This is a genomic window from Burkholderia sp. Tr-20355 (assembly GCF_017104685.1).
Classification (GTDB): domain Bacteria; phylum Pseudomonadota; class Gammaproteobacteria; order Burkholderiales; family Burkholderiaceae; genus Burkholderia; species Burkholderia seminalis.
Genome location: NZ_JAAGPK010000012.1, coordinates 1 through 97,089 on the forward strand (window position 1 = coordinate 1; position 97,089 = coordinate 97,089).

The 97,089-nt window shown below is 66.5% G+C and carries 84 protein-coding genes, 3 pseudogenes and 1 riboswitch; of the genes and pseudogenes, 47 read left to right on the forward strand and 40 right to left on the reverse strand.

What is annotated here, in order from left to right; all coding sequences use genetic code 11:
• Positions 1 to 170: 170 nt before the first annotated feature.
• The 4 genes from G3N62_RS04685 (at position 171) to G3N62_RS04700 (ending at position 3,760) form a co-directional block, all read left to right on the forward strand.
• Positions 171 to 674: a periplasmic heavy metal sensor gene (locus G3N62_RS04685; protein ID WP_049031188.1), complete on the forward strand. Its 504-nt coding sequence runs from the start codon at positions 171 to 173 to the stop codon at positions 672 to 674.
• Positions 675 to 929: 255 nt separating this feature from the next.
• Entirely contained in the window at positions 930 to 2,324 is a 1,395-nt protein-coding gene (locus tag G3N62_RS04690) for a DUF1800 domain-containing protein (protein ID WP_124669939.1), read from the forward strand.
• Complete coding sequence (locus G3N62_RS04695; RefSeq protein WP_185733075.1) at positions 2,321 to 3,484, forward strand: DUF1501 domain-containing protein; 1,164 nt, start codon at positions 2,321 to 2,323, stop codon at positions 3,482 to 3,484. Before G3N62_RS04690 ends, G3N62_RS04695 begins: the two co-directional genes overlap by 4 nt.
• 57 nt (positions 3,485 to 3,541) lie before the next feature.
• Positions 3,542 to 3,760, forward strand: a complete 219-nt coding sequence (locus G3N62_RS04700) for a YXWGXW repeat-containing protein (protein WP_049031193.1) — start codon at positions 3,542 to 3,544, stop codon at positions 3,758 to 3,760.
• A gap of 70 nt (positions 3,761 to 3,830) precedes the next feature.
• On the opposite strand, the gene G3N62_RS04705 is transcribed toward G3N62_RS04700, so the two are convergent.
• The 4 genes from G3N62_RS04705 to G3N62_RS35855 form a co-directional block, all read right to left on the reverse strand.
• Positions 3,831 to 5,027 carry a tyrosine-type recombinase/integrase gene (locus tag G3N62_RS04705; RefSeq protein WP_124608857.1) on the reverse strand — a complete coding sequence of 399 codons (1,197 nt, stop codon included), beginning with the start codon at positions 5,025 to 5,027 and terminating at the stop codon, positions 3,831 to 3,833.
• A 180-nt stretch (positions 5,028 to 5,207) separates the two neighbouring features.
• A complete protein-coding gene (locus G3N62_RS04710) occupies positions 5,208 to 5,654 on the reverse strand; it encodes a hypothetical protein (protein ID WP_124669941.1) in 447 nt (148 codons plus the stop codon).
• Positions 5,655 to 5,746: 92 nt separating this feature from the next.
• Entirely contained in the window at positions 5,747 to 5,986 is a 240-nt protein-coding gene (locus tag G3N62_RS35850) for a hypothetical protein (RefSeq protein ID WP_241012847.1), read from the reverse strand.
• A 105-nt stretch (positions 5,987 to 6,091) separates the two neighbouring features.
• Positions 6,092 to 6,253 carry a hypothetical protein gene (locus tag G3N62_RS35855; RefSeq protein WP_241012848.1) on the reverse strand — a complete coding sequence of 54 codons (162 nt, stop codon included), beginning with the start codon at positions 6,251 to 6,253 and terminating at the stop codon, positions 6,092 to 6,094.
• Positions 6,254 to 6,391: 138 nt separating this feature from the next.
• On the opposite strand from G3N62_RS35855, the gene G3N62_RS04720 reads away from it, so the two are divergent.
• A complete protein-coding gene (locus G3N62_RS04720) occupies positions 6,392 to 6,772 on the forward strand; it encodes a DUF4377 domain-containing protein (RefSeq protein WP_124669942.1) in 381 nt (126 codons plus the stop codon).
• A 9-nt stretch (positions 6,773 to 6,781) separates the two neighbouring features.
• Here G3N62_RS04720 and G3N62_RS04725 read toward each other — a convergent pair whose 3' ends face one another.
• A complete protein-coding gene (locus tag G3N62_RS04725) occupies positions 6,782 to 8,170 on the reverse strand; it encodes a DHA2 family efflux MFS transporter permease subunit (protein ID WP_124669943.1) in 1,389 nt (462 codons plus the stop codon).
• Positions 8,171 to 8,920: 750 nt separating this feature from the next.
• On the opposite strand from G3N62_RS04725, the gene G3N62_RS04730 reads away from it, so the two are divergent.
• Positions 8,921 to 9,598, forward strand: a complete 678-nt coding sequence (locus G3N62_RS04730) for a hypothetical protein (RefSeq protein ID WP_124669944.1) — start codon at positions 8,921 to 8,923, stop codon at positions 9,596 to 9,598.
• 224 nt (positions 9,599 to 9,822) lie between these two features.
• Here G3N62_RS04730 and G3N62_RS04735 read toward each other — a convergent pair whose 3' ends face one another.
• Entirely contained in the window at positions 9,823 to 11,988 is a 2,166-nt protein-coding gene (locus G3N62_RS04735; RefSeq protein ID WP_206141148.1) for a hypothetical protein, read from the reverse strand.
• Positions 11,989 to 12,569: 581 nt separating this feature from the next.
• On the opposite strand from G3N62_RS04735, the gene G3N62_RS35860 reads away from it, so the two are divergent.
• A complete protein-coding gene (locus G3N62_RS35860; protein ID WP_241012851.1) occupies positions 12,570 to 12,653 on the forward strand; it encodes a hypothetical protein in 84 nt (27 codons plus the stop codon).
• A 332-nt stretch (positions 12,654 to 12,985) separates the two neighbouring features.
• Here G3N62_RS35860 and G3N62_RS04745 read toward each other — a convergent pair.
• The 3 genes and pseudogenes from G3N62_RS04745 to G3N62_RS04755 all read right to left on the reverse strand — a co-directional run.
• Positions 12,986 to 13,102 (reverse strand): annotated as a pseudogene (locus G3N62_RS04745) (transposase); the annotation flags it as partial.
• A 248-nt stretch (positions 13,103 to 13,350) separates the two neighbouring features.
• Positions 13,351 to 14,289 (reverse strand): response regulator, encoded by a 939-nt coding sequence (locus tag G3N62_RS04750; RefSeq protein WP_034191654.1) that lies wholly within the window; start codon positions 14,287 to 14,289, stop codon positions 13,351 to 13,353.
• 67 nt (positions 14,290 to 14,356) lie between these two features.
• Positions 14,357 to 17,794, reverse strand: a complete 3,438-nt coding sequence (locus tag G3N62_RS04755) for an ATP-binding protein (protein ID WP_034191284.1) — start codon at positions 17,792 to 17,794, stop codon at positions 14,357 to 14,359.
• Between the two features lie 224 nt (positions 17,795 to 18,018).
• On the opposite strand from G3N62_RS04755, the gene urtA reads away from it, so the two are divergent.
• The 10 genes from urtA (at position 18,019) to infA (ending at position 27,224) form a co-directional block, all read left to right on the forward strand.
• Positions 18,019 to 19,293, forward strand: a complete 1,275-nt coding sequence (gene urtA, locus G3N62_RS04760; RefSeq protein WP_034191285.1) for an urea ABC transporter substrate-binding protein — start codon at positions 18,019 to 18,021, stop codon at positions 19,291 to 19,293.
• Between the two features lie 55 nt (positions 19,294 to 19,348).
• On the forward strand, positions 19,349 to 20,266 hold the full coding sequence (gene urtB, locus G3N62_RS04765; protein WP_034191655.1) for an urea ABC transporter permease subunit UrtB: 918 nt from the start codon (positions 19,349 to 19,351) through the stop codon (positions 20,264 to 20,266).
• A 73-nt stretch (positions 20,267 to 20,339) separates the two neighbouring features.
• A complete protein-coding gene (gene urtC / locus G3N62_RS04770) occupies positions 20,340 to 21,509 on the forward strand; it encodes an urea ABC transporter permease subunit UrtC (protein ID WP_069704714.1) in 1,170 nt (389 codons plus the stop codon).
• Positions 21,510 to 21,512: 3 nt separating this feature from the next.
• Positions 21,513 to 22,256 carry an urea ABC transporter ATP-binding protein UrtD gene (gene urtD / locus G3N62_RS04775; RefSeq protein ID WP_034191287.1) on the forward strand — a complete coding sequence of 248 codons (744 nt, stop codon included), beginning with the start codon at positions 21,513 to 21,515 and terminating at the stop codon, positions 22,254 to 22,256.
• Positions 22,257 to 22,290: 34 nt separating this feature from the next.
• Positions 22,291 to 22,980, forward strand: coding sequence for an urea ABC transporter ATP-binding subunit UrtE (urtE, locus tag G3N62_RS04780; protein ID WP_124669946.1), 690 nt, complete (start codon positions 22,291 to 22,293; stop codon positions 22,978 to 22,980).
• Positions 22,981 to 23,041: 61 nt separating this feature from the next.
• A complete protein-coding gene (gene fmdA / locus G3N62_RS04785; RefSeq protein ID WP_124669947.1) occupies positions 23,042 to 24,280 on the forward strand; it encodes a formamidase in 1,239 nt (412 codons plus the stop codon).
• A gap of 37 nt (positions 24,281 to 24,317) precedes the next feature.
• Positions 24,318 to 24,653 (forward strand): zinc ribbon domain-containing protein, encoded by a 336-nt coding sequence (locus tag G3N62_RS04790; RefSeq protein WP_124669948.1) that lies wholly within the window; start codon positions 24,318 to 24,320, stop codon positions 24,651 to 24,653.
• A 77-nt stretch (positions 24,654 to 24,730) separates the two neighbouring features.
• A complete protein-coding gene (locus G3N62_RS04795) occupies positions 24,731 to 25,756 on the forward strand; it encodes an aliphatic amidase (protein WP_069704718.1) in 1,026 nt (341 codons plus the stop codon).
• A 533-nt stretch (positions 25,757 to 26,289) separates the two neighbouring features.
• The gene (locus G3N62_RS04800) at positions 26,290 to 26,493 is read left to right on the forward strand and encodes a cold-shock protein (protein WP_006483056.1); all 204 of its coding nucleotides are present in this window, start codon (positions 26,290 to 26,292) and stop codon (positions 26,491 to 26,493) included.
• 467 nt (positions 26,494 to 26,960) lie between these two features.
• Positions 26,961 to 27,224 (forward strand): translation initiation factor IF-1, encoded by a 264-nt coding sequence (infA, locus tag G3N62_RS04805; protein WP_006483034.1) that lies wholly within the window; start codon positions 26,961 to 26,963, stop codon positions 27,222 to 27,224.
• Between the two features lie 171 nt (positions 27,225 to 27,395).
• Here the strand turns inward: infA and G3N62_RS04810 are convergent, their stop codons facing one another.
• Positions 27,396 to 28,202, reverse strand: a complete 807-nt coding sequence (locus G3N62_RS04810) for an alpha/beta hydrolase (RefSeq protein ID WP_124669949.1) — start codon at positions 28,200 to 28,202, stop codon at positions 27,396 to 27,398.
• 401 nt (positions 28,203 to 28,603) lie between these two features.
• On the opposite strand from G3N62_RS04810, the gene G3N62_RS04815 reads away from it, so the two are divergent.
• The 12 genes from G3N62_RS04815 (at position 28,604) to G3N62_RS04870 (ending at position 40,215) form a co-directional block, all read left to right on the forward strand.
• Positions 28,604 to 29,851: an alkaline phosphatase family protein gene (locus tag G3N62_RS04815; protein ID WP_124669950.1), complete on the forward strand. Its 1,248-nt coding sequence runs from the start codon at positions 28,604 to 28,606 to the stop codon at positions 29,849 to 29,851.
• Positions 29,848 to 30,099 (forward strand): hypothetical protein, encoded by a 252-nt coding sequence (locus G3N62_RS04820; RefSeq protein WP_034191657.1) that lies wholly within the window; start codon positions 29,848 to 29,850, stop codon positions 30,097 to 30,099. Before G3N62_RS04815 ends, G3N62_RS04820 begins: the two co-directional genes overlap by 4 nt.
• Before the next feature lie 629 nt (positions 30,100 to 30,728).
• Positions 30,729 to 31,853 (forward strand): HlyD family efflux transporter periplasmic adaptor subunit, encoded by a 1,125-nt coding sequence (locus tag G3N62_RS04825; protein ID WP_124669951.1) that lies wholly within the window; start codon positions 30,729 to 30,731, stop codon positions 31,851 to 31,853.
• 8 nt (positions 31,854 to 31,861) lie between these two features.
• On the forward strand, positions 31,862 to 32,776 hold the full coding sequence (locus G3N62_RS04830) for an ABC transporter ATP-binding protein (protein WP_241012850.1): 915 nt from the start codon (positions 31,862 to 31,864) through the stop codon (positions 32,774 to 32,776).
• 2 nt (positions 32,777 to 32,778) lie between these two features.
• The gene (locus tag G3N62_RS04835) at positions 32,779 to 33,909 is read left to right on the forward strand and encodes an ABC transporter permease (RefSeq protein ID WP_059556583.1); all 1,131 of its coding nucleotides are present in this window, start codon (positions 32,779 to 32,781) and stop codon (positions 33,907 to 33,909) included.
• A 6-nt stretch (positions 33,910 to 33,915) separates the two neighbouring features.
• Positions 33,916 to 35,385: an efflux transporter outer membrane subunit gene (locus G3N62_RS04840; RefSeq protein ID WP_080287998.1), complete on the forward strand. Its 1,470-nt coding sequence runs from the start codon at positions 33,916 to 33,918 to the stop codon at positions 35,383 to 35,385.
• Between the two features lie 425 nt (positions 35,386 to 35,810).
• Positions 35,811 to 36,059 carry a hypothetical protein gene (locus G3N62_RS04845; protein WP_049036319.1) on the forward strand — a complete coding sequence of 83 codons (249 nt, stop codon included), beginning with the start codon at positions 35,811 to 35,813 and terminating at the stop codon, positions 36,057 to 36,059.
• A gap of 216 nt (positions 36,060 to 36,275) precedes the next feature.
• Complete coding sequence (locus tag G3N62_RS04850) at positions 36,276 to 36,575, forward strand: hypothetical protein (protein ID WP_034191297.1); 300 nt, start codon at positions 36,276 to 36,278, stop codon at positions 36,573 to 36,575.
• 167 nt (positions 36,576 to 36,742) lie between these two features.
• On the forward strand, positions 36,743 to 37,387 hold the full coding sequence (locus G3N62_RS04855; protein WP_049036321.1) for a DUF1326 domain-containing protein: 645 nt from the start codon (positions 36,743 to 36,745) through the stop codon (positions 37,385 to 37,387).
• On the forward strand, positions 37,384 to 38,175 hold the full coding sequence (locus G3N62_RS04860) for a DUF2182 domain-containing protein (RefSeq protein ID WP_034191299.1): 792 nt from the start codon (positions 37,384 to 37,386) through the stop codon (positions 38,173 to 38,175). The genes G3N62_RS04855 and G3N62_RS04860 overlap by 4 nt, the downstream gene beginning before the upstream one ends.
• A gap of 83 nt (positions 38,176 to 38,258) precedes the next feature.
• Complete coding sequence (locus G3N62_RS04865) at positions 38,259 to 38,606, forward strand: copper-binding protein (protein ID WP_124669953.1); 348 nt, start codon at positions 38,259 to 38,261, stop codon at positions 38,604 to 38,606.
• Positions 38,607 to 38,886: 280 nt separating this feature from the next.
• Positions 38,887 to 40,215: a collagen-like triple helix repeat-containing protein gene (locus G3N62_RS04870; protein WP_083262755.1), complete on the forward strand. Its 1,329-nt coding sequence runs from the start codon at positions 38,887 to 38,889 to the stop codon at positions 40,213 to 40,215.
• 120 nt (positions 40,216 to 40,335) lie between these two features.
• Here the strand turns inward: G3N62_RS04870 and G3N62_RS04875 are convergent, their stop codons facing one another.
• The gene (locus G3N62_RS04875; protein ID WP_034191303.1) at positions 40,336 to 40,797 is read right to left on the reverse strand and encodes an Lrp/AsnC family transcriptional regulator; all 462 of its coding nucleotides are present in this window, start codon (positions 40,795 to 40,797) and stop codon (positions 40,336 to 40,338) included.
• A 114-nt stretch (positions 40,798 to 40,911) separates the two neighbouring features.
• On the opposite strand from G3N62_RS04875, the gene G3N62_RS04880 reads away from it, so the two are divergent.
• Positions 40,912 to 41,544 (forward strand): LysE family transporter, encoded by a 633-nt coding sequence (locus G3N62_RS04880; protein ID WP_124669954.1) that lies wholly within the window; start codon positions 40,912 to 40,914, stop codon positions 41,542 to 41,544.
• Here G3N62_RS04880 and G3N62_RS04885 read toward each other — a convergent pair.
• The 8 genes from G3N62_RS04885 to G3N62_RS04920 all read right to left on the reverse strand — a co-directional run bounded on the left by G3N62_RS04885 (position 41,541) and on the right by G3N62_RS04920 (position 48,988).
• On the reverse strand, positions 41,541 to 41,948 hold the full coding sequence (locus G3N62_RS04885; protein ID WP_034191305.1) for a DUF6331 family protein: 408 nt from the start codon (positions 41,946 to 41,948) through the stop codon (positions 41,541 to 41,543). The two genes, G3N62_RS04880 and G3N62_RS04885, sit on opposite strands and share 4 nt — an antisense overlap.
• Positions 41,949 to 41,955: 7 nt before the next feature.
• On the reverse strand, positions 41,956 to 42,951 hold the full coding sequence (locus tag G3N62_RS04890) for an alpha/beta hydrolase (RefSeq protein ID WP_124669955.1): 996 nt from the start codon (positions 42,949 to 42,951) through the stop codon (positions 41,956 to 41,958).
• Between the two features lie 22 nt (positions 42,952 to 42,973).
• On the reverse strand, positions 42,974 to 43,546 hold the full coding sequence (locus tag G3N62_RS04895) for a TetR-like C-terminal domain-containing protein (protein ID WP_049030586.1): 573 nt from the start codon (positions 43,544 to 43,546) through the stop codon (positions 42,974 to 42,976).
• A 130-nt stretch (positions 43,547 to 43,676) separates the two neighbouring features.
• Positions 43,677 to 45,605: a TonB-dependent receptor gene (locus G3N62_RS04900; protein WP_124669956.1), complete on the reverse strand. Its 1,929-nt coding sequence runs from the start codon at positions 45,603 to 45,605 to the stop codon at positions 43,677 to 43,679.
• 214 nt (positions 45,606 to 45,819) lie between these two features.
• A riboswitch (cobalamin riboswitch) is annotated at positions 45,820 to 46,013 on the reverse strand.
• A gap of 416 nt (positions 46,014 to 46,429) precedes the next feature.
• Complete coding sequence (locus G3N62_RS04905) at positions 46,430 to 46,678, reverse strand: hypothetical protein (protein WP_124669958.1); 249 nt, start codon at positions 46,676 to 46,678, stop codon at positions 46,430 to 46,432.
• 128 nt (positions 46,679 to 46,806) lie between these two features.
• Complete coding sequence (locus G3N62_RS04910; RefSeq protein ID WP_069704730.1) at positions 46,807 to 47,781, reverse strand: threo-3-hydroxy-L-aspartate ammonia-lyase; 975 nt, start codon at positions 47,779 to 47,781, stop codon at positions 46,807 to 46,809.
• 50 nt (positions 47,782 to 47,831) lie between these two features.
• Positions 47,832 to 48,470: a helix-turn-helix transcriptional regulator gene (locus G3N62_RS04915; RefSeq protein WP_124669959.1), complete on the reverse strand. Its 639-nt coding sequence runs from the start codon at positions 48,468 to 48,470 to the stop codon at positions 47,832 to 47,834.
• Positions 48,467 to 48,988 (reverse strand): YbaK/prolyl-tRNA synthetase associated domain-containing protein, encoded by a 522-nt coding sequence (locus G3N62_RS04920; protein WP_124669960.1) that lies wholly within the window; start codon positions 48,986 to 48,988, stop codon positions 48,467 to 48,469. Before G3N62_RS04920 ends, G3N62_RS04915 begins: the two co-directional genes overlap by 4 nt.
• A 403-nt stretch (positions 48,989 to 49,391) precedes the next feature.
• Between G3N62_RS04920 and G3N62_RS04925 the strand changes: the two genes are divergently transcribed.
• Entirely contained in the window at positions 49,392 to 50,978 is a 1,587-nt protein-coding gene (locus G3N62_RS04925; protein ID WP_124669961.1) for an isocitrate lyase, read from the forward strand.
• Between the two features lie 72 nt (positions 50,979 to 51,050).
• On the opposite strand, the pseudogene G3N62_RS36375 reads toward G3N62_RS04925, so the two are convergent.
• Positions 51,051 to 51,232 (reverse strand): annotated as a pseudogene (locus G3N62_RS36375) (hypothetical protein); the annotation flags it as partial.
• A gap of 3 nt (positions 51,233 to 51,235) precedes the next feature.
• On the opposite strand from G3N62_RS36375, the pseudogene G3N62_RS35865 reads away from it, so the two are divergent.
• Positions 51,236 to 51,395, forward strand: a pseudogene (locus G3N62_RS35865) (SDR family oxidoreductase); the annotation flags it as partial.
• A gap of 526 nt (positions 51,396 to 51,921) precedes the next feature.
• Positions 51,922 to 53,787 carry a phosphoenolpyruvate carboxykinase (GTP) gene (locus G3N62_RS04930; protein WP_059556571.1) on the forward strand — a complete coding sequence of 622 codons (1,866 nt, stop codon included), beginning with the start codon at positions 51,922 to 51,924 and terminating at the stop codon, positions 53,785 to 53,787.
• 287 nt (positions 53,788 to 54,074) lie between these two features.
• Here the strand turns inward: G3N62_RS04930 and G3N62_RS04935 are convergent, their stop codons facing one another.
• Positions 54,075 to 55,739, reverse strand: a complete 1,665-nt coding sequence (locus tag G3N62_RS04935) for an acid phosphatase (protein WP_069704732.1) — start codon at positions 55,737 to 55,739, stop codon at positions 54,075 to 54,077.
• 479 nt (positions 55,740 to 56,218) lie between these two features.
• On the opposite strand from G3N62_RS04935, the gene ftsH reads away from it, so the two are divergent.
• Positions 56,219 to 58,192, forward strand: coding sequence for an ATP-dependent zinc metalloprotease FtsH (ftsH, locus tag G3N62_RS04940; protein ID WP_124669962.1), 1,974 nt, complete (start codon positions 56,219 to 56,221; stop codon positions 58,190 to 58,192).
• 85 nt (positions 58,193 to 58,277) lie between these two features.
• A complete protein-coding gene (locus tag G3N62_RS04945; protein WP_124669963.1) occupies positions 58,278 to 58,745 on the forward strand; it encodes an OsmC family protein in 468 nt (155 codons plus the stop codon).
• Positions 58,746 to 58,760: 15 nt separating this feature from the next.
• On the opposite strand, the gene otsA is transcribed toward G3N62_RS04945, so the two are convergent.
• From otsA to G3N62_RS04960, 3 genes are all read right to left on the reverse strand, one after another.
• The gene (gene otsA / locus G3N62_RS04950) at positions 58,761 to 60,167 is read right to left on the reverse strand and encodes an alpha,alpha-trehalose-phosphate synthase (UDP-forming) (RefSeq protein WP_034191319.1); all 1,407 of its coding nucleotides are present in this window, start codon (positions 60,165 to 60,167) and stop codon (positions 58,761 to 58,763) included.
• 420 nt (positions 60,168 to 60,587) lie between these two features.
• Positions 60,588 to 62,207, reverse strand: coding sequence for a methyl-accepting chemotaxis protein (locus G3N62_RS04955; RefSeq protein WP_082744613.1), 1,620 nt, complete (start codon positions 62,205 to 62,207; stop codon positions 60,588 to 60,590).
• 459 nt (positions 62,208 to 62,666) lie between these two features.
• On the reverse strand, positions 62,667 to 64,745 hold the full coding sequence (locus tag G3N62_RS04960) for a TonB-dependent receptor (RefSeq protein WP_226227486.1): 2,079 nt from the start codon (positions 64,743 to 64,745) through the stop codon (positions 62,667 to 62,669).
• Positions 64,746 to 65,146: 401 nt separating this feature from the next.
• On the opposite strand from G3N62_RS04960, the gene adhP reads away from it, so the two are divergent.
• Positions 65,147 to 66,175, forward strand: coding sequence for an alcohol dehydrogenase AdhP (adhP, locus tag G3N62_RS04965; RefSeq protein WP_059556564.1), 1,029 nt, complete (start codon positions 65,147 to 65,149; stop codon positions 66,173 to 66,175).
• A gap of 69 nt (positions 66,176 to 66,244) precedes the next feature.
• Here the strand turns inward: adhP and G3N62_RS04970 are convergent, their stop codons facing one another.
• The 3 genes from G3N62_RS04970 to G3N62_RS04980 all read right to left on the reverse strand — a co-directional run bounded on the left by G3N62_RS04970 (position 66,245) and on the right by G3N62_RS04980 (position 69,491).
• Complete coding sequence (locus G3N62_RS04970) at positions 66,245 to 67,690, reverse strand: sialidase family protein (RefSeq protein ID WP_034191323.1); 1,446 nt, start codon at positions 67,688 to 67,690, stop codon at positions 66,245 to 66,247.
• A 455-nt stretch (positions 67,691 to 68,145) separates the two neighbouring features.
• Positions 68,146 to 68,577 carry a MarR family transcriptional regulator gene (locus tag G3N62_RS04975; RefSeq protein WP_034191324.1) on the reverse strand — a complete coding sequence of 144 codons (432 nt, stop codon included), beginning with the start codon at positions 68,575 to 68,577 and terminating at the stop codon, positions 68,146 to 68,148.
• On the reverse strand, positions 68,574 to 69,491 hold the full coding sequence (locus tag G3N62_RS04980) for an alpha/beta hydrolase (RefSeq protein ID WP_069704738.1): 918 nt from the start codon (positions 69,489 to 69,491) through the stop codon (positions 68,574 to 68,576). Before G3N62_RS04980 ends, G3N62_RS04975 begins: the two co-directional genes overlap by 4 nt.
• A 375-nt stretch (positions 69,492 to 69,866) precedes the next feature.
• Between G3N62_RS04980 and G3N62_RS04985 the strand changes: the two genes are divergently transcribed.
• A complete protein-coding gene (locus G3N62_RS04985) occupies positions 69,867 to 70,814 on the forward strand; it encodes an ABC transporter substrate-binding protein (protein ID WP_124669964.1) in 948 nt (315 codons plus the stop codon).
• A 61-nt stretch (positions 70,815 to 70,875) separates the two neighbouring features.
• Positions 70,876 to 71,970 (forward strand): LLM class flavin-dependent oxidoreductase, encoded by a 1,095-nt coding sequence (locus tag G3N62_RS04990; RefSeq protein ID WP_124669965.1) that lies wholly within the window; start codon positions 70,876 to 70,878, stop codon positions 71,968 to 71,970.
• Positions 71,971 to 72,040: 70 nt separating this feature from the next.
• Here the strand turns inward: G3N62_RS04990 and G3N62_RS04995 are convergent, their stop codons facing one another.
• From G3N62_RS04995 to G3N62_RS05020, 6 genes are read right to left on the reverse strand one after another with little or no spacing between them, the layout of a single operon-like run.
• Complete coding sequence (locus tag G3N62_RS04995; protein ID WP_124669966.1) at positions 72,041 to 72,973, reverse strand: ABC transporter substrate-binding protein; 933 nt, start codon at positions 72,971 to 72,973, stop codon at positions 72,041 to 72,043.
• Positions 72,974 to 73,007: 34 nt separating this feature from the next.
• Positions 73,008 to 74,804, reverse strand: coding sequence for an amino acid ABC transporter permease/ATP-binding protein (locus G3N62_RS36245; protein WP_124669967.1), 1,797 nt, complete (start codon positions 74,802 to 74,804; stop codon positions 73,008 to 73,010).
• Between the two features lie 59 nt (positions 74,805 to 74,863).
• Positions 74,864 to 76,216: an LLM class flavin-dependent oxidoreductase gene (locus G3N62_RS05005; protein WP_034191329.1), complete on the reverse strand. Its 1,353-nt coding sequence runs from the start codon at positions 76,214 to 76,216 to the stop codon at positions 74,864 to 74,866.
• A 7-nt stretch (positions 76,217 to 76,223) separates the two neighbouring features.
• Positions 76,224 to 77,273 carry an LLM class flavin-dependent oxidoreductase gene (locus G3N62_RS05010; protein ID WP_124669968.1) on the reverse strand — a complete coding sequence of 350 codons (1,050 nt, stop codon included), beginning with the start codon at positions 77,271 to 77,273 and terminating at the stop codon, positions 76,224 to 76,226.
• 52 nt (positions 77,274 to 77,325) lie between these two features.
• Positions 77,326 to 78,273, reverse strand: a complete 948-nt coding sequence (locus tag G3N62_RS05015) for an ABC transporter substrate-binding protein (RefSeq protein WP_034191331.1) — start codon at positions 78,271 to 78,273, stop codon at positions 77,326 to 77,328.
• Between the two features lie 58 nt (positions 78,274 to 78,331).
• On the reverse strand, positions 78,332 to 78,892 hold the full coding sequence (locus G3N62_RS05020; RefSeq protein ID WP_124609823.1) for a GNAT family N-acetyltransferase: 561 nt from the start codon (positions 78,890 to 78,892) through the stop codon (positions 78,332 to 78,334).
• A gap of 527 nt (positions 78,893 to 79,419) precedes the next feature.
• Here G3N62_RS05020 and G3N62_RS05025 point away from each other — a divergent pair.
• Positions 79,420 to 79,821, forward strand: coding sequence for a hypothetical protein (locus tag G3N62_RS05025; RefSeq protein ID WP_124669969.1), 402 nt, complete (start codon positions 79,420 to 79,422; stop codon positions 79,819 to 79,821).
• A gap of 257 nt (positions 79,822 to 80,078) precedes the next feature.
• Positions 80,079 to 81,149: a hypothetical protein gene (locus G3N62_RS05030; protein ID WP_124669970.1), complete on the forward strand. Its 1,071-nt coding sequence runs from the start codon at positions 80,079 to 80,081 to the stop codon at positions 81,147 to 81,149.
• A 96-nt stretch (positions 81,150 to 81,245) separates the two neighbouring features.
• Here the strand turns inward: G3N62_RS05030 and G3N62_RS05035 are convergent, their stop codons facing one another.
• From G3N62_RS05035 to G3N62_RS05045, 3 genes are all read right to left on the reverse strand, one after another.
• A complete protein-coding gene (locus G3N62_RS05035) occupies positions 81,246 to 82,169 on the reverse strand; it encodes a recombination-associated protein RdgC (protein WP_124669971.1) in 924 nt (307 codons plus the stop codon).
• Between the two features lie 156 nt (positions 82,170 to 82,325).
• Positions 82,326 to 83,204, reverse strand: a complete 879-nt coding sequence (locus tag G3N62_RS05040) for an SDR family oxidoreductase (RefSeq protein ID WP_124669972.1) — start codon at positions 83,202 to 83,204, stop codon at positions 82,326 to 82,328.
• Between the two features lie 21 nt (positions 83,205 to 83,225).
• Complete coding sequence (locus tag G3N62_RS05045) at positions 83,226 to 83,942, reverse strand: GNAT family N-acetyltransferase (protein WP_124669973.1); 717 nt, start codon at positions 83,940 to 83,942, stop codon at positions 83,226 to 83,228.
• Positions 83,943 to 84,055: 113 nt separating this feature from the next.
• Here G3N62_RS05045 and G3N62_RS05050 point away from each other — a divergent pair, with 113 nt between their 5' ends.
• From G3N62_RS05050 to G3N62_RS05060, 3 genes are all read left to right on the forward strand, one after another.
• Entirely contained in the window at positions 84,056 to 85,027 is a 972-nt protein-coding gene (locus G3N62_RS05050; RefSeq protein WP_059556559.1) for a helix-turn-helix domain-containing protein, read from the forward strand.
• Positions 85,028 to 85,360: 333 nt separating this feature from the next.
• Positions 85,361 to 85,768: an MAPEG family protein gene (locus tag G3N62_RS05055; RefSeq protein WP_049030608.1), complete on the forward strand. Its 408-nt coding sequence runs from the start codon at positions 85,361 to 85,363 to the stop codon at positions 85,766 to 85,768.
• Between the two features lie 47 nt (positions 85,769 to 85,815).
• Complete coding sequence (locus G3N62_RS05060; protein ID WP_124669974.1) at positions 85,816 to 86,754, forward strand: cysteine synthase family protein; 939 nt, start codon at positions 85,816 to 85,818, stop codon at positions 86,752 to 86,754.
• A 117-nt stretch (positions 86,755 to 86,871) separates the two neighbouring features.
• Here G3N62_RS05060 and G3N62_RS05065 read toward each other — a convergent pair whose 3' ends face one another.
• A complete protein-coding gene (locus G3N62_RS05065; RefSeq protein ID WP_034191340.1) occupies positions 86,872 to 87,906 on the reverse strand; it encodes a succinylglutamate desuccinylase/aspartoacylase family protein in 1,035 nt (344 codons plus the stop codon).
• A gap of 77 nt (positions 87,907 to 87,983) precedes the next feature.
• Complete coding sequence (locus G3N62_RS05070) at positions 87,984 to 88,889, reverse strand: LysR family transcriptional regulator (protein ID WP_034191341.1); 906 nt, start codon at positions 88,887 to 88,889, stop codon at positions 87,984 to 87,986.
• A gap of 118 nt (positions 88,890 to 89,007) precedes the next feature.
• Between G3N62_RS05070 and G3N62_RS05075 the strand changes: the two genes are divergently transcribed.
• Positions 89,008 to 89,589 (forward strand): flavodoxin family protein, encoded by a 582-nt coding sequence (locus G3N62_RS05075; RefSeq protein WP_034191342.1) that lies wholly within the window; start codon positions 89,008 to 89,010, stop codon positions 89,587 to 89,589.
• A gap of 81 nt (positions 89,590 to 89,670) precedes the next feature.
• Positions 89,671 to 90,726 (forward strand): aldo/keto reductase, encoded by a 1,056-nt coding sequence (locus G3N62_RS05080; protein ID WP_124669975.1) that lies wholly within the window; start codon positions 89,671 to 89,673, stop codon positions 90,724 to 90,726.
• 208 nt (positions 90,727 to 90,934) lie between these two features.
• Here the strand turns inward: G3N62_RS05080 and G3N62_RS05085 are convergent, their stop codons facing one another.
• The gene (locus G3N62_RS05085) at positions 90,935 to 91,210 is read right to left on the reverse strand and encodes a hypothetical protein (protein WP_034191344.1); all 276 of its coding nucleotides are present in this window, start codon (positions 91,208 to 91,210) and stop codon (positions 90,935 to 90,937) included.
• A gap of 247 nt (positions 91,211 to 91,457) precedes the next feature.
• Complete coding sequence (locus G3N62_RS05090) at positions 91,458 to 93,005, reverse strand: sensor domain-containing diguanylate cyclase (protein WP_124669976.1); 1,548 nt, start codon at positions 93,003 to 93,005, stop codon at positions 91,458 to 91,460.
• A gap of 470 nt (positions 93,006 to 93,475) precedes the next feature.
• Between G3N62_RS05090 and G3N62_RS05095 the strand changes: the two genes are divergently transcribed.
• Positions 93,476 to 96,355 carry a molybdopterin cofactor-binding domain-containing protein gene (locus G3N62_RS05095; RefSeq protein WP_124669977.1) on the forward strand — a complete coding sequence of 960 codons (2,880 nt, stop codon included), beginning with the start codon at positions 93,476 to 93,478 and terminating at the stop codon, positions 96,353 to 96,355.
• Entirely contained in the window at positions 96,352 to 97,044 is a 693-nt protein-coding gene (locus G3N62_RS05100) for a (2Fe-2S)-binding protein (protein WP_124669978.1), read from the forward strand. The genes G3N62_RS05095 and G3N62_RS05100 overlap by 4 nt, the downstream gene beginning before the upstream one ends.
• The last annotated feature ends 45 nt before the right edge of the window (positions 97,045 to 97,089 follow it).

The window sequence follows — 97,089 nt, forward strand, 5'->3', positions numbered from 1 at the left end:
TGCAATGTGTGGTGGTCGGGCGCGGCGTTCGCGGGCGTCGGCCTGGCCGGTGCGCTCGCGGGCGCGGTGGCCGTGTCGATGCTGATGCTCGGCAGCGCGCCGCCGTCACAGCATGAATCGGGCTATCTGACGACGACGTTCGGTGGTCCGAGCATCGATTGGAGCGATGAATGACTGAACGTGGCTGGAAATTCATCCTCGTCGGCTCGGTCGTGCTGAACGTGTTCATGCTCGGCGCGATCGGCGGCGGTGCCTATCAGTGGTTCTCGACGCATCGCGACCTGCATGCGGCGGGCGCACCGGCATCGCGCACCGCGTTGCGTTTCGCGGCGGACGAATTGCCCGAGGCGCGACAGCGCGAATTCGCCGCCGCGTTGAAGGCGGCGCGCAAGACCGGCCGCGATTTTGCGCGCGAAGGGCGAGACGGCCGGATCACCGTGCTGGACCTGCTCGCCGCGCCGCAACTCGATCGCGCGGCGATCGACGCCGCGCTCGATCGCACGCGCGCGGCCGATACCGCGATGCGTGCGCAGGTCGAGCGCAGCGTCGTCGATTTCGCGGCGACGCTGACGCCCGACGAGCGTATGAAATTCGTCGACGGGTTGCAGCACAGCGGCAACTGGCGCTTGCCGCCGAAGCTGCAGAAGAAGCCTGACCCGCCGGCGAGTCAGTGAGCCTTGCGTGACGGCGGCGCGCGATCCGCGTGGTGCCGTCGCGCGCGCTCGGTCACGTGCAATGCGTGCGCCGTTTCCGCTGGCCTGCGTCGTCATCGTCGTTGTTCGTTCATTCGTGACGTGCGCTGCCGTGCGACGAGCCTTCCGCCGGTCACTGCGCCCGCGTTCCCCGATCGATATTTATTTGCGATTCCCGCGACGGATTTCCCGGTGCGCCCGCGTTGAACAGGGGTACGCACCGCGAGAGAGCACGTCATGGACCACCCGAACGACATTACGCCGGCCGCGATCGCGCTGAACCGCTTCGGTCTCGGCGCGCGCGCCGACGAAGCGCCGCCTGCCGACCCGAAGGCGGCGCTCGTCGCGCAATTCGACCGTTACGATGCGCGGCCCGCCGCGTGGGCCGGCGAGCCCGATGCGGTTGCGCTCGCGACGCGCTTCGCGAGCGCGCGCAACACGATGACGGGCGACGATGCGGCTGCGAAGCGCGCGACCGCGCAGTCGATCCGGCGTGACGGCTACGACGCGTATCGCAGTGCCGTCACCGCACGCATGAACAGCGCGTTGAACACGTCCACGCCATTCCTCGAACATCTCGTGCATTTCTGGGCGAACCATTTCGCGGTGTCGGTCGACAAGGGGCAGGTGGCCGCGTATGCGGGCGCGTTCGAACGCGACGCGATCCGCCCGCACGTGCTCGGTCGTTTCGAGGACATGCTCGTCGCCGTCGAGCAGCATCCCGCGATGCAGGTGTTCCTCGACCAGGCGCGCTCGGTCGGCCCGGACAGCCCGGCCGCGCTGCGCGCCGAGGCACGCAACCCGTCGGCAAGGCGCGGGCTGAACGAGAACCTCGCGCGCGAAATCATGGAGCTGCATACGCTCGGCGTGCGCACGGGCTACACGCAAGCGGACGTGACGGAATTCGCGCGTGCGCTGACCGGCTGGAGCATCGCCGGCGGGCGAGGGCCGCAGCCGGGCGATGCCGCGCCCGGTGCGTTCGTGTTTCGCCCGAAGCTGCACGAACCGGGCACGCGCACGGTGATGGGGCGCACCTACGACCAGCCGGGCGAAGCCCAGGCACGCGCGATCCTGCACGACCTCGCGCGTTCGGATGCGACGGGCCGGCACATCGCGTTCCAGCTCGCCCGTCATTTCGTCGCCGACAATCCGCCGCCCGAGCTGACCGACCGGCTGGCCCGCGCGTTCGATGCGAGCGGCGGCGACCTGCCGACCGTCTATCGCGCGCTCGTCGATGCGCCCGACGCGTGGTCGCCGGTCAATCGCAAGTTCAAGACGCCGTGGGAGTGGGCCGTGTCGTCGCTGCGCGGGCTCGGCTGGCGCGACACGGGCGACCTGAAGGCCGCGCCGCTGCTCGCGCAGCTCGGCCAGCCGGTGTGGCGGCCGGGCTCGCCGGCCGGCTACGACGACGTCGCCGCGAGCTGGGCCGCGCCCGACGCGCTCGTGCGGCGCGTCGAGATTGCACAGCGGCTGGCCGCGCGCACGGGCGACCGGCTCGATCCGCGCACGCTCGGCAACACGCTGCTCGCCGGTTCGATGAGCACGCCGACCGCGACCGCACTGTCGCGCGCGGAAAGCGCGACGACATCGCTCGCGTTGCTGCTCGTCTCGCCCGATTTCCAACGGAGATGACCATGGCCCTGTCACGCCGACAATTCCTGAGCGTTGCCGCCGCCGGCGCGGGTGCGATCCTCGTCGCGCCGCGGATCGTGTTCGCGAACGTCGCGACCGACCGCCGCTTCGTGTTCGTGATCCAGCGCGGCGCGGCCGACGGCCTGAACATCGTCGTCCCGTATGCGGAGCCCGCGTATGCGTCGCTGCGCGGTCCGCTCGCGATCGACACGGCGGCAGCAACGCGGCTCGACGGCACGTTCGCGCTGCACCCGTCGCTCGCGCGGACCGCGCAGCTGTACCGCGACGGGCAGGCGCTGTTCGTTCATGCGATCGCGTCGCCGTACCGCGACCGCTCGCATTTCGACGGCCAGAACGTGCTCGAAACGGGCGGCCGTGCGCCGTACCAGGTGAAGGACGGCTGGCTGAACCGGCTTGCCGCGCTGCTGCCCGCGACGCGTGAAAGCGCGATCGCGTTCGCGCCGACCGTGCCGCTCGCGTTGCGCGGCACCGTGCAGGCCGCGTCGTATGCGCCATCCGGTTTGCCGGCCGCGCCGGACGACCTGCTCGCGCGCGTGTCGTCGCTCTACGAGGCCGATGCGCAGCTCGGCCCGCTGTGGCAGTCGGCGATGGACGCGCGCGGCCTCGCCGGTGATGCGCAGGCGCGGCAGGATCCCGCCGGCGTCGGCAAGCTCGCGGCGACGTTCCTCGCGCGCGACGACGGCCCGCGGATCGCGATGATCGAGACGGGCGGCTGGGACACGCACAGCGCGCAGAACGCGCGACTCGCGAACCAGTTGAAAGCGCTCGACACGATGCTTGCCGCGTTGCGCGACGGCCTCGGGTCCGCGTGGCAGCAGACCACGGTGCTGGTCGCGACCGAGTTCGGCCGCACGGCGGCGGTCAACGGCACGGGCGGCACCGATCACGGGCAGGCGTCGGTCGCGATGCTAGCGGGCGGTGCGGTTGCCGGCGGCCGTGTGATCGCCGACTGGCCGGGGCTGCGGCCGGGTGACCTGTACGAAGGGCGCGACCTGAAGCCGACCGCGTCGCTCGACGCGCTGATCGCCGGCGCGGTCGCCGAAAGCCTGCGGCTCGATCCGCGCCGCACCGCATCCGCGCTGTTCGCGGAAAGCGGCGCGACGCGGCCGATGACCGGCCTGATTCGCGGCGCGGCATGACGCGGCCCAGGCCGCGCTCGTCCTCGCTGGACCATGACATAACAGGGAGAATTGATGATGAAGATCCGGACCGTTTCGTTGGCCATGCTGGTGAGCGCGAGTGCCGTGCTGATGTCCGCCTGCGTGGTCGAACCCGTGCGGCCGCCGCAGCCGGCGCCCGTCGTCGAAGTGGCGCCGCCGCCACCGGCGCCCGGTTATCGCTGGGCGAAGGGGCATTACCGATGGGCCGGCAATCACTGGGCGTGGGTGCCCGGGCACTGGGTGGCCGTGTACTGACCTCGCGTGACGTGCCGAGCGACGGGGAGGCCGGGAAGTGGGGGCGCGTATTGGCGCGGCGGCACGCCGCCTAGTCCCACCCGATCCGGTGTTTCTCCTCCGTTTCGCGATGCCGCCAGTCGTCGTCCGCGTGCAGGTACTGGCTCGTCGTCGTGAGCGATGCGTGGCCGAGGTTGTCGCGCACGAGCCGCAGGTCGACGCGGCCATCGGCCATGTGCGAGCCCGCGCTGTGACGCAGCCAGTGCGCGGACGCCTGTTCGAGCACGCGCGCCTGCTGGTCGCCGGCTTCGCCGTTCGCACGCAACCGGTCGGCCGCCTGCCGGAATACCTGCTTCACGATCCGGTGCAGCGCCGCGCGCGTGAGCGGCTTGCGTACCTGGCCGGCCGGCAGCACGAGTGGCGTCGGTTCGCCGTCGGACGGCAGCGCCGGCATCCCGTGGGCGCGCCGGTAGCGCGCCAGCTCGGCCATCATCTCGTCGGTGGCCGGCACGAGCCGCTGCCGGCCACCCTTGCCCGTCACGTCGAGCCACCAGCGATCGTGCCCGTTCGCGTCGCGCCGGCAGAAGAACTGGCCCATCGTCGTGTCGGCCGCTTCGGTGATGCGCAGCCCGCCGAGATACAGCAGCGTGAACAGCCAGCGCGCGCGATCCGCATGGAAGCGCGTGCGCGCATCGTCGCGCGGCATCGCGGCGATCGCCTCCTTGACCGACTGCCACAGCGGCTGCCCGAGATGGCGCGTGACGCGCGGCGCGGGACGGCGCTGGCGCTGCCGCGACAACGCGAGCGGATTGCCGGCCAGATAGCCGGCCTGCACGAGCCACGAGAACATCACGTTCAGGATCACCAGCGCCTGCCGCTGGCTGGCCGGCGACAGCGGCCCGTAGAACGGCCGCCAGCGCGGATCGTCGCGCGGATGCTTGCGGCCGCCGTTCGCGCACCACAACTCGGCTGGTGCCGGCGCAAGCAGGAACTGCCGGTAGACGACGAGATCCTCGTGCGTGAGCGACGACAGCGGCTTGCCGCAGGCGATCACGGCCCACAGCAGCAGGCGTTCGGCTTCCTTGCGGTAGTTCTGGAACGTGGTCGGCGTATCGACGAAGCGCGCGAGCCACGCGCGCACGGCGTCGAGATCATGGGTTGCGGCGATCTGCGGATGCGCGCTGCCCGAGCGGTTGGTGCCCGTGCGGCCATCGAGCGCCGCCGGCACGGTCAGCGCATCGATCGGCAGCGGGCGCAGCACGGCGTCGGACGGAACGGGAGAGGGCATGCGAGGGGCGGCGCGTTGCGCGAACCGCGCGGACCTGGCCGGGCGGACGATGGCAACGCGTCAAAGCGTATCGGGAAGCGCCGATGGTACCTGAACGGTGCGCGGCAAAGAAAGCGGCGAGTACCGATCGCGATGATCCCGGTCAGCCGGTCAGCCAGTCGATCGGGTGACGGGCACGGCCTACAGCTGGCGCCGTTCCCCAAACCACTTCCTGCTGTTCGGCGTCAATAGCAGCAGCGCGGCGATGACCAGCAGGCAATCCGCCAATCGAAGGGTGGAGCCGGGTGCGTGTTCAAGCATCGAGCGCGTGCTGAGTGCGAGGCTGAGCGAGATCCATCCGAGCGTCCACGTTCTGGCCCAGCGCCTTTGACGGCCCAGGTTGAAGAGCAAGATCCCGCCGATCGCGGGCGCGGCGACCATCGGCAGCATCCATGCGATGCCTGCCCAGAGCACGGGCTTGACGTGAATCGCAAGGAGTACTTCAGGGTGTCGAACCGTGTCGATTATCCCGCGTGCCGCATTGAAACTCGTGATGCACCACACGACGAAGAGCATCAGCCACGCGCCCAGCGTCGCGCCGGGCATCCGTTCCGCAAAGATCGAACGTCTGATCGTTCGGAGTGCCATCTCGTTTGCCCTCGAATCGGATTGGCCGGCCGATGCGGCGGCTCTTGTCGCCCGCGCCGGTTGCGGCTGTCGGGTTGGCTTGTGCCGGCCGATTATGGGGCCACGCGGAACGAGCATGCAACGTGTTTCAGGCATGCCGGTCGCGGTACAGCGGCCATCGTGAGCGTCACCCCAGCGACAGCCCGCTGTTCAACGACATCCGCACCAGCGTTGCCTGCCGCGTGATGCCCGTCTTCGAAAAGATCGCACGCAGGTACGGGGCGCGCGGTGTTCTTGCTGATCGCGAGCGCCAGCACGGTCTCGGCCGGCGTGAGGTCGAACGGCTTGCGCACGACGTCGTGCGGCGTTTGCGACTTGCGCTCGGCATCGCGGATGAAGATCGCGCGCCGGCCCGCGCGGATCGTCCCCGGACCACTCGCTCAACCGTACCGCCCGGATCAGCACGCCGAGAGGGGCTTGCCGGACGGGCGCGACACCGCAATCGCGTGCGCGACCGATAGCGTGATGACACCCGTGCGTTCCGCGCGCACCTGGCGGATCAGCTTCTGCCGCTTGCGGTCCTCCAGCGGATACGACGCTTCGGGCGTGCCGCCGCGCACGAGCGGGCCGTCGCATTCGGCGAAGATCTCGTCCGCGGCGAAATGCGGGTGGTCAGATGCGTTTTGTAAGCTAATTGTGAACTTTCTCGCCGCGCGGGTCGTCTAATCGGCCCTCCAATGCTCCCAGAGGAACCTCAGATGATTCCCAAGACCCGAATGCTGCTCGGCGCGGCCGTCATTGCCGGCAGCACGCTCCTCGCCGGATGCCAGACCGACGCGGCCGCCACGGCATCCGGTGCTGCCCGCGCGGCCGACGCCAGGCCCGTGACCAAGACCGTCTACGTCGCGCCGCAGTCCGCGCGCTGCACGGGCGTCGCGCCGATGGAGTGCCTGCAGGTGCGCGGCAGTCCGAGCGAGCCGTGGAGCCTGTGGTACGCCGGCATCGAAGGGTTCGCGTACCAGCCCGGTTACCTGTACACGCTCGAAATCGACGAATACCGCGTCGCGCAGCCGCCGGCCGACGGCTCGTCGATCCGCTGGGTACTCAAGCGCGTCGTCGAACGCCGTCAGGCGAACTGACGGCGGCGTTCATGCCGAGGGCCGCGCCGCCGCACCGGCCGGCGGCGCGGCCGTATCGATCCGCCGGAACACGGCGGACGACAGCAGCGTCACCGCCCCCATGCACGCGAACGACAGCATGAACCCGTGCGCCATCGAGCCCCAACCGGCGGCGAACAGGTTCACGAGCCCGCCGCCGATCGACACGCCCAGGCCCATCGCGAGCATCTGCATCATCGTGAACAGGCTGTTGCCGCTGCCGGCGTCGGCATGCGACAGCCCCTTGAGCGTCACGCCGTTCATCGCCGCGAACTGCATCGAGTTCGCCGTGCCGAACACGATCAGCAGCACGCCTTCCAGCACCGGCGCGGGCCGTGCCGATACCAGCGCGAATCCGGCGATCGCGCAGCCGACGATCGCCGTGTTCACGACCAGAAACGCCGCATAGCCGAACCGCTTCACGAGCGGCGCGATCCAGCGTTTCGCGATCACGCCCGCGATCGCGGCCGGCATCATCATCAACCCCGACTGCAGCGGCGTATAGCCGAGCTGCACCTGCATCAGCAGCGGCAGCAGGAACGGCACCGAACTCGTGCCGATCCGGCACAGCAGGTTGCCGAGCAGCCCGGACCCGAAATTCGGCTCGCGGAACAGTCCGAGCCGGAACAGCGGCTGCGCGCGCCGCCGCGCATGCGGCAGGTACGCGAGCGCGCTCGCGAGGCCGACCACGGCGAGCCCGGCCGCCCACACGGCACGATGCGCAGGCATCGGCGGGTCGATCGCGAGCGACAGCGCGATCATCGCGGCCGACAGCAGCGCACAGCCGACGAAGTCGAACGGCGGCGGCTGCGTCGCCTGGTCGTGCGGCAGGTAGCGCTGTACCGCGATGAAGCCGACCACGCCGACCGGCACGTTGACGATGAACACCCAGTGCCATGAAATCGCCTGTGTGAGCCAGCCGCCGAGCGTCGGCCCGACGATCGGGCCGAGCTGGCCGGCGATCGACACGAACGCGATCGCCGCGACGTACTGTTCGCCCGGCACGCGACGCAGCACGGCGAGCCGCCCGATCGGCAGCAGCATCGAGCCGCCGATGCCCTGCACGGCGCGCGCGACGACGAGCTGGCCGAGCGTATGGGACGCCGCGCAGCCGATCGACGCGAGCACGAACACGAGTATCGCGACCGAAAACACGCGGCGCGTGCCGAACCGGTCGGCGAGCCAGCCGGACGCCGGCGTGAGCATCGCCATCATCAGCGTGTAGGCGACCACGACGGGCTGCATCGCGAGCGGCGACGCATGCAGGCTTTGGGCGATCGAAGGCAGCGCGGTGTTGACGATCGTCGTGTCGAGCGACTGCATGAAGAACGCAGCGGCGACGATCCAGAGCAGCGCGGAGTGTGTGGGTTCCCGGGACATGGCAAAAGGCAGGGTACGACGGCCGGGCCGGCGTCGTGCCGGCCTTCAGGCGTTCGATGGTACCGATTCCGGCGGCTGCCGGGAAGCCGTCCGCGCGTGCCCGGCCCGATGGCCGCGTCCGTCTCCACGGACAAGATGCATGCGCACGCATCGGTATTCACCCTGCCTCGCCATGTGCGGAGTGGCATCGGCGTCGTTTGCGCCCGTTTCGAGGGCACACTTTTGCAACGTTTTTCCAGCGCATTCCTCTGCACACGATTGATCGCCATGGCGACGCGCGTGCGCTGACGGCCGTCCGGCCTCGTTTCACAGGCATCGCGCGATCGGCGTGCAAGACCGTCAATCGCGTCTTTCGGCCTGGCGCGCCGAATACGGATACGTTCCTGAAACATTTTCCCGTCATCGCGACCCGCGTTGCCGCCCGTGCGCGCCGGTCACGCCTTCCCCGCTTCGGTTTGCGCCGCATGGCACGTGGCTTGCGGTTGACCCGGTGCCGCCGGTGCAGACGGATTCGCCAGAACGATTGCACATCGGCGGCATGTAACGACATCGAAACAAACCGGGGATCGGATCGGGGCGCGGGGCGTCGTGTGCCGCGACGCAGGCGCCGCGCATGTCGTATCGGTCATGCGCACGGGGCAACGCGTTCCCGATCCGTCGAACAGCAAGCTTGCTTGCAGGGTGTCGTGCCGGGGTTCGCACCGCGCATCGCGACGAAGGCCGCGTGCGGCGGGGCGTCGCGCCCGGCACATGTCGGGGGAGGCGCCCATGAAAACGACAGTGAACCAATGGGCATTCATCGCGGTGGTGTTTGCCGCGAGTGCGCACGCGCAGGAAATCTACCTGCAGGGCGGTACGCAGGGCGTCGGCATCGGTGCGGCCGTCAGCTTCAATTCGATGCTGGGCGCGCATGCGGATTTCAATGGGATCGATCTTTCGCATGACTTCACGGTGGCCGGCAATCGCTATCAGGACGACCTGAAGCTGCGTCAGGGCGGTTTGTACGCGGACATCTTTCCGTGGCGCGGCAGCGGCTTCCGCGCGACGCTCGGGTTGCGCTTCAACGACGACGAGCTTCGCGGCGTGTCGGTACCGACCAACGGCACGTACGTGTTCGGCGGCAAGCGCTATCCGGCGTTGCCGGGGATGTATGCGGTCGCGCAAGCGCGTTATCCGACCGTGATGCCGTACGTAGGAATCGGCTACGGGCATCGGCCGGCGTCGAAAGGGCTCGGATTCGTCGCCGATATCGGCGTCGCGTACGGGATTCCGAAATGTTCGTACTCGCTGTCGCCGGAACTGGCCGCCGCGGCCGGACCGGCGAAGAGCCAGATCCTGGTCGCGAGCGGGCTCGATCAACTGCGACAGGTGATGTCGCGATACCGGTGGTATCCGGTCTTGCAGATCGGGATTTCGTACCGGTTTTAGCGACTTGTTTCGAGAAATCGTAACTAGTGGAAAAGAACCCTTGTGGTTACGGGTTTTTTGCTGTTTGCGTTTTATATGCTGATTGCGAGTCAGCCGCCCATGTCGACGTAACTGCGCGCGCCCTGAGCGTGAATCGCGGTCGGACATATGCGCCTGCCCCGTGCCTTGCATATCGCGCAGCGGCCGCATGCCACGTTGAACTGCACGGACACCAAGCCGCCCTTCTACAGGTTCGTGACGTCGGAACCGATCTCGACGGCTTCAACGGTGACTTCATGGCGAGGACGAGCGGACTGTCGCGCTGCGATTCCTGCCGTGGGCACCACAGGTTCACGTGGCACGATGAACAGGCTGGCAAAGCGAAAGTCGTTGTCGCCGAGATCAGCGTTGCGTGCGATCCGCACGTAGTTGACGCCGGGCGCGAACGGAAAGACGTCGTTTGTCTCGTAATAGTGAAAGGCTCGACCATCCTCGCCGAGCAGCGCGGGGCTGCCTTCGCGCGAGGCCAATGCGGCGGTGGCGAGCACGCGTTGCCCAATATGCGCCGTGAGCGTCAGATTGACGAACGTGTCCGAGGTCGTCCTCACGTCTGCCAGCAACGGGACAAGGCGGCAGGCGATCGGTGCCGCGGTGCGGTTCGTCACGACGAAGGTCAGATGCTTGCCGACCAGGATCGACTTGCCGATCATCACGTCCGGATAAGCGGCCGGCGAGCCGAGTGTCGACGAATCCGCCAGGCTGAAACCGCAGGTCAAGTCGAGTTCGAGCCCGACGTCGGCGCCATGCAATTCCGCGAGTTGCGACGCGGACGAGTAGTGTCGCAGTGCCATGCCGGCATATGGAACGCTGCGGCCCGAATCCTCGCGACACGTCTTGTCGGAATAGGTGCCCGGTGCGGTCAGGAACGCCGAAACGAAATAACCCGGCTCGAGTTTTGCCGCGTTGCCGGGTGTATACGACTGGATGTAATCCGGGTTGTCGACCAGATCGAGGACGTTGCCGTATCCGTCGGTTGCCGCCGAATAGCGCGTGCCGGTGCCGTCCTGCACCTGCAGCGCATAGAGAAACTGGTTTTCGTTACGGAAGAAGTTCGCCCCCCGCACGGACGCTTTCCAGATGCAGCCGAGACCATCCGTCAACTCGCCCGCCGACTGATTCGCGGCGAACGAGTGCCGAATCGCGAGCAGGCTGCCCGACACGCTGTCGAAGCCGCCGGTGCAACCTTGCGCGTCGATGTGTGTCGATCGGCCTGCGCCGTCGACGAATGTCTGATTCATGCGGACGACGCACGGATCGCCGCCGTAACCGCAATGGCAGATTGCGAGCAGATCCGTCACGTACGACGTGCGAGACGGCAGCGTTGCATCAGCCGTGCTGCGTACGACGTCGTGCGTGTAGATCTCCATCGAGTTGCGGAAGTCGATTTTCTTCCGGTGCATAGCCGTGAAATAGCTCTTCGCCGATTCGAGAAACCTCGCATGACCGAGCGTATAGAAGTTGCGGACGTAGTCGTTCTTTTTGTCCGGATCGGAAAGCGAGTTCAGGTGCCCGGCGAGCACTTTCTGCATGGCATTCTGGTACTGGTAGATCTTCTCGCGCATCTCGCCCAGTGTCGCGGCGACCGTGTCGGGCGCAAGGGAGAGCTGGTCGCGCATCGACAGGTACACGCCGTACATCGAAACCTGCGCGCCGCAGGCGAGTGCGTGCATCGTCAACCCCTGATATTCGGAACCCTTGATCAGGAACATCGGCGTGAGCATCGTGCAACCGCTCCAGAACGCCGCGAACTTCGCGGTGATGGCGTCCACCATCGACGCCGAATAGGGCGGCGAGTTTCTTCGCACGAATTCGACGAGGAAGTGCAAGTCGTCGTTGATGCCCGCCAGCGTTTGACGCATGATCTCGACGTTGTTTTTCGAAATCTCGTCCGTCGCGATGCGACGGATTATCGTTTCCTCATCCGGCCCGCGCTCGAATAGCGTATTCAGGTGGTTGAACAACAGGTTCAACACTTCGCCGACGAGCGGCCCGGCGGCCGGAATGAACGATGCGAGCGCCTTGATCGTGACTTCGCCGAATGCGATGAGCCCCGGCAGGGTATTGGTCGACAACGCTGCATTGACGATATCCACGATTGCGATTGTCGCCGGCTGGTATTGCTCGATCTGGGTCTTGATTTCGCCGAGCTTCATTTTGAAGCCGGGAACCAGCAAGTCGTTTTCATCGAAAGCATGGACGGGCGGGGCGGCATTTCCCTCGAGCCCCGAGGCGATCGCGCGCGAGCGGGCCGATGGCGTACCGTCATCGCCGCCGCACGCGGCGAGCAGCGGCAGCACTGCACTGCATGCGCTGTACATCAGGAAGGCTCGTCGGTCGATTCGAGGTGTCATCGCGTCTCCGTAGGAAAGTAACGGTGTCACGTGCGGCCAGTGCAATCGGCGACGAACTGGCGGACGTACGGGTACCCGGCGTACCGGGTAACGGGAGCGGATGCGGGGAGCGGCGGTTCGGTTGCCGCCTGCGTGCAGAGAGAGGACGTCGTGATTCTCGACCTCGTGAAGTAGGGGAACGGTAGCATATTCATTGTCGAATCGTCAACGAATGTGAACCTTTAAAGTATTTAGTTTAACGAAATGACTGTTGACTACATGGTCGCCAGTTTGTATCCGCATATTTGACTTATTGAAATTTGTGTAGTGTGTAGTTAAACCTGGCTATGCGATGAGTCGAGCTGTCATCGGTAAAGACTCGCCACAACAGGGAACAGGGTTGTGCAGTGAGCAACTGGAACGGATGAGCGGCTTCGATTGCATGGCCGATTGCGATGCATGATCAAACGCAGTTCGCGATCTCCGCTGGACTGCGGCGGAGCGCGCTTCGTTCGCAGCGATTTACATGATGAAGTTCCTGCAACCCGTACGAGGGAACACACATTCGTATCGGCAAGCGAGGCGACCGACATCTCCGTACCTTGCTCATACACGGTGCTCGCGCGGTACTCCGAACCGCACCAACCAGACATGACAAGAAGCACGCCTGGGCTCTCGCATCGTAATGCCAGACGACGCGCCAATCGGGCCATGGTTGCGATCGCGAACAAGATTGCATGTGTGATCTGGTCGATGCTCGCAACCGGCCGGTCGTATCGGAAATCAGTGTGGCAACGTCACCGGCGATGCGTTGACGAATTGACGAGTGGCACTCCGGTCGATCCGGGCGAGCAGGGAACCAGGCTTTTATAACGGCCCCTGAGGTCTGCCAGTTGTCGAGGCCCGCACGCGTGGAATTCCGGTTGGGCGCTGGGCGATGCCCTGACGCCGGATGGAGGGACGCAATCGACTTCCGTGTCTGTCAACTTCCGTTTGCTGTTGGGAGCAGTCCATGGATGTAGAAAATCGCGTCGCTGATCCCCGTCTTGCGGCAGACCTCCGCGACAGGCGTTCCCCGCGCGGCCTGCCTCGACGCGTATGTGGTCTGCTCTTCGGTGAACTTGCTCTTCTTCACGGCATGACCTCCTGGTCTGAATGACAACGTCATGCCGGAATTTTCCACTGTCAACTGGGACAGTGTTGTGGGCTCGCCTCATTCGCCGAAGCTGTCTCGTCGGCGCGTTTGCGTTGGTGTCGTCATCACGGAGCCGCGGGGCAGGCGGCTGGCGCGCCGCGCTACGGGATAGCGCCGCACGAACCGTTCGCCAGGGCGAGAGGCACGGTATCGGTGTTGACGAAGGACGAGTCCGGAATTGACGCTCTTCAGGCACGTTCGAGCATTTTGATCGCTGCGGCGGCTGCGCCTGCGCGGGTCTCGACATGTAGCTTGCGGAACAGGTGTTCAAGATGCTTGTTCACCGTGCGCGGGGCTATGCCGAGAATGTCGCCGATATCGCGGTTTGTCTTGCCGTGCGACACCCACAGCAGCACTTCGGCTTCCCGTATGGTCAGGCCGAAGCGTTCGGCGAGCGCATTGCAATGCGCCGTGTCGTCTCTTTCCTTGAGGATCACGATCCATTCGCCCGGTTCCGGACCGAGCGTCGCACTGGCCGAGCGACGTATCTGGCCCGTGCTGACTTCGTGCACGGCGTCCCCTTGGGCGCCGCGCGCGAGCCAGTCGATGAACCACATGCGCAGCGGGGCAGGCAGAGTCGGTGGCGCATCGGACCCGCGTGCGTTCTTGGTTTGCCCGGCATCGGCGGGGCCGTCATGCGTAGTCGCGTATGCGGCGATATGATGCGCAGCCTGCGGACTCTGCCAACGAATCGTGCCGTCCGCGCCGACGATCAGCGCCGCGCGTGTGTCGAGCGACAGTGCCGCCTCCGCGTACAACTGCGCACGTGAACGCCGTACGTGGGCGCCGATGCGCGCGCACAACTCCTCGGGCTGCACCGGTTTGGTCACGTAGTCGATGCCGCCCACGCGAAAGCCGCGTACGACGTGCTCACTCTCCGTCAATGCGGTCATGAAGATGACGGGAAGATGCTCGTGCCGTCCGTCCTGCTTGATACGCAGGCATGTTTCGAAGCCGTCCATGTCGGGCATCATTGCATCAAGCAATACCACGTCGGGCGTCACGCGCGCGAGGCGTTTAAGCGCATCCTCGCCGGACAGGGCAACGATAACCGTGTAGCCGTGCGCCTGCAGCGTATCGGAAAGAAAAGCGAGGTTCTCCGGCGTGTCGTCGACGATCAGTATCATGGGCCGTTCGTGCAGCCACGCGGCCGGGTTGTCGGCGAGCGGGGAGGCCGCGATGGTGGTGCGTGCGTCACGCGTTCGAGCCGCGCGCGAGTCGGTCAAGTTCATGCTCGAGTTCCCTTAGCTGAAAACGTTCCGCCAACGAGCGCAACGCGTCGATTTGATGCCGCAACTCGGGCCAGGTCTCGCGCGCGGCGTCGAGCTGTTCGATCACGCCCTGTACGTAGCCGACTTCGAGATGCGCATGCAGGTGTTCGATGAGTTCGCGCGGCCACACGGCGAGCGCGAGCGGCTGCGTCGCGGCCGGTGCGTTTGCCGCCGGAAGTGAGCTCGCTTCGGTATCGGACGCAATCCAGTCGAGTGCAAGCAGTTGCGCAAGCTTGTCGAGCAGCAGATTCACCTGCAGCGGCTTGACCAGATAATCCTTGCATCCGGTCGCGCTTGCGCGATCGCGGTCATCGGCGAACGCGTTGGCGGAGAGCAGAACGATGGGCGCGTTCGACAACTGATTCTCGGAGATCAGGCGACTGGTTTCGTAGCCGTCCATCAACGGCATCGAAATGTCCATGATGATGGCGTCCGCCGTGTGCATCGCAAGCCAGCGCAGCGCATCGGTGCCGCTGGCCGCTTCAGCGACATCGAAGCCAAGCGGCGTGAGCAACTGCACGACGATGTCGCGCTGGTCGTCGAGGTCGTCGACGACGAGAATGGTGCGGCGCGCCCCCGTATAGCCGCGAATCGACGCGAGTTCGGTGCGTGTTTCGGCTGCCGTGTCAACGGCGGGGGCGAACAGGCGGACCACAAAGCGCGTGCCATGCCCGACTTCACTGTCCACTTCCAGGCTGCCGCCGAGCGCTTGCGTGAGCAGGCGGCAGATCGTGAGCCCGAGACCGGCGCCGTGATCGTACGCATGGGCTGCTTCGCCGCGTTCGAACGGCAGGAACAGGCGCTCCAGTTCGCTGGGCGGGATGCCGGGGCCGGTATCGATCACCTCGAATTTGAGTGTATCGAGCACATGACTCACGCGCAGCGTGATCGTGCCGCTCGACGTGAAGCGGATCGCATTGCCGATCAGGTTGGTGAGGATCTGACTCATGCACTTCTGGTCCGTGCGCACGGTGGCGGGAAGCCGACCGACCGTCTGCACGTCGAATGCGAGTGCCTTTTCGAGCGCCTGAGGCCGCAGCATCGACGTAAGGTGGGCGACGAAATCGGCGAGGGATACCTTGGCGATGTTCAACTGAAGCTTGCCTGCCTCGATGCGCGCGATGTCGAGCAGCCCGTCGACGAGCGCGAGCAAATGCTCGCCGCTGCGATGGATCGTGCGCACGGCGTTGTAGCGCATCGGCGTGAGTTCTTCCTTCGCCTGCAGCAGCAATTGCGCGTAGCCGAGAATGCTGTTCAACGGAGTGCGCAACTCGTGGCTCAAACCGGAGACGTAACGGCTTTTGGCCTGATTGGCCGATTCCGCGGCGGCGGTCGCACGCTTGAGCGCCGCGTCGGTCTTCTGATGCGCGTCGATTTCAAGCATCAGCAATTCGTTTTGCCGCTGCGACTCTTCCTGCGTGACGCGGCGGTTTTCGCGCTCCAGCACGAACCACCAGGCCGCGATGCAGCCCACCAGCGAGAGCGCGAGAAAAATATTCAGGAAGCTACCCGAGAGCGCGCGGCCGATCGATGGTCCGGCGGCGATCATCGAAGTCGCGCTCTGCGACCAGATCAGATAGAGCACGCTGCCCAGCACCGCGAGCATGGCGAGCACGAGGCTCGCATAGTGAATGAGGCGCAGCGCGGCGGGGCCGAGTCGCGCGCCCGGCAGCACGCGGTGCAGCGCGCGGTCGGCCTGCGCGGCGAAGCGCGCGTGCGGTTTGCAGCGGTCGTGGCAGCGCGAGTCGAGCGAGCAGCACAGCGAGCAGATCGTTCCTCCATAGGCCGGGCAGTACGCCGTATCGTCCGGTTCGAAGGTGTTTTCGCAGATCGCGCAGCGCAGCGAGGTGGCGTCGCCGGTCGGTTGCGCGGCACGGGCAATGTAATAGCGCCCGCGCGTGAGTACCGCCAGCACGGGCGCGCACGCGAACGCCGCACCGAACGCGATGAACGACGACATCGCCTTGGCGAGCACGCCGAACAGGCCGCTATGCGCGAGCATCGCGACGGCGGCTGCGATCAGCATCGCACCGACGCCCACGGGATTCACATCGTAGAGGTGCGCGCGCTTGAACTCGATATGTCGCGGGCTATAGCCGAGCGGCTTGTTGATGACGAGATCGGCGAACAACGCGCCGATCCACGCAATCGCGATGTTCGCGTAGAGCGACAGCACCTTGGCGATCGCATCGAACACGCCCATTTCCACGAGAAGCAACGCGATCATGACGTTGAACACGAGCCATACCACGCGGCCCGGATGGCTGTGCGTGAGCCGCGCGAAAAAATTGGACCAGGCGAGCGAGCCCGCATAGGCATTGGTCACGTTGATCTTCAACTGCGAGACGATCACGAACAGCGTCATCGCGGGCAGCGCCCAACTCGCGAGCCCCAACGGATCGAGCAGCAGATGATAGGCGACGAGGTACATCTGCGTAGGCTGGGTCGCGTGGCTCGCATCGACTTCGTACTGGAGCGCAATGAAGGCGAGGAATGCCCCGCCCAGCATCTTGAGCGCGCCGGGTACGATCCAGCCCGGCCCCGTCGAGAGCAGCGCGAACCACCAGCGCGTGCGGTTCTTCGCGGTGAGCGGCGGCAGGAAGCGCAGATAGTCCACCTGTTCGCCCACCTGTACGATCAGCGCGAACACGACCGTCGATGCTTGACCGAAGGCAATCAGGCTGAAAGCGCGGCCCTGCGGCGCGAAACCCGCGAAGGTGGTCCACTGCGCGACCAGGTCGGGATGGTGCCACAGCACGGCTGCGTAGGGCAGCACGAACAAGACGAGCCACAGCGGCTGCGTCCAGCTTTGCAGGCGGTTGATCAGCGTGATGCCGAACATGACGATCGGAATCACCACGAGCGAACTCACGACGTAGGCGATCGCCAGGGAAATGTGGAAATACAGCTGGAGCGCAAGCGACATGATGGCCGCTTCGAGCGCGAAAAAAATAAACGTGAACACCGCATACAGCAGCGAGGTGACCGTCGAGCCGATATAGCCAAAGCCCGCGCCGCGCGTGAGCAGATCCATGTCCACGCCGTAGCGCGCCGCGTAATAGCTGATGGGCAAACTGGTGAGCCAGATCAGCACGGACACGGCCGCGATGGCCCAGAGCGTGTTCGTGAAGCCGTAGTTGACGACGAGACTGCCGCCTATCGCCTCCAGCACCAGAAACGACACCGCGCCAATCGCCGTATTGGCCACCCGCAGCTCCGACCAGCGCCGGAACGAGCGCGGTGTGAAGCGCAGCGCGTAGTCCTCGAGGGTTTCGTCGCCAACCCAGGCGTTGTAGTCGCGGCGCACCTTGACGATGCGTTGCGTACCGGGCGCGCCCACTGACGGGTGACTCTGGGACATGAAGATGATCCGAAATGGTGCGAAAGCGGCACGAGCGGGGCGCGAACGGCGTCACGGCGGACCACACCGCTCAGGATCGCCCTGCAATGCAAATTACATTCCAGCACGCGCGCCGGGAATACGTCGATTGACGTATTTCGATCGTCAAATTGGCTTTCTACATTGCGTCCAACCTCGACCCAGCCCGCAGCGACCCGCATCGGGCACCCGATAAGGAGAACGTGATGTCCGCAGACGATCGACTCGATGACGATGCCCGGATGCCTTCGCCACTGCGCCGGAAAATGCTCGGCGGCCTGGCCGCCGCACCGCTGATGGCGCTGGGCCTGCCGCGCGGCGCGTTTGCGCAAACGCCGCCCACGGCGAAGGTCAATACCACGGGCCTCGCGGTGACGGACACGACGGTGACGGTCGGCCAGCTTCATTCGGCCACCGGCACGATGGCGATTTCCGAAACCGGCTCGATCCAGGCCGAACGCCTCGCCATCGAGCAGATCAACGCGATGGGCGGCGTGCTCGGCCGCAAGGTGCAGATCATTCAGGAAGACGGCGCCTCCGACTGGCCGACCTTCGCCGAAAAATCGAAGAAGCTGCTGGAGAACGACCACGTCGCGGCGGTGTTCGGCTGCTGGACCTCGGCCTCGCGCAAGGCGGTGCTGCCGGTGTTCGAGAAGGATAACGGCCTGCTCTATTACCCGACCTTCTACGAAGGCCTCGAACAGTCGAAGAACGTGTTCTACACGGGCCAGGAAGCGACCCAGCAGATTCTCTGGGCGCTCGACTGGGCCTCGAACACCAAGAAGGCCAAGACGTTCTTTCTGATCGGCTCCGACTACATCTGGCCGCGCACCTCGAACAAGATCGCGCGCCGTCATATCGAACAGCATCTGCATGCGAAGGTGGCGGGCGAGGAGTATTACCCGCTCGGCACCACCGAGTTCGCGTCGTTGATGAACAAGATCAAGCTCGCGCGTCCGGACTGCATCTTCGCGACCGTGGTGGGCGGCTCGAACGTGGCGTTCTACAAGCAGCTCAAGGCCGCGGGCATCACGCCGCAGAAGCAGTTCCTGCTGACGCTGTCGGTGACCGAAGACGAAGTGCTCGGCATCGGCGGCGACAACTTCGCGGGTTTCTATTCGTCGATGAAGTATTTCCAGTCGCTCGATAACGAGAACAACAAGAAGTTCGTCGCGGCGTTCAAGGCGCGCTACGGGCAGAAGTCGGTGATCGGCGACGTGACGCAGGCCGCCTATCTCGGCCCGTGGATCTGGAAGGCGGCGTGCGAGCGCGCGGGCAGCTTCGACGTGGACAAGGTGGTCGCGCATTCGGCCGGCATCGAGGTGGCGAACGCGCCGCAAGGTTACGCGAAGGTCGATGCGAACCACCACCTGTGGAGCCGCTCGCTGATCGGAGAAGGGCAGGCGAACGGCCAGTTCAAGGTCGTCGCGCAGTCGGAGCAGCCGATCCAGCCGAATCCGTTCCCGAAGGGCTACATGTAATCCGTCAACCGCAGCGGCGCGGCGGGCCATGATGCCGCCGCGCGAGGAGCGTTCGATGTCCGCTACCGATATTTTCAACATCACGCTGATGCAGGGCTTCGCCGGTCTGAGCCTCTTCAGCGTCCTGCTCCTGATGGGGCTCGGGCTCGCCGTGATCTTCGGCCAGATGGGCGTGATCAACATGGCGCACGGCGAATTCATGACGATCGGCGCCTATACGGTCTACATGTTTTCGTGGTTGTCGCAGAACGTCTGGCACGCGCTCACGCCCGTGTATTTCTTCTTCGCGATTCTCGCGGCGTTCGCGCTGGCCTTCGCGGCGGGCTGGCTCGCCGAATGGGCGCTGATTCGCCATCTGTACAAGCGCCCGCTCGACACGCTGCTCGCCACCTGGGGCCTGAGCCTCGGCATGCAGCAGGTGTTCCGGTCGACCTTCGGGCCGAAGGAGGTGAGTCCGGCGCTGCCCGACTGGCTGATGGGGTCGTGGGAGCCCACGCCCGGCCTCGACATTCCGGTGAGCGGCATGTTCGTGATGGGCCTCGCGCTGCTGATGACGGGCGGGCTGCTGCTCGCGCTTTATCGCTCGCGCTGGGGCTTGCGCGTGCGCGCCACGGTCGCGAACCGGCCGATGGCGAACGCGGCGGGCATCAACACGCAGCGCACCGACCGCATGACTTTCGCGATTGGCTGCGGTATCGCGGGCGTGGCGGGCGCGGCTTTCACGGCCATCGGCTCGACGGGGCCGACGAGCGGCTCGCTCTATATCGTCGATTCGTTTCTCGTCGTGACGTTTGGCGGCGCGGCGAGCCTGCTCGGTACCGTGGCGTCGGCATTCGGCATCGCGCAGATGCAGTCGATCAGCGAGTTCTTTCTCTCGGGCTCGATTGCGCGCGTGCTCACGCTGCTCACCGTCGTGGTGATTCTCATGCTGCGTCCGCAGGGCCTGTTCGCCTCGAAGGTGAGGCGAGTCTAAACACTGCGGCTCACGTCAGCGCGCGTTCATGCGCAAGCCTCATTCACAGCTTCATTCGTATGGAGAGTTGGACATGGAACCCATCCAACCCACGGCGGGCGGCGTATCGCCGCGATCCGGCCCGGGCGCGCCGCCGGCCGGCTGGCGGGCTCGCGCGGCGCGGCTCGACGCGTCGGGCTACGCGGGCATCGTGCTGCTTGCGCTGCTCATCGTGGTCGTGTTTCCGCTCGTGCTCGACACGTTCCGTCTGAACCTGATGGGCAAGTACCTGACCTACGCGTTCGTGGCGATCGGCCTCGTGATCGCGTGGGGCTACGGCGGCGTGCTCAGTCTCGGCCAGGGCGTGTTCTTCGGCCTCGGCGGTTACGCGATGGCGATGTTTCTCAAGCTCGAAGCGTCCGATCCGGCCGCCACACGCACGCAGACCACGCCGGGCATTCCCGACTTCATGGACTGGAACCAGCTCACCGCGCTGCCCGCATGGTGGAAGCCGTTTCATGGATTGCCGTTCTCGATACTCGCGGTGCTCGTCGTGCCGACGGCGCTCGCGTTCGTGATCGGCTACGCGATGTTCAAGCGGCGCGTGGGCGGCGTCTACTTCGCGATCATCACGCAGGCGGTTGCGCTGATCCTCTCGGTGCTCATCATCGGCCAGCAAGGCTATACGGGCGGCGTGAACGGCATCACCGACCTGCGCACGCTGCTCGGCTGGGACATCCGCACCGATCACGCGAAGCTGATCCTGTACTTCGTGAACGCCGCGCTGCTGATCGGCGCGCTGCTCGCCTGCCGCTATGTTCAGCGCAGCAAGCTCGGCACGCTGCTGCTCGCGATGCGCGACAAGGAAGACCGCGTGCGCTTCTCGGGCTACGACGTCGCCATGTTCAAGGTGTTCGCGTTCTGTCTCGCGGCGATGCTCGCGGCCGTCGGCGGCGCGATGTTCACGCTGCAGGTGGGCTTCATGTCGCCGTCGTTCGTCGGCATCGTGCCGTCGATCGAAATGGTGATCTACGCGGCCATCGGCGGGCGCATGTCGCTGGTCGGCGCGGTGTACGGCGCGATTCTCGTCAATCTCGGCAAGAGCTGGTTCTCGGAGAGCTTTCCGAACCTCTGGCTCTATCTGATGGCGGCGATGTTCATCGGCGTGGTGATGGTGTTTCCGAACGGGCTGGCGGGTCTGTACGAAGAACATGTGCGCCCGCGCGTGAGACGTCTGCTCGGCGCGGCGAACAAGGAGGCGTGAAGCATGAGCAATACCGACTTTCTGCTCGCGATCGAAGACCTGACCGTGTCGTTCGACGGCTTCAAGGCGATCGATTCGCTCAATCTCTATCTCGAACGCGGCGAGTTGCGCGTGGTGATCGGCCCGAACGGCGCGGGCAAGACCACGCTGCTCGATCTCATCTGCGGCAAGACCAGGGAAACGGCGGGCAGCATCAAGTTCCGCAACGAGGAAATCACGAAGCTCGCGGAATTCCGCCGCGTGCGTCAAGGGATCGGCCGCAAGTTCCAGACGCCGTCGATTTACGAAAACCTGAGCGTGGCGCAGAACCTCGAAGTGTCGTTTCCGCGCGGTCGCAGCGTGTTTGGCGCGCTCGCCTATCGGGAGGACACCGAAGTGGCCGATCGCGTGCGCGACGTGGCCAGTGAAATCGGCCTCGCCGGCGCGCTCGATCTGGAAGCGGGGCTGCTTTCGCACGGCCAGAAACAGTGGCTCGAAATCGGCATGCTGCTGATGCAGGATCCGGAACTGTTGATGCTCGACGAGCCGATTGCCGGCATGAGCGTGCGCGAGCGCGAACTGACCGCCGACCTGCTCGACCGCATTTGCCGCAACCGCTCGATGATCGTGATCGAACACGACATGGCGTTTGTGGAGCGCATCGCGCACAAGGTCACGGTCATGCATCAGGGGAAGATCCTCGCGGAAGGGCCGATGGCGCAGGTGCAGGCCGATCCGCGCGTGATCGACGTCTACCTCGGCCACTGAGTCGGCAACCGAACGACAACACGGAGAACACATCATGCTGGAAGTCGACGATCTCGTCGTCAGCTACGACCAGAGCGAAGTGCTGCACGGCATCGGCTTTTCCGTTGCGCAAGGCGAAAGCGTGGCCGTGATGGGCCGCAACGGCATGGGCAAGACCACGTTGTTCAAGGCGCTGATCGGCATGCTGCCCGCCAATCGCGGCACGGTGCGCGTGGCTGGCGCCGACGTTTCGAAGGACGAGAGCTACCGCCGCGTGTCGAAGGGCATTGGCTACGTGCCGCAAGGCCGGCAGATCTTCGCGTCGCTGAGCGTCGAGGAAAACATTCGGACGGGCCTCGAAAACGCGCAGAGCCAGCAGGTGCCCGACGAACTTTACGCGTTGTTTCCCGTGCTGTTCGACATGAGAAAGCGCAAGGGCGGCAATCTCTCTGGCGGTCAGCAACAGCAACTCGCGATTGCGCGCGCGCTTGCAACCGACCCGAAAGTGCTGCTGCTCGACGAGCCGACCGAAGGCATCCAGCCGTCCGTCATCAAGGACATCGCCAGGGCGCTCAACCAGATTCGCACGAGCCGCAATATCGCCATCGTCGTCTCGGAGCAGGTGTTGAGCTTCGCGCTCGACGTGGCCGACCGCCTGTTCGTGATCGAGGGCGGCCGCTTCGTGCACCAAAGCACGCGTGACGCGGGCGACACCGACCGCATCCGCGAATACCTCTCCGTCTGAGCGCGGCGCGGCGTTCGCGCGCCGCGCCGTATGTCAATCCGCGAACCCAGGAGCCAATGCCATGCCCGAGACTCTCATCAAGGTCGATCTGAACCAGTCGGCCTACGAAAACGAACAGGTACACAACCGCTGGCACCCCGACATTCCGATGGCCTGCTGGGTGAAGCCCGGCGACGACTTCATTCTCGAAACCTACGACTGGACCGGCGGTTTCATCAAGAACGACGACAGCGCCGACGACGTGCGCGACATCGACCTGTCGATCGTGCACTTTCTCTCCGGCCCGGTGGGCGTGCAAGGCGCCGAGCCCGGCGACCTGCTGGTGGTCGACCTGCTCGACATCGGCGCGAAGGCCGACAGTCAGTGGGGCTTCAACGGCTTCTTTTCGAAGACCAACGGCGGCGGCTTTCTGACCGATCATTTCCCCAGCGCGCAAAAATCGATCTGGGATTTTCACGGTGTCTATACGCGTTCACGCCATATTCCGGGCGTGAATTTCGCGGGCCTGATTCACCCGGGCCTGATCGGCTGCCTGCCCGATCCGAAATTGCTGGAGACCTGGAATGCGCGTGAAACCGGCCTGATCGCCACCGCGCCCGATCGCGTGCCGCCGCTCGCGAATCCGCCGTTCGCGGCCACCGCCCACATGGGCAAGCTCGCGGGCGAGGCGCGCGACAAGGCCGCCGCGCAGGGCGCACGCACGGTGCCGCCGCGCGAGCATGGCGGTAATTGCGACATCAAGGATTTGTCGCGCGGCTCGAAGGTGTTTTTCCCGGTCTACGTGGATGGCGCGGGCCTTTCGGTCGGCGACCTGCACTTCAGCCAGGGGGACGGCGAGATCACGTTCTGCGGCGCGATCGAAATGGCCGGCTGGGTGCACATGCGCGTGAATCTCATCAAGGGCGGCATGGCGAAATACGGGATTCGCAATCCCGTCTTTCAGCCCAGCCCGATCACGCCGACCTATAACGATTACCTCATTTTCGAAGGTATTTCCGTCGACGAGCAGGGTGGCCAGCATTATCTCGACGTCACCATCGCGTATCGCCAGGCGTGCCTGAACGCGATCGAGTATCTGAAGAAATTCGGTTATTCGGGCGCGCAAGCGTATTCGCTGCTCGGCTGCGCGCCGGTGCAGGGGCATATCAGCGGCGTGGTGGATATTCCGAACGCGTGCGCGACCTTGTGGCTGCCCACGCAGATCTTCGATTTCGACATTCGCCCGAATGCCGACGGCCCGATCCGGCACATCCAGGGCGGCGTGGATCTGCCGTGTTCGCCGGATCTCGCGAAGGCGTGAGCGGCACACTGAAATGACGCAGGAAAAGGAGGCTGTCATGCCCATCTACGACTTCGAGTGCGCAAGCTGCGGGCCGTTCTCGGTCATGCGCCGCATCGCGGATCGCGAAAAACCGTGCCGTTGTCCCGAGTGCGGCGCGGAAGGCGGGCGCGTGATCGGCGCGCCATCGCTGGCGCTGATGACGGGGGCGCGCCGCGCCGCGCACGCGACCAACGAGCGTGCCGCGCACGCGCCGCGTCAGTCCGACGACGGGCCGCCGCTGCGCCATCGCGCCGGCTGCAGTTGCTGCTCGGGCGGCGCGGCGAAGCTTGCCGGCACGGCGTCGGACGGCCTCAAGCGGCCGGCGGGACGGCCCTGGATGATCAGCCACTAAGGTGTGCCGCGCGCGAGCCGATGCCCGGAAGCAGCGGCCGTCGCGCGCGGCGTCAACGTGTTCGAGGAGGAAGCGTCATGCGACATGGTGATATTTCGAGCAGCCGCGATTGTGTGGGTGTCGCGGTAGTCAACTACAAGATGCCGCGTCTGCACACGAAGGCGGAGGTGCTCGACAACGCGCGCCGCATCGCCGACATGGTGGTCGGCATGAAACAGGGTTTGCCAGGCATGGATCTCGTGGTGTTCCCCGAGTATTCGACCCACGGCATCATGTACGACCGCCAGGAGATGTTCGATACGGCGTCGACGATCCCCGGCGAGGAGACCGACATCTTCGCGGCGGCGTGCCGCAAGGCCAACGTGTGGGGCGTGTTCTCGATCACGGGCGAGCGCCACGAGGCGCATCCGCGCAAGGTACCGTACAACACGCTCGTGTTGATCGACAATCGCGGCGAGATCGTGCAGAAGTATCGCAAGATCATGCCGTGGACGCCGATCGAAGGCTGGTACCCGGGCGACCGGACCTATGTGACGGACGGGCCGAAGGGTCTCAAGATCAGCCTGATCATCTGCGATGACGGAAATTATCCGGAAATCTGGCGCGACTGCGCGATGAACGGCGCGGAGCTGATCGTGCGCTGCCAGGGCTATATGTATCCGGCGAAAGAACAGCAGGTGATGGTCGCGAAGGCCATGGCGTGGATGAACAATACCTACGTGGCAGTGGCCAACGCCACGGGCTGGGACGGTGTGTATTCGTACTTCGGCCATTCCGCGATCGTGGGGTTCGACGGGCGCACGCTCGGCGAATGCGGCGAGGAGGAAATGGGCGTGCAGTATGCGGAGCTGTCGCTCGGGATGATTCGCGACGCGCGGCGTAACATGCAGTCGCAGAATCATCTGTACAAGCTGCTGCATCGCGGCTATACCGGCACGATCAATTCCGGCGATGGCGCGAATGGCGTCGCGGACTGTCCATTCGGGTTCTATCGCGACTGGATCGCGGATCCCGACGCCACGCGTCGCCGCGTCGAAGCGCTTACGCGCGCAACGCCCGGCACGCCGGAGTGCCCGATCGAAGGTATTCCGCATCAAGACTGAGCGCGTGCGTTCCCGGCTTCGTGCGCGCACTTTGCGACCGTGCACCGTGCGCCGATCGACTGTTTCGGGAACCTGTTCGAGGACCATCAGGCGACGCAGCTGACGGGGCAGGGCAACGGGCAGCCGACTCGCGGTTCTACCTGGACATGGCCGACGTGCGGCCGGCGAGCGTCGCGCGCAAGGCGTTCGAGACGCGGATTCGCGACGGGGGCGAGCCGCCGGCGCCGCATCACGTGTTCGAGCCGCGGTAAAAAGACGGGCAGGCCGCCCGAAAACGGGGGCGCATCGGAATGTGCGCCGTCGGCCGGTCACGCCCGCCACGCAAGGCGCACGCGGCGATCGCATGCTGCACTGCATCGAAATGGCTTGACGAAATGGCCACTACGGCGTAGTGTCCATGGTCGAAGTGTTCAAGAAGTTCGATTGCTCATCATTGGCCGCGCTCTGTGCGGCAGTCGTTGGTCTCTCCCTCTTTGATTCTTTCTGTGCCCGTCGCGGGCGCATGTTCAATTATTTGTATTAAGGAAGTATTTGTGGATACCGGTACCGTCAAGTGGTTCAACGAAACCAAGGGCTTTGGTTTCATCTCCCCGGACAACGGCGGCGACGATCTGTTCGCCCATTTCTCGGAAATTCGCGGCACGGGTTTCAAGACCCTGGCCGAAGGCCAGAAGGTCAGCTTCGAAGTGAAGCGCGGCCCGAAGGGTCTGCAAGCGTCGAACATCACGCCGCAGTAAGCCGCAACGGCAGCGGCCGCCAGTCGGTGGCCGTTGCCGGATGGAGTTTCGCGCGAGGCGCCGCCCTGGCGGCGCCGGCGCGTTCCGATGCGCACGACCGATGCATCGCGACATTCACGATGCATCGGTCGTGACGCCTCCCTCCTCGCATGCCTGAACGGCGTGCGACGTAACGCCCTCGCAAAGCGCTCGCCGCTTCGCGAGCGCATCACCGCTTCAACGCATCAACCTGAGCAGACCGCCGCCATGTCGTAGCCGGCGCGGTCCCGACTTGCGCGGCGCTCATCCCGCCGCCGCCACCGACCGCCCGAACGCCGCAACGCGCCGGGCTCCGATCGCAAGACAGGCCTGTGGCCCGTCTGAACGAACCGATCCCCGGCAGCCTGCCGGCGGCCGTCCCGTTACGGGATGCCGCGCCGGGCAGATCGCCGCGGCCGCGGTCTATCACCTTGTCTGGAGGAATTGGTTTGGCAAAAGAAGAACTGCTGGAACTCGACGGAATCGTCGACGAAGTGCTGCCGGACAGCAAATACCGTGTGACGCTGGAAAACGGCGTCGTGGTTGGCGCGTACGCGTCGGGCCGCATGCGCAAGAACCACATCCGGATTCTCGCGGGCGACCGCGTGACGCTGGAACTGTCGGTCTACGACCTCACGAAGGGCCGCATCAACTTCCGTCACAAGGACGCGAATTCCCCGCGTCCGCCGCGAAGCGGCCAGCCGCGTCGTTAAGCGGCCTCGACCGGTGCGCGGCCACTCGCGCACCGGGTCGAAACCCGTCCGGCCACGCGGCCGGACGCACCGGATGAACGACGCGTTGCATGCCGTTCGTCGGTCGCCGGCGGCGCCGTCATGCCGCGGCGGTCCCCACCGCCTTCACCGGCCGCCGCGCGTGCGCAACGCTCAGGCGGCCGCGTCCCGCAGGAAATCCTCGACGATCATCGCGAAGTACGGCGGACATTCCTGCATCGGGTAATGCCCGCAATTCGGTATCGTCACGAGCCGCGCGCCCGGGTGCCACGCGAGAAAGGTCGCCTGCATCGCCGCTGCGTCGATTCCCGGATCCTTGTCGCCGACGATTACCAGAAAGCGCGTGTCGAGCCCGCGGATGTCGTCGACGAAATCCGCGCCCGTCAGCATGTCGAGATACGCGAGTCGGCAACCCGGCGCCACGCGTTCGCGGTTCTGCCGCAACTTCAGGTCGGCCCAGCGCGCCGACAATCCACCCGTCACGAATCGCACGAGCCGCCGAAACGCATCGTCGTCGACCGTCGTGCTCGCGAAGAATGCGCGCGCGTCGGCGCTCAGGCGGTTGCCGGCCGCCGATACCGGACACACGGCGATCGCGCTCTTGATGCGTGACGGCGCATCGGCTGCGAGCCGCTGCGTCGCCATGCCGGTCATCGAATGGCCGATCACGTGAAAGCGCTGCCAGCCGAGACGATCCGCGAGCGCGAGGCAATCGGCGGAAATTTCGTCGACGGTGCATGCGCCGGTCAGGTGGCGGGACGCGCCGTAGCCGCGCAGGTCGACGAACACGTACGTGAAGGCTGTTTCGTCGAGATACGGCAGCGTTGCCGTGTAGTTCGTGTGGTCGCCGAGCCAGTCGTGCAGGACCATCACGCATTCGGGGCCGGCGCCATGCCGCAGGGAGCCGAGCCCGTCGTGGTTGCCGGTCGGGCGGGCGGAGGAGGTGTCGATGGGGTTCATTTCAAGTCGTTTCCGTCTGGTTGGGGAACCAAAACGAAACGCCCTCCCGGCGGACCGGGAGGGCGTCTTGAAAGTGCATCGATCGTATCGGGCCGATCGGCGAAAGTCAACGCCCGACGTGCCTTTCCGCCCGACACCTCGATGCGCTGCGCATCGGCCCGGCGGTTGTCGTCCGACGGCAGCGACGCGATCACTGACCGATATCGTCGGGCTCGCCTATGCGGCCGGGGGCCGTCCATGCCGCGAGGCGGTGCGCACGATGCTTTACGCGCGGGGCGGCGCGGCCGTACACTCGTCGGCAATTCGCGGCCCGCGCGCGTGGCTTGCCATTCCTTCGGTGGCTTTCAGCGGGCCGACGATCGTGCCAGCCGGACATTCGTCGCGCGACGCCAGGAGGCGCCATGAGTGCAGACGCAGCCCCCGCATCCCCGTCCGTTCAGGACCGCATCCGGCACGTGTTCGTGCTGATGCTCGAGAACCGTTCCTTCGATCACCTGTTTGCACTGTCGGGCATTGCCGGCATCGTCGCCGCGTCGCCGGGCAACAGCAACGCGTACGGCGGCGCGGTCTATCCGTTCGGCGGCGGCGCGCCCGACCGGATGCCGACCGATCCGTGCCACGAATTCACCGACGTGCTCGAACAGCTGTGCGGCGCGGGCGTACCGTTCGTGAAAGGGCAGGCCTATCCGTCCATCACCAATTCGGGTTTCGTGTCGAACTACGCGACGTCGCATTCCGAAGGCACGCCGCCGCGGCCGGTCGATGCGGGCAAGATCATGCAGGGTGTCGACGTCGCGACGCAGGCGCCGTCGCTTTACGCGCTCGCGAACGCGTTCGTGCTGTGTGATGCGTGGCATGCATCGATGCCGGGGCCGACCTGGCCGAACCGCTTCTTCCTGCATGGCGCGTCGTCGGCCGGGCTCGACCATTCGCCGACCAAGCAGGAAATGCTGGGATGGGACGGGTTCGACGGTTTTCCGTATCCGAAGGGTTCGATCTTCGGCGCGCTCGGCGACGACAACTGGCGCATCTACCAGGACCAGACGGGCGACCCGCTCGGCCACGTGCCGCAGGTCGCGTCGTTGAAGGGCATCAGCTTCTTCGACATCGACGATCTCGCGCATTTCGACGCCGATCTCGCGGCCGGCTACACGGCGCGCTATACGTTCATCGAGCCCGGTTACGGCGACATCGTGCACGGTACCTATCAGAACGGCAGCTCGCAGCATCCGATGGACGGTCTCGCCGGCGGCGACCGGCTCGCCGCGCGCGTGTACAACGCGATCCGCAATTCGCCGGTGTGGAACAGCAGCCTGTTCGTGATCGTCTACGACGAGCACGGCGGCTTCTACGATTCGGTCGGGCCGGGCGCCGCGCCGCCGCCGAACGACGGCGCGCCCGCGACGCTGAACGCGAGCGGCTTCGGCTTCGACGTGTACGGCGTGCGCGTGCCGGCGATCGTGATTTCGCCGTGGGTCGCGGCCGGGCACGTCGATCACACGCCGTATGACCATGCATCGGTCGCCGCGACGCTCGAGCGGCTGTTCGGCCTCGCGCCGCTGACCGATCGCGACCGCCTCGCCAACGACCTGCTGGCGCTCGTGACGCCTACGTGCCGGACGGATTGTCCGCAAAGGATCGGAACATGAGTACCACCGCCCCGACTCCGGACCCGCGCGATGCGCTACCCGTGCGCGACGGCACGAGCCTGATCGCGTATCTGCACATCCTGAGGAAAGCGCATGCGGCGCTCGTCGGACAGGAGCAGGCGCATCAACGCTTCAGCGAGATCGTCACGCGCGGGCAGGCGCGGCGGTACATCGAGGAACTGATGCCGGTGCTGTTGCACAAGCGTGCCGAGCATCGGGCGCGCAAGCATGGCGGGAAGCATCGTTGAGCGGGGGAAGCGGGACGTACGGAGAGGCAGAAGGGTCACGCTGCGGCGCTCGATGAGTGCGCCAGTTCGAACGGCCCGAATCGGGCACGACACTTTTCCCCGCCACATGTTGGTTCGGCGAGCCTGCGCCGACCGGCTGACAGCGTACTGGCGGTAACCGTTGGGTCGTGTCACGTTGCCATTGTCTGCGCGACGTGTTGCGGCCTTGTCCTCCGCCCGGCCACTACCCGTGCCAAGGACATCCGTCGAATGGGCGGATTTTCCCCCTCTTGGCACAGTGGTGTCGCGGTCGGCAATGCGGATTTCCCTTAGCCACAATATTGGTTGGCGCTGCTCATGCAGCGTATCGGGGCATTTCCGGTATTTGCATTCCTGCTTAGTACTGGTGCTAGCATTTTGTTTGTTTCGAATTGAAAAATAACGATCCAATATCAGAATTAAAAATTAAAGCGATGAATTTGGCGTTGACGAATCGGATGGCAAAAAAATAGAATTCATCGCCGTATCGATTCTTTCGTGAAAATACTTTGACTAAATTCGTGTGGAGCGCTCTCCGTATTAAAAGTTAATGTCGAAAGACGCTGTTGTCGGTATTTCGTCAAGCTGACGTTGTTCGCCGACGGAGACCATTGCTGTACGCAATACGTGACCGAAATCCGGCGTGCGGCGGCCGCCGAGTTTCTCGACGCGTATACGAAGCGGATCGGCGGCCGATGCCAGTCGGACCGTCGCTTGCCGACCATCTGACGGTCGTCGCATACAACCACGCCACATTCGGCTTCTTCCCTATGGAACGCATCACGCTCATGCCCAGGTGGGCCGGGTACGGCTTCGTTTGCGCGAGCTTCGTCGCCGCGGGCTGTACAAAGTCGCCGGAAACGTATCACGGTTATGTCGAAGGGCAGTTTTCCTATCTGTCGGCACCGTATTCGGGAAATCTGAAGACTTTGCGCGCGACACGCGGCGATCGTGTCGAAGCGGGCACGGTCGTTTTCGAAATCGGTGCGGCGGACCTGGAACAGGCAATCAAGCGTCAGTATCACCAGTGGCAATCGTCGCTGGACGTGCTCGGCGACCTGGAGCAGGGCAAGCGTTCATCGGAAATCGATACGGTGAACGCACAGCTCGAACAGACCCGGGCGAACGCCGCGCTTTCCGCGCAACGGCTCGTCCGCGCGGAAGCCGACTACGCGATACAGGCAATCTCGCTCGATCAGCTCGAACGCGAACGTGCGGCGGCCCGGGTGGACAAAGCACGAGTCAGCGAAGTCGCCAGTCAACTGAAGACGGCGCGCCTGCCGGCACGCGACGGTCAACTGCAATCGCAACGACAGAGCGCCGACGCGCAGCAGGCCGAATACGAACGGCTGCAGACGCAATTGCGGCAACTGTCGGTGCAGGCTCCCGGCAAGGGCGTCGTCGTCGATACGTTCTTCACGCCGGGCGAGTGGGTCGTCGCCGGCAACCCGGTGGTGAAGATCCTGGTCGATCTCAATACGAAGGTTCGCTTCTTCGTGCCCGAGGCCGCCCTGGCCAATTTCCGCGTCGGTCGTGTCGTGCGGATCGCATGCGACGGTTGCGAACGCGGCTACACGGCGACGATCAGTCATATCGCGTCGAACGCCGAATATACGCCGCCCGTCATCTACAGCAATGACGCACGCTCGAAGCTGGTGTTTCTCGTCGAAGCGCAGCCCGATACCGTTGCCGCGCGTGGCCTGCCCCCCGGCCTGCCGATCGAGGTGACGCGATGAGTCATGCGATGCCGCTGATCGATGTGCGCGATCTGAACAAGCATTTCGGCACACGGCACGTCGTCAAGAACCTGAGCCTGCAGGTCGGCCGGGGCGAGATATTCGGTTTTCTCGGACCAAACGGCAGCGGCAAGACGACCTCGTTGCGCATGATGTGCGGACTGCTGACACCGGATTCAGGCAGCGGGACCTGCCTCGGATTCGACATCCTGACGGAATGCCGGGAGATCAAGCGACGAGTCGGCTACATGACACAGCGTTTTTCGTACTGGGAAGACTTGACGGTGCGGGAGAACCTCGATTTCGTCGCGCGACTGTATGAGATCGACGCGCGAAAGGAACGCGTCGCGCGGATCCTCGCCGAGATGGGCCTGGAGTCGCGCTCGAACCAGCTGACCGGCTCATTGTCGGGCGGCTGGAAGCAACGGGTGGCGCTTGCCGCTGCGCTGTTGCAGTCGCCCGAACTGCTGCTGCTCGACGAACCGACGGCTGGCGTCGACCCGGGCGTGCGCCGGGTGTTCTGGGAGGAATTGCACCGTCTGGCAGCCCGCGGTATTTCCGTGCTTGTCAGCACGCACTATATGGACGAGGCCGAACGTTGCCACAAGCTGGCCTACATCTCGTACGGCACGCTGCTGGCCCACGGCGAGGCCGGTGATCTCGTGCGACGGCATGCGCTCCACACCTGGTCGGTGTCCGGTGGCGACCTCGTCCGGCTGAACGACCGGCTCAAGGGCCGGCCGGGCGTCGAGCAGGTGATTGCATTCGGTCGTGCACTGCACGTATCGGGACGTGACGAGGCCGTGCTTGGAGCGAGTCTCGCAGCAGTTTGCGGCGCGGGTGTCGAGATTCGCAGAATCGAGACGAATATCGAGCACGTCTTCCTGCATTTGATGAAGGGCACATCCGGGGAGTCCGGCTGATCATGATCCGCATCTCGATTTCCCGCTGGTGGAGCATGGTGACGAAGGAGTTCTTGCAGATCCGCCGCGATCGCGTGACGCTCGGGATGATCGCCGTGTTGCCGATCGTGCAGCTGGCGCTGTTCGGTTTTGCGATCAACAGTGATCCCAGGCATCTGCCGACGATCGTGCTCGCCGACGACACAAGCGAATTTTCGCGATCGCTCGTCGCCGGCATGCGCAACACGGGGTATTTCGACGTCCAGGGCGGCCTGTTTTCCGAACGCGCGGCCCGTGACGCGCTGCAAAAGGGCATCGTGCAGTTCGTGGTCAGCGTGCCGCACGACTTCTCGCGACGGCTGGTGCGCAACGAGCATCCGGAAATTCTGGTCGAGGCGGATGCGACCGATCCCGCCGCAACGGGAAATGCGATCGCCGCTCTCAATACGATGACGCAGACGGTGTTGAACAAGGATTTGATCGGAGCCTTGGTGAGAACCGCGCCTCCGCAAGCATTCTCGGCCCGGGTGCACCGGATCTACAATCCCGCCGGCATTACGCAGTACAACATCATCCCCGGATTGATGGGCGTCATCCTGTCGATGACGATGGTCATGATGACGAGCCTCGCGATTACGCGCGAACGTGAACGCGGAACGATCGAGAACATCCTCGCGTCGCCGGCAACCTCGATCGAGGTGATCTGCGGAAAAATCGTGCCGTACATCCTGATCGGGCTCCTGCAGTGCACGATCATCCTGCTGGCGGCCCGGTTCGTGTTCAGCGTGCCGTTTGAGGGCAATCCTGTAACGGTCTACTGCCTCGCATCGTTGCTGATCGTCGCGAACCTGATGGTCGGCATCGCCATATCGTCGGTCGCGCGGAGCCAGTTGCAGGCGATGCAGATGACGTTCTTCTATTTCCTGCCGAGCGTCCTGCTCTCCGGATTCATGTTTCCGTTTGCCGGCATGCCAGGCTGGGCGCGGCTGCTCGGCAACGGATTGCCGCTGACCTATTTCAACCGGGCCATTCGCGGTGTTCTCCTGAAGGGGAGCGGATGGAACGAAATATGGCCCGATGCCGCGACGATGGTCGTGTTCGCTCTGGTTGCAATGACGGTCGGCCTGCTCGCGTACCGCACCACGCTCGATTGAACGACGATGGCACAACGAACCTATCCACGCCGCCGTGCCTGCCGCGCGATTGCGGTTCTGTCGATCGCGGTCGTCATCGTCGCGGGGCAGGGGTGCAGCCATCCTGCGTTTGTCCCCCGATCCACGAGCGACCTGGCATTGCCGGCCACCTTCATGGGGATGAGCGTCCGCTCGACCGATCGCGACGAGGCCGGCATGCCTGTCGAACGCGACCCGCGCTGGTGGCGGCACTTTGGTTCGTCGGCGCTGGATGCGCTCGTCGAGCAGGCGATGCGGGACAGTCCGTCGATACGGAGCGCGGAGTCGCGGTTGATCGAGGCGACGAAGTATCTTGCGGGACAACAGGGTGCCAGTCGCTATCCGCAGGTCGACGTCGGCGCGTCAGCCAAAAGGGAGCAGTTGAATACTGCGGCCGCCGGTCTGCCGATGATTCCCAACCCGTCCCCGTTCATGCTGTACAACACGAACGTGAGCGTTCGATACGATTTCGATTTCTTCGGCGCACAGCGCCATCGGGTCGAGGCGAAACGGTATGAAGCAGCGCTGAGAAGGCATCAGGCCGACGCCGCGCGCTTGACACTGGTCAGCAATATCATCGCTGCGGTGGTCCGGGAAGGGCGGCTGCGTGACGAAATAGACGTGAACGACGCAGTGTTGCGGAACCGGCGAGCCGTTGGGAAGATGCTGCGCGAACGGCATGAAATCGGCAGCGTCGCGCATCGGGAAACGATCGATGGCGATTCGGACGTCGATCGAATCGAAGCGGAACGGGCGGCATTGCATGCGGAACTGCTGAAAATCCGGTTTCAACTCGCGGCCTATGCCGGTGTTCCATCGCCCGAGTCGCTGCCTCGGTTTCGCCTGGACGACTTGCAATTGCCGCAAGACTTGCCGTCGACGGTGCCGTCGGGGCTCGTGCGGCAACGGCCCGACATTCTCGCAGCGGAGGCGCGCCTGCATATTGCCGGCGAACTGGCCGGCATCGCCACGGCCAATCTTTACCCGCGGATCGAACTGGGGGCGAGCATCGGGTCGTCGCCGCTGGCGCTCGGTCAGTTGTTTGCCGGCGGCGCGACGATCTGGAATATCGGTGCCCAGCTTGGCGCACCGGTTTTTCGCGGTGGAGAATTGCGTGCCGCACGGGATGCGGCGATCGCCGCCTACGATGCCACGTTCGAGGACTATCGGACGGTCGTGCTGGGCGCGTTGCAGAGCGTCGCCGATGCGATGACCGAAATCGATCGCGACGCGATCGCGCTGCAAGCGCGTCGAGCGGTCGCGCAACGGCAACGGACCGTTCTGGAGATGACCCGGCGTCAGTTCGAGAACGGCAGTTCGGATCGGCTTCATGTGCTGCGCGACGAGTATGCATATGATCTGGCGCGGCTCGAGATGATTCGCGTTCGTGCGGCCAGGATGGCCAGTACGGTTTCCTTCTTTGCCGCCGTCGGTGGCGATGCGTATCGTCGGGATTGACTGCCCGTGCGCCGAGCGGGCGTCGGAGTGGGTGACCGCCGGGATGCAGGCCGGGCGGTTCCGTCCCGCGTCAATGCCGAGGCGAGACAGGGCAAGAACCTCCGTTACGCCATCCCCCCGCGTCAGCGCATCGCGGTCGGGGCGGGATCGGCGCGTCCATGATCGGCACGACGAGATCCTCGATGTCGCTCGTGACGACCCACGTATGCCGGGCGTGCGCGGCGACGTCGCGAATCCGCTCGCCGCTTCCGGGATCGACGATCAGCGCGATCGTGTTCTGTTTCGTCATGAGCGTTCCCCGTTGTGGTTACCCGGTCGACACTGTTTCACGCGTACCGGTCAATCGGGACGATACCCGGGCGATTGCGTCACGCATCGCCATTGGCTTAAGATCGACGGGAGTTCACCACACGCGTCCAGCACCAATGAAAAAAAGCATGAGCCTGCGGGTCGCCGTCATCGCCTCGGCTGTTGCGGTATACAGCGTCTACATGCACATCGACCAGCTGATCAGCGGCTGCATGTGGGTCAGGGGCCGTCAGCGCTGCAGTTTCGAAAACAGTGCGAATTTCGAAGGCTGGATGAATCTCGACTTGCTGGTCACGTGCTGCTGGGTCGCCGCGGCGGTGGTGGGCTGGATTTCCGTCGCGCAGGTCGCGAAGAAGCCGGAGTAGCGGCGTGACGTACGTGCCCGATTGGATCGGTACGAAATGTCGGCTTGTCTGGCTGAATCTGTCAATCCGTGACAACGCGTATTCGTCGAGCGGCAGCGGGGGCGCGCTTCGTCCTTTCGAGCGGGTCATGAATCCGTGACCGGTCGATAGCCGGCGCGATCGTGGCGATCCCTGGCGAGAAGCGTTGCATCGCGCGCTGCGCGAAGGGAGGTTCCCATGCAGTTTCCGACGGGATCGGTGGTCGCGCTCAGCTCGGCCTCCGCGACGATGTTCTCGATGGGCATGCTGTTTCTCGGTTACTGGGGATTGCACGAACCGCTGCCCTGGCGGTTCGGCGACTATGTCGTCGTGGTGCTCGCGCTGGCGGGCTTCGCCTGTCTCGCGTGCGTGCCGTTTCTCGCCACCTCGCCGATGAAGACCCCCGGTGACGAATCTCGGATGCTCGTCGCACGGCGCGCGTTTCTGGGCGGCGCGAGTGCGGTGTGGTGTGCGATCGTCGCGTCGTTGCTCGTGTGACGCGACGGGGCGGAGACAGCGACCGGAATGCCGATGCGCACGCGGTTCGATAAGTCATATATGAGGCGCGGAAACACCGATTTAACGCGGGCATTCCTGCTTTGATTTCCCCGATAGCGTGCACTAGATTCGAAGCGTTCATGTGTCACAGAGCGCGAGGTGGAGCCATGACGCCGTGGGAGATTCAGGGCACCGAAATGATCAGCTGCAATTGCTCATACGGTTGCCCATGCCAGTTCAATGCGCTGCCGACCAACGGCAACTGCGAGGCGATGGGCGCGATTTCGATCGACAGCGGTCACTACGGCGATGTGGTGCTCGACGGCGTCCGGATCGCGGTCGTGTTCCATTGGCCGGGCGCCGTCCACGAAGGTCACGGAAAGTGCCAGCCGATCGTCGACGAACGCGCCAGCCTGGCGCAGCGCGATGCCGTGCTGAAGATCATGACCGGTCAGGATACCGATCCGTTCGCGACGATGTTCTCGGTGTACGCGTCGACGCTGGAGCACGCGTTCGATCCGATCTTCGCGAAGATCGATTTCGACGTGGATGTCGATGCCCGGCGCGGCCGGATTCACGTCGATGGCGTGTTCGACCTCGCGGGCGACCCGATCCGCAATCCGGTGACGGGCGACGCGCATCGCGTGCGAATCGACCTGCCGCACGGTTTCGAATACGAACTGGCCGAGATCGGTTCGGGCACGGGGCGCTCGCACGGCAACCTCGCGCTGAATCTCGACGGCACCTATGCGCAGTTCGCGCGGCTGCACCTGAACAATCACGGACTGATCCGGCATCGCGTCGCGGCATGACTCCGCTCGGCATCTGGCTCGGGCGCGAGCGCGTCATCACGCTGCTCGGCATGGCCGCGCTCGTCGCCGTGTGCTGGTTCTACCTGTGGACGGGCGCGGGTACCGGCATGTCGGCGCTGGAGATGACGACGGTCGCGCTCTTTCCGCATCGGCTCGCGGACGACCCGGGCAGCATGGAGCCGTCGCTGCCGACCGTGATCGTGATGTGGTGGGTGATGATGATCGCGATGATGACGCCCGGTGCGGCGCCGCTCGTGATGCTGTACCGGCGCGTGTTGCGGCATCGCGGCAACGGGGAAGCGGGCTCGGCGTTCACGTCGGTGTCGCTGCTGGCCGGTTATCTGACGGCCTGGCTCGCGTTTTCGATCGGCGCGGCGTGGCTTCAGGCACTGCTGCAGCCGGCGGGGTTGATCTCCGCGATGATGCTGTGGTCGAAGAGCGCGGCCCTTTCCGCGTTCGTGCTGGCGCTGGCCGGGCTCTATCAGTTCTCGCCGCTCAAGCGCGCGTGTCTGCGGCAATGCCGCGCGCCGGCCGCGTTCCTGGTCGCGCACTGGCGTCCGGGCGTCGCCGGCAGTTTCCTGCTCGGTGCGCGCCATGGGGCGTACTGCGTGGGCTGCTGCTGGCTCCTGATGGCGCTGCTGTTCGTCGGCGGCGTGATGAACGTCGTGTGGATTGCCGCGTTGTCGCTGTTCGTGTTTGCGGAAAAGATCCTGCCAGGCGGAGAACGTGTCGGCCGCGCGCTCGGCGTCGTGCTGATCGTGTGGGCCGGCGCGACGTTGCTGGTCTGATCGTCCGCGGCTGGCGCCAGCGGCCGTGCACCGGCCGTGATGGTGCTCGCACCGGCAACGCAGTCGTCAACGGGAGACGATCGATGAAGATCCGCTTTCATGCCGCTGCCGTCTTGTGTGCGGTGGCAACCGTTGCGATGCCGGTATTGGCCGCCGGCGACATGGCCGGCATGGACATGGGCGGCAGGAAGATGGCGGCACCGGACGCCGCGCTGACCGATGCCGAGGTGAAGAAGGTCGACACCGGGCGCGGGATGGTCACGCTTCGGCACGGCGCGCTCGACAACGTCGGGATGCCGGCGATGACGATGGCGTTCAAGGCCGGCGATGCGGTGACGATCGGGGCGCTGCGCGCCGGCGACAAGGTCAGGGTCCGGATCGAGCGCGTGGACGGCGTGCTCACGATCGTGAAGCTGGTGAAGGGTCCGTGACGACGGGCGGTGCGGACAGGTTCGCCGCGGGCCGACGATGCGCGGCCCGGCATGCTTTCGCCATTCATGCTACGTAACGCAAGGCCGATGTTACGTCTGCATTGCCGGGACGCAGGTGCGGATCGGCAAGGTCGAGCCGGCGCCGAAGCGATGCGCCGTACCCGAACGCGCCGCCGGCAGGTCATCGCGTCCCGATCGAAAGACTGTTAACGGGGCCGACGGAAATGGCACGGTAGATGCTTGATGGAAGGATCGCGCTGAATAGCAGACGGGGGCTTCCATGCAACATCCATTCATCAAGGCGAATGTCGCGTTCGCCGCCATTGTCGCGGCATGCACGCTGGCTGCGTGTGGTGGCGGAGACATCACGGCACCGCCGCTGGCCGGCAACACCATCGGGACGAGTACCAGCGGGACGACCAGCGGTACCAGTGGGTCGAGCGGTTCGAGCAGCGGTGGTACCAGCGGGTCGAGCGGTTCGAGCAGCAGTGGTACGAGCAGCAGTGGCACGAGCAGCAGTGGTACGAGCAGCAGTGGCACGAGCAGCAGTGGCACGAGCAGCAGTGGTACGAGCAGCAGTGGTACGAGCAGCAGCGGCACGAGCAGCAGTGGCACGAGCAGCAGTGGCACGAGCAGCAGTGGCACGAGCAGCAGTGGCACAAGCAGCAGTGGCACGAGCAGTAGCGGCACGAGCAGCAGTGGCACAAGCAGCAGTGGCACGAGCAGTAGCGGCACGAGCAGTAGCGGCACGAGCGGCGCGCCAGGCACGAATGGCATCATCAGCTCAGTCGGCGGGATCGTGATGGACGCGGGCACCACGCTCGCCGGCGTGACCCTCCCCGGCGTCAGCAGGGGCGTCACCGTCGGGCCTGCCGACACGGTGACCGGTGTCGGCACGATCATCAGCCAGACGTCGAACGTCGTGAGTGCCGGTCTCGGCCAGATCGGCATCGTACCGAACCCGGTCGGCACGACGGTCGCCGGCCTCGGCAACATCGTCGCGTCGACCAGCAACCCCGTCAGCGGCCTCAGCGAAACCGTCAAGGCGCTCGGTACCGGCCCGCTCTCGCCGCTTTCACCGCTTACGACACCGATCAGCGGGCTGCTCGACACGGTGTCCAGCGGTTTGAGAACGGGCGGCACGACGCTCGGCGCGGCGTTGTCGTCGGGCCCGGTCCAGCAGGCGACGCAGGCGATCAGCACGGCGATCACGCCGCTCGTGACGACGGCGGGCCAGCTCACGCAGCAGGTCGGCACCGCCACCGGCCTCGGGCAGCCGGTGGCCGGCCTGCTCGGGCAGGTCGGCGCGGCGGTCACGTCGGCCGGATGGAAGGTGAGCGCCGCGTCGCCTCAGCCGCTCGTCGGCGGCGTCGGCACCCTTGTCCGGGCGGTCGGCAACACGGTTACCAACGTGGGCGGCCTCGTGAATCCGGGCGGCGCGAACGGCGCGGTGCCGATCTCCGGGCTGGTGACGAGCGTGGTCGGCGGCATCCCGGCGACCGTGCACGATGGTCCCGCGACCGGCACACCGGCGGGTGGTCTTGCCAATCCGCTTGCGCCGGTGACGTCGCTGGTCGGAGGCCTGCTCGGCGGCCTGGCCGGCAAGTAGCCGGTGTGCGTCGATCGCGGCGGCGGACAGCCGGCCTGTCATTGACGGGCCGGCTGGCGCCACGCGTGACCGGTCGATGGCGTTCGACGCGCGGCCGGTCGTCTGGCCCTGATCGACGCATCATCCGCGCGTGTCGCCGAGCTTCGATGGCGGTCGTGCGAGCCCGCGCGCCGGCAGCGGCGTCGACATCATGATCGACGTGCGCGTTTCGCCGTACAGGTTGATGCGTTCGATCAATTGTTCGAGATGGGTCATGCCGATCGCGACGAGCCGCATCACATACGAATCCGCGCCCGTCACGTGATGGCACTCGACGACTTCGGGAATCGTCTCCAGCAGCTTGAGGAACTTCGCTTTCGCCGGCTGCGGCACCGTGATGCCGATCAGCGCGCTCACCGGATAGCCGGCCGCGGCCGGATTGATCCGCGCCGTATAACCCTCGATGACGCCGGCCGATTCGAGGCGCTTCACGCGCTCCGTCACCGCCGGCACCGACAGGTGTACCTGGCGCGCCAGTTCCGTATAGCTGATGCGGCCGTTGGCTTGCAGCAGCGACAGTACCTTCCAGTCCAGATCGTCCATCGCGGCGGAGTTTTTAAGGTAGAGCCGCCATTTTTCCTTAAAAACCGCATTCAGCGGTGACCGGACTTTCCCTACGATGCCTGTTCAACCCGTGGATGCCACAAGGAGCAGGCGATGCTGTTCATCAAGTCCGTCGTGATGGGGCTGTCGATCGCGGTGCCGGTCGGCCCGATCGGCATGCTGTGCATTCAGCGCAGCCTGAGCCGTGGTTTTCGGGCGGGGTTCGCGACGGGCATCGGCGCCGCGTGCGCCGACGCGATCTACGGCCTGCTCGGCGCGCTGGGCATTGCAGGCGTCGTTACCGCGTTCCCGATGCTGACCGTCGGCCTGAAAATCGGCGGCGGCGCATTTCTCGTCTGGCTCGCGTGGACCATCTTGCGTCAGCCGCCGGCCGAGGCGGCGCTGCAGCGCGACCTGCCGCGCACGACCGTGCTGCGGGATTTCCTGACGACGTTCGGCCTCACGCTGTCGAACCCGATGACGATCCTGTCGTTCGTCGGGATTTTCGCGGCGCTCGGCCCGCTGTCGGGCACGCCCGGCAGCTCGGTCGGGCCTGCCGTGGCGTGGATGGTCACCGGTGTGTTCGTCGGCTCCGCCGCGTGGTGGCTGTGCTTGAGCAGCGCGACCGCCGCGCTGCGCACGAAGCTGTCGCTCGCGTTCATGCACGGGCTGTCGCGCGTATCGGCGGCCGTCATCGCGGTATTCGGCGCGGTCCAACTGGTCGCAGGCGCGCGCGCGATGATCTAGGCGTCGTTCGACCGGATGGCGTCGATCGTCGTCCGGATATGGGCGAGCAGTTCGAGCATCACCGTTTTCCGAAAGTACTGGTTCATGCGCGTGCTGACGACGACATCGGCCGGCAACGCGTCGATCGCACGCTGGACCGACAACAGATCGTCGGCGAGCCGAGCCGGCGCATCGGGCGGCCACCGGTCGAGCGCCGTGGCGATTTCGTCCGGCCAGAAACCGAACGCGTCGATGCCGCAGCATCCGGCGACGCAGTTCGTCTCCAGCGCATCGAGCAACGGCATGACCGCGGTCAGATGCGGGTCGATTTCGACCGCGCGCCCCTGGCCGCCCGCCAGATCGCCGACTTCGATCCAGCGATCCTTGCCGATGCTGATGTCGTCCTTGTGCGGTTTTCCGTTCATCGCCGGCTCAATTCAAGGCCCGGAAACGGGCATGCATGAAGCGTGCGATCTCCCGGGTGAGTTCGATATCCTCCGGCGCGCCCATGAACCCGCCGTGCGGCATGCCTTCGAACACATGCAGTTCGGTCGGCACTTGCGCGCGCCGCAACGCGCGGTGCAGGCGAACCGCGTTCGACAGGAACAGGTCGCGCGTACCGCTCTGGATGAACGTCGGCGGGAAGCCGGCCGAGAAATCGCCGAACAGCGGCGACAGATACGGATGCGCGAGATCGGCGCCGTTCGCGTAGAGCAGGTTGTTCGGCATCAGCGACGCCGGCAGCACGACGTCGACGAGCCGGTTGGTCTCGAAGCTGTCGCCGGATTCGGTCAGATCGGCTTCCGGCGACAGCAGGACGAGCGCGGCCGGCAGCGGCAAGCCTTCGTCGCGGGCACGCAGCACCATCGCGGCCGCGAGATTGCCGCCGGCCGAGCGGCCGCCGATGACGATGTTTTCCGGCGCGTGGCGCGCCAGCACGAACGCATAGGCCGCGATGCAATCGTCGAGCGCGGCCGGATACGGATGCTCGGGCGGCATGCGGTAATCGACACCGTAGCAGCGAACGCCCAGGCGGTCGGCATGCATCTGCGCGCCGGCGCGGCATGCGGCGCCGCCGCCGACGATCAGCGCGCCGCCATGCAGGTCGATGTACGCGCATTCGTCGGAAGCGGCCGCTTCGGGCGTCGCGACGTGCAGGTCCGCATCGCCGGCCCGGATCGTCTCGACGCTCGAACGCAGATGGCCGGCCAGTTGCCCGACCGCGGCCGTGTAATGCGCATCGGCGGCCGCCTTCACGCGCATCCACGCGTCGACATCGTCCGGCGCGGGCATCACGTGCAGCGCATTCAGCGGCACGCCGTCGTCGCCGACCAGGCGTTGCAACGCGGCTCGCGCTTCGTCGCTGATCGACGTGGGGAAGGGCACGACGCGGCTCGGCAGCACGACGCCATCGGGTTTGTCGTTCATCGCTTGAATTCCATCAGGCCCGTCATGCGGCCGAAGGCCAGTGGCGCAGCATCACGTCGAGCGCATCGAGGCTGCGCGACCACGATGCGTCGGAATCCGGTGTGCCGTGCGAGAAACCGCCGGCGCCTTCGAGCGTCACGTAGCCCATGAAGAAGCCGCCGAGCAGGCGGATCGCATGGGCCTGCTCGGCTTCCGGCAGGTCGTAGCTGCGCAGCACGGCCGAGGTCATCATGACGAGCCGCCCGCCCGCGCTTTCGGCGGCGCGCTCGGGGCTCACCGGATGGCGCGCGGCCGCAAAGCGACCGGGGTGTGCGCGCGCATAGTCGCGATAGACGTTCGCGAGCGCGGTCAGCGCATCCTTGCCGGTGCGGCCGGCCAGCGCATCGGCGGCGCGATCGGCCAGCTCCTGCAGCGCGAACAGCGCGATCCGGCTCTTGAGATCGTCGAAACTCGGGACATGGGAATACAGGCTGGCCAGCTTGACGCCGAAATGCCGCGCGAGCGCCGCGCCGGTGAGCGGCTCGAAGCCGGTTTCGTCGGCGAGCCGCGCGCCGGCTTCGACGAGTCTGTCTACGGTAATGCCGGCACGCGCCATGACGAATGCTATGTGAATTAGTCAAAAAACTAATTCTATTAGTTTTTGCCGCGAAGTCAATTTCCCGTACGGTGCCGGCCATGCCGATCCGCCCCGGCGCCCGCGACGCAGGCGCCGGGGCGACCGGCCGTCAGAACGTGTAGGTGATCTTGCCGAACGCGGTGCGGCCGAGCGTGTTGTAGCCGTACGCGGTCATGTATTGCCGGTCGAACAGGTTCGACAGCGACGCCGACACCGTCAGGTGCGAATTGATCCGGTACGACGCGCGCAGGCTCACCGTCAGGTACGACGGCAGATACGTCGTGTTGGCCGGATCGTCGAACGTGGTGCCGCCGTAGAGCAGCGATGCGCCCGTGCTCAGCGCGTGGAGCTTCAGTTCGTCCCACGTGTGGTCGACGCTGAGGCTGACCGTCTGGCGCGGCCGGCGGTTGAGCCAGGTCTGGTTGGTCTCGTCCTGCGGATTCAGGAGGCCGACGGCCAGACTCACCGGCGTCGAGCGGCCGATCGTCCCCTTGTACGACAGGTCGATGCCGCGAATGTGCGAACGGCCGATGTTCATCGGCGAGAACGTTGCCGGGTTGTACGCGATCAGGTTGTTGACGTGCGTGTCGTAGACCGCCGCCGAGAACGTGCCGTACGACGTGTTCGCGTCGAGCGCGGCCTCGACCGACGTGCTACGTTCCGGGCTGAGGTTCGGATTGCCGTAGCCGGGGTAGTACAGGTCGTTGAAACTCGGCAGGCGGAATGCGTTGCCGTACGACACGCGCGCGGTGTAGACCGGCGTGATCGTCCACGACAGCGCGGCGTTGCCGGTGTTCACGCCTTGCCCGGCGATGATCTCGCGACGCCCCGCGAGGAACAGCGTCACGCTGCCGAGCGTGGCCGACTGATGCAGCGAAAACGCCGAGTCGTTGCGCGTCGGTATGCCGCCGGGCGCGTCGATCGGCAGGAATGCCTGTTCGCGCGTGAAATCGTAGGCGAGCTTCGTTTCGCCCGACAGCGGCAGGCCGAACAGGCGGAACCCGTGCGCCTGATGGGTCAGCGACGTCGACGTGCTGATGCGCTGCGAATTGATCTGGTCGGTCGCGAGGGCCGGGTTGTCCGCGTAGATGAACTGGCGGTCGTTCGCATAACCGAACGACTGGTCGAACTGCGTATCGGGCGTGATGTCGAGATGAAATGCGATGCCGGTCGTCAGCTGGTGATCGAGCTCGCGATTCGCATAGCCGCTGTTGTCGTAGGACAGGTCGGAGCGGTGATACAGCGCGAACGTCGAGATCGACCAGTTGTCGCGCGCATAGCCGAGCCGCGCATCGAGATCCTGCGCGTGATACGGATTGCGGCCGGCTTCGTGACCGTAGAAGAAGGGCCGCGTCGCATCGATGCCGGCCGTGTTGTAGTCGTGCAGCCCCAGCGAGTAGGTGACACCGCCGAGCGCGGCCAGCGGCCCTGTCGACGGCAGGGTGCCCGACGTGCGGAACTGCGTGTCGAACGTCTTGTTCGATCCGCCGCCGAACGACACGGTGGTCTGGTTCGGCCGGTTGGCGGCGCGGCGCGTGAAGAGCTGCACGACGCCGCCCATCGCGTTGCTGCCGAACGATGCGGCGGCCGGGCCCGAAATCACTTCCACGCGTTCGAACGCGTCGGCCGGCAGGTCGGCCCACGGCGCGATGCCGGTGGTCGGCGAGCCGATCCGGATCCCGTCGATGAACACGGCGACCTGGCTGGCCGACGAGCCGCGGATGCTGACCGACGCGGACGAGCCGGGGCCGCCGCTCTGCGAGATGGTCACGCCCGGCAGCGTCGCGAGCGCCTGCGTGATGCTCGGGTCGGTCGACGACAGCCGGTCGAGATCTTCTCGCGTAAGCACCTGCGTCGACGCATAGCGCCGGTCGAACGATTCGGGCAGGTGCCGCGTGTCGGTCACGCTGATCGTCGGCAGATCGGCGCCTTCCGCGGGCTGGGCGGGCGGCTGGAGCGCGGTATCGCCGGCGGCATGGGCGAGCGGGGTGAGCAGCGCGGTGGCGGCGGATGTGGCAAGCAGGTAACGAAGGTTCATCAGACAGCGAGAGAAAGCGTGTGGCGCGTAGGGCGGTCGCGAGCGAAGGGCGGGCAGGTTGCGCATGCCGACGGCGTGTCGGCGCGACGCTTCCGGCAGGGAAGCGGATTCGGGAACGAAGGACATCTGACGGATCCTGAGGTCGGGTCGTCCATGCAACGGGCGACCGCCAACGGCGGCGCTTGCGCATCGGGACACCCCGCCCGGTGCGGCTGCTGGACCTCGGGTCGATGGCAGGTCTCCTGGCTCGCGGGTCGTCATCCGTGCGGACCTTCCCGGTTTCCCAGTGGCGCGCAGTGGCACGGATTCGCCGCTCACAGTTGCGGGGGCAGCCGCAGATTCGAGTCGTTGCCCGTCCTGCGTTCCCTTTTGATCCCATCGCTGGGAACCATCAGCGCGCAAGGGTAATGGCGTGCGCTCCCGCACGTCAATTGCCGCGCCGCGCGAAGGTGCGAAAAAACGTCATTCTCCGGCAAGCGCTTTCCGAATCCTTTCGCTTGTGTGTTGGTGTCGCGTTTCTCGTCTGATGAATCGGGAGGGGCAAGCGGCATGCGAGCCGCGTCGTATCGAAGGCGAAACCGTAGGTTGTCCGGTCGACGTCAGCCGGCGCGTTGAGCAGCCCGGGCAGCGGCACAGCGTTGTCGCGGCGCGGATCGCCGAGCCGCATGCCGGTCGGTCGCCGCGGTTGCACGATCGGCCAGCCGAACAGCTGCAGATCGCGGAACAGCCCGCACCGACGACATCCTCGCCGCACGCGACCCGTCGCTGCCGGCGTTCTGATTGCCGGCGGGGCCGGGCGCGGCAGCGGCGCCCGGCGCGCGCCGTTACATGTGCGTGCCGGCGTGCGCGCGGCCGCCCGGGTCGCCGCCCCGATCGGGCGGCGTATTGTTCTGATCGATCTTCGCGAGCACGAAGCCGGCGTGCGGCAACGCGCCGGGCGAGCGGTGCATCGCTTGCGCGACGACGTCGTGCGGCGATGCGGCGGGGAAACCGGATGACGTCGCGCCCGGTTGAGCGAACGCCGAAAGAGAGACAGCCGCCAGGGCGGCGGCGACGATCGCGTGCGTGTTCATGGTGGCTCCTTCACGACTGACTGCGCGACTGACTGCGGGCAACGTCATCAGTCTAGGGCGCGAAACTTAACGCGTCGTGAAGGTGCCATGGCGCACGGATGACAGGATGTTCATGTGCGCCGCGACGCTCAGGCCGGCGTCGACACCAGTGCGCAGAAGTTCTCGAGATCGACGTTGCCGCCGCTGATCACGACGCCCACGCGCTTGCCTTGCAGCGTGTCCTTCATCCGTCGCGCGGCGGCGAACGCCAGGCAGCCGGTCGGCTCGACGACAATCTTCATACGGGTGGCGAAGAAGCGCATGCAGTCGATCAGCTCCGCGTCGGTCGCGGTCAGGATGTCGTCGACGTCGCGGCGGAGGATCGGGAACGTCAGGTTGCCGAGGTATTGCGTCTGCGCGCCGTCGGCGATCGTGCGCGGCGTGTCGATCCGCACGATCGCGCCGGACCGGAACGATTGCTGGCCGTCGTTGCCGGCTTCGGGTTCCACACCGTACAACTTCGCGTGCGGCGACAGCGCGCGGGTCGACAGCGCGGTGCCCGACAGCAGCCCGCCGCCGCCGAGCGGCGCGAACACCGCGTCGAGCGGGCCGACTTCGTCGAACAGTTCCTTGGCCGCCGTGCCCTGGCCGGCGATCACGTCCGGATGGTCGTAGGGCGGCACCAGCGTGAGCCCGTGCCGTTCGGCAAGATCGCGCCCGATCTGCTCGCGGTCCTCGGTGTAGCGATCGTAGGTCACGACGTTGCCGCCATAGCCTCGCGTCGCGGCCATCTTCGCGGCCGGCGCATCCTGCGGCATCACGATCGTCGCGGGAATACCGAGGATGCGCGCCGACAGCGCGATCGCCTGGGCATGGTTGCCGGACGAGAACGCGACGACGCCGTGGCGGCGCTGTTCGGCGTTGAAACGCGACAACGCGTTGAACGCGCCGCGGAACTTGAAGGCGCCCATGCGCTGCAGGTTCTCGCACTTGAAGAACACCTGCGCGCCGAGCGCTTCGTCGATCGTTCGCGACGTCATCACCGGCGTGCGGTGCGCATGGCCTTCGAGCCGGGCCGCGGCCGCGGCGACGTCGTCGTACGTGGGGAGGGTCGGAGAGTTCATGGTTGCTCGAGAGTCGGAAAGGTCAGTCAACTGGAAAGCAGGGCCCCGCGTCACTTCGCGTCGTTGTAGACGGTCGCGCGCGAGACGCCGAGATGCTGCGACACGATCTCCATCGCGCGGCGCACCTCGAGGAAGCCGTCGGCCTTCAGCGTCTGCAGCAGCTCGCGGCGCTGGTCGGTCTTCAACTCGCGCGGCGTCGTCGCGAGGCGCGTCGCGAACGCGTCGATGCGCTGCCGGATCGTGTCCGCCCCGGCCGGATCGAGCGTGTCGACAACGGCCTCGCCGTCCGTGCGGCAGAACTGGTTCAGCATGCCCTGGAAGCCGCGGAACAGCGTGACATCCGCATTCAGGCACAGCGCGGCCACGTAGCGCCCGGTCGAATCCTTGATGCCGATCGACGTGCTTTTCGCGGTGCGGCCGTCCGCGAAGCGGTTCGGGTAGTTCGCGAGCACCTGCGGGAAATCGTCGTCGGCGATGCGGGCGAGGCCGAGTTCGGTCGCGGGATCGCCGACCGCGCGCCCGGACAGATTGTTGTGGATCGCGAGGATCGCGTGTTCCGGCGTGCGCAGGTCGTGCACGACGACCTCGGTGAACGGCGCGAACATCTCGCCGAGCCCTTCGGCGATGCGCTGCACCTGTTCGATCAGCGACGCCTGTTCGGATGACGGTGGCGTGCGGCGCGTGCTCATGCGTTTTCCCGGGGCGACGGGGCGTCGGCCGTTTCCGGCCGCGTGATGTCGGCCAGCAGCGGCCGGGCGATCCGCACGTAGTCGGCCGAGTCGAGCACGACCGAGCGGTCGAGGCGGCCCGCGTTGAAGGCGATCTCCGCGTTGCGTTCGACCAGCGCGGGATCGACGACGAGCGTGACGTTCGCGTCGAATACGAACGGCGGCACGGCGCCCATCACGCAGCGCGTGACGGCGGCCGCGACATCGGGCGACGCGAGCGTCGCCTTGCGGCGGCCAACCGCATCGGCAACCTTGCGGAAGTCGATCTTCAGGTGGCCCGGGATCACGGCGAGCGCGGTCGCGTCGCCGCCGTCCTTGAACGTGCAGAGCATGGCCTTCGCCCCCTGTTCGGGGCGTGTGCCGCGGATCGCGGCGATCACGTCGGATTTACCTTCCGCCGGATGTTCGAGCACGCGGAAACGTGCACCGGACGTATTCAGCAGATCGCACAGCGTGTCGAAAACGGGAGAGTCGTTCATGTCGCTCCGGGCGGGAAGGCGCGCATCGCGGCGCGCGGGGAGCGAGCGTGCCGCTCGCTATCGATGGATTGTCCAAGTATAGACGTTTTGTCATGAGATAGGGCAACAGCGGGTGCGCCCGTGGGGGTCTTTCTCCAACTGCGAAAGGCCGTTTCGTATTGCGAAATCTCCGCGAAGTTCCCGTCGCGCCGCCTTTCCGCCGCTTGAAAACTTGTTTTGCATCGCAAAATCGATCTACTATCTCATTGAAAAACAAGGAAAATTTATATCTTATGTCTTATATAAGAGTTGGCCGAAAGCGCGCCGGACAGGATTAATATTGAGTCCATGCAGTTCGCTTCGTCACACGAAGCGGGCACGCTGAACCCTTTACTCAAATGCGCTTCGTTCCCAGGAGATAGACATGTCCCAATATCAAGACGACATCAAGGCAGTGGCTGGCTTGAAGGAGAACCACGGCAGCGCGTGGAACGCCATCAGTCCCGAGTATGCCGCCCGCATGCGTGCCCAGAACAAGTTCAAGACCGGCCTGGACATCGCGAAGTACACCGCGAAGATCATGCGCGCCGACATGGCCGCGTACGATGCCGACCCGGCCAAGTACACGCAGTCGCTGGGCTGCTGGCACGGTTTCATCGGCCAGCAGAAGATGATCTCCATCAAGAAGCACTTCAACAGCACCGAACGCCGCTACCTGTATCTGTCGGGCTGGATGGTCGCCGCGCTGCGCTCGGAGTTCGGCCCGCTGCCGGACCAGTCGATGCACGAAAAGACCTCGGTCAGCGCGCTGATCCGCGAGCTGTACACGTTCCTGCGCCAGGCCGACGCCCGTGAGCTGGGCGGCCTGTTCCGCGAGCTGGATGCGGCGAAGGACGCGACTGCCAAGGCCGCGATCCAGGAAAAGATCGACAACCACGTGACGCACGTCGTGCCGATCATCGCCGACATCGACGCGGGCTTCGGCAACGCGGAAGCGACCTACCTGCTGGCCAAGCAGTTCATCGAAGCCGGCGCCTGCTGCATCCAGATCGAAAACCAGGTGTCCGACGAGAAGCAGTGCGGCCACCAGGACGGCAAGGTCACGGTGCCGCACGAGGATTTCCTCGCGAAGATCCGCGCGATCCGCTACGCGTTCCTGGAACTGGGCGTGGACGACGGCGTCATCGTCGCGCGTACCGACTCGCTGGGCGCCGGCCTGACCAAGCAGATCGCCGTGACGACCACGCCGGGCGACCTGGGCGACCAATACAATGCGTTCCTCGATTGCGAAGAGCTGTCGGCGGATCAACTGGGTAACGGCGACGTCGTCATCAAGCGCGCCGGCAAGCTGCTGCGTCCGAAGCGCCTGCCGAGCAACCTGTTCCAGTTCCGCGCCGGCACGGGCGAAGCGCGTTGCGTGCTCGATTGCATCACGTCGCTGCAGAACGGCGCCGACCTGCTGTGGATCGAAACCGAAAAACCGCATATCGCGCAGATCGGCGGCATGGTCAGCGAGATCCGCAAGGTGATCCCGAACGCGAAGCTGGTGTACAACAACAGCCCGTCGTTCAACTGGACGCTGAACTTCCGTCAGCAGGCGTACGACGCGATGAAGGCCGAAGGCAAGGACGTGTCGGCCTACGACCGTGCGCAGCTGATGAGCGTCGAGTACGACGAGACCGAACTGGCCAAGCTCGCCGACGAGAAGATCCGCACGTTCCAGGCCGACGCGTCGCGTGAAGCCGGCATCTTCCATCACCTGATCACGCTGCCGACGTACCACACGGCCGCACTGTCGACCGACAACCTGGCCAAGGAATACTTCGGCGACCAGGGCATGCTCGGCTACGTGGCCGGCGTGCAGCGCAAGGAAATCCGCCAGGGCATCGCCTGCGTGAAGCATCAGAACATGTCCGGTTCGGACATCGGCGACGACCACAAGGAATACTTCAGCGGCGAAGCGGCGCTGAAGGCGGCAGGCAAGGACAACACGATGAACCAGTTCTCGTAATCGCCGGTCCCGCAGCACGACGCCAGTCCTTCGGGGCTGGCTTTTTTTTATTCGCTCGATTCCCGCGCCTTGGCCGCGCACGGCCTTCAAGACGTACTGGCTCGTCCGCTACATCGATCTGGTCGAAATCGACGAAGCGTCCGCAGCTGTCCATCATGTCAGCCACGTTGCGCTGGAACGGCGACGTTCCGCACGTAGCGGAAATTGTCCGGCGTATCGATCGCGACGCGCGCATGATGACCGTGCCACACGTTGCGAACTTGCCGCTGCAGCGTGTCGGCTTGCCGGACGAAATCGCGCGCGACGCTGTTCCTCGCGCGTGATGACGTGTCGTATCGCAACGGCGCCGGACTGGCCGTCGACGGCGGGATGGCGGCGGGCGCGTATTACCCCGGATTGCCGGGCGCGCCGTTTTGAGCAGGGGCGTGCGCCGGGCATTCGACCGGGATGTTTGTGTGCGCAACCTAATTCAGGGTTTGCCTGAGTAGCGAAAACGCGAATTCGCCGGGCCTGCATGCGCGTTTTTCATGTGCGCAGCCAGCGGGCCATTTGTTCCGTTTTCACCAAACCCTTGCCCGACGGACGTTTCGTGCGATTCGTCCCCGGCCGCGCTCGGACCGGCGCAGCCGACATGACCTGCCGGCAACGCATGTACCCGCGCATCGTCACAATTGTTTCTTGTTGCAACGCAACGCCCGCCCAATATCGGCGATGGTATGCTGACCGGCATGGAAGTTGTAAGGCAGGTTGCATGCATGGCGAAACTCGCGTTCGCATCTTCTAACGAGACATCACATCCTCTCGCCCGCCTCGCGGCATCGACACGCGCCCCGCGCGCGTGCTCCGCGTCGCGCGTTGCTGCGACCTGCGCGCCGATCGCATCCCCCATCTCGCGGGCTCGCCCGCATCCCCCATCCTCGCCCAATAATCTGGAGACATTTCCATGTCGCAAAACACCATGGCCGAAGCGACGCACGGCCCGCTGATCGCTCCACCGGCTTTCGTCAAACATCGCAAGCTGATCGACTGGGTGTCGCGCATCGCGGCGCTCACGGAGCCCGAACGCGTCGTGTGGTGTGACGGTTCGCAGGAAGAATACGACGCGCTGTGCCAGGCGATGGTCGACCAGGGCACGCTCACGCGCCTGAACCCGGCGAAGCGCCCGAACTCGTATCTCGCGCAGTCGGATCCGTCGGACGTTGCGCGCGTCGAGGATCGCACGTTCATCTGCGCGGCCTCGCGCGACGACGTCGGCCCGACCAACAACTGGATCGAGCCGGCCGAAATGCGCGAGACGCTCAACGGGCTGTTCCGCGGCTCGATGCGCGGCCGCACGCTGTACGTCGTGCCGTTCTCGATGGGCCCGCTCGGCTCGCCGATCGCGCACGTCGGCGTCGAACTGTCCGACAGCCCGTACGTGGCGGTGAACATGCGGATCATGACGCGCATGGGCCGCGACGTATACGACGTGCTCGGCGAGGACGGCGAATTCGTGCCATGCGTGCACAGCGTCGGTCATCCGCTCGAAGCGGGCCAGCAGGATGTGCCGTGGCCGTGCAACCCGGTCAAGTACATCGTGCATTTCCCGGAAACGCGCGAAATCTGGAGCTTCGGCTCGGGCTACGGCGGCAACGCGCTGCTCGGCAAGAAATGCTTCGCACTGCGCATCGCGTCGACGATGGGCCGCGACCAGGGCTGGCTCGCGGAACACATGCTGATCCTCGGCGTGACGTCGCCGGCCGGCAGGAAGTATCACGTCGCGGCCGCATTCCCGTCCGCGTGCGGCAAGACCAACTTCGCGATGCTGATTCCGCCGCAGGGCTTCAACGGCTGGAAGGTCACGACGATCGGCGACGACATCGCGTGGCTGAAGCCCGGCCGCGACGGCCGCCTGTATGCGATCAATCCGGAAGCCGGCTTCTTCGGCGTCGCGCCGGGCACCGGCGTGAAGACGAACCCGAACGCGATCGCGACGCTGACGAAGAACGTGATCTTCACGAACGTCGCGCTGACGGAGGACGGCGATGTGTGGTGGGAAGGGCTGACCGATACGCCGCCCGCGAAGCTGACCGACTGGCAGGGCAATCCGTGGACGCCGGAGATCGGCAAGGAGACGGGCCGCAAGGCCGCGCATCCGAATTCGCGCTTCACGGCGCCGGCCGCGCAGTGCCCGTCGATCGACGACGACTGGGAGAACCCGGCCGGCGTACCGATCGACGCGTTCATCTTCGGTGGTCGACGCTCGACCACGGTGCCCCTCGTGACCGAGGCGCGCGACTGGATCGAAGGCGTGTACATGGCCGCGACGATGGGCTCGGAGACGACCGCCGCCGCGGTCGGCCAGCAGGGCATCGTGCGTCGCGATCCGTTCGCGATGCTGCCGTTCTGCGGCTACAACGTCAGCGATTATTTCGCGCACTGGCTCAAGCTCGGCAAGCAGCTCGAAGCCGCGGGCGCCACGTTGCCGAAGATCTACTGCGTGAACTGGTTCCGCAAGGACGCGAACGGCAAGTTCGTGTGGCCGGGCTTCGGCGAAAACATGCGCGTGCTGAAGTGGATGCTCGATCGTCTCGAAGGCACGGGCGGCGGCGGCGAGCACGCGTTCGGCGTCTCGCCGGCGTATGAAGACCTGCATTGGGACGGCCTCGATTTCACGCGCGAACAGTTCGACGCGGTGACGTCGATGAACGCGGACGAATGGCGCGAGGAACTGAAGCTGCATGCGGCGCTGTTCGACACGCTGAAGCTGCGTTTGCCCGCTGAAATGACCGACACGATGAAGAAGATCGAGGCGCGCCTCGGCGTGTAACGATCCGGATCGTCGTATCGACGTACCAGCGCTGACGTCCCGCCGCCGGCATGCCTCGCCGGCGGCGGGACGTTTTTGCATCCGCGTCGCTTGCTGCGCGCTGCAATGCGCGACGACTTCGTCGACCGCGCATTGCACGTCGCCGCGCCCCGTGTAGATCGCGACATCGGGCAACCGCGGATGCTCGCGGTCGAGCGGGGTACGTCCCGCGGGTTGCCGGCTCTGTGAACGATCGCCGCGAAACAGTCGGCGACGCCCACGTTCTCGTCGCAGACTATCGCCAGCCTTCAGCCGAGATCGAGCGCGTTCGTCAGGTCGCCCGGCGGCGTCGCGCCGCGTGCGGCGAACGCGTTGTTGCGCAGGACCACGCCGTCGAGCGGTGCGAGCCCGTGCACGCGGCTGATGAAACGCAGGATCGAGTTCGTGTCGTACAGCGTGTGATCGACGAAGCCCTGCTTCGCGAACGGCGAGATCACGAGCGCCGGAATCCGCGAGCCGGGGCCCCAGCGGTCGCCGACCGGCGGCGCGACATGATCCCACCAGCCGCCGTTCTCGTCGTGCGTCATCACGATCACCGTGTTTTCCCATTGCGGACCGCGCCGGATGTGGTCGATCACGGTCGCGATGTGACGGTCGCCCGATTCGATGTCCGCGTAACCCGCATGCATGTTCAGGTTGCCTTGCGGCTTGTAGAACGTGACGGCCGGCAGGCGGCCCGCGTCGATGTCGGCGATGAAGTGATTGGTCGACGGATCGTCGCCGAGCCCCGCGTCGCGCAGATGCCGGCGGCGGGCTTCGGTGCCCGGCGCATAGTTCGCGAAGTAGTTGAACGGCTGGTGGTGGTACTGGAAATCGGGCACGGTGCCCGTGTCGCGATGCTCGAGCGCGTACTGCCACGCGCCGCTGTACCACGCCCAGTCGACGTTCTTCTCCGACAGGCGGTCGCCGATCGTCGCATAGCCCTGCGGCGGCATCACGCGATGGTCGGCCGGGTCCGCATACGCGGCGTTGCCCGGGTCGGGCGGCGGCACGTAGCTCGGCTGGTACGGCGGCGCCATCGTGTTCACGCCGTAGCCGTCCGGCGTCAGCGGGCCGTCGGCCGCGAACTTCGGCGGGCCGTCGAGCGCGGACGCGGGCGAATCGTCGGCGAGCTTCAGGCGCGTGCCGGCCGGATCGTCGCCTTCGACCTTCGACAGCAGTTTTGCCGCATGCGGGTGCTTGTGCGCGTCCGGATACAGCGGCGGCTGCGCGGAGATCAGGAACATGTGGTTCATCCACGAACCGCCGAAGGCCGCCATGAAGAAGTTGTCGCACAGCGTGTATTGCCGCGCCAGATTCCACAGCCGCAACGAATCGGCCGAGTTGCGGTAATGACCCATCACGAGGCCGCCCGAATCGGCCCACGCGGCGAACTGGTTGTTGCGGCCGGCCGCGATCTGCATCTGGTTCTGGTAGAAACGGTGCCACAGGTCGCGCGTGATCACGCCGTTCGGCAGCGGCCGGCCCTGCGCGTCGGCGATCCGGAACGGCGCGTTCGGCAGCCGGTCGATGTCGCGCTCGGCGATCGCATAGCGCTTGCCGTCCACTTCCTGCGCCTGCGGCACGAGCCCGCCCCAGATCTTCGGCAGCACCGGCAGCGGCGTCTTGCCGTCGCGATCGAGCTGCTGCGCGTGTTCGGGCCGCACGTCGCCGAGCGGGTACTGGACGCCGGGGAAATCGCCGTACAGGTTCGCGAAGCTGCGGTTTTCCGCGTAGATCACGACGATGTGGCGCACGCGCTGACGCAACGCCTCGTCGATGCGCAGGTCGGCGGCCGAACGCGGCGCGGTGCCCGCGGTGGTTTCGCAGCCGCCGAGCGCGACACCGGCGCCGAGCGCGGCAAGGCCGCCGAGCAAGCGGCGGCGGTCGGGGTCGGCGGGAAGGTCGTCGGGGCGATCGGGGGTATCGGTCACGTCGTGGGCTCCTCGATTGGGCGGGTGGGCGGTGTCGTTCTATGCGCGGCGGCGTCGCTCGGGCTGCCGCGATGCGTGACGGGAGGCAATTGCCGGTCGTGGCGCGGAAAGCGCGGGTGACCGAATTGTCATAAAAATGTCACGAATGCGACTATACCGCGCCGAGTGCCGCGAATGAAAGCCGTTTGTCGGACGCGTCGACGCGCGCGGCAGGCGATGCGGGACGCCCGCGCGCGAGCTAGACTGGATTCAGGGGCGGCGCGTCGTGGCGCGGCGTGCCGCCCGGGTGACGATCGCCCGGCGGCGCCGGCCGACGGCGTCGTCGCGGCGTCGTCGATCCGATGCAGCGAGGCGACCCAGCGAGGCGATGATGGTGCGAATGGCCGTCGTGTTCGCACGGCTGCCGATGCCGCGTGCCGGTTGCGCGCGCGTGTCCGCGTGAGCGCACGCCGCGCAACGCACGAGGCCGGCCCGATGTCATGGACAGGAAATTCGACTATCCGGGATTGCTGATCGCGGCGGGCTTCTTCGTGCTGTTCGCTGCGCAGTTGCTGATGCTGCATCCGGCGTCGGCGCAGATTGCATACAGCGATTTCCACAAGCTCGTCGCCGCGCGGCTCGTCGACGATCTCGAGGTCGGCCCCGCGTCGATCTCGGGCACGCTGAAGATGCCGCGGGCCGGCACGATGCTGTCGGCATCCGAAGCCGCGGCCGTGCAGCAGGCCGGCGCGCCGTGGCGCTTCACGACCAACCGCGTGACCGACGAGCACCTGACCGACACGCTGACCGCCGCCGGCATCCGCTATCACGGCACGCCCGACACGGGCTGGATCGCCGCGCTCGCGTCTTGGCTGCTGCCGCTCGTGCTGCTCGTGTTCGCGTGGAACATGATGTTGCGCAGACGCGGCGGGCTGCAGGACTTCACGGGGATGGGCAAGAGCCGCGCGCGCGCGTACGTGCAGCAGGAAACCGGCATCACGTTCGACGATATCGCGGGCATCGACGAGGCGAAGGCCGAGCTGCAGCAGCTCGTCGCGTTCCTGCGCAATCCCGATCGCTACCAGCGGCTCGGCGGCAAGATCCCGAAGGGCGTGCTGATCGTCGGCGCGCCGGGCACGGGCAAGACGCTGCTTGCGCGCGCGGTGGCCGGCGAGGCGGCCGTGCCGTTCTTCTCGATCAGCGGGTCGGCATTCGTCGAGATGTTCGTCGGCGTGGGCGCGGCGCGCGTGCGCGACCTGTTCGAGCAGGCGCAGCAGAAGGCGCCGTGCATCGTATTCGTCGACGAGCTCGATGCGCTCGGCAAGGTGCGCGGCGTCGGCCCGATGTCGGGCAACGACGAGCGCGAGCAGACGCTCAACCAGCTGCTCGTCGAGATGGACGGCTTCCAGGCAGGCTCGGGCGTGATCATCATGGCCGCGACGAACCGCCCCGAGATCCTCGATCCCGCGCTGCTGCGGCCGGGCCGCTTCGATCGCCACATCGCGATCGACCGGCCCGACGTGAACGGCCGCCGGCAGATTCTCGGCGTGCACGTGAAGCGCGTGAAGCTCGCGGCCGACGTCGACCTCGGCGAACTCGCGTCGCGCACGCCGGGCTTCGTCGGCGCCGATCTCGCGAACGTCGTCAACGAGGCCGCGCTGCACGCGGCCGAACTCGGCAAGCCGGCGATCGGCATGGCCGATTTCGACGAGGCGATCGACCGCGCGCTGACCGGACTCGAGCGCAAGAGCCGCGTGATGAACGCGCAGGAGAAGCTGACCATCGCGTATCACGAAGCCGGTCATGCGCTCGTCGCGGAAAGCCGCGCGCATTGCGACCCGGTGAAGAAGGTGTCGATCATTCCGCGCGGTGTCGCCGCGCTGGGCTACACGCAGCAAGTGCCGACCGAGGATCGCTACGTGCTGCGCCGGAGCGAGCTGCTCGACCGGATCGACGCGCTGCTCGGCGGGCGTGTCGCGGAAGAGCTCGTGTTCGGCGATGTCTCGACCGGCGCGCAGAACGATCTCGAACGCGCGACCGCGATGGCACGCCACATGGTCATGCAGTACGGGATGAGCGAGAAGATCGGGCTCGCGACGTTCGACGACGGCGAGGCGCGCCAGGGCATGCCCGGTGCGTGGCAGACAGGCGCGAGTCGCTGCAGCGAGCATACGGCACGGATGATCGACGACGAGGTGCGCATGTTGCTGGCCGATGCACATGCGCGGGTGGCCGCGACGCTCGGCGAGCGCCGCGACGCGCTCGAGCGTATCGCGCGACGGCTGCTGCAATGCGAGGTGCTCGAGCGCGAGGCGCTGCAGGCGCTGATCGACGGGCGCAGCGAACCGCCGCCGCCGGCAGCGGCGCCCGACGGCACCGCCGGACCGCGCGGCGATGCGCTCGCGCCGGAGCAGGCGTCGGCGGTCGAGCGCGATTTCGTCGCGTGCGGGCCGCCGCGCGAACCCGAACGCTGAATGCGCGTCGCGGGCCCGCGAACGGTGCATGCCGCTGCGGCGATGCGCCGGTCTTCTTGTTCCCCTTTCCAGACACGGAGCCGCCATGAGCGAGGCGCACGTATCGGTCGATGCCGCGCAGCAGGCGCGCTTTTGCTTCGAAGTCAGGTTTGCCGGCACGACGCTGCCGCCGGTGCTCACCGACGAGCCGCCGCCGCTCGGCGACGGGCGCGGGCCGAACCCGGTCCGGCTGCTGGCCACGGCGGTCGCGAGCTGTCTCGCGGCGAGCCTGCTGTTCGCGCTGAACAAGCAGCACGTCGATCCGCAGCCGATTACCGCGCATATCGACGTCGCCATGGTGCGGAACGAAGCAGGGCGCGTGCGCGTGGGCGCGATGAACGTGCGGCTGTCGATCGGCAGGACATGGGCCGATCTCGCGGCGGCGACGCGCGTGCTCGATCAGTTCGATGCGTATTGCGTGGTGACCGAGCGCATGCGCGCGGGCATTCCGATTTCGGCCGACGTGTGCGACGCGAACGGTACGACGCTGGAATGCGCGGCGACCAAGGCGTGACGGTGTGTCAGTGCGTCACGATTCGGTCGCGGCCGCGACTTCGGCCGCTTCGGCGAGCGCGTCGAGAAAGCGGGTGCGCCACCAGTGCACGTCGGTCTGGCGCACGATCGCCATCAGCGCCGAGTGACGCTGGCGGCGCTCTTCGAGCGGCATCGTGAGCGCGCGCTGGATCGCCTGCGCGGTGCCTTGCGTGTCGTACGGATTGACGAGCAGCGCCGGCTTCAGCTGCTCGGCCGCGCCGGCGAAGCGCGACAACACGAGCACGCCCGGATCGGTTGCGTCCTGTGCGGCGAGGAACTCCTTCGCGACGAGGTTCATGCCGTCGCGCAGCGGCGTGACGAGCGCGACGCGGCTCGCGCGATAGAGGCCCGGCAGGCGCTTGCGCGCAACCGTGCGGTGAATGTAGCGCATCGGCATCCATTCGAGTTCGCCGTAGTCGCCGTTGATCGCGCCGCACAGGCTGTCCATTTCGCGCCGCAGGTCGTCGTAGGCGCCGAGATTCTCGCGGCTCGGCGCGGCGATCTGGATCAGCGTCGCGCGATCGCGGTTCTCCGGATATCGTTCGAGCAACTGGCGGAACGCATGCACGCGCTGCGGCAATCCCTTCGTGTAATCGAGCCGGTCGACGCCGACGAGCAACTGGCGGCGCGAATATTCGTCGCGCATCCGGTCGAACATGTCGAGGCCGTCGCGATCGCGTGCGAGCGATTCGAATTCGTCGACGTTGATGCCGATCGGGAATGCCCCGGCCGACAACGTGCGGCCGAACGCGCGCAGGCGGCCGTCCGGCAGCCGCGCGGCACCGGCTTCCGCTTCGACGTAATGCTCGAAGTGCAGCAGATCCGATTCGGTCTGGAAGCCGACGAGGTCGTACGCGAACAGCGAGCGCATCAGCCATTCGTGTTCCGGGATCGCGGCCATGATCGGCGGCGGCGGCATCGGGATGTGCAGGAAGAAGCCGATCGGGTTCGTGCAGCCCATCGCGCGCAGCTCGGCCGCGAGCGGAATCAGCTGGTAGTCGTGGACCCAGATGGTGTCGTCGGGCCGCAGCAGCGTGCGCAGCTTGCGCGCGAACAACTGGTTCACGCGCCGGTAACCGTCGGCGAAGCGCCGGTCGAACTGCGCGAGATCGAGCCGGTAGTGAAACACCGGCCACAGCACGTTGTTCGAGTAGCCGAGGTAGTAAGCGTCGTAATCCTGCGGATCGAGATCGATCGTCGCGAGCTGGATGCCGCCGACGTTCTGGATCTGCACGTCGTCGCCGTGCGCCGGCTGATCCTCGTCGCCGCGTAGCCTGCCGCTCCAGCCGAACCATACGCCGCCGGTTTCCTGCAGGCTGTCTTTCACGGCGACGGCGAGGCCGCCGGCCGCGGCTTTACGGGGATCTGCGATGCGATTGGATACGACGACGAGTCGGCTCACCAGCTCTCCTGACGATTGTTGGGGGAAAGGTTCGTGCGGCCGAGGCGCGAGAAGCTGACGCCGCCATCGACGCGCCGTGCGCGATGCGATGGGGCCGCAGTGCGATCGGGCGGGAGTCAGGGCATGCGATTCGCCGTCCGGTCGAGGGTGCTCTTTTTAGGATACTCGTCATTCGCTCGTTTTAAAAGTCTCCATCGACGAGCGGCGCGGGAGGCAATGCAGCGCGATTTCCATGATGGCGGAATGGCAATGCGCACCAGGCGGGCGGGATCGAAACTTGCGCGACACGGCCCATGCGGCGCGCGTCATGCCATGCGGAGCGTCCGTCCGCATGCGTGCCGTGAACGCGCGGCGCGGACCGGCGACGCGCGAAACGGCGTGCGCGTCGTCGTCTCCCGGGCGTATCGGCTATACGGCGGGTTACACGGCGGCCGGTTGCCAGTGACGCATGTCGGCCTCGTGCGCATGTACGCCGTGCGACGTCACATGCGCACCGGACGGCATCCGGAATGCGGCGACCGTTTCGGACAGTTCGCGGCCCTGCGCCTCGAGCGACTTCGATGCGGCCGCGGCCTGCTCGACGAGCGCCGCGTTCTGCTGCGTCGTCTCGTCCATCTGCGTGATCGTCAGGTTCACCTGGTCGATGCCGCGGCTCTGCTCGGCCGAGGCGGCCGCGATCTCGCCCATGATGTCCGTCACGCGCGCGACGGCCTGCGTGACGTCGGACATCGTCTTGCCGGCTTCCCCCGCGAGCGCCGAGCCGTCCTGGATCGTCTGCACCGACGCGGAGATCAGCTCCTTGATTTCCTTCGCTGCCGTCGACGAGCGTTGCGCGAGACTGCGCACCTCGCTCGCGACGACCGCGAAGCCGCGACCCTGTTCGCCCGCGCGTGCGGCTTCGACAGCCGCGTTCAGCGCAAGGATGTTGGTCTGGAAGGCGATGCCCTCGATGATGCCCGTGATGTCGGCGATCTTCGACGAGCTTTGGCCGATTTCCGTCATCGTGTCGACCACGCGGCCGACCACCGAACTGCCGCGCTGCGCGACGTCCGATGCATTCGCGGCGAGCGTGCTTGCCTGTTGCGCATTTTCCGCGTTCAGCCGCACCGTCGACGTGAATTCCTCCATCGTCGCGGCGGTTTCCTGCAGCGACGCGGCCTGTTCCTCGGTGCGCTGGCTCAGGTCGAGGTTGCCCGACGCGATCTCGCTCACCGCGTGCGCGATGCTGTTCGACGAATCGCGCACGCGCCCGACGATGCCGATCAGCCGCTCGTTCATCGTTCGCAGCGCGTCGAGCAGGTCGCGCGTTTCGTCGTTGCCGCTGACCTCGATGCGGCTGCCGAGATCGCCGTTCGCGACCGTGCGTGCGACGTCCACCGCCGAGCCGATCGGCACCGTGATCTTGCGCGTAAGCCACAGACCGCCGGCCACGGCGACCGCAACCGCGATCAGGCAGATGCCGGCCAGCAGGTTGCGCTCCATCGCGTAGCGGTCCGCGAACTGCTGCGCGAGCGCGAGTTCGCGTTCATGCGTATAGGTTGCATACGCATCGGTCGCGCGCACCAGCTGCGCGAGCAGCGGGCGGCAGTTGTCGTCGATGTCGGCGGTCGCCTCGTCCTTCTTGCCGGCCTGCGCGAGCCCGACGATGCGCAGCGCGACGGGCCCGTAATTGCCCTCGATGCGCACGATGTCGCCCACCAGTTCGCGTGCGCGATCGGAGGTATCGGTTGCGTTCGCCATCATGTCCTTGAGCTTCGCGAGACGTTCCTGGACGTCCTTGTGCGCCTGGTTCACTTCGGCGAGTTCGGCTTCGACGTCCGACGGCTTGGTCACGAGCACGAGGTTGCGCGCGGCGATCGCGCGACGGTCGACCGCGGTGCGGATTTGCGCGGACAGGTTCGCCCGCGCGCTGATGCCGTTCATGTAGCGGGAGAACTCGGCGTTTGTATCGGACAGTGCCTTGAGGGCCATGCCCGACACGATCACGACGACCGCGGCGAGCAGGCCGAAGCCGCCAAGGAGTTTTGTCTTGATGCTCATTCTGGCGATTTTCACGTTGTGCCCCTGCGTGAGTAGTTGGCAAATGGAATTTATTGTTCGACCAGATACGGGCTCGTGCCGGCATTAACGGGTATACCGGATGATTCTTTACCCTTCGAAAACCCTGATATTCGTTTTTTTAGCGCTGGAAGCGTTGTCCGGAGGGGATTCTTGATCCAGATCAAAAAAACGTGGATCGCCCGTGATTCAAGGGTTTATACATGGAATTTGAAACCGGTTTTATTGGTGAAACAAGAAACTTCTATTTTATTTGCTATCGTCTGACGATTTTGATTCGATTTACGGGTGAATAACGGAATTTCGTTTTCGGAAAATCGGGGAGAGCGCCGATCCGGGTGTGCGTCGCTTGATTGGCGCAATGGGCGGGTGAACGGAAACGGGCGCGCCCTGCAGACGCGCCGGAGCGGCCCGCGGCGGACGCCGCGAGCCTTGGGAGGGTCAGAACGTGGTGCGCAATCCGGCCATCACGCTGCGCCCGCCTTCGGGCGCGAAGCCGCGCACGACCGACGTCGAATAGCGGATGTCCTGGTTCGTCAGGTTGTCGCCGCGCAGGTACGCGAGCCAGTGCGTCGGGCCGACGCGGAACTTGTAGGTCAGCATCACGCCGAGCGAGGTATAGCCGTCCGTCGAAAAATCGTTGTCCGGCACGCGATGCTGCGACCACGCGTGCGTGACCTGCGCGCGCGCGCCGAACGGCCCGTAGCCGTAGTCGGCCGCGAGCGTCGCGCGCAGCGGTGCGATGCGCGGCAGCGGCTGGCCCGTGTCGACGTTGCGCGCGTGGGTGTAGTCGGCCGTCAGTTCGAGGTCGACCGTGTGGCCGCGCCGCGAGAACGCGCGCCACTTGCCGTCCAGCTCGACGCCGTAGAACTCGGCGCGCACGCCGCGATAGATCGCCTCGTTGAGCGAGCCGTCGGTGCCGGGCGCGACGGGGTCGCCGTCGTCGTCCACGACGCGGCCGGTGTTGTACTCGGTCAGGTAGTTCGAGAAGCGGTTGTAGAACACGCCGACACTGCCGCGGTTCGGGCCGCTCGCGTAGCGCAGCGACAGGTCGGTCGACACGGCTTTTTCCTTCGACGCATTCGGGTTGCCGATCAGGAACTGGCCGGTCGCATCGTGCGGGCCGTTCGAATACAGCTCGTAGAAGGTCGGCGCGCGTTCGGTGTACGCGACGTTGGCCGCGACCGACCATACCGGCGTCAGCGAGAACAGCGCGCCGGCGGACAGGCTGCCCGCGTTGAAGTCGCGCGGTTGCGCGCCCGCGAATTTCTCGACGCCGGCCGGATCGGGATCGACCTTCACGTGCTCGAAGCGCCCGCCGAGGCTCAGCTTCAGCGCGGGGACGACCTGCCATTCCTCGAGGCCGAACAGCGCGACGCTGTTGGTGCGCGTGGACGGCACGAGCATTTCGTCGCCGAGCGCGGAGAACGTGTTCTGGCCGAATTGCACGCCGATCGCGCCTTCGAACGGGCCGATCTTGCGATGCCGCGCCTCGATGCGCGCCTCGTAGCCGCGATTGCGGAAGGTGGTCGCCGTCTCGCCGTTGTCGACTTCCTTGTGGCGATAGTCGGTGTACGCGAAATCGAACTTCAGCTTCGTAAACGGCCCGCTCAGGTTGCGCACCTCGGATGCGAGCGCCAGGCGTTCCTGGCGCATGCGCAGCCGCACGTCGCTTTCCGCGACGGAACCGTAGTTCGATTCGTAGCCGCTATAGGACAGGCCCGCGAAGCCGTCGGCCCACGTGTACGACGCGCCGACCGCGCCGCCGTGCACGCGTCCGTCGCTGTTCGGCACGCTGCCTTCCGGCTGCGGCGTGTCGGGGCCGTCGATCGCGCGTTGCTGGCTGCTGCGCGCGTAGCCGGGAATCCGCAGCTTGCTGGTTTCGCGGTCGAACGCGTCGACGTGGAACGCGAAGCGGCCGTTGCCGCCTTCGACTTGCGCGGCGCCCGCGCGCACGGAATTCGCGCCGCCGTAGCGCGCGTCGAGCGCACCCGTCACGCCCTGGATCGCTTCGCGCGGAATGCGGTTGTCGATCGTGTTGACGACGCCGCCCACCGCGTTGCCGCCGTACAGGAGCGCGGCCGGGCCGCGCACGATCTCGACGCGTTCGATCGACAGCGGATCCTGCGGCACCGCATGGTCGTACGACAGCGACGACGCATCGTAGGCCGCGACGCCGTTCTGCAGCAGCCGGATCCGGTCGCCGTCCATCCCGCGGATGATCGGGCGGCCGACCATCGGGCCGTAAGTCGTGGTCGACACGCCGGGCAGCCCGTTGAGCGTTTCGCCGAGCGAATCGGCCTGGCGGCGCGTCAGCGCATCGCCGGAAAGCTGGACGGTGGGCGCGATCAGCTCGGTGTCGCCGAGCGGGTTCGCGGTCACGAAGATCGGCGCGAGCGGGGCGGCGGCGGGCGTGCCGGACGAAGCGGGCGCATCGGTCTGCGCGTGGGCGACGGCGGCGAACACCATCAGCGACAGGGACGAGAGCGGGCGAAGCGGTAAGCGAGGGAGGTCGCGCATGGTCGGTGAATCGGTTGGAATCGGATCGGATAACGAGCGATGCGGATCACGGCTGGATACGATATATTGTTGCGTCAATGACGCGCAGTGACCCGTTGAAACATGGCTCGACGAGGCCCGGTCGCTCAACGCCGGATGGCGTCGGGCGGACGAGTTCGCGAAATGATATGTTATATCATTACAAAATCCAAGCTGAACGGCTGTCGTCGCGGGGCTTCAGCCCGATCGCCGGGAGGGCGGCGGCGAGCGGGCGGTGTCCGCCACTGCGAGCCTCGTCCCCGCTGCGACCGTGGCGAATCCGCGCCGGTCGACGCATCCGTCCCGATGCGTTGACCCGTATCAACGTGCTCCGACGCCGAAACCGGATACTGGGTCGCTCATCGACCAGACAGGAGCAACGCATGACCCAGACCATGAAAGCGGCCGTGGTACACGCGTTCGGCGAGCCGTTGCGCATCGAGGAAGTCCCGATCCCTGCGCCGGGGCCCGGCCGGATTCTCGTCAACATCAAGGCGTCGGGTGTCTGCCATACCGATCTGCACGCGGCGGACGGCGACTGGCCGGTCAAGCCGTCGCTGCCGTTCATTCCGGGCCATGAAGGCGTGGGCATCGTTGCCGCGGTTGGCGCGGGCGTCACGCACGTGCGCGAGGGCGACCGCGTCGGCGTACCGTGGCTCTACACGGCATGCGGCCATTGCGAGTACTGCTGCACGGGCTGGGAAACGCTGTGCCACGGCCAGCAGAACACCGGTTATTCGGTGAACGGCAGCTACGCGGAATACGTGCTGGCCGATCCCGATTACGTCGGCCAGTTGCCCGCGCAGGTGGCATTCGACGAGATCGCGCCGATCCTGTGCGCAGGCGTCACGGTCTACAAGGGCATTCGCGTCACCGATACGCGCCCGGGCCAGTGGCTGGCGATCTCCGGCATCGGCGGTCTCGGGCACGTGGCCGTGCAATACGCGCGTGCGATGGGCCTGCACGTCGCGGCCGTCGACATCTCGCCCGACAAGCTCGCGCTGGCACGGCAACTGGGCGCGCAGCTGACGATCGATGCGTCGGTCGACGACCCCGCGAAAGTGATCCAGAAGGAAATCGGCGGCGCGCACGGCGTGCTCGTCACGGCCGTGTCGCGCAGCGCGTTCGCGCAGGCGCTCGGGATGGTCCGGCGCGGCGGCACGGTGGCGCTCAACGGGTTGCCGCCGGGCGATTTCCCGTTGCCGATCTTCTCGACCGTGCTGAACGGCATCACCGTGCGCGGGTCGATCGTCGGCACGCGGCGCGATCTGCAGGAGTCGCTCGATTTCGCGGCGGACGGCCTGGTGCGCGCGCACATCCACCGCGACCGGCTCGCCAACATCAACGACGTATTCGCGAAGCTGCGGGAAGGAAAGGTCGACGGACGCATCGTGCTGACCGACATGCAGTGAGGCCGTGACCCTGCGCGTGCCGCCGCGCGCCGACCGGCATCGTGCGGCGGCGCGGCGGTCAGCCTCGCATCACGGTGCGAAGAACACGTCGGTGCGGTTCGTCAGGTTGCCCGCGTTGGTCTGCACGAAGAACGGGTGGAACGACGATGACGGGAGCACGTCGAGCCCCTGGTAGTCGCCGATGAAGAATCCTTCGGCGTTGGGGGCGAGCTTCATGTCGAACGGGCCGCCGACGCGCCGCTCGTCGGCGAACGTCGTGCCGCCGTCATGCGAGATCTTGCGCCAGAAGCCGGTCGGCAGCGTCGTCGTGTTGCCGGCCTGCAGATCGCGGAAGTCGTAGTAGGTGACCATCACGGCGCCCGTGTTGTCGACGCGCACCGACGGATTGAACGCGGGGCGCCCGGTCGGCGTGTTCAACTGCTGCGGCGTGCTCCACGTCGCGCCGCCGTCCTTCGACGTCGAGACGGCGATCTCGTCGTACTTGCCGCCGTTGAAGCGGCTGTCCTGCCACACCACGTAGAGCTGCCCCGAGGCCGGATCGATCGCGGGTTCCGGAATGATGTCGCCGGTGCGCACGGGCTCGCCGGTGTTCGGGTCGGTGACGCCGACCGTCTGCAGCCCCGCGATCACCCGTGGCTTCGTCCACGTCGCGCCGTCGTCGCTCGACTGGATGAACGCGACCTTGCCGGCGGCCTTGCTGAACGGCGGTTGGATCAGGTCGAAGAAGTCGTAGAGCGTGCCGCTCTTCGGATCGACGACGATCTGGTTGCCGATCGTCTGCTGACGCGACGGGACGTTGACGATGACTTTCGCGGCGCTCCATGTCTTGCCGCCGTCGGTCGTCTTCGAGAACAGCGTCGGTCCGCGGAACGCCTGCGTATGCAGGTTCGCGTACGGGTTGCCGTTCGGCAGCTCGAGGCGGTCCCATACCGCATAGGCGGTGCCGGCCTTCACGGGGTTCGCCGTCACCGATTCCTTGTCGTTGAAGAACTGCGTCGTCGGCTCGTCGTTCGCGATCAGCACGGCCGGGCTGCTCCACGTCTGTCCGCCGTCGGTCGATACCGACGCGGCCACCGCGTTGGCGTTGTTCGACTGGTTGAACGAGATCGATACCGAATACGCGGTGCCGTCCGGCCCGAACGATACCCACGGATCGGACGCGCGCTCGTACTTCAGCCCGCCCGGCGCGCATGCGCTGAACGGCTGCGGCGTGCGGGCCCAGGTCGCGCCCGCGTCGAACGTGTAGCCGGCGACGAGCCCGTGGGCGCCGCCGTTCGACCAGCGGTCCTGCTGCCACACGCCGATCATGTTCGTCGGGTTCGCGGGGTTGACCGCGAGCCACGGCTCGACTTCGGCATTCACGTAGTTGGTGCCGGGGCCGCCGATGGTGCACGCGACGAACGGGCTCGGGCCGGACACGACGACAGGCTCGGCGTGCGCCGCGGCAGCGGCGGCCATCGCCATCGCGGCGGACAGGCGGGTGACAAGCGAAGGGGACACGATCGTGCGTCGCATGGACTGCTCCTCGTTGACGGGCGGTGGCGACGAGATGGCGCGCGCACGGCCACGCGAGCCGGGGCGCGGCGAATCGTGCCGCGCCCGCCGCTGCGTGCCGTTCAGGATGCCGCTTCAGTCATCGCGATCCGCGTGCGCTGGAATCCGCCAGCACATCGGTTAAGACTCCTCTTCATTTTCATTGCTTGTCGGGTGTGCCTGGGAGGTCGACTCGGCGGGAAGGCCGGTCCGGGCATGCGACGAATGTGTCGAGGTGGATTGCAATGTAGGTGATTCGAATGCCGCCCGACAGGCAGTTTTTTGTAACAGTAAGTAGCCGGAAAGCGTTGCCGGCGGTGTGTGCCGGCCACGCAAAATTTGCCGTCGCGACGGCATGGAAATCGAATCGATAACGCGAATCGCAATTGCTTCGATTGATGCCGGTGCGGCCCGGTGACGGACGGGGAGCGCGCCGTTCAGCGCTCGGCCGGAAACCGGTCCTGCAACGCGTGCAGCCAGCGGGCGACGACATCGAGTTCGTCGTCGGAAAACCCGTCGCACAGCTTGCCGTTCAGTTCGCGCAGCAGCACGCGCGCGCGCTTGAGCGCCGCGTGGCCGTCGTCGGTCAGGTACAGCCGCGTTGCGCGGCCGTCGTCCGAATCGGCGTGACGCGCGATGAGGCCGGCCTTTGCCATGCGGTCGGCGAGGCCCGTCATCGCGGACGGCGCGAGTTGCAGCGCGGCGCCGACTTCGCCGATCAGCGCGCCGTCCTGCTTCGCGAGACAGAACAGCGCGCCGGCCTGCGCGGCGCTCGCGCGCGTCTCGGTTTCGGCCTTGCGGTCGATCCAGCGCTGCACGCGCCGCTGGCCGATGTTCAACATGAAAAAGAGTCGTCGGTCTTCGCTCAAGCTGGGTTCCCGGCTGCAATGGAAAGGGAGGGACGGCCCGCGGTGCGCGGCATGTCGAGTGCCCGCGCGAGCCAGTCGGCCACGTCGGGCCACAGCACGGTGCCGGGCCGGCTGCGAAAGAAGCCCATGTGCCCGACCGGGCCGCTGCCCGCCGCGTGCGGATCGATCTGGCGGCGTTCGACCTGTGCGCGGGTCAGATAGCTTACCAGCAGGCCGATCGCGGCCGGGTTCGCCCACGGATCGTCGTCGAAGCCGAGCGCGAGAATCGGCAACCGTTGCTTCGAGAAGCGCTCGGCCGCGCCGAGCGTCGGATCGTCGAAGAAATAATGCGGCAGCGTCGTCCAGCGGCTCCATTCGCGGAACACGCCGGCCGGCAGATCCTCGCCGAGCCCGAGCCGCTTGCCGGGTACGTAGCCGAGCAACATGGACGTCAGCGGGCCGAGCACGCGCAGGATCAGCCGCACCTTCACGCGTTCGGCCGCCCGCGCGATCAGCCGCGTGCTGCCCGCATGCGCGGCGACGAGCACCGCCGCGCGCAGGTGCGGCGTCGCGGCGGACAGTCCGATCGCATGCCCGCCGACACTGTGGCCGACCGCCAGCAGCGGCAGACCTTCGTACGCCTGCCGCGCCCATGCGGTCGCGGCGCCGACGTCGAGCTCCATCCAGTCGCGCATGCGCGAGCGCAGCGCGGCCAGGCGCGCGGGCCGCGACGCGCCGATGCCGCGGTAGTTGTAGGTCAGCGCCGCGAAGCCGCGTTCGGTCAGGAAGCGGGCGAAGCCCGCATACAGCCGTTCGGGCACGGCCGTTGCCGGATGGATCAGCACCAGCGCGCGCGGCGCGGCGTCCGGCGACCACAGCGTGCCGCGCAGCGTGTAGCCGTCGGCGGCGGAAAACTCGATGGGTTGGGAGGTCATGGCCGTGCTCGTTCCGGGTAGTTGTTTTGCATACGAAATATAGTCCCGGATTTATTTCGCGCACGAAATATCTATCGAGTAATCATTCGAACGGCGAACGGCGAACGGCGAACGGCGAACGGCGAACGGCGAACGGCGAACGGCGAACGGCGAACGGCGGCGGTCCGGGGCGAGCCCGGTGCGATTGCGCTCGCTTCATAAAATATTTGCATCTTTACAAAGCAGAATATTGCGTTTGTCTCATAAAGCAGATCGACGTATCGTCACCGGTTTCATCCGGTCCGCCTTTCGTTGCACTCGGCGGACGACGCGGCGCCGCCTTCGCGGGGCCGCCTGCCAACCTTCCGGGAGATCACGTTGTCGAGCCGAATCGTCATGGCGCTCTTGCTGGCGCTTGCCGCCCAGCCGGGCTTTGCCAAGGACACCGTCACGCTGCGCGTCGGTGAACAGAACTACTTCAACATCCAGGCGTCGATGGAGGCGTCCGGCGCGCTGAAGGACCTGCCTTACACGATCGAGTGGAAGCACTTCCAGGCCGCCGCTCCCGTCGCCGAAAGCCTGAACGGCAATGCGATCGACGTCGGCTTCCTCGGCGATTCCGCGCTGCTGACGCTGGCCGCGCGCGGCGCGCCGGTCAAGGTCGTCGCGGTATCGCGGCAAAGCCTCGACGGCGTCGCGATCCTCGTGCCGAAGGATTCGCCCGTGCGCACCGTGGCCGACCTGCAGGGCAAGACCATCGCCGTCTGGCGCGGCGCGTGGAGCCAGCAACTCGTGCTGCGCGCGCTCGAACACGCGGGCCTGCGCGCCGATTCGGTCAAGTACGCGTACCTGATGCCGATCGATGCGACCAACGCGCTCGCGAACGGCTCGGTCGACGCCGTGTCGCTGTGGGAGCCGTTCGTCAGCACCCTCGCGCTGCGGCAAGGCGCGCGGACGGTGACGACCGCGCAGGGGTTGATGCCCGCGCTGAGTTTCGTCGCCGCGAACGAGCAGGCCGCATCGGGCAAGCGCGCCGAGATCACCGACTTCCTGCGGCGCGTGGTGGCCGCACGTCAGTGGGTCGACAGCCATCCGCGCGAGTACGCGGACCTGTGGGCGAAGCGCGCGAAGCTCGAACCGGACGTCGCGTACCGCTGGCTGAACAACGCGAAGCAGCGCGTCGGCCCGGTCGACGAAACGGCCGCGAAGGACGCGCAGAATACCGCCGACTTCCTGCACAAGGCCGGCGTGATTCCGGTCGCGTACGACACGTCGAAACTGCTCGACCGCTCGTATGCGGGCGCAGTCGCGGTACCCGCGCAGAAGACGGCCGCCGCGCAGTGACCGTGCGGCCATTCCGGCGATTTTCCCGATTCCCGATCGATCCACCCAAGGACATTCCGACATGCCAGTCGACATCATCGGCATGATCACCGCGACGCCCGGCGCGGAGGTCGACGTACCGGGCGGCGCGGCCGTCCAGCCCGATTACGTGCGCCGCTTCGCGCAGGCGCACGAGGCGGCCGGCTTCGACCAGATCCTGGTCGGCCATTTCAGCAACGCGGCGGACGGCTTCATCGTCGCGTCGTTCGCGGCCGCCGCGACCGAGCGTATCCGCATCCTGCTCGCGCATCGGCCGGGCGTGATCGTGCCGTCGGCCGCCGCGCGGCAGATCGCGACGCTCGACGTGTTCAGCGGCGGCCGGCTCGCGCTGAATGTCGTGTCGGGCGGCGACGACGCGGACCTGCGGCGCGACGGCGATTTCGTGCCGCACGATGCGCGCTACCGCCGCACCGGCGAATATCTCGACGTGCTGAAGCGGATCTGGCTGGCCGACGCGCCGGTCGATCACGACGGCACGTTCTACCGGCTGCGCGGCGCGTCGCCGCTCGTGAAGGGCACGCAGCGGCCGCATGTGCCGATCTATTTCGGCGGGTCGTCGCCGGCCGCGCTGGCGGTCGCGGGCGAGCATGCGGACGTCTACATGACCTGGGGCGAGCCGCTCGAAGCGGTGCGCGAGCAGATCGCGCGCGTGCGGGCCGCCGCCGCGCCGTTCGGGCGTGCACCGCGTGTCAGCGTGTCGTTCCGGCCGATCGTTGCCGATACCGAGGCGGCCGCCTGGGAGAAGGCCGAGGCGATCCGCGCGCGCGTGCGCGCGGCGCGGGTCGCGAACGGCCAGCCGATTGCCGGGCATGCGCCGCAGAATGCGGGCTCGCAGCGGCTGATGGCAGCGGCCGCACAGGGCGACGTGCTCGACGAGCGGTTGTGGATGGGTGTCGCGAACCTGACCGGTGCGCGCTGGAATTCGACCGCGCTGGTCGGCACGCCGGAACAGGTCGCGCGGGCGCTGGGCGCGTATTACCGGCTCGGCGTGTCGACGTTCCTGATTCGCGGGTTCGATCCGCTCGACGATGCGCTGGCCTACGGGCGCGACCTGATTCCGGCGATTCACGCGCATGTTGCGGAACTCGACCGGCATCAGGCAGCCGTGCCGGCATAGACGAACAGCCCGCACGTCGAATCGCCCCGGCAGGTCCCTCGCGGCATGCCGGGGCGATTGCATGGGCGGTTCAGAACGACGGCAACCCCGGCGGATTGGTTTCCGCGCGCGCGATCGCCTCGCTCTGCAACCCCCAACGCGCGAGCGCCTGCCCGTAACGACCGCTGCCGATCAGCGCATTCGTCGCGAGCGTCAGCGCCGGTGCGAGCCCGCTGCCGCGACGCGTCGCGATCGCGACATCGGCATTGGCCGGCCAGCCCGCATTGACGACGCCGACGCGGCGGATCTTGCCGCTGCGCGCGGCCTCGTACGCGAGCGACGCGTTCGGGTTCAGCTCCGCATCGGCGCGGCCCGACAGCAGCGCGACGCGCGCCGTCGCATCGTCGTCGAAGTAGAGCAGTTCGGCCGGCTTCAGCCCCTGCGCGACGTTGCGCTTGCTCCATTCGAGCAGGATGCGCTCCTGGCTCGTGCCGGCGCCGGTGATGATCCGGAGGCCCGCGACGTCCTTCGGCTCGGCGATCTTCGCGATCGGGCTGCCGGTGCGCACGTAGAAGCCGTGCAGCCCGAGCCGGTAGGTCGTGAAGTCGTATTTCTCCTTGCGCTTCTCGGTCACGCCCACGTTCGAGATCACCGCGTCGTACTTGCCGGACGTCAGCCCGAGCGGCCAGTCGGCCCAGGCGATCGGCACCAGCACGAGCGTGCGGCCGAGCGCGTCGGCGACGAGCTGCGCGTAATCGGGATCGGCGCCGACGACGGTGCGCGCGTCGGTCGCGTAGGTCGACACGGGCGGCGCGTGCGGCGAAATCGCGACCGTGAATGCGCCGTCGCGCACCCAGCGGTAGGCGGCCGCCGCGCGGATCGCCGCGTCGTCGCGGTCCGCGCGCAGGCGGCCGGCCTGGCGCGGGTCGAGATCGGCGGTGGCCGCCGCCGCGTGCGTGGCCTGCCACGGCAGGACGGTCACCGCGGCCAGCGCGGCGGTGATGAACTGGCGCCGGTCGGTCATCGTGCGGCTCCTTGCAGATGGGACGCGGCGCGCATCACAGCACCCGCGACAGGAACGCGCGTGTGCGCGGATGGGCCGGCGCATCGAGCACGGCGGCAGGCGGTCCGGCCTCGACGATGCGCCCGCGCTCCATGAACAGCACGTTGTCGGCGACTTCGCGCGCGAAGCCGATCTCGTGCGTGACGATCACGAGCGTCGTGCCCGAGCGTGCGAGTTCCTTGATCACGTCGAGCACTTCGTTGACGAGTTCGGGATCGAGCGCCGACGTCGGTTCGTCGAACAGCAGCACCTTCGGACGCAACGCGAGCGCCCGCGCGATCGCGACGCGCTGCTGCTGGCCGCCCGACAACTGGCGCGGGTACGCATCGGCCTTGTCGGCGAGGCCGACTCGCGCGAGCAGTGCGCGCGCGGTGCGTTCGGCATCGTCGCGCGTGACGCCGCCGACGGCGACCGGCGCTTCGATCAGGTTCTCGAGCACCGTCAGGTGCGGGAACAGGTTGAAGTTCTGGAACACCATGCCGACGGCCGTGCGCCGTTTCAGCACGTCGCGCTCCTTCAGCTCGTGGAGCACGTCGCCGTCGCGGCGATAGCCGATCAGTTCGCCGTCGATGTCGATGTAGCCGTCGTCGACGCGTTCGAGATGGTTGATCGTGCGCAGCAGCGTCGACTTGCCGGAGCCGGACGGCCCGACGATCGCCGTCACGCTGCCGCGCGGCGCGACGAACGACACGTTGTCGAGCACGCGCTGCATGCCGAACTGCTTCGATACACCGTGCACGGCCACTTCGCCGCCGGTGCGCGGCGCGGCGTCGGCAGCGACATCGTCGCGGATAACACTTGCGGCCGGCGCGATCGCCGCCGCGCGGCGCGCCGCGGCACGCCGCCACAGCACGCCGATGCGCGCGAGCGCGAACGTGAGCACGGACGGCGGCGGATTGCGCAGCGCACCGCGCGCATAGTGCCGCTCGACCTGCACCTGGATCGCCGACAGCACGGTCAGGATGATCAGGTACCAGACGGTCGCGACCATCAGCAGCGGAATCACTTCGAGATTGCGGCGGTAGATCACCTGCACCGTGTAGAACAGCTCGGGCATCGCGAGCACGTACACCATCGACGTGCCTTTCGCGAGCGAGATCAGGTCGTTGAACGCGGTCGGCAGGATCGCGCGCATCGCCTGCGGCAGCACGATCCGCGTGGTCTGGCGGCCGCGCGGCAACCCGAGCGCGGCCGCTGCCTCGAGCTGCCCCTGGTCGACCGCGAGAATGCCGCCGCGTATCACTTCCGCGGAAAAGGCCGCGTGGTTCAGCGTGAGGCCGAGCACGGCCGCGAGGAACGGGCTGATCAGGTCGGTGGTCGGCGCCTCGAACCACACGATGTCGGTGAACGGCACGCCGAGCCGCACGTGTTCGTACAGGTAGCCGAGGTTGTTCAGGATCAGCAGCAGCACGATCAGCGGAATCGAGCGGAACAGCCACACGAAGGTCCAGGCGCTGGCGGACAGCAGGCGCGAACGCGACAGCCGGGCCAGCGCGACGAACGCGCCGAGCGCGAAGCCGAACACCGCACCCAGCAGCGTCAGCAGCAGCGTGCGCGCGAGCCCCGACAGCACCGGCGGCGACAGGAACCATTCGGCGAACACCGGCCAGCCCCATTGCGGATTGCCGAGGATCGAATGCAGCGCGATCGCGATCAGCACCAGCGCGAGCACGGTGCCGGCCGTGCGCGACCGGTGGCGCGCGGGCACGATCCGCAAACGCGTGCCGGCGTCGCGCGCGCCGGGGGAAGAGAGCGGCGGCAGTGCGCCGCCGAGATGGGTCGTGTCGCTCATGTCGTTGGAAATCCTCGAGTCGTCGGGCGGGCGCGCCGCGCACGGGCGGCGCGGCGGCGTCAGGCGTGCGCTTCGGCCGCCGTTTCGTGCGGCGCGCCGGGCGCCGCATGGCGGCTTGCCTTGCGCGGCAGGCCGAGGTGGTCGCGCAGCGTCGCGCCGGGCAGGTCGCGGCTGTAGCGGCCGCGCGCCTCGAGCACCGGAATCACGAGTTCGACAAAATCGTCGACGCCCTGCGCCTGCACCGGAAAACCGAGGATGAAGCCGTCGCCGGCGCCCGCATCGTGCCAGCGGATCAGTTCGTCGGCGACATGCTCGGCCGTGCCGATGAAGTTCGGGCGCGGCGTGGCGACCGCGAGCGCGGTTTCGCGCAGCGACAGGCCTTTCCGCTTCGCGTCGGCCTTGATCCGGTCGGTGGTCGAGCGGAAGCTGTTGCGGCCGAGGTCGCCGAGTTCCGGGAACGGCGCGTCGAGCGCGTACTGCGTGAAGTCGTGGTGATCGAAATAGCGGCCGAGGTACGCGAGCGCCTCGTCGATCGTCAGCAGGTCGCGGATCGCCTGGTATTTGTCTTCCGCCTCGGCGGCCGTGCGGCCGACGATCGGCCCGACGCCGGGGAAGATCTTCACGTCGCCGGCTTGCCGCCCGTGCTCGATCGCGCTCTGCTTCACGCGCCGCGTGAACGCGGCCGTTTCCTCGATCGACGGCGAATGCGTGAACACGGCGTCCGCGTACTTGCCCGCGAGTCCGATCCCGGTGTCGGACGAGCCGGCCTGGAAGATCACCGGCTGCCCCTGTGGCGAGCGCTGGATGTTCAGCGGCCCCGCGACCTGGAAGAAGCGGCCGTGGTGGTTGAGCGTGTGGAGCTTGTCGCGATCGAAGAAACGGCCGGTCGCGCGGTCGCGCACGAATGCGTCGTCGTCCCAGCTGTCCCACAGGCCCTGCACGACGTCGAGGTATTCGTCGGCGATCTCGTAGCGCAGTTCGTGATCGGGATGCGCCTTGCCGAAATTCCTCGCGGTGCCTTCGAGCGGCGTCGTCACGACGTTCCAGCCCGCGCGGCCGCCGCTGATCGCATCGAGCGACGCGAGCTGGCGCGCGACCGTGAACGGCTCGCTGTACGACGTCGAGATCGTGCCCGCGAGCCCGATCTTCTTCGTCGCGACCGCCAGCGCCGACAACACGGTCAGCGGCTCGAAGCGGTTCAGGAAGTGCGGGATCGACTTCTCGTTGATGTAGAGGCCGTCCGCGACGAACGCGAACGCGATGCCGGCGGCTTCCGCCTTGCGCGCGACGCCGATCGCGAAGTCGAGGTTGATGCTCGCGTCCGGCGGGTTGCTCGGATGCCGCCATGCGTTCATGTGGCTGCCTGCGCCTTGCAGCATCAGGCCGAAGGGGATCGATCGTCGGGTCGTCATGGGAGCGTCACGCGTTCTGGTCAGGGGAGAGGGCGCGGTCGGCCGCGAGGGCCGCCTGCAACGGGGTGGCCGACAGCGCGCCGCCGAGCCATTCGGCCGACGCGAGCCGCGCCGCGTAGTCGGTCACCGGCGAATCGATCACGAATGCATCGACGTCGAGCCGCCGGCTCAACGCGTCGAGCGCGCGGTGGATGCGCTCGGGCGTATCGGCCAGCACGGTCGGGTGCAGTTCGTCGATCCGGTAGTCGGACGCGCCGCTTTGCCGCGCGAATTCGGCGGCCGCCTGCGCGCTGGCGAGGTTGAAGCTCTGCCCGCCCGCGAACTGCAGCTTGAAGATCTTCAGCGGCCCGATCAATTGCTCGGCTTCGTCGCGCGTCGGCGCGGCGACCGCATACAGCGCGACGAGCGGCTTCGTGCCGCCCGCGCCGCGGTATGCATCGAGCGAGCGTTCGAGATTCGCATCGTCGCCGTTGAAATGGCCCGCGTAGCAGAAGCGCCAGCCGTTGCGCGCGGCGAGCGCACCGCTTTCCGGCGAACCGCCGAGCAGGATGCGCTCGGGCGGCTGCGGCGCCACCGGCATCGCGACCGCGCCGGCGAGCGGATGATCTTCGGCGACGCCCCAGCCGAGAAACGCGTCGAGCTCCGCGAGCTGGCCCGCGAAGTCGGGCTTGCGCGCCTTGTCGTGAAACCACTGCAGCGCGCGTGTGGTCAGCGGCAGGCCACCAGGCGCCTTGCCGATGCCGAGATCGACGCGGCCGGGCGCGAGCGCGGCCAGCAGCTTGAACGTCTCGGCGACCTTGAACGGGCTGTAGTGCTGCAGCATCACGCCGCCCGAGCCGATCCGGATCCGGGACGTATGCGCGAGCAGGTGCGCGACGACGATTTCCGGTGCCGAGCTCGCGAAGCCCGGTGTGCCGTGATGCTCGGCGACCCAGAAACGCGCGTAGCCGAGCTGTTCGGCGCGCCGCGCGAGTGTGGTGGTGAAGCGCAGCGCGTCGGCGGCGGTCGCGCCGTCGGCGATCGGACTCTTGTCCAGCAGCGAAAGCGAATAAGACATGATGGGCGGCGTTCCTGCGTGAGCGGGGATGGGCGGTGGTGGCGCGCGGTGTTCAGCTCTTCGGCAGCCCCGGCGGATTCGTGCGTGACTGATCGATCGCTTCGGACGCGAGGTTCCAGCGGTCGAGCACCTGCTGGTAGCGGCCGTTCTTGATCAGCCCGTTCAGCGCGACGGTCAGCGGATCGGCGAGGCCGCTGCCGCGACGCGTCGCGATCGCGATGTCGGCCGTACGCGGCCAGCCGCCGCTGATCGCGCCGACGAGCCGCGTCTTGCCTTGCTGCGCGCTCTGGTACGCGAGCACCGAGTTCACGCTGAACACCGCATCGGCCCGGCCCGACTGCACGGCGACGATGCGCATCGCCTGGTCGTCGTAGTACTGGATCTGCACCGGTTTCAGCCCGTGCGCGACGTTCTCGCGATCCCAGGCGAGCAGGATCTTTTCCTGGTTGGTGCCGGCGTCTGTCACGATGCGCAGGCCGGCGACGTCCTTCGGCTCGCGGATCGCCTGGATCTTGCTGTCGTTGCGCACGTAGAAGCCGACCTGATCCTTGCGATACGTCGAGAAATCGAGCTTCTGCTTGCGTTCCTCGGTGACGGTCACGTTCGAGATCACCGCGTCGACTTTCCCCGATTCGAGCGCGAGCGGCCAGTCGGCCCACGCGAGCGCGACGATCTTCAGCTTGCGGCCGAGGCTGTCGGACACGAGCTGGCCGATGTCGGCGTCGAAGCCGATCACCGTGCGCGCGTCGGTCGCATACGAGCTGATCGGCGGCAGGCTCGGCGCGATGCCGATCGTCAGCGTGCCGGGCTCCGCGAACTTGAACGACGCGGGCACCGCGCGCTCGACCGCCGCGTCGGCCGTGCCGCGCGGACGGCCGCGCTGCTCGGGGCTCAGGTCGAACGTCGCGGCGGCTGCCGCGGCGGCGAAGGCGGTGAGGCCGATCAGCGCGGCGGCCAGCGTGCGCACGGTGCGGGAAGAAAGCGGTACGGCTCGGTGCATGAAAACGTCCTGTGGTGGAAGGCGGAAGGCGAGAAATGAGGTGTCCGGCGCGGCGCCGTCAGCGCGGCAGCACCGGTTCGGGCACGGGCGCCCACAGGTCGGCGAGCGTCGAGGTGCGCGACGGATCGACGAGATCCTTGCCGAAGCGCAGGTGGAAATACGCTTCCGGGTCGATCGACGCATCGAACAGCCGCGTATAGCCGGTGCGGTCGTACAGCGCCCACGCTTCGGGCTGGCGAAAGCCGGTGGTCAGGTAGAGGCGGCGGTAGCCCTGTCGCGCGGCGCGCAGTTCGAGCGCTTCGACGATGCGTCGCGCGAGGCCCTGGCGGCGCAGGTCGGTGCGCGTCCAGATGCGTTTGAGTTCGGCGGTCTGCGCGTCGTAGCGCTTGAACGCGCCGCCGCCGATCGTCTCGTCGTCGCGCAGCAGCAGGACGAATGCGCCTTCGGGCGGCGCGAACAGGTCGGCCGGGTAGCGCGCGAGTTCGTCGCGCGCGGACGCGCGGCTGTCCGGGCGGTATGCGTCGTAACGGGTCGAATACTCGTCGATCAGCGCGTCGATCAGCGGTTGCGCGCGGACGTCGAGCGGCGTCGTGTCGATGATGCGGTCGTTCGTGGCCATGGGCATCGCGAAGGGCGCGCGATGCGGACGTTCCTGGCGGGGTGCGGGCACGCGGCCCGTCCGGTCTGTTCCGTTATCGCGGCGCGGTTGTCGTGATGGCGGCGGTTGCTGCGCATCCTGCGATGCCGGGGGCGCGCCGCCGCCGTTTCGAACACGTTAGCGGCGCGACGGGCAAAGGCGAACGAAGCAATTTCGATAAGGATTTCGCAGGCGGCGTCAGAAGGCTCGCAACCGGCGTGGGGTGGGGCAACCGGGTGCTGCGCGAAGCCGGGTCCGTTTGGCGGGTGATCGACGAAGAGGAAGGCGGGGGATTGGCCGACAGAAGCAGGCGGCGTGGCGCCGCGCCCGGCTATCCGGGCGTCGATCTTGCCGGTAGTATTGCCCCATGCCCCGTTATTGCCCGGCGTCGACGGCGCACGGCCAACCCATCCGGGACGACGGCGGCAGGCTCGTTGGAGGTCAGGTAACCGTTTCGACGAGACGGGCGGCGGCGGGGGCCGGGACAACGGCATTGACGGGAATGCATCATGGCATCCGAGTGGAAGCACCGCGTCAGACTGTTTGCGCAGCGTTTCTGGCAGCCGACCAGCGCATGCATGACCTGCATGCCGGGAAGCTGGGGCAATATCATGAGCGTTGCCCACTGGACCATTGCCTTTCATACCGGCCTGCTTACCGGACTCCTGGCCGTCCTCCTGACTTTCACGCCCGCGGCGAAACTCTACGCGCACCGATTCGGCAACGCGCTGGTCGTCGGCATCCTGACGACGCTGGGCGACGCGTATTCGCACACGAGTCACTACCGCATCCCCTATGTCGAGCACATCCTGACGGGCGTCATTTCAGGGCTCTTGGCGCTGGCAGCCTCCTATCTCCTCGAAGACCGCGCGCGACGCCTTCGTGCGATTTGGACGCGCGTTTTCGGATAGCTTGCGCGCCGGCATGCCGAACCTGCCCGGCCGAGCGGAGCGGCGCCGACCTGACGACACGGGTACCTGGCTGCCGTGCCGGTCCGAACGGCGTTCAGGGGCCGCTTGAACATGCGATATTCTTCAGTGGCCGTCGCGCGCGGATGATCGGCCAGCGCGCGTGCCGTCCGTCCCTGTACAAGACGTGGCGGCAATACCGGCGCAGCCGAAAGGGCTGACTCAAATCCGGTCATGACCATTCCAACAAGGGCAAAACAATGAGGATTTCGAGCGACGGCCTGACCCGTCCAGCGCGGCTGCTGCGACTCGCTTCATGGGGGATTGCAATCGTCTTCGCCGTTTTTCTGAACATGCTCGGCAGTCTCGTGATTCGCGACATGGCGTTCGCCCCGAGCGGCGGGCCGCCCGTCATCGAGCAATTCGCCGATGCGCCGACGAAAGCGCGCCTGGACGCGGCGCGGCGCGATCTGCAGGCCCGGCGCGACGCGCTCGCCGAGCAGGCGAGCACGATGGAAGTGGCGCGCGGCCGCGCCGCGAAGGCGTACGCGGCCGAGAAGGAAAGCTTCCGCAACTGGCTGGCAACCCGCTCGGCGACGGGAGACGGTGCGAGGGACCCGGACATTCTGGCGAGAACCCGCAAGCTCGATACGCTCCAGGCGGTGGTGACCAACTGGCAGCATCAGATCGACGCGATCGGTGACCAGCAACGGGCACTGGCATCGCGGCAGACTGAAGTCGACACGCAGATCGCCGACGCGGACGCCGCAGCCGAAAAGCGCTTCGACGCGGCGACCCGGCATTACGAGTTGCAGGTGTTCGGACTGCGGCTGGCGCTGACGCTGCCGATCCTGCTGATCGCGATCGGGTTGTTCATCCGCTACCGCAACGCGCGCTATTGGCCTTTCGTCTATGGTTTCGGCCTGTTCGCGCTGAGCGCGTTTTTCATCGAACTGGTCCCGTACCTGCCGAATTTCGGTGGCTACGTCCGGGTCCTGGTCGGCATTGTGCTCACGGTATTCGCCGGCCTCTACATGATGAAGGCCTTTCAGCGTTATGCCGAACGCAAGCGGCTCGAACTGCAGCAGGACCAGGGGGAACGTGCACGGACGATCGGATACGAAAAGGCCGTTCGCTCGCTCGAGAAAAAGCGCTGCCCGTCATGCGACAAGCAATGGAATCTCGGCGGCGACGATGCCACGTTCTGCGTGCATTGCGGATTGCGGCTCTTCAACGTATGCGGATGCGGCGGCCGGAATTTCTATTTCTTCCCGCATTGTCATCAGTGCGGTGCGCCGCAGGGAAACGCGTCGCCGGCGTCGTCCGATTGACGGCCGGCATGCGGGCAACCCGCAATCGCAGCGGCGCCGACGCCGGCCGGCGGCTGCTTCGGCGCGCGGCCGACGAGCGTCGCCCCGCGACGGCGTTCAGGCCGCGGCCGCCCGTTGAATCGCGTCCTGCTGATCGCCACCCAGGATATCGACGAGATCGGTCAACATCCGCGCGAGTTCACCGGTCATCAGCGCGACGTCCGAGTCGAAGCGTTCGTCGTCGTTCTGGGCAGTGGGATCCGCGGCTTCCTTGATCACGTCGAGCGGCGTGACACGCTTGATCGTCAGCGACGGTGTCAGCACGAACGAGATCCTGTCGTTCCAGGTCATCGCGAGGCGCATGCACTGCTTGCCGGCCTCGATGTGCCGGCGCATGTCGTTCGTTTCCAGCGCGTGGCCGACGTATCGCACGGTGGCGCCGCCTTCGCCGGTCGAGCGCAGCTCGGCGTCCTGGTCCACGGTGAATCCGCCCGGCGCGTCCCCCGACAACAGCCAATCCGTCATCGCGGCGACCGGCGACAGCGCCACCTGAACGCCGGCGAGCGGCAACTGATCGATCGATTTGACGAGCAGGCCGCGCACGTCGTCGGCGAGCGCCTGTGCTGCCGCATCGATGACGAGCCAGCCGTTCGCCGTATCGATCCACACGCGGGTGTCGCGGCGAATGGTGAACGCGCGCGGCAGCAGCTCGTCGGTGACCTGCTCCTTGAGTTCGCGCATCTGCTTTCGCCCGACCTTGAAGCCCTGCTGTTCCTCGACTTCAAGCGCCCGCGCCTTGGTCACCTGGTTGACGACGGATGCCGGGAGCAGCTTCTTTTCGGCGCGAAACACCAGCAGCATCTGCCGGTTGATCGAATACACGAGCGCGCCGTCGTCACGCGGCGACGCCCAGCCGTGGCGCTGCATCTCGAGGCTGTTGGCCGGCTGGAACGCGTGGGGCGCCAGCCATTTTTCCATCTGATCGGGGGTAACGGCCCAGGGCCCCGGAAGACGATGAAGCTGAAGGTTCTTGAACCACATAGGTGTACGGGCAAAGCGCGTCATTCTATATGACAGGGACGGCTTCAGCAGTGAGTAGCCGTCATCGCCCTCGACGGAAATGACGGCCGTCGGCCGGCGCGAAGCTGACGAGGGCAGTGCCGCTGGGCGATATGGGCTTCTGCGTCGGCCGCACCCTCAAGCCGCCGCGGATCGTCTTTTCGGCTCGGCGAGGTGCGCCAGTCCGAGGCCGTCGAGCACCTGCGCCTGAATCGAGGCCGATTGGGCATTAAGGGCGTCCGTACCGAATGACTGTCCGACGACCCAACGCGGTGGGCGCGTACCGTTTGCTTGTTCGACCAACTGCACGATCGCTTCGGCGACGTCGTGCGGATTCGGCGCGTCGTCGCTCGCGAACAGCGTCATCAGGGTCTCCACCATCTTGTCCGGAATCGCACCGACTTCACCGTAGCCGGGGGCGCGCGCGGCGTCGGAGGGCCGTTGCGCGCTCGCGAAGATATTTGTCGGATAGTTGCTGGGTTGAACGAGAACGACGTCGATGCCCAACGTCGACAACTCGTAGCGATAGCTGTCGGTCAGCGCTTCAAGCGCGAACTTCGATGCGCCATAGAGACCGAAGAACGGAAACGTCACGCGGCCGAGTATCGAGCCGATGTTCACGATCAGGCCTTCGCCCTGTTTCCTGAAAGTCGGAAGTACTGCCCTCGACGTTCGCTGGATGCCGAATACATTCACGTCGAAGAGTGCCTGTACCTGCTTCGCCGTGAACGCCTCGGAAATACCCGCCGATCCGATACCGGCGTTGTTGACCAGGACGTCGAGATGCCCGGCATCGTCCAGCACGGAAGCGACGGCGCGCTCGACGGACGCGTCGTCCGTCACGTCGAGTTCGACGACGTGCACGCCTGTTGCCCGAAGGGCGTCGGCATGCGGCCGATTGCGGCCGGCGATGTCGCGCATCGACGCGAATACGCGGTGCCCGGCCGCCGAGAGCGTCTCCGCCGTATCGCGGCCGAAGCCGCTGCTGGCGCCGGTGATCAGAATGGTTTTGGACATGTCGAGTGTTTTCCAGCAAGGTTAGAGAGCCGCAACCGAATCGGCGTGAGCCTGTCCGATGCGGTTGAGATGAAACGTGCGACGTAATCGGAACCCCAGGCCCTCATACAGCCGAATCGCGGAAACGTTGTCGCTGAATACGTGCAGAAACGGTGTTTCGCCGCGCTGCCCGATTTCCCGCCGCAAGACGTTCACGAGCCGCCCGGCGAGACCGTTGCCGCGATGCGCGTCATCCACGCAAACGGCGCTGATCTCGACGTATCCGTCGATGCGCATGCGTTCGCCGGCCATCGCAACAAGACGCCCCCGTTCGCGAATGCCGATGTAATTGCCCGTTGCGACGGTCCGCTTGCCGAAAGGTCCCGGCTTGGTTCTCCGGGCCAGTTCGAGCATATCGTTCGCGTCGGCGGCGCCTAACCGAACGATTGCCTCGTTATCGCTCATTCCCGCATCGAGAGGCGAGGCGACCATTTGATGGATCACGCCCGCATGCTCTGTTTGAAGTCCGTCGACCGGGCCAATCGGTTCGACGGATAGCAAGGCGAGTTGCTCGCGAGGCCGTAAGAGGGCTTGGAGCGCCCGGTATGCGGCGGGCGTTTCGGCGGCCAGCGCGGCAAAAGGCGCCACATCGGGATGGTATCGACGCGCGAGCGCGTCACCTTGTCCGAGGTGCGCCTGCTTCGTCGTGAGGGCCAACCAGACGGGATGGTCGAGGCCGACAGGTTCCGAACCGCTCATGCTTTTCCCCTTTTGCCAGGCAGCTGGAATCTTCGCTGCAATGCTGTGCAGTCTAGGTTTTCCCCGGAAAGCGGGCTATAGTCGTAAATGACATTAATGGATGTGTTTACGACATGAGATTATCCATTCTGGCCCTTGAAGGGCTATTCGACACCGGCCTTACGGTGCTGCTGGATACCTTCGCGATGGCCAATGAACTGGCTGCTGCCCGGGGCTTTGCCGTGCCGCCCTTCGACGTCGGGGTAGTGGGCGTACGCAGACGCGTCCGGACCGCGCACGGACTGTCCATGCTGGCGGAGCCGGCAAGCAGCGTACGCCACGTCGACTGGGTGGTCGTGCCCGCGCCTGGCATCAGACAGCCGGAGCGCCTGATCGAGGCACTGGAGCGTCCGGATGTGCGCGATGCAATGGCGCACCTTCGGGCGTGGCATGCCGATGGCGTCGGCGTCGCCGCCGCTTGCATCGGTACGTTCGTGCTGGCGGAAGCCGGGCTTCTGGATCATCGCGAGGCGACGACCACCTGGTCGCTCTCGCCGTTCTTTCGTCAACGTTATCCGGCCGTGGACCTGAACGATTCGCGCATGGTCGTCGCTGCGGATCGTCTGGTGACGGCAGGATCGGCAATGGGGCATCTCGACCTTGCGCTCTGGTTGCTGCGTCAAGCGAGTCCCGAACTGGCCACGCTCGTTGCGCGTTTCATGCTGATCGACAAGCGTTCGTCACAGGCCGAATACGTCATTCCGGATTACCTTGCGCACGCGGATCCGCTGGTCGCTCGATTCGAGCGATGGGCTCGCGAGAATCTTTCCGTGGGTTTTTCGCTTCAGACGGCCGCCGCCGCCCTGGCCGTCGGGCCGCGCACGTTGCAGCGCCGTACCGAGGCGGTACTCGGGAAGTCGCCCCTGGCGTTTTTCCAGGATCTCCGGATCGAACGGGCGCAGAATCTCGTGTCGATGGGGTACGACCTGGAAAGGATCGCAAGCGAGGTCGGCTATGCGGATGCGGCGACGTTGCGGGCGTTGTTGCGCCGCAGGCTCGGCCGTGGGGTGCGGGAGCTCCGGGCCAACAGCCGGCTGGGTCGTTGACCGTGAGGCGTCGACGAAGGCTGGATCAATCTCGAAAGCAATCCTGAATACATCCTGCGCGGTCATGTCGCACTGGGCCCGGTCCCGGGCAAGCTGGTGTCGCGTACGGCCTGAATGAATCCGATGGGCGACGCGTGGCCGTTTGCGCGACGTTTCGCCGATGCATCGTCCCGATCAAAAAGACGGGTGAATTCCATATCGACGGGATGTCGCGATTGTCGCTATTAATGTCATTTATGACTATGGCGAGGGCCTCGTCGCGCGTCTAGACTGCGAAGCATTTCCGGCAACCGCAGATCTGTCCTGCACCTTCAGTCCGACAGGGCCCATCCGATGACACGCTCGCCCGAACTCCACCTGCTGACGCTTACTGCGATCGCGACGCTGCTGATGTGGATCCCCTACATGCTGGCCAGAATCGCGACGCATGGCCTGATGGCGGCCTTGAACAATCCCGACCCGTCCGCTCCGCCCGGTCCGCCGTGGGCAGAACGTGCACGGCGCGCGCATGCGAACGCGATCGAGAATCTCGCCGTGTTCGCCCCGCTCGTGCTGATGTGCGCGATGACGGGGGCGAGCAGCCCGGCGACGGTGTTCTCGGCCAGGCTCTATCTGGGCGCTCGGCTGATTCATTACGTCGTCTACGCCGCAGGCATTCCTGTCGTGCGCACGATCGCTTTCCTGGCCGGCTTCGCGGCGACGCTCACGTTCGCCGTGGTGTTGCTCGGACACGCGAGCTAACCGCCGCCTGTTTGCGTTTTACCCGTTCGCTTCTTTCAGAGGTCACCATGAAATCGACGCCGAGCAATCTCCTCGACACGATTGGCAACACGTCACTCGTCCCGTTGCGCAACGTTGTTCCAAAGAACGGCGCGCGCCTTTTCGTCAAGCTGGAAAGTCAGAATCCGACCGGCAGCATGAAGGACCGGATCGCGCTCGAGATGATCGAAGTGCCCGAACGCGATGGGCGCTTGAAGCCCGGCGGCGCGGTGGTCGAATACACCGGCGGCAGCACGGGCGTATCGCTTGCGCTGGTGTGCGCCGTCAAGCGGCATCCGCTCCATCTGGTGTCATCGGACGCGTTCTCGAGGGAGAAACTGGATCACATGCGTCTGCTCGGCGCGAAGCTGACGCTCGTTCCCAGCGACAACGGCAGGCAAACCGAGAAGTTGACGAAGGACATGATTCGCGAAGCGCATCGAATTGCCGGCGAGACGGGCGCATACATCACTGCGCAGATGGAAAATACCGATCAGCTCAATGCCTATACGAAGATGGCCGACGAGATCTGGGAACAGACCGACGGGCGTCTCGACGGCTTCGTCCAGAGTGTCGGTACGGCTGCGTCGCTGCGCGGGATTTCGCGGCGCTTGCGCGAACACGATGCACGCATTCGGATCGCCGGCGTGGAGCCGGCCGAATCCGCGGTGCTGTCGGGCGGGGCGACCGGGGCGCACAAGATCGACGGGATCGGCGCGGGTTATGTCGTGCCGCTTTGGCGCGACGGCATCGCCGACGAACTCGAGCGGGTGTCCACGGAGGACGCGAAAGCGATGGCGTTCCGGCTGGCCGCCGAGGAGGGGCTGTTCTGCGGTACGTCGACCGGCGCCAACGTAACCGGCGCATTGCGCGTTGCCGAACGGCTCGGCCCGGACGCCACGATCGTGACGATCATGTGCGACACGGGCATGAAGTACCTGAAGTCGTTCGCGCAAACGCTCGCCTGACGGCCATGCATCGGCGCCGCATCGTTTTGCACCGGGCGGCAACCGCCTGCATTCGCGGCGCGTGTCGCGGGCAGGCCATCCGGTATCCGCGACTTCCCCGGGCGCCCGTCGCGTCGATCACTCGACGACACGCGGCGGCGTCGACAACTCCGCCAGCTGAAACATGCAATCCCCCCGCTGCACCTGCGCGGGCACGCGCTTGCACACCACCTCGCCATCGCCCTTGAACCGGTGCAGCACCGGTTCGCGCAGCGGCGTATCGGGGAAATGCACCCATGCCGCCGGCTGCCCGGCCTTCACCTGGTCGCCGAGTTCGACGAGCGGCTCGTACAGCCCGCGCTCGTACGCATAGACGAAATGACGATCGCCGTCGACACGCATGAAGCGCGTGACGGTCGGCGGCGCGTCGGGCACGAGCGCGCCGTGCAGCAGGCCGATATAACCGAGGTAATGCAGCAGCCCGTGGCGGCCGAGCCGGATCAGCGACGGATCGGCCATGCCGGCGCCGCCGAGTTCGGTCACGATCGAGATCGCGCCTTGCCGGCGCGCGGCCGACGCCGAATGCACGGGATTCGGCGCATGCAGCAGCGCATTCTGCAACCCGAACGCGACCAGCAGCCCGTTGAGCTTCGCGGCCTCGTCGGCGTCGAGCGGATCGATCGCGAGCATGTTGCCGCCCTGGTACAGCAGCGAGCTGCCGCCCGAATGCAGGTCGACCAGGTACTGCGCGCGCGACAGCAGCGCATGCTCGATGTAGTGGGCGATCATCTGCGTCGGCGTGCCGGTCGGGTCGCCGGGGAAGCTGCGGTTCAGGTTGCCTTCGTCGAGCGGCGACACGCGCAGGCCGGCATCGGCCGCCGGGAAATTCGCCATCGGCAGCAGGATCAGTTGCCCGCTCACCATCTCGGGTTCGATCTCGCGCATCAGTTGCGACACGATGATCTGGCCTTCGTATTCATCGCCGTGGTTGCCGGCCATCACGAGCGCGACCGGGCCGTCGCCGTTGCGGATCGACGCGATCGGGATCGGCAGCCAGCCGTATGCCGAGCGGTGCACGGAATGCGGCAGCCGCAGGTAGCCCGCGTGCTTGCCTTGCGCGTCGAGATCGATTTCGCAGTGAATGGGATTGCGGTGTGAAGAGGAGGCGGTCATGGCAGCTTCGTTCGATGAACGGAATCTGCCATCTTATCGGGAAACGGCGGTGTGCCGCGCCGAACCTCCACGTGCCCTCAATCGAAATACGGCGCCAGTACCCGTTCGATCCAATCCATGAACGCCCGGACGCGCGGCGACAGATTGCGCCGATGGGCCACGACGAGCGACGCGGCGAGCGGTTCCGGCCGCAGGTCGGGCAGCACTTCCACCAGCGCGCCGCTGGCGACGTGAGTCGCGACCCCTGAATAACCGGCCTGGATCAATCCGATGCCGGCAAGCCCGGCCGCATGATAGGTCTGCACGTTGTTGACCTGCATCGCGCTCGGCAGCGCAAGCGTCGCATAACCGTCGCCGCTCGGATATTCCCAGCCGGCATGTCGGGCGCCGAGCGTCAGCGAGTACTGGACCATCCGGTGGCCGTCGCGGAGCAGGTCGTCGAGCGTATGCGGTACGCCATACCGCGCCAGATAACCGGGACTTGCCGCATTGATCATGCGCAGTCGGCCCAACGGACGGGCGATCAGCGTTTCGTCGACGATCGGACCCAGGCGGATCACGCAATCGAATCCTTCCTGCACGAGATCGACGCGCCGATCGGTGCTCGACAGCTCCAGTTCCAGCTCCGGGTGTGCCGCCATCAGTTGCGGGAGCGCGGGAACCACGACGCTGCGCGCCAGCTCGGTCGGCATGTCGACGCGCAACCTTCCCCGCAGGCGGGCGCCGTCGGCGGCGAACATCGATTGCAGCTCCTGGACGTCGGCCAGCAGGTCCCGTGCGCGCGAATAGAACGCGCGGCCGTCGTCGGTCAGCTGGACGCTGCGCGTGGTTCGATGCAGCAGCGCCACGCCGACGTCGCGCTCGAGTTGACGGATCACCATCGAGACACGGCCTTTCTGGATGCCGAGACTTTCGGCCGCCCGCGTGAAGCTCGTCATTTCGGCGACACGCGCAAAGATCAACAGCGCATCGAGGTTTTGCATTGTTCACTCACGGAGTAACAGAACGTTCAATCGGCCATCATTTATAACTCAGTTGCGACTCAGTAGAGTGCTTTCCGACGTCGTCACCCGACGACGACCTCGATGGAAGGGCACCACCATGACGCAACACGTTTCTCCGGCCAGGACGGCCGTGGTCTACCACTCCGGCTATGGCCATACTCGACGGCTGGCCGCGGCGGTCGCCGAGGGCGCCGGCGCCGTACTCGTCGCGATCGACGCCGACGGCAACATCGCGGAGGACGCGTGGGACACGCTGGCCGGCGCCGACGCGATCCTGTTCGGCTCGCCGACCTACATGGGCGGCCCCAGCTGGCAGTTCAAGAAGTTCGCCGATGCGTCGTCGAAGGCCTGGTTCGACGGCGCGTGGCGCGACAAGATTTTCGGCGGCTTCACCAACAGCGCGAGCATCAACGGCGACAAGCTCAATACGCTCGAATACTTCGTTCTGCTGGCCGGGCAGCACGGCGGCATCTGGGTGAGCATGGACATCAAACCGGCGAACCTGAAGGCATCGGCACGTGACGACCTGAACCGCATGGGCTCCTATATCGCGCCGATGGCGCAGACGCCGGCCGACGCGTCGCCCGACGAGATGTCGCCGGGGGATCTCGAGACCGCCCGCCGCTACGGCGCGCGCGTCGCGACGATCGCCGGACGGTTTCGGACCGGGCAGCGCTGAGTCATCCGAAGTCCTTGCATGCGCGGTGCGTCCGGCAGGACGCCACCGCGTTTTTTCGGCCGATCGTGAAGGAAAACGACCATGAAATACAAGCGACTGGGCCGCACCGGCCTGTATGTCTCGGAGCTGTGTCTCGGCACGATGACGCTGGGCGGCAATGCGGATGCCGGCATGTGGGCGGCGATCGGCGCACTGGATCAACGCGACGCGACCCGGCTGATTGCCCGTGGGCTGGACGCGGGAATCAACTTCATCGATACCGCCGACGTCTACTCGTTCGGCCAGTCCGAACGCCTCGTCGGACAGGCGCTGCGGGACATCGGCGTCCCGCGCAACGAGATCGTGCTGGCGACCAAGACGGCCGGCGCGATGAGCCCGAAGCCCAACGACCAGGGCGCGTCGCGCGGCCACATCATGGACGCCGTGCAGCGCAGCCTGGAACGCCTCCAGGTCGACCACATCGATCTTTACCAGATACACGCCAGCGATTCCGTCACGCCGGTCGAGGAGACGTTGCGCGCGCTCGACGATCTGACGCGCCAGGGGCTGGTTCGCCATGTCGGTGTCTCCAACTGGCGCGCGGGAAAAATCGGCAAGGCGCTCGGCCTGAGCCAGGGGCTCCATGCGACGCGCTTCGAAACGCTGCAGGCCTACTATTCCATCGCCGGACGCGACGTGGAGCGCGAACTGGTGCCGCTCGCGATCGACGAGCAGATGGGGTTGCTGGTCTGGTCGCCGCTTGCCGGTGGATTGCTGTCGGGGAAGTTCGGTCCCGGTGCGTCCGCCGAGGACGGCTCGCGACGCAGTCATTTCGACTTTCCGCCGGTCGACCTCGAGCGCGCGTGGCCGTGCGTTGCCGCGATGCGCTCGATCGCCGACGCGCACGGGGTCTCGGTCGCACGGATCGCGCTGGCCTGGTTGCTGGCGAAGCCGCATGTCACGAGCGTCATCGTCGGCGCCAAACGGATCGAGCAGCTCGAAGACAATCTCGGCGCGGTCGACGTCGTCCTGACCGAGGATGAACTGGCCGGCCTGGACGCCGTGAGTGCGTTGCCGCCCGCCTATCCGGGCTGGATGATCGATCGTCAGGACGCGAGCAGGGTGCCGCGGCCTTTTACGGGCGTCGCGTCGAAATAAGCCGGCACGCCTCGCGGGCGTTCGAGCGGGCGAGGCGACCTCGTTGCTTCGTCAACCGCGACAGGTTCATTTCGATCGACGAGAACGGCAACGCGAGATCGCGCGGATGTTGCAGCGTTGAATGCATGCGGCGCGTGGCGGGCCGCATCCGGGCATCGAATTTCGCGCCGGTCCCTTGTCGCGACAGGGGCCGGCGCGTGCGACCGGCTTATCGGCCCGATGTTTCAGCTTCGAGACGTCCTTCTTCCCACAGTGCCCAGAAACGGCTGCCGGCGCGATACGGATTCGCGCGTCGCGTGCCGTGATCGGCGATGCCCTGGCGAAACGCGCCGTACAGCGTCAGCGGCGGATTGTCGACGCAGGCGGCTTCGCGCGCGGCCGGCATGCGGCGCTCGGACACGAGTCGGCGGATCAGCGATGCGCCGTCGATCACATCCAGTTCGTCGATGGTTTCGCTGCGGCTGAGGACTTCGACGGTATTCATGTTGGGTCTCCCTGACAACCTGTTTCCCTGACAGGGAGCAATAAGGGTGCCAACCATGAAAAGCCTTGCACTGCGTCGAACGTGCCGGCTTCTGCCGTCAACGTGATGCGCGGCAAGCGGCGATGTTACGGAACATGTCACGTGACACGCGAATGCGCGATGTCACGCGCGAACCCGTCATGCGTTTCGGAATTGACTCATCGGGACGATACGACGGGCAGGGAAAGAACGGTGAGGCGCTGCCCGGTCAGCTCGCTGCGGCCGGCACCACGCGGCGGCTGCCGCTCGAGTAGAAGCAGTAGATGCCCTTGCCGGCGGACTTCGCGTCGTACAGCGCGCTGTCGGCCTGCCGGATCAGTTCGTCGGGCGAGCCGTGCCCGTCGTCGAGCGCGATGCCGATGCTGATGCCGATGCAGACGGTCTCGCCGATCGACAGCGCGTACGGCGCCGAGACCTGCCGGATGATGCGCGCGGCGAGGACCGAGCACGCCTGCATCGTCGTGTCGTCGATCGCGACGATGAACTCGTCGCCGCCGATGCGCGCCGCGAGCTCGCCGGGCGGCAGCGTCTTGCCGAGCCGCTCGGCGACCTGCGTGAGCACTTCGTCGCCGGCCTGGTGGCCGAAGCGGTCGTTGATCGCCTTGAAGCCGTCGAGATCGAGATACATGACGGCGAAGGCAGGGCCCGGCAGGCGCGGCCGGCGTGCGAGCCGCCGCGTGAGCTCCGCATGCAGTTCGTGGCGGTTCGGCAAACCCGTCAGCGCATCGTGCCGCGCGAGGTGGCGGATATGTTGTTCGGTCCGGCGGCGCGCGGTGACATCCTCCACGATGATCACCGCATTGCCGTCCGGCACGCGATGGCGCGTCAGTTCGAGCTGGCGGCCATCGGCCAGCGCGATGTCGAACGGCTCCGGTTCGGCGCGGCGCAGCCACGCGTTGCACTGCGCGGCGAGGCCGGCGCCGGAATCGGCCACGGCGTTCGCGCCGAGCGCGGCAACGACGTCGGGCAACGGCGCATCGAGCATGATCTCGCGCGGCGATCCGAACAGCTGCGCGGTGCGCCGGTTCGCGACGATCACGCGGCTGTCGCCGTCGATCATGCACAGGCCGTGCGGCATATAGGTGAGCGCGGCGTCGAAGCGCGCGACGAGTTCGGCGTTGCGCTGGCGTGCGGCGATCAGCGCGACGAGCACGCGGTAGTGTCGCTGGACGACCGTGCGCATCGCGGCGAGGTAGATCACGAGCGGCGGCACCAGCAGCCAGGCGCCCGACCGGTGGGCGAGCAGGGCGCCGACGCCGATCGGCAGCACGCCGAGCGTGACCTGCGTCATCGCGAGCCGCGGCAGCGCCGAATTGCGCGACGCGATCCCGCCGAACACGCCGCCGGCGACCATCACCGACAGCGTGCCGAGCTCGACGTCGACGGCCTGCACGCAGCCCATCACGCCGAGGCCGAGCACGAAGCACGCGACGAGCGAGACGGGCGCGTAGCGCATCGCCCAGTATTCGGCGCGGTCGTCGCCGGCATCGCGCCGCACGGTGTACGCGCGTGCGATCGCGAGCCGCGCGATGAGCAGGCCGAAGTCGGCGACGAGCCAGGCGACGCACCAGAGCTGCTGCAGCCGAAGCAGGGCGACGGCCGCGACGAAGCTGCTCGCGAGCCCGGACAGCGCCATCGGGCGCACGTCCTCGAACAACGTCACGAGCATCGACGGGCGCAGCGCGGCCGTCACGCGGTGGTTGCCGGAGGGAGGAGTGGCGAGAACGGAGTTCAGGAGGGATGTCCTGACTGCCATGGTCTTTTTACCTCGACACGATGTCGCGATGGCTGGCGGTGCCCGCACGGCACGTGGCGGAAGCACCGGCCGGTGCCGGATGCGCTCGACATTACCATGAAAAATGCGCGATGCGGGCCGGCCGGCAGCACCGCGCACCGCGTCGGAGGTGGGGCGTCAGCGCTGCCTGCGAAAGTCTTGCGCATTCGCCGGCGCGCGGGCCGCATCGCTGCGAGCGGAACGATGCATCGCGCATGCTTGCCGCATGCCGCCAGGATGGCCGGGGCCGGAGCGAACCCGCGGTCGACGCGGACGAATGTGCGCCGCGACCGCCCGCCGCAGCCCGGCTGAATCCCGTTATAAGAAATTCAATAAGTATTTCATGCGGGAAATACTATAGGCGATATATCTAAAACAATGCCAGAATGCGCGCCGCTCCGAACGTCGCGACACCCGATCGCCGTCCGAGCCGCATCAGGAGGTTCCCCCCAATGAAAAACCACGGCCTGTCACGGCGGGGTTTTCTGAAAGCCAGCGTGCTGGCGGGCGTCGCGGTGTATGTCGCGCCCCTCGGCAGCCGCGCATTCGCGGCGCTCTTCGAAGAAAAACTCCTCACCCCTGTCAAATGGGATAGCGTCACCGGCATCCCCCAATTCCGCATCGACGGCATCGCGAAGGTCACGGGCGCGAAAGTGTTCGCCCGCGACGTGCGCGCCGCCGACATGCCGCACTGGCCGCAGCAGCAGTCGCATGCGCTGATCCTCCGCGTCACGCAGGCCGACCGTGCGTACGAGGGTTTCGACCTGTCGCTGCTCGGCGACGACCTGAAGCCGGACCGCGTGGTCACGGCCGACGATCTCGCGCGCGACGGCGTCGCGTTTCCGGCGTTCTACGGCGACGACATGCTGTTGCCGGCCGGCAAGACGCCCGCGTACCTCGGTCATGCGGTCGCGATCCTCATCTATCACGACTTCGCGCGCTTCCGTTTCGCGAAGAACGCGCTCAAGTTCCGCGACGACGTGATCCGCTACGGCGCGGTCACGGGCCCGCTCGAGCGCGATCCGTGGGGGACCTTCCGCTACGTGCGCGTGGGCGGCAAGACGGCCCATGACGACGATGTCTATTCGAGCCTGAAGGACGCGCCGATCTTCCCGAGCATGATGCGCAAGCACCTGCCGGTGTGGCCGGACGGCAAGGAGCACGGCAAGCTCGACGAGCAGGGCATGTTCCTGGCCGGGCAGATCGCCGGCGAGCTCGACCATCCGTCGGCCGACTGGCTCGTGTTCGAGCGCGAATACAACACGCAGTCGGTCGACACGGCCGCGCTCGAACCCGACAACGCGAACTGCTGGTACGACGCCGCGACGCAGGCGCTGCACCTCGTCGTGCCGACGCAGTCGCCGCTCGAAGTGTCGGAGAACGCGGCCGCGATGGTCGCGAAATGCCGCTTCCCGGTGAAGAAGCTGTTCGTGCATCCGTGCTACACGGTCGGCTACGGCTCGAAGGATCACTTCAACGTGCCGTTCTACGGCCTTGTCTGCGCGCTGTACGCGGACGGGCGTCCGGTGCGTTTCGCGAACGATCGCTACGAGCAGTTCCAGACGTCGCTGAAGCGTCACGCGTTCAAGATGCGCTACCGGATCGCGGTCGACCGCAACACGGGCCTGCTGCAGTCGTTCAAGGGCGACTTCGAGGCGAACGGCGGCGGGCGCTCGAACTTCTCGCCGTCGGTCGCGATGGTCGGCGCCACGGCCGCGCAATCGATCTACTACTTCCCGAAGAGCGACCTCGCCGCCGTCGCGATCGCGTCGCGCGCGATCGACGCCGGCTCCGCACGCGGCTACGGCACGCTGCAGAGCATGGCCGCGACCGAGATGGCCGTCGACGAGATCGCCGCGCAGCTGAACATCGATCCGATCGATTTTCGTCTGCGCAACGCGCTGCGTTCGGGGATGAAGAACACGCAGGGGGCGATTCCCGCCGGCGCGCTGCGCGTCGACGAGGTGCTGGAGCGCGCGAGGCAGCATCCGCTGTGGACGCGTCGCGTCGCGCGCAAGGCCGAATTCGAGGCGGCGCACCCGGGCCAGCGCTACGGCGTCGGCTTCGCATGCGTGCAGAAGGATTTCGGCACGGGCGCGGAAGCGTCGTTCGCGAAGGTCGAGTTCGACGAGAACGGCAAGGTGTCGCTGCAGCACACGGCAGCCGAGATCGGCACCGGGATGTCGACGTCGCAGGCCGTCGCGGTCGCGAAATGGCTCGGTCGTCCGGCGACGGACGTGCGTGTGGCCGTGACCGAATGGCCGGACCTGCCGGTCGAGACGAGCGGCGATCCGTACCTGATGTCGCAGGCCGACCAGGATCGCCTGAGCGCGAACCCGCGCTGGTCGCCGGGCTACGCGTCGCCGTCGAGCGCGACGAACTCGGCGTACTACTTCACGCACAGCACGCGCGAAGCCGCACGTGCGGTGTTCCGCTACGGCCTGTGGCCGGCCGCGATGTCGATCTGGACGCGCGGCCTCGGCGGCGGCCAGGCCGCGCCGTACACGATTCGTATCGAGGACGCGCGCTGGGTCGACGGCAAGCTGACCGCCGACGGCCTCGAGCCGCTGACGTTCGAACAGCTCGCGAAGCAGGCGCATGCGCTCGGCCTGCCGACCGGCGCCGTCGTGCACGTGTTCAACCGCTGGCAGTGGACCGATGCCGAGTTCGAAGTGGGCGGCACGGTTGAACGTCTGCCGATCGACGGGCTGTCGCTGCGTGTCGGCGCGCCGAAGACGGGCGCCGACAGCGGCCCGGTGCCGGGCACCGCCGCGCCGGCCGGCGCGACCGCGATGCACGGCACGCTGGCGCCGACGGCGAACGGTTATCGCGTGCTGGACCGCAAGCGCGTGTTCATCCCGCCGACGAGCCGCAACAACGCGGCCGTCACGTACTACACGGCGGTCGGCACGCTCGTCGAGCTGGCCGTGCATGAAGCGACCGGCAAGGTCGAGCTGCTCACGCACCACTCGATCATGGAATGCGGCAACCAGATCTCGCCGCAGCTCGTGTCGGGCCAGTTGCAGGGCGGCCTCGCGATGGGCATCGGCCATGCGCTGCACGAGTACCTGCCGCTCTACGAGGACGGCCCCGGCAACGGCACGTGGAACTTCAACCGCTATCGGTTGCCGCGCGCGTCGGACGTCGCCGTGTGGACGCAAACGGGCGACGTGCTGCCGCCGCTGTCCGAGACCGATCCGCCGAAGGGCGTCGCGGAAGTGGTGATGATTCCCGTCGTCGGCGCGATCGTGAACGGCATCGCGCACGCGATCGGCCATCGTTTCACCGACCTGCCGGTGACCCCGCAAAAGATTCAGGAGGTGCTCGCATGACGACCGCCCAAACCGCGGCTTCGGCCGCGAGCGCCGGCGCGGCTGCGACCGGCGCTTCCGCACCGGCCGCGGCTTCGGCCGCACCGGCATCCGTTGCCGCCGCGCCGGCTGCGCCGGCCGCCGTCGAGCGGCCGCTCGTCCGGTTCCAGCAGAAGCCGCTGTCGGTCAATATCAACGGCAAGTCCGTCGGCCCGATGCAGGTGCCGGAAGGGCTGATGATGATCGAGTTCCTGCACGAGTACGCGGGTCTGACCGGTTCGCGGCTCGGCTGCGGGCAGGGCATTTGCCACGCATGCGTCGTGATCGTCGACAAGCCGGACGGCACCAGCGAGGAGATGCGCACCTGCATCACCGGCGCGCACTTCTTCCACGGTCGTTCGATCCGCACGATCGAAGGCCACGCGAAGCGCAACGAAGCCGGCGAAGTGGTCGAGCTGTCGCCGATCCAGCAGAAATTCCTGGAGCACTTCAGCTTCCAGTGCGGCTACTGCACGCCGGGCTTCGTCAACGCGGCGACCGTGCTGATCGAACGCCTGAAGCGCGAGCCGATCGCGAAGGCCGACGTCGAGCGCACGATCACCGAGGCGCTCGACGCGCACATCTGCCGCTGCACGGGCTATGTCCGTTACTACGAAGCCGTCAAGGACGTGGTGCTGACGACGCCGGGACTCGTGAAGGACGCCGCATGAAACGCACATTCGCTTTTCGTGTCGCGCGGGCCGCGGGCCTGCCCG

Excerpts from the sequence above, each read along its gene's own strand:
- G3N62_RS04725 (WP_124669943.1), bottom strand. The coding sequence starts at position 8,170 with ATGTCCCGGGAACCCACACACTCCGCGCTGCTCTGGATCGTCGCCGCT.
- urtD (WP_034191287.1), top strand. The coding sequence starts at position 21,513 with ATGAGCAATACCGACTTTCTGCTCGCGATCGAAGACCTGACCGTGTCG.
- G3N62_RS04735 (WP_206141148.1), bottom strand. The coding sequence starts at position 11,988 with ATGACACCTCGAATCGACCGACGAGCCTTCCTGATGTACAGCGCATGC.
- G3N62_RS04885 (WP_034191305.1), bottom strand. The coding sequence starts at position 41,948 with ATGAACGGAAAACCGCACAAGGACGACATCAGCATCGGCAAGGATCGC.
- G3N62_RS04835 (WP_059556583.1), top strand. The coding sequence starts at position 32,779 with ATGATCCGCATCTCGATTTCCCGCTGGTGGAGCATGGTGACGAAGGAG.
- G3N62_RS04870 (WP_083262755.1), top strand. The coding sequence starts at position 38,887 with ATGCAACATCCATTCATCAAGGCGAATGTCGCGTTCGCCGCCATTGTC.
- G3N62_RS36245 (WP_124669967.1), bottom strand. The coding sequence starts at position 74,804 with ATGAGCGACACGACCCATCTCGGCGGCGCACTGCCGCCGCTCTCTTCC.
- G3N62_RS05020 (WP_124609823.1), bottom strand. The coding sequence starts at position 78,892 with ATGGCCACGAACGACCGCATCATCGACACGACGCCGCTCGACGTCCGC.
- G3N62_RS04790 (WP_124669948.1), top strand. The coding sequence starts at position 24,318 with ATGCCCATCTACGACTTCGAGTGCGCAAGCTGCGGGCCGTTCTCGGTC.
- G3N62_RS04920 (WP_124669960.1), bottom strand. The coding sequence starts at position 48,988 with ATGAACGACTCTCCCGTTTTCGACACGCTGTGCGATCTGCTGAATACG.
- ftsH (WP_124669962.1), top strand. The coding sequence starts at position 56,219 with ATGGACAGGAAATTCGACTATCCGGGATTGCTGATCGCGGCGGGCTTC.
- urtB (WP_034191655.1), top strand. The coding sequence starts at position 19,349 with ATGTCCGCTACCGATATTTTCAACATCACGCTGATGCAGGGCTTCGCC.
- urtC (WP_069704714.1), top strand. The coding sequence starts at position 20,340 with ATGGAACCCATCCAACCCACGGCGGGCGGCGTATCGCCGCGATCCGGC.
- G3N62_RS04880 (WP_124669954.1), top strand. The coding sequence starts at position 40,912 with ATGCTGTTCATCAAGTCCGTCGTGATGGGGCTGTCGATCGCGGTGCCG.
- G3N62_RS04925 (WP_124669961.1), top strand. The coding sequence starts at position 49,392 with ATGTCCCAATATCAAGACGACATCAAGGCAGTGGCTGGCTTGAAGGAG.
- G3N62_RS04695 (WP_185733075.1), top strand. The coding sequence starts at position 2,321 with ATGACCATGGCCCTGTCACGCCGACAATTCCTGAGCGTTGCCGCCGCC.
- G3N62_RS05040 (WP_124669972.1), bottom strand. The coding sequence starts at position 83,204 with ATGTCCAAAACCATTCTGATCACCGGCGCCAGCAGCGGCTTCGGCCGC.
- G3N62_RS04960 (WP_226227486.1), bottom strand. The coding sequence starts at position 64,745 with ATGCGCGACCTCCCTCGCTTACCGCTTCGCCCGCTCTCGTCCCTGTCG.
- G3N62_RS04875 (WP_034191303.1), bottom strand. The coding sequence starts at position 40,797 with ATGGACGATCTGGACTGGAAGGTACTGTCGCTGCTGCAAGCCAACGGC.
- G3N62_RS04895 (WP_049030586.1), bottom strand. The coding sequence starts at position 43,546 with ATGGCGCGTGCCGGCATTACCGTAGACAGACTCGTCGAAGCCGGCGCG.
- G3N62_RS04865 (WP_124669953.1), top strand. The coding sequence starts at position 38,259 with ATGAAGATCCGCTTTCATGCCGCTGCCGTCTTGTGTGCGGTGGCAACC.
- G3N62_RS05100 (WP_124669978.1), top strand. The coding sequence starts at position 96,352 with ATGACGACCGCCCAAACCGCGGCTTCGGCCGCGAGCGCCGGCGCGGCT.
- G3N62_RS04820 (WP_034191657.1), top strand. The coding sequence starts at position 29,848 with ATGAGTACCACCGCCCCGACTCCGGACCCGCGCGATGCGCTACCCGTG.
- G3N62_RS05080 (WP_124669975.1), top strand. The coding sequence starts at position 89,671 with ATGAAATACAAGCGACTGGGCCGCACCGGCCTGTATGTCTCGGAGCTG.
- G3N62_RS04810 (WP_124669949.1), bottom strand. The coding sequence starts at position 28,202 with ATGAACCCCATCGACACCTCCTCCGCCCGCCCGACCGGCAACCACGAC.
- G3N62_RS04840 (WP_080287998.1), top strand. The coding sequence starts at position 33,916 with ATGGCACAACGAACCTATCCACGCCGCCGTGCCTGCCGCGCGATTGCG.
- G3N62_RS05070 (WP_034191341.1), bottom strand. The coding sequence starts at position 88,889 with ATGCAAAACCTCGATGCGCTGTTGATCTTTGCGCGTGTCGCCGAAATG.
- G3N62_RS05065 (WP_034191340.1), bottom strand. The coding sequence starts at position 87,906 with ATGACCGCCTCCTCTTCACACCGCAATCCCATTCACTGCGAAATCGAT.
- G3N62_RS04700 (WP_049031193.1), top strand. The coding sequence starts at position 3,542 with ATGAAGATCCGGACCGTTTCGTTGGCCATGCTGGTGAGCGCGAGTGCC.
- G3N62_RS04930 (WP_059556571.1), top strand. The coding sequence starts at position 51,922 with ATGTCGCAAAACACCATGGCCGAAGCGACGCACGGCCCGCTGATCGCT.
- G3N62_RS04990 (WP_124669965.1), top strand. The coding sequence starts at position 70,876 with ATGCCAGTCGACATCATCGGCATGATCACCGCGACGCCCGGCGCGGAG.
- G3N62_RS04685 (WP_049031188.1), top strand. The coding sequence starts at position 171 with ATGACTGAACGTGGCTGGAAATTCATCCTCGTCGGCTCGGTCGTGCTG.
- G3N62_RS04830 (WP_241012850.1), top strand. The coding sequence starts at position 31,862 with ATGCCGCTGATCGATGTGCGCGATCTGAACAAGCATTTCGGCACACGG.
- urtE (WP_124669946.1), top strand. The coding sequence starts at position 22,291 with ATGCTGGAAGTCGACGATCTCGTCGTCAGCTACGACCAGAGCGAAGTG.
- G3N62_RS04705 (WP_124608857.1), bottom strand. The coding sequence starts at position 5,027 with ATGCCCTCTCCCGTTCCGTCCGACGCCGTGCTGCGCCCGCTGCCGATC.
- G3N62_RS04815 (WP_124669950.1), top strand. The coding sequence starts at position 28,604 with ATGAGTGCAGACGCAGCCCCCGCATCCCCGTCCGTTCAGGACCGCATC.
- G3N62_RS04970 (WP_034191323.1), bottom strand. The coding sequence starts at position 67,690 with ATGCGACGCACGATCGTGTCCCCTTCGCTTGTCACCCGCCTGTCCGCC.
- G3N62_RS05025 (WP_124669969.1), top strand. The coding sequence starts at position 79,420 with ATGGCATCCGAGTGGAAGCACCGCGTCAGACTGTTTGCGCAGCGTTTC.
- urtA (WP_034191285.1), top strand. The coding sequence starts at position 18,019 with ATGTCCGCAGACGATCGACTCGATGACGATGCCCGGATGCCTTCGCCA.
- G3N62_RS05030 (WP_124669970.1), top strand. The coding sequence starts at position 80,079 with ATGAGGATTTCGAGCGACGGCCTGACCCGTCCAGCGCGGCTGCTGCGA.
- G3N62_RS04850 (WP_034191297.1), top strand. The coding sequence starts at position 36,276 with ATGCAGTTTCCGACGGGATCGGTGGTCGCGCTCAGCTCGGCCTCCGCG.
- G3N62_RS04910 (WP_069704730.1), bottom strand. The coding sequence starts at position 47,781 with ATGAACTCTCCGACCCTCCCCACGTACGACGACGTCGCCGCGGCCGCG.
- G3N62_RS05015 (WP_034191331.1), bottom strand. The coding sequence starts at position 78,273 with ATGCACCGAGCCGTACCGCTTTCTTCCCGCACCGTGCGCACGCTGGCC.
- G3N62_RS04750 (WP_034191654.1), bottom strand. The coding sequence starts at position 14,289 with ATGATACTGATCGTCGACGACACGCCGGAGAACCTCGCTTTTCTTTCC.
- G3N62_RS05095 (WP_124669977.1), top strand. The coding sequence starts at position 93,476 with ATGAAAAACCACGGCCTGTCACGGCGGGGTTTTCTGAAAGCCAGCGTG.
- adhP (WP_059556564.1), top strand. The coding sequence starts at position 65,147 with ATGACCCAGACCATGAAAGCGGCCGTGGTACACGCGTTCGGCGAGCCG.
- G3N62_RS04690 (WP_124669939.1), top strand. The coding sequence starts at position 930 with ATGGACCACCCGAACGACATTACGCCGGCCGCGATCGCGCTGAACCGC.
- G3N62_RS04755 (WP_034191284.1), bottom strand. The coding sequence starts at position 17,794 with ATGTCCCAGAGTCACCCGTCAGTGGGCGCGCCCGGTACGCAACGCATC.
- G3N62_RS05045 (WP_124669973.1), bottom strand. The coding sequence starts at position 83,942 with ATGAGCGGTTCGGAACCTGTCGGCCTCGACCATCCCGTCTGGTTGGCC.
- G3N62_RS05010 (WP_124669968.1), bottom strand. The coding sequence starts at position 77,273 with ATGTCTTATTCGCTTTCGCTGCTGGACAAGAGTCCGATCGCCGACGGC.
- G3N62_RS04915 (WP_124669959.1), bottom strand. The coding sequence starts at position 48,470 with ATGAGCACGCGCCGCACGCCACCGTCATCCGAACAGGCGTCGCTGATC.
- G3N62_RS04995 (WP_124669966.1), bottom strand. The coding sequence starts at position 72,973 with ATGACCGACCGGCGCCAGTTCATCACCGCCGCGCTGGCCGCGGTGACC.
- G3N62_RS04855 (WP_049036321.1), top strand. The coding sequence starts at position 36,743 with ATGACGCCGTGGGAGATTCAGGGCACCGAAATGATCAGCTGCAATTGC.
- G3N62_RS04955 (WP_082744613.1), bottom strand. The coding sequence starts at position 62,207 with ATGAGCATCAAGACAAAACTCCTTGGCGGCTTCGGCCTGCTCGCCGCG.
- G3N62_RS05035 (WP_124669971.1), bottom strand. The coding sequence starts at position 82,169 with ATGTGGTTCAAGAACCTTCAGCTTCATCGTCTTCCGGGGCCCTGGGCC.
- G3N62_RS04710 (WP_124669941.1), bottom strand. The coding sequence starts at position 5,654 with ATGGCACTCCGAACGATCAGACGTTCGATCTTTGCGGAACGGATGCCC.
- G3N62_RS05075 (WP_034191342.1), top strand. The coding sequence starts at position 89,008 with ATGACGCAACACGTTTCTCCGGCCAGGACGGCCGTGGTCTACCACTCC.
- fmdA (WP_124669947.1), top strand. The coding sequence starts at position 23,042 with ATGCCCGAGACTCTCATCAAGGTCGATCTGAACCAGTCGGCCTACGAA.
- G3N62_RS04795 (WP_069704718.1), top strand. The coding sequence starts at position 24,731 with ATGCGACATGGTGATATTTCGAGCAGCCGCGATTGTGTGGGTGTCGCG.
- G3N62_RS05005 (WP_034191329.1), bottom strand. The coding sequence starts at position 76,216 with ATGACGACCCGACGATCGATCCCCTTCGGCCTGATGCTGCAAGGCGCA.
- G3N62_RS04905 (WP_124669958.1), bottom strand. The coding sequence starts at position 46,678 with ATGAACACGCACGCGATCGTCGCCGCCGCCCTGGCGGCTGTCTCTCTT.
- G3N62_RS05090 (WP_124669976.1), bottom strand. The coding sequence starts at position 93,005 with ATGGCAGTCAGGACATCCCTCCTGAACTCCGTTCTCGCCACTCCTCCC.
- G3N62_RS04890 (WP_124669955.1), bottom strand. The coding sequence starts at position 42,951 with ATGAACGACAAACCCGATGGCGTCGTGCTGCCGAGCCGCGTCGTGCCC.
- G3N62_RS04860 (WP_034191299.1), top strand. The coding sequence starts at position 37,384 with ATGACTCCGCTCGGCATCTGGCTCGGGCGCGAGCGCGTCATCACGCTG.
- G3N62_RS04980 (WP_069704738.1), bottom strand. The coding sequence starts at position 69,491 with ATGACCTCCCAACCCATCGAGTTTTCCGCCGCCGACGGCTACACGCTG.
- G3N62_RS04945 (WP_124669963.1), top strand. The coding sequence starts at position 58,278 with ATGAGCGAGGCGCACGTATCGGTCGATGCCGCGCAGCAGGCGCGCTTT.
- G3N62_RS05085 (WP_034191344.1), bottom strand. The coding sequence starts at position 91,210 with ATGAATACCGTCGAAGTCCTCAGCCGCAGCGAAACCATCGACGAACTG.
- G3N62_RS05055 (WP_049030608.1), top strand. The coding sequence starts at position 85,361 with ATGACACGCTCGCCCGAACTCCACCTGCTGACGCTTACTGCGATCGCG.
- G3N62_RS04985 (WP_124669964.1), top strand. The coding sequence starts at position 69,867 with ATGGCGCTCTTGCTGGCGCTTGCCGCCCAGCCGGGCTTTGCCAAGGAC.
- G3N62_RS04730 (WP_124669944.1), top strand. The coding sequence starts at position 8,921 with ATGTCGGGGGAGGCGCCCATGAAAACGACAGTGAACCAATGGGCATTC.
- G3N62_RS04720 (WP_124669942.1), top strand. The coding sequence starts at position 6,392 with ATGATTCCCAAGACCCGAATGCTGCTCGGCGCGGCCGTCATTGCCGGC.
- G3N62_RS04900 (WP_124669956.1), bottom strand. The coding sequence starts at position 45,605 with ATGAACCTTCGTTACCTGCTTGCCACATCCGCCGCCACCGCGCTGCTC.
- G3N62_RS04845 (WP_049036319.1), top strand. The coding sequence starts at position 35,811 with ATGAAAAAAAGCATGAGCCTGCGGGTCGCCGTCATCGCCTCGGCTGTT.
- G3N62_RS05050 (WP_059556559.1), top strand. The coding sequence starts at position 84,056 with ATGAGATTATCCATTCTGGCCCTTGAAGGGCTATTCGACACCGGCCTT.
- G3N62_RS05060 (WP_124669974.1), top strand. The coding sequence starts at position 85,816 with ATGAAATCGACGCCGAGCAATCTCCTCGACACGATTGGCAACACGTCA.